The organism is Nocardia sp. NPDC051756, from assembly GCF_040681495.1.
Classification (GTDB): Bacteria; Actinomycetota; Actinomycetes; order Mycobacteriales; family Mycobacteriaceae; genus Nocardia.
In genome coordinates this window covers 1-115,343 of the sequence record NZ_JBFAYV010000007.1, presented here as the reverse complement: position 1 = coordinate 115,343, position 115,343 = coordinate 1, and the positions used below count along the sequence as shown (strand labels likewise).

The following is a 115,343-nucleotide window of genomic DNA, read 5'->3' as shown; positions in this document are numbered from 1 at the left end:
GTGACCCCGCGTCGCTGGGCATCGGCTACTCGCAAAGCAAGTGGGTCGCAGAACAACTCGCGTTCCGGGCGCGGGCGGCCGGGCTGCCGGTCACCGTGCATCGCGTCGGCCGCATCGCCGGCCACCGCCGGACCGGCGCGTGCAGGCACGACGACTTCTTCTGGTTGCAGATGAAGGGTTTCGCGCTGCTCGGCTGCTACCCCGACGACATCGTCGAGACGCCGGCCATCGATCTGCTGCCGGTGGACTACGTGGCGCGGGCCATCATCCGGCTCTCGGACGGCAAGCCGGACAACGAGAATTGGCATCTGTACCACCCGGACGGACTGGACTGGCCGACCATCATCGAGGCCATTCGGGCCGAAGGCTACGCGACGGAATCGGCGACCGGATCGGTGTGGATGGCCGCCCTGGAACGCGAGGCCGCCGAGAACGACGACGAACGCCGCGGTCTCGGCCCGCTGGTGCCGCTCATGCGGGAGGGGGTGATGCGCCTCGGTGCGCACTCGTTCGCCAACGAGAAGTCCAGGCGTGCCCTCGCCGACGTGGGATGCCCCTTCCCGCAGGCGAATCCGGGCTGGATCCACCGGATGTTCGAGTACTTCCGCGCCGTCGGCGCCATCGCGCAGCCGGCCGAGCGAGCTCATGGAGGAGACCAGAATGACTGAACAAGCGATGCGCTCGGTAGTGATCATCGGCGCCGGCCCGGTCGGCTGCGCGCTGGCCACACTGTTGCGACGGCAGGGCCTCGAGGTGGACCTGTTCGAGCGGCAGACGGAATCGGCGGGTACCGGGTCCGGCCACTCGTTCAACCTGACGCTGACCTCGCGCGGGCTCGACTGCCTGCCGCAATCGGTGAAACGCCGTCTCTACCTGCAGGGTTCGGTGCTGGCAAAGCGGATCATCCATCACCGCGACGGCGCGATCTCGACCCAGGCGTACGGGACGATGTACAACCATCACCTGCTGTCCATCCCGCGCGGGATCTTGCAGGACCTGCTGCGCGACCAGGCGCTGCGCGAAGGCGCCCGGATCCATTACGGGCAGCAGTGTCTCGACGTGGACACCGCGCAACCCGCTGCGCTGCTTCAGGATCGGGACGGTTCGTCGAGCCGGGTGACCGGCGATCTGCTGGTCGGTTGCGACGGCGCCAACAGCGTGGTGCGCGACGCCATCGTCGCGGCGCATCCGAAAGACGTGTGGATGACGCGGGATACGATCGCGCACGGCTACGCCGAGATCACCATGGACTACGGGGACGCCGACCCGACGGGCATGCACCTGTGGCCGCGCGGCGATCATTTTCTCCAGGCCCAGCCCAACCGGGATCAGACGTTCACCACCAGTCTGTTCAAGCCGACGGCGGGAGATGGTGCGCTGCGGCACTTTTCGGGTCTGCCGTCGGCCGAGTCGATCAGCGACTACTGTGCCACCGAGTTCCCGGACGTCTTCGGCCGGATGGCGGAAGTCGGCAACGAGCTGGCCGGCCGGAGTCCCGGCCAGCTCCGGATCATCAACTGCGCCCCGTATCACCATCGGCGCGCGGTGCTGGTCGGCGATGCCGCGCACGCCGTGGTCCCGTTCTACGGGCAGGGCATCAACTGTAGTTTCGAGGACGCCGCCACGCTGGCGAGTCTGCTGGAGAAATTCCAGGCCGCGGTCCGGTCCGAGGGCGGAACCGTCAAGACCGTCGCGGAGGTCGTGGTCGACGAATACAGCGACGTGCGGGTGCGGGCCGGGCATGCCCTGGCCGAGCTGTCGATGCGGAACCTCGAGGAACTCTCCGACCACGTGAACAGTCCGCTGTTCCTGGAGCGCAAGGCACTGGAACGACGGCTGCACGAGCTGCGTCCCGACTTGTACACGCCGCTCTACCAATTGGTGGCGTTCACCCATATGCCCTACGACGCGGTCCAGCGGGTGCAGCAGGAGTCGAGCGCGGTGCTGGACGCGCTCTGCGAAGGACGCGATGTGCGCGCGGACCAGGACGCCATCATCGGCGAGTTCGCCGAGCAGTACGGCGACACGTTCACCCCACAGCTGACCCCGTCGAAGCAGCGGACGGGGTGAGGACGGCGGCCTACCCGGCGGCCCCGCCGGCGCGGGCCGGTTCGACGGCCTGCGCCGGCTTGCCGCGGGTCGCGTCGTCGTTGAAGCGGAACCCGACGCCGTGCACCGTGACGATCCAGTCCGGCGAGCCGAGCTTCTTGCGTACGCTGCTGAGGTGGGTGTCGATGGTCCGGCTGGCCAGCGACGTCACCTCGGCGTCCACGTCGTCGTATCCCCAAACCCGTTGCAGCAGTTCGGCCCGGCAGAAGACCTTCTGCGGTTCGGTGGCGAGCAGCCGGAGCAACTCGAACTCCTTGCGGGTCAACTCGATCAGCCGGTTGCCGACTCTGACCTCGCGCAGCGCCGAATCGATCTCCAGCTGGCCGACGATGAGCGCCGGCTGGGACATCATGTGGACGCGGCGCAGCAACCCGCGCAGGCGGGCCATGAGTTCGCGGCTGTGATACGGCTTGACGACGCAGTCGTCGCAACCCGCCTCCAGCGCGAGCACCTGGTCCAGTTCGAAGGATGAGAAACCGATGATCGGGATATCGCTGGCGCGCCGGATTTCCCGGCACAGGGTGAGGCCGTCGAAGTCGGTGAAGTCGAGATCGATGAGCACCACGTCGAAGTCGGAGTACGACGCCATGGTTTCGGCCCCGGTCGCGGTCGGCTCGGGTTCGAACCCGTGCCGTTTGAGGTCATTGACCGTATCCTCGATCCCCTCACAGTCCGCTACGATCAACAAGCGCGGATGAAGCAAAGCGCTCCTCCTTTCCGGTATTGCGATTCAATTGTCGGCGTTCGATGTCAGTGGGCAGATAGTTCGAGCAGAACCCGAATAGACGACTCCAGTGCGTAGTTCATCGAGCCGCCGTTCGGTTCGAACGCGGTGTGTTCACCGGCGAAATGTATTCGGCCCTCGGACGTGCGGGTGTGCTCCATGAGCTCGCTGTGGCCCACCTCCGGCAGGATGTAGGCGCCGCCGGCGTAGGGCTCGTTGTCCCAGGCCACGGAGGTGCCGAGCTCGAAGTTGGCGCGGGCGCCGGGCAGCATCTGCTCCACTTCGCGCAATGCGAAATCCACCCGCTCGTCCTCGGTCATGCTCGCCGCGGCCTGCGCGGGCCACCCGGTGAGCCAGCATTCGAGGATTTTGCGCGGGCCGGGCAGTCGCGGGGTGGCATCGCGGACGGTGCAGATCGCGGTGTCCGCGGACAGCATCAGTTTGTCTTCCGGCCAGAACTTCTTCCGCATCTGGAGATAGATGCGCAGCACCGACACGTATTTCAGCTTGCGGATCGCCGAATGCTTCGCGGCCGACAGTCCGGCCATCGACAGATTGAGTCGCCGCATGCTGCTGAACGGCGCGGTGACAATGACCCGATCCGCGCTGATCGTCCGCAACCGGTCGCGGTCCAGGAAAGTGACCTGCGCTTCGTGCTCGCTCTGGGTGATGCGGACTACCGGGCTGCGGTAGTGGATGTGCTCTTTGACCTTGTCCGCGAGTGCGTGGGCGAGCAGGTCAGTGCCGCCCTTGACCTTGTACCACTGGGCACCGGCGGCGGAGAACGAACGCGGGCTCGACTCGTAGCGCGCCCAGGCCATCGCGGAGGCGGATTCCAGTTCGCCGCCGCGCATTTCGAGGAACAGCGGTTCGATCAGCGCGATCGCGCCGGCCGACGCGCCGCGGTCCGCCAGGATCCGGCGTACCGAAATCCGGTCCAGCTCCAGCAGATTCGGCGTCGGGGTCCACTCCAGTGCGGCGACCTCCGGGCCGATGTTCTCGTTGAACTTCGTGACGTACCTGGCGAACAGGTCGGCGACGGTCAGGTGCTGCTCATCCTGGTGCAGACCCAGGGCTTCGGCATGGTCGGCGACCTGGTCCGGCCGGATCCGAATGCTGTTGCGGTAGTAGCGGAAATCGGTGTCGACGAGATCGCTCGGTTCGGTCTCGAGCCCCATTTCCCGGAGATAATGCATGGTGTAGTGGCACTGCTCGGTCACCGTCATCGCGCCGGCCTCCGCATGCAGGCCGTCGGCGAAAGGGTGACGGAACGTCCAGGTTCGGCCGCCCGGCCGTTCGCTGGCTTCCAGAACGGTGACTCGAGTCCCCTGCTTCGCCAATTCGAATGCGGTTGCGAGACCGGCCAATCCGGCGCCCACAATGATGGCGGAATCGATGTTATTCTGAGACGGGAGACCACCGTCGAAGGTATGTCGGACGTCTTCTTGTGTTAGCCCCTGCACTGCTTTCCCTCCGGTGAACTGCGCTTGATTTCCACCGGCTCAACAATGGTATTCTGAACCGAAATCATTGACAAATCATCACGCTGACGGAAATTTAGTCATCATTGATCTTCAACCCAATTGGATGAAATTATCGTATCAAGGCGCTGGAAGTCGAGCAAACAAGTTTCAGTAGCCAGAATTTAGCTCGGCGAGAGTGGTTCACACCTCTCTGCCTGGATGGCGTTTGCCTGTAGCTATGTGACCGTTATCACACTGCGGCTCCCGTTTGGCTCGCAACTAACCGCAGGCGACTGCCGCCTGAGTGGTCTCTTTGTTGGTGAATCCGCCTGGTCGAATGCAGTACTGGACATGACATTTCGAGTTGGACGAGCGTTCAAGTCGGGTAATCGGCTAATTTCCTGCAATCGTCTGAGGTGCGTAAGCGGACCGGTCGGTCTTGACAGCGTGTGATCAGATGCCGGACGGCTGCGCGGGCGAGCAGTAATGCGCTCTGTCGCCGATGGCGACCATCCGCGAAATAATGTGGTTGCCCCGGTTGCTCGGCGGGACTATTCGCGCATATCGAAATCCAGCGGAATTCGGCGTTGCGATCGGGTGAATGGTCTACGTACGTGGATCAGGACCGAAGCGATAGTCGACCGTGATCGGCATCAATCCGTCGCCCATTCGGGTAGGGGTTCACGCGCGGCGAGCCACTGCTCGGGAATGCCGCGAATATCGCCGCGGCGTCCGATTCCCGTGTGGGCGGCCACTATTCCGCCGACAATCGCGGCCGTCGTGTCGGCGTCGCCACCGGCTTCGACGCAGGCGGTAATGGCGGACGGGTAATCGGCGAGGAAGGTTGCGGCGGCCCACAGCGTGAACGGGATCGTGTCCTGCGCGCTGACTTCCGCGCCGTTGCCCAGCTCGTAGGCGGCCTCGGCTACCGTGCGGCCCAGCAGCTTCCGGGCTCGCCGGATACCGTCGGAGGTGCGGCCGTCGACCAGATACGGCTCGACCGCCGCTAGCAATTCGACTGGGGTGCAGCCGGTTTCGCGAGTCGACGCCGCGTAGGCGGCCGCGGCCGCGACCGCCATCGCGCCGACGATCGCCTCCGGATGCCGGTGGGTGACCTCGGCGGACAGTGCGGCTTGCGCGGCCGCCCGGTCCAAGTCGCCGGCGAAGTACGCGCCGAGCGGGGCGACCCGCATCGCGGCGCCGTTGCCCCAGGAGCCGCGGCCGTCGAACGCGGCGCCGGCCGCGTCGCGCCAGGGGCGTCCGTCGCGAATCTCGTGCAGCACAACGACTGTGCCGCCACCGTAGCCGCGATAGGGTTCGCAGCGATCGGCGAACACGGCCGCGAGCGCCGCTTGGTCGATGCGGCCGCGGGCGCGGATTTCCGCGTAGACAGAACAGGCCATCTCGGTGTCGTCGGTCCACGGCCATGGACCAGCCGGCGGTCGCCCGGCGAGTAGATCGGGTACGGACCGGCCGGGGACGAAGAACTGCGCGCCCAGCGCATCACCTACGGACAAGCCTTCGAGGCTGTCGGAAACAGTATCGGAAATCAGTGACATACCCGCGCAATGATGCCGATCGCGGCGGGCGAAAGCAACCTGCATTCGCTCAGACGCTGCGCGGGTCCGCGTTGGGCATAATGTGCGAGACAATGCATTGCTCGATATGGGTGAGCCATTCGTAGCCCTGCGTGGTGCCCGCGATCCACGCTGCCGTCGCACCGCTGAGCACGTCGCGTGGGGGCGGCGGGCCCGGATCGTCGGCGGGTTGAGGTGCGCCCTGCCGATTCGGATTGTCCGCGGCGTGGCGGCCGAGTTCGGGCTCGGGCGTCGGGGCGATATCGCCCAGCGGGTGCTCGTCGAGCGGCAGGTCCGGTACCGCTTCCGGCCCGCTGTCCGGTGGTGCTGAGACCGGGCCGGTCGGGTCGCCCACGGTGGTGTTGTGGGCGCGGCCGGCCGTCGGCCCGTTGCTGTGCGATGCGCCTCGGTCGGCGGTGACCAGGGCGGTGAGCAACGCGGCCGTCGATACGACGGCCAACCGCATCGGGACGTCAGGCTTTCGTGGTGCGCGGTGCTTACCCATCGGCTACTTTCCGTCGATTACCGTCGGGTTTGAGAGTTTAAGGCGCGCAACCAATTCCGGCTACCAGTGTAAGTTCTTCTTCACGAAAGTTAAGTTGGCACTGGATCAGGCACGGTAAAGGGATTATTCGGTAACGCGGCAATGTAATTCATCCGAACACATCCTGATTCCGCACAAGCCCAACATTACTCGCCGGCGTCGTCCGCCGGACGCACCATTCTGGCGATCTCGCGAACGATCAGATCCGGGTCGGTGGCCGGAACGTTGTGGCAGGAGTTCTCGGCCATGACATGCCGGCCGAGCGGCGATTGGGCCGCCCGGTGGGCATGGGAGGCGATGGCCGCGGCGCGCATCGCGGCGTTCATACCCTCTCCGGCCAGTGCGCCCGAGATGACGGTGACCGGGATCGACCCGTGGTCGGGCGGGGTGCCGCGCCAGGTCTCCAGCTCATCCAGAAAAGTTCGGGCCTGCTGGCGCTGTGTACGAATCACACTGGGACGGAACGCCTCTCGCTCCATATCCCGCCGAACATCGTCCGGTGCGGCACGCAATTGCCCCCGAAACAGCACCTTCATCAACCCCAGCCGGGCGAGCACGCTGCCCACGGCGATCGCGCCACGTTCCAGCCGCCGAAACCCGCGACCGAACAACACGTCGGCGGCCTCGTCCGTCGGATCGATCAGAACGAGCCCGGCGATCCGATCGAGTCGCCGAGCCGCCGCAAGTCGCACGATCGGCCCACCGGCACTATGCCCGACCAGCACGAACGGCCCCGGCCCGAAGTGGTCCAACACCTCGTTCAAATCATCGGCCATCCGACTCAGGGTGCGATTCGTCAAATCCGGTGCACTCCGTCCGAGCCCGGACCGGTCATACGCGACCGCCCGCGCGAACTGTCCCACTCCCGGCTGCACCATCGCCCACGACCACCGCGCCGCAGCCGACCCCGCCTCGAACACAACAGTCAGCTCGGTACCGGACTCGGCGCCACCCAACACCGTCGCATGCAGCCGCCGCCCGTCCTGCGTCTCCACCCACTCCGACACACCCTGAGTGCGCTGCGCGATATCCGCCATGCTTCCCCCAAATTCTCGACATGGCACGACAATCGCGCCCCTCCCTGCCCTGACCCCACGAATTCGGTTCTCGCCGAGTGAACTCCACACACTCGCCGAGATTCATCGGATCAGTCGACCGTTACCGGCCCACGATAGTTCATAGCAGGGAGGACGACCCGACTCCAATCGAACGCCGGCCCAGCGGCTACTTCGCCGAGCGATCGGGGCGGCCGGCTCGGGTCAGGCGACGACCGAACGCTGTGGCACGCCGACGTATTCGCTCAGCGGGCGGATCAGCGCGTTGGATTCGCTCTGCTCGATGATGTGTGCGGCCCAGCCGGTGATCCGGCTCATCACGAAGATCGGGGTGAAGATCTCGATGTCGAAGCCGAGCAGGTAATAGGCCGGACCGGTGGGGAAGTCGAGGTTGGGCTTGATCCCGGTGGCCTCGTTCATGGTGCGCTCGAGGATCTCGTACATCTGGACCCATTTGTGCCCGTCGGTGGCCGCGGCGATGTCGACGAAGGCCTTCTTCATCGTCGGCACCCGGGAGTCGCCGTTCTTGTAGACCCGGTGGCCGAAGCCCATCACCTTTTCCTTCTCGGCCAGCTTGTTGCGCATCCACTGCTCGGCCAGGGCGGGGTCGTCGATCGCGATCATGTCGTGCATGACCGCCTCGTTGGCGCCGCCGTGCAGCGGGCCCTTGAGCGCCCCGATGGCCGCGGTGACCGCGCTGTAGATATCGGACATGGTCGAGGTGACCACGCGGGCGGCGAAGGTCGAGGCGTTGAAACTGTGCTCCGCGTAGAGGATCAGCGAGACCTCGAACGCTTTCACCAGTTCCCGGGACGGGATCTTGCCGAAGCACATGTTCAGGAAGTTCTCCGCGAACCCGAGATGCGAGTGCGGGGCGATCGGCTCCTGACCGTGCCGGCGGCGATGGTCGGCCGCGACGATGGTCGGCAGCACTGCCATCATCCGTAAGGCCTTGGCGCGGTTGGCCGCCGGGCTGCTGTCCGACTCGGCCGGGTCCTCGGCGCCCAGGTAGCTGATCGCGGTGCGGACCACGTCCATTGGGTGGCAGTTGTCCGGCATCTTCATGACCAGCGACAGCAGCGACCGATCGACGCGACGGGCGGCCCGCTCCTGCTGGCAGAACCGTTCCAGCTGAGCGTCATTGGGCAGCTCGCCATACCACAGCAGGTAGGCGACCTCCTCGAAGGAGCAGTGCTCGGCCAGATCCTGCACGGCGTAACCGCGGTAGGTCAGCGAGTTGGTCTCCGGCACCACCTTGGATACTGCGGTGGTATCCACGACAACACCCGCAAGCCCTTTGTAGATCGTAGGTACGGCGGTCTCCGGCCCACCCGTCGCCCGACCACCACCCCTCACCGAATCGCTACGCGATGCTGTAGTCATTGGTCCTTCCCCAGGCTGAAATTGAAGACGTCGGAATCGAATTCGTTGTAGCGCTCGTATTGCAGCAACTCGTAGAGCCGACTCCGAGGCTGCATCCGATCCAGCAGACCGGCCTGAGTACCCTCGGCGAAGATCTCCCGCAACCCGTTCTCGGCAGCCCACATCGCCAGGCGCAGAGTCGAAACCGGATAGATCACCGCGTTGTAGCCGATCGACTCCAGCGTCTTCGCGGTCAACAGCTCGGTCTTGCCGTACTCGGTCATATTGGCCAGCAATGGAATCGACACGGCCGCCCGGAACTTCGCGAAATCGGCTTCGGTGTACAGCGCTTCGGTGAAGATCAGGTCCGCCCCGGTGTCGGCGTAGGCCTTGGCCCGCTCGATCGCCGAATCGATGCCCTCGATGCCGGCGGCGTCGGTGCGCGCACAGATCACGAAATTCGGGTCGCGCCTGGCGGATACGGCCGCGCGCAACCGGCGCACCATCTCCTCGGTCGGCACCACACCCTTACCGGCGAGGTGGCCGCAGCGCTTCGGATTGATCTGGTCCTCGAAGTGACAGCCCGCGATCCCGGCGTCCTCGAGGAACGTCACGGTGCGCGCCGCACTCATCGGCTCACCGAATCCGGTGTCCGCGTCGATGAGTACCGGCAGATCGGTGACCCGCGCGATCTGCCGCCCGCGCTCGGTCACCTCGGTCAACGTGGTCAAGCCGATGTCGGGCAGCGCGAGATCAGCCGAAACCACCGCGCCGGAGACGTAGACCCCTTCGAACCCGATCTCCTGAATCAGCTTGGCCACCAACGGATTGAACGCACCGGGGAACCGCTGAATCGTCCCCGACGCCAATCCCGCGCGGAAGGCCGCCCGCTTGTCGCCGGCCGAGGTCGCGGCGGCAAGGAGGCCCGACATCAGAACAGCCCCTTCGGCAGCTGCGGCGCCCGCGCGAGGACCTCGTCGGTCACCGTGAACGACAGCTGGGACAACTCCGCCGCACTCAGCTCGGCGGTGCGCTGGGCGACGTCGAGGAAGCGATCCTGTTCGGGCGGCGCGATGACGCCCTCTGCGAGGGTGCGGAACTTCGCGATGTACTGCTCGCGGGCGAACGGACGGGCACCGAGCGGGTGCGCGTCGGCGATCGCGAGCTCGTCGACGATCACCTCACCGCTCTTCAGAGTGACCTCGGCCCGCGCGCCGAACGCCTTCTCCGCGGGATCGGTGGAGTGGTAGCGCCGAGTCCACTCCGGGTCCTCGGCGGTGGAGATCTTGCGCCACAGCTCGACGGTGTCGGGCCGCTGCGCGCGCTCGGGCGCGTAAGACCGCTCGTGGTGCCAGGTTCCGTCCTGCAACGCGACCGCGAAGATGTACATCACCGAGTGGTCGAGGGTCTCGCGTGAGGCCGTCGGGTCGAACTTCTGCGGGTCGCCGGAGCCGGTGCCGATGACCACGTGGGTGTGATGGCTGGTGTGCAGCACGATCGAGGCGATCTGGTCGAGATCGCCGATGCGGTCGCGCATCCGGCGGGCGAGGTCGATCGGCGCCTGGCTCTGGTACTCCGCGGAATGTTCCTTGGTGTAGGAGTCGAGGATGGCCCGCTTGGGCTCGCCGGGGCCGGGCAGCGGCACCGAGTACTCGGCCTTCGGACCGCCGAGCAGCCAGGCGATCACCCCGTCTTCGCCCTCCCAGATCGGCGACGGCGCACCCTCGCCGCGCAACGCCCGGTCGACGGCCTCGACGGCCATCTTTCCCGCGAACGCCGGCGCGTAGGCCTTCCAGCTGGAGATCTCGCCCTTGCGCGACTGCCTGGTCGCGGTCGTGGTGTGCAGGGCCTGGCCGACGGCCTGGTAGATGGTCTCGGCGTCGAGGCCGAGCAGCGTGCCGATGCCTGCCGCGGCGGACGGGCCGAGGTGGGCGACGTGGTCGATCTTGTGCTCGTGCAGGCAGATCGCCCGCACCAGGTCGATCTGGATCTCGTATCCGGTGGCCAGACCGCGGATCAGGTCGCGGCCGGTGCGTCCGGCGTGCTGGGCGACCGCGAGGATCGGCGGGATGTTGTCGCCGGGGTGCGAGTACTCCGCGGCGAGGAAGGTGTCGTGGAAATCGAGTTCCCGCACCGCGACGCCGTTCGCCCAGGCCGCCCACTCGGGGGAGTAGCTGCCGCCGACGCCGAACACGGCCGCACCCGGCTGGTACGGGTGCGCCTGCGCTTGGGCGCGGGCATTGGCGACCGGGCGGCGGGTCAGCGAGGCCGCCGCGACCGAGGCGTTGTCGATGATCCGGTTGATGATCATCTCCGCCGTTTCCGGCGCCACCTCGACCGGGTCGGTGGCGACCTCGGCGATGCGCCACGCGAGGTGTTCGTCGCGCGGGAACTGCTCGGCGGAGCGGTGGGTGCGAACGAGATGATTCTTCACCGTGGAAATCCTCCAGACATCGATGCGTGCGTTCTATTTCGCACGCTACACACCGCTATCAACCAGGGAAACACCTCGCAAATGCCTATATTTGCGGAAGCGAACCGGCAAAGTTGTGGAAGTTGTGTAAGACGATGGTGCTAGATTTCGAGTTATGCAGAAGATGTACGCGGGCGGGCGGCTGCGCGCGCTGCGGGAGCAACGTGGGCTGACCCAGACCGGGATGGCCACCACGCTCGGGCTGTCGGTCAGCTACGTCAATCAGCTGGAAAACGACCAGCGCCCGCTGACCGTGCCGGTGCTGCTGCGGCTCAACTCGACCTTCGATCTGGACATGCAGTTCTTCGCCGCGGACACCGACGCGCGACTGCTCGCCGATCTGCAAGCGGTGTTCGCCGAGGAATCCGACGGGGTGGCGATCACGACCACCGAGATCGATGAACTCGTTTCCCGGATTCCCGCCGCGGCGCGGGTGCTGGTCGGGATGCATCGCCGGTTGCGTGGGGCGACCGAACAGCTCGAACGGGTGTCCGCCGGAATCGACTCCCATGCATCCGGCACCGGGATGCCCTATGAGGATGTCCGCGACTTCTTCTATGACCATCGCAATCACATCCCCGATCTGGACGCCGCAGCCGAAGAACTGTTCGCCCGGCGCGGATTCACGCTCGGCGGGTTGGATCTTCAGCTGACCAAGCTGTTGCGGGAGGAGCACGATATCGCGGTCGTGATCCGCACCGATGATCCCGATCAGCCCGGTCCGAAGCGCACTTTCGATCCCGGCACCCGGATTCTCACCCTCGCTCGTCGGTTGTCGGCCGGACAGCGGGCGTTTCAGCTCGCGACGCAGCTGGCGTTTCTCACCCAGGCCGACACCATCGATGCGGTGATCGCGCGGGGGGATTCGCTGGCCGCGCAGTCGCGTGGGCTGTTGCGGGTCGGGCTGGCGAACTACTTCGCCGGGGCATTGATCTTGCCCTACACCGCGTTTCACGATGCGGCGGAGGCGCTGCGGTACGACATCGACCTGCTGTCGGCGAAATTCGAGGTCGGGTTCGAGACAGTCAGTCACCGGTTGTCCACGTTGCAGCGGACCGGCCGGCGCGGTGTGCCGTTCCTGTTCGTCCGCACCGACCGCGCCGGGAACATCTCGAAACGGCAGTCCGCCACCGCCTTTCACTTCTCCCGGGTCGGCGGCAGCTGCCCCCTGTGGGTGGTGCACGAGGCGTTCGGCAGTCCGGGACGCATCCGGACGCAGATCGCACAGATGCCCGACGGCCGCCGATATCTGTGGCTGGCCCGCACCACCGACGAGAGCACACCGGGGTATCTCTCACCCAAGCGAGACTTCGCCATCGGGCTCGGATGCGATCTCAGTTACGCCCACAAACTCGTCTACTCGCACGGACTTCCGATCGATGACCCTAGTACCGCCATACCGATCGGCCCCGGCTGCAAAGTGTGTGAACGCGCTGATTGCGCGCAGCGTGCGTTTCCCCAGCTCGGACGGCGCATTCGGGTGGATGAGAACAACGCGCTCAACATCCCGTACACACCGGGTGATCAACGGGGCTGATCTCTCACGCCAACCACACAGCCACGGCACGGCGGCGGCCTAGCCGGTCCGCCGACGATGGGCAGTATGTCGTGAATGGCGACATTAAGTACTTCATCGCCAGCGACTCCGAAGGGCGCGGCCCCGACCGCGAATCCAATGGCAGCGCAAGCGAGATCACCGCTTGGGTGAAAGTAAATTTCACCGCTACGGAAGTTGGCGGCATTATTATTTACAATCTTGCGCAGATTTCCTGAGGAATTGATGATGCGAAATGGGGCGTTTCACCGATACAGAGAGTTGACCGCAATGGTGCGTGCCACGGATGCTCTTTTTGTCGAGCAGCTCAGCACCGCTGTAGCGGCTTCGGCAACTCTAGGAGATTTGTGTGACGTACCGGCTTGGGGACATCGATTGTGTCAGCGCGCGGGGGCATTCCGCGTTGGGTGGGACCCTGGCGATACAGGCGGTCTGGCATTACGACCGTCCGGTGGACAAAGCCGTACTAGCCGAATTTCACGCGGCATTGCGGCACGGCAGGCTGGGCCGGGTGGTTGCGGCCGCGATGATCCCGGCCGCCGGCGATCGGTGGAGTGCGCGAGCCGAATTCGATCCGCTCGAGGTCTCGGAGCCGCCGATTCCGCGCGGTGAGCTGGAGACGTGGATCGCCACGCAGGGACGCGCGGAGTTGCACACCTTCGGCGGCCCTGCGTGGCGGTTGTCGACGACGGCCTGCGACAACGGCGACAGTGCGGTATCACTGCTGGCCTCGCACACGATCGCCGACGGACGCGCGTTCTGCGACGCGATCGCGGAGGCGGTCGCGGACAAGCGGTTCGAACTGAACTACCCGACCGACGAATTCGGGCGGATGCGATTGCTGTTCGGCGATTTTCGCGATGCCGCACGACGTGGCGGTGCGCTGGTGCGAGCGGTCGGGCTGGCGGTCCAGTTGGCGGTGGGCCGAAACGACCACGCTGAGCAGCAGAGCGCCGCCGACCAGGGCTTTCGCCTACCGACCGTCGACGCCACGATTCCGGCATCGCTCTGGCATGCCGCCGCCCGGACGCGGGGTGGCAGCGGCACCACGCTGGCGGTGGCGGTGACCGCGGCCATCGCCACCGAGATCGGTCGCACCGACGAACAGGGGCGGGCTCGGCTGATGATGCCGGTCAGTACGCGTGCCGAGGCGGACCGGCGGGCTAATGCCCTGGCGTCCATAGATTTCGAGGTAGACCTGCGCGACGGGCCGTTGACCGACTTGGCCCCGTTGCGTGCGGTGATGAAGGAGAAGCTGAGCGCGGCCGTCACCGGCGAGCGGCCGGTAGCGCCGTTGATTCCGATCGCGGTTGCGTTGCCGCGCAAGCTGTTCGGAGTGCTGGTGCGCAAGGTCGCGGCCGACGCGACCGTTTCGGTGTGCTCCAACCTCGGCGAACTCGACCCCGAGATGCTCCGCGTCGACGGTCGTTCGGCCACGAAGATCAGGCTCGGTCTGGTCAATCAGAGCCTGGACTCGCCGACCGTGCTGACCGAACGCGGGGGCAATCTTTACGTTTCGCTGTTCGAATCCGACGATCAGATCACTTTGCGCTTCAATGGATTTCACCCGCCGAAGCTGGTCGATGTCGAGCAGCTCGCCGAGGTGGTTCAGCGAGTACTCGCCGAGTACGAGCTCTCGGCGACGCTCGAATAGCGGGGCTCAGGCTCGCGCCGCCGTCGTGTCATGAATCGGGAGCGGCGCGAAAGTCTTTGTCGGAGTAGAGCGGCCGCGCAGCATCAGCGTGTCGTGCGGCTGCCACCACTGGGCCTCGTCGGGAGCGTCGGCAATGGTGTCGTAGGCGACCAGTATTCGTTCCGGCACCGTCTTCGCCTTTTCGGTGAGACGGGCGGCCACGTTCACCGGGTCGCCGATGACGGTGTATTCATAGCGGTGCTCGGCGCCGATATTGCCGGCCACGACGACGCCGCTCGATACGCCGATCGCGGCGTCGAGTTCGGGATATCGCTCGGCGAGGGTGGCCAGCTCGGTTCGTAGTGAACGCGCGGCCCGCAGCACCGCGGCGGCATGCCCGATGGTGTTGTCCGGCGGGCCGAAGACGCACAACGCGGCGTCGCCCTCGAATTTGTTCACCCACCCGCCTTCGGCGCCGACGCAGGAAACGACCGCGGCGAACATGTCGTTGAGCATCGTCACCATGGATTCCGGTGGCAGGCGCTGGGCCAGCGAGGTCGACCCGATCAGGTCGACGAACAGCACGCTGGCCGGGCGTCGCTCGCCACCCACCCGCACACCGCCGGTCATGGCGAAGCGGGCGACCTCGGCGCCGACGTGCCGCCCGAACAGGTCGTGCAGTCGTTCCCGTTCGCGCATTCCCTCGACCATATGGTTGAACCCGGCCTGCAACTGACCGACCTCGCCGCCGTAATCGACCGGGATCTGCGCGGTCAGATCCCCGGCCTGCACCCGTCGTTGCGCTGCTTGCAGTCCGGTCACCGGCTCGACCAACGACCAGGCCATAGCGGCGGTGAAGGCCAGGCCGGCGACCACGCTCAACGCCGCGAGCACCGCCAGCGATACCGGCAACCAGGCCCGCTCTTCCTCGGTGAGACCGAGCGGTGCGGTCCCCAGCAGCACCACGGGTATCGCGCCGCTGAGCAGCCAGACCAGCAGCAGTCGCCCGCGGAGGCCGAGTACGGCACCGGCCGGCGGGGCCTCACCGGCCAGGACAACCCGCAGGGTCGGCCGGGCCACCCGTTCCAGCATCAGATACGACAGCGCACCGCTGGTGAGCCCGCCGAGGGCGACGATCAGCGTGACACGCGCCGTGTACAGCACCGGATACTCGAGTACCGCGTGCACGACGGCCGTCGTGATCGCCGCGATGATCCAGCCGCCGAACTCGTCGACCGCCTCGGCCCACGGAAAGCTCAGCGTCAACGACCGCTCCTGCGCCGTCGGCATCCGCCGATCCCGCACCCAGCCGAACGCCCGATCGGCGCGCCGCTCGCCGCGATACACCCCGACGGTCACCGCGAGGACGAAGAACACCACCCCGACGGTGCTCACCACGACCACATCGTGCTGGAAATGCGAATGCCCACCGGACCACGGAATGCTGAGCACCACCAGCTGCACCGCGACCAGGACGAACCCGACGCTGTTCGCCGCGATCGCCGCGCGCCGCCCGGTGTGCCGCGCGAACGTCGAGGCGACGGCGTCCCAGAGGTCGTCGTCGAACGGTGGACTCTGCCCGCGTATGACGTCTTGATCGTCGATCATGAGGAACCCTCTTCGTCGGCCGTCATGAGGTAACGCCCAGCACCGAGGACACCGCGTGCTGATAAAACCGTACGACACTTGTCCGGCGCGGGTTCGGTCACTCTTGGATAAACATCGCCGAGGCTTTGCTGAGGCGGGCGGATCGAGTGGTTCCATGTCCGGCATGAACCAGCGCGGTGACCTGCGTGGGATCGTCAGTGATCTGCTGCCGGAGCTCACAGAACTGCTCGAACAGCTGATATCGATACCGTCGATCGCGTTCCCCGGCTATCCGGCCGAGCCCGTACAGCGTGCGCACGATCGTATTGCCGATGAGTTGCTTAAGTCCGGCGTCGAGGATCTGCGGGTGCTGGAACTGCCCGACACCTCGCCGGTTGTGTATGGGCGCATTCCGCCCCCGCCCGGTGCGCCGACCGTGTTGTTGTACGGGCACTACGACGTTCAGCCGTCGGGTGACGAAAAGCTTTGGCATACACCGCCGTTCACTCCGATTCGGCGGGACGGCGCGATCTATGGGCGCGGCGCCGCCGACTGTAAAGCCAACGTGGTCGCGCATATCGGTGCGCTGCGGGCGCACGGTGGCAAGCCGCCTGTGGGGATCATCGTGGTCATCGAGGGGCAGGAGGAGTACGGGTCCGCGTTCGACGACTATCCGCCCGAGCAACCCGACCTGTTCCAGGCCGACGCTCTATTGATCTGCGACGCGGGCAATATTCGCGCGGGAACGCCGACGCTGACCACCGCGCTGCGCGGGGTCGCCGATGTATTCGTCGAGGTGCGTACCCTCGCCGCGCCCGTGCATTCCGGCCAATTCGGCGGCGCCGCACCGGATGCGCTGCTCGCGCTGATGGCCGCGCTGACCACCCTGCACGATGCCGACGGCAACGTCGCCGTCGAGGGCCTACGCCGGGACACGTGGACCGGTGCGAACTACACGGACACGGAATTCGCCGAAATCACCGGTATGGCACCGGGAATGCCGTTGCTCGGCACCGGTCCGATCGGCGAGCGAATCTGGTACGGGCCGGCGGTCACGGTCATCGGGCTCGACGCGCCGCCGGTGAAAACCGCTGCGTCCGCGGTTGTTCCGCATGCGCGCGCCTATCTCAACGTGCGCGTCCATCCGGAGCAGGATCCGACCGAAGGGCAGCGGGCGGTGATCGATCATCTGCGCAAGGTGAAGCCGTACGGGATCGAGCTCGAGGTCACCGGCGGTGATGTCGGGCGTGGATTCGCCGCGGCGACAAGCGGTCCGGCCTATTCGGCCATGCGCGCGGCGATGGCGAAGGCGTGGGGCGCCGAGGTGGTCGACTCGGCGATGGGTGGCTCCATTCCGCTCACCAACTCGCTGGCCGCGGTCAATCCCGGTGCCGAGGTGCTGCTGCTCGGGGCGGAGGACGCCAAGTGCAACCTGCACGGCTTCAACGAACGGGTGTTGCTGAGCGAGGTAGCGAATGTCGCACTCGCCGAGGCTGAGTTCTTCGAACTCTTCGCCGCCGGGGTGCGCCGATGAGCAACGTCGAAACAGCAGAGGCCACAACGGAATCCGAGCCGCCGGCGCAGAAGACGCGGTACTTCCCCTCCACCTACACGATCCTCGCCGGTGTCGCCGTGCTGGTGTGGCTCGCGGCGTTCGTCATACCACCGGGCGCCTACGACATCGATGACAAGGGCCACCCGATCGCCGGGTCCTACCATCGCATCGAAGACGCCAAGAACTTCGGCGCGCGGCTGCGCGATCTGTTCCTCTCGCCGATCAACGGCCTCTACGGTATTCAGGACGCCAAGTCCGGTCAGGTGGGTCCCGACCTGACCGGCAATCTCTACGGTGCGGCAGCGGTATTCCTGTTCGTGCTGGCCGTCGGCGCGTTCATCACCGTCGCCTTCGCCACCGGCGCGCTCGACAGCGGTATCGGGCAGTTGGCCTTTCGGCTGCGCCGCCGGTCCTCGCTGCTGATCGTCGGCGTCATGGTGGTGTTCGCGATCGCGGGCACGGTGGAGGGGTTCGCGGAGGAAACCCTCGGCTTCTACGCGCTGCTGGTGCCGTTGACCTTGGCGCTGGGCTACGACCGGATGACCGCGGTCGGCGCGATCATCTGCGGGGCCGGCGTCGGCATGCTGTGCTCCACCGTCAACCCGTTCGCCACCGGCACCGCCTCCTCGGCCGCCGGCGTGCCGATCGGCGACGGCATCCTGCTGCGGATCGCCATGCTGGTGGTGCTCACCGCGGTCACCGTCGGGTACGTGCTCTGGTACGCGCGACGGGTCAAGCGGGATCCGGGCAAGTCCTGGTCGGGCTGGCAGCCCGGCGATCGCGACATACGCGCCGAAGACCATGCGCCCGAGGCGATGACCCGTCGTCAGGCCGCGGTGCTCTGGTTGGTCGCGCTCACCTTCGCGTTCATGATCTTCGCGATCATCCCGTGGGCGGAGGTGATCGACGGACCCGATGCCGCGCCCTTCACGTGGGAATTGGGTTGGTACTTCCCGGAACTCACCGCGCTGTTCCTGGTCGGGGCGGTGCTGATCGGGCTCGTCGGCGGGCTGGGGGAGAACAGGATGTCCGAGGCGGTCGGCAAGGGGTTCGGCGATTTCGTCGGGGCGGGCATGGTGATCGTGCTGGCGCGCGGGGTCACCGTCATCATGAACAACACCGAAATCACCAGCACCGCACTGCATGCGCTGGAAGGCGTAGTGACCGGCACGTCGTCGGCGCTGTTCGCGATCGCCGTGTTTCTGGTGAATGTGCCGCTCGGCTTTCTGATTCCGTCGAGTTCCGGGCATGCCACGCTGGTCATGCCGATCATGGCGCCGCTGGCGGATTTCGCGAATGTGCCTCGGTCCCTGGTGGTTACCGCGTGGCAGTCGGCGTCCGGGTGGGCGAATCTGGTCACGCCGACGACGGCGGTCGTGACCGGTGGTATCGCCCTGGCGAAGGTGCGCTACGACCGGTACGTGAGATTCGTTGCGCCGCTTATGGGGATCCTGTTCGTGCTGATCTGCGCGTTCCTCGCGATCGGCGCCTGGGTCTGAACATGACTCGACATAGAGTGGTGCCGTGGTTGTCGTAGGCGTGGGAATCGTCGTACTCGGGGTATTCGGCGGGCTGCACTGGTATCTGTGGCGGCGGCTGGTGCGGGATACGACGATGCCCGGGTCGATCGGGCGGCGGGTGGGCACCGCGGTGGTCATTCTCGGGCCGCTCCTGCTGGTCGGCGCGTTCGTGGCCGAGCGGGCGGGGATTTCGTTTCTGGCCATCCAGATCTTGGCCTGGCCTGGATATATGTGGGGCGTGCTGTTCCTCTATCTCGTGCTGTGGCTGTTGGTCGGTGAGCTGGTTCGGCCGTTTTTCCGGCGGTGGGTCAATCGCAGCTCCGTCGCGGTCGAAGCGGCACTTGTTCCCGCAGGTGCACCCGACCGCGTCGAGCCCGATCAGCCGGCAGATCCGGCACCGGTTTCGCGACGGCTCTTCGTCTCTCGCGCCGTGGGTGGTGCGGCGGCCGTCGCGGCGGTGAGCACCGTCGGTTACGGCACCTACGGCGTGCTGGCCGGACCGCGAGTGAAGCATTTGACGGTGCCGCTGGCGAACCTGCCGCGCACCGCGCACGGCATGCGGATCGCCGTGGTCAGCGATATCCACCTCGGCCCGATTCTCGGTCGTGGGTTCGCCGAACGAGTGGTCGAGACGATCAACGGCACCCAACCGGATCTCATTGCCGTGGTGGGCGATCTGGTCGACGGCAGCGTCGAACACCTGCGCTCGGCGGTCGAACCGCTGTCCCGGCTCAAAGCACGGCACGGCGCCTATTTCGTCACCGGCAATCACGAGTACTTCTCCGGCGCCGAAGAGTGGATCGAGCACGTGCAGGAACTCGGGATGCACATGCTGGCGAACAGTCGCGTCGAGCTGCCCTATTTCGACCTGGCGGGCGTCAACGACCTTCAGGGCAAACTCATCGGTCAAGGACCGGATTTCACCGCCGCACTCGGCAACCGCGATCTCGCCCGCACCGCCGTGCTGATGGCGCACCAACCCGTTCAGATCCACGACGCGGTCAAGTTCGGCGTCGATCTACAACTGTCCGGACATACCCACGGCGGCCAGGTCTGGCCCGGCAATTTGATTGCCGGACTGGCCAACCCGACCGTCGCGGGCCTCGAGCGCTACGGCGACACCCAGCTCTACGTCACCCGCGGCGCCGGCGCGTGGGGACCTCCGGTCCGGGTGGGCGCGCCTTCCGACATCACCGTGATCGAACTCGCGTCGAAACAGGCGTGATTGTCTAGCGCGAGCAGCGCTCAGTCCTGGTAACGGGTGCAATCTGGCCACCGCGCCGTGCGCCGCCCGCTCGATCGCGGGACTCCGCAGTAGCGTCGCGTTCATGGCCGCTACTCAGTGCGTCGCCGGGCTCGTGGTTTCGCTGGTGGCCGCCGTCACGACGGGTTCGACGTACGGCGATCCGAGTGTCGAGCCGGCGGCCGTGTTGCGCCTCGTTCCGAGCGTCACCAGCCAGGTGGTGATCGTGCACGCGCCTATTGCCGCGACCACCTTTGCGATGTTGGAGACGTTCGAGAAGGTCGATGGTGCCTGGCAGCGTGGTTTTCCGGCGATGGTCGCCAGAATCGGCACGGATGGGTTCAGCGACCATCACCGGGAATCGGTGCCGTCCACGCCGACCGGCGTATTTGGCTTCGGCGACACGATGTATGGCGTCCAACCCGATCCGGGGACCCGGTACCCCTATCACCAGCTGACCGAAGGTGATTGGTGGAACGGAAACCCATCGAGCCTCGGCTACAACACCTTTCAGCACGGCACCGATCCCGGCGGCGCGAGCGAGGCACTATGGCAGATCTCGCCGGCCTACGACTACCTCGCATTCATCACCTACAACATCCCGGCCGTCCCCGGCGCGGGCAGCGCGATCTTCCTACACGTCAACGGATCCGGCGACACCTCCGGCTGCGTCACCCTCGCCCGACCCGACCTGCTCCGCGTGCTGCGCTGGCTGGACCCCGCACAGACCCCGCGCATCGTGCTCGGTCCGGACCGCGAATTGGTAGAGGTCGCGCAGCGTTCGAACTGACTGCGTTCCGACCGGGTTCGGCGGCGTGAACTCTGGTCACGAGGTTGGCATCGCTCAGGCAGATGGTTGCTTCGTATCAGCCGCTCCGACCACGACTTTGAACTCCCACGACCATCGCCAGGTCCAGGCCCATTTGAACGACCACGGCCACGACCAGCGGTCGGTTGTCGAAGGGGCCGGGTCGGTGGCGCGGGCAGCTATGCCACCCGCGACCGTTGCCGCGACGATCGCGCTGACCAGGACCGTTCCGAGTAGCGAAGAGAGTCTGTTCCAGCGAGAAATTGGCAAGGTGATCGAGTCCGTGCGTGGCATAAGCCCATCCCCCCGGGCGATTGCGGTTTGTCTACAGCCGTCCCATCTTCTCAGGGATACGAGGGTTGGTCGAGGGGATCAGCCGATGAGTCCGCCGCTGCAGGTGAGGGTTTCGCCGGTGATGTAGTCGGATTCGGGGAGGCAGAGGAGGTAGACGGCGCCTGCTGCTTCGGCGGGGGTGCCGAGGCGGCCGAGGGGGGCGATGTGTTGGGCGGCTTGGAGGATCATGGGGTTTACGCCGACTTTGATGGTGTGGCCGTCGATGTCGATGGTGGTGTCTTCGACGGCGGATTCGGTCAGGCGGGTTTGGATCAGGCCGAAGGCGACGGCGTTCACGGTGACGCGGTAGCGGCCCCATTCTTTGGCGATTGCCTTGGTCAGGCCGAGGATTCCGGCCTTGCCTGCGGAGTAGTTCGCTTGGCCTGCGTTGCCGTAGAGGCCGGCTAGGGAAGAGATGTTGACGACCTTGCGGGTAGTCGGGTTGCCCTCGGCGCGTTCCTGTTTCGAGGCCGCGCTGATGAAAGGCTGGGCCGCGCGCAGGATCTGGAACGGGGCCTTGAGGTGGACGTCGAGGATGGCGTCCCATCGGTCGTCGGTCATCTTCTGCACGACGGTGTCCCAGGTGTAACCGGCGTTGTTGATGATGATGTCGAGGCCGCCGAAGGTCTGGACCGCCGTATCGACGAAGCGCGCGGCGAACTCGGGGTCGGTCACGCTACCGGCGCATACCGTGGCTTCGCCGCCTGCGGTGGTGATTTCGTCGGCGACCTGTTGGGCCGCTTCGGGATCGAGGTCGTTGACGACGACCTTGGCGCCGTGGGTGGCGAGTTTGTGGGCGATGGCGGCGCCGATGCCGCGTCCGCTGCCGCTGACGATCGCGGTCTTGCCGGCCAGGGTCGGTGACATTAGGGGGTCGGTCCTTTCGGGGGGTCGAGTTCGGTGAAATCGCCGTGTCTGCCTGCGCCCGCGGCGAATCGGGCGGCGCCGGCCAGGGTGTCGGCGAGGAATGAGGTCATGCCGTGCTCGAATTCGTTGGCGAGGGCGTCGGATTCGGTGAGGCCGGCCTGTTCCAGCGTCGAGAGCCGGTCTTGGCGTAGGCAGGTCTGGGGGAATCGGGTGAGGTCGTGGGCGAGTTCGCGGGCCGCGGTGCGGGATTGGCCGTGGGGCACGATTCGGTTGGCCAGGCCGATGCGGTGGGCTTCGGCGGCATCGACCGGGCGGCCGGTGAGAATCAGGTCCAGCGCGTGGCTTTCGCCGATCAGGCGGGGTAGGCGTACGGTGCCGCCGTCGATCAGCGGTACGCCCCAGCGGCGGCAGTACACGCCGAACACGGCGTCCTCCTCGACCACTCGAAGGTCCGCCCAGATCGCCAGTTCGAGGCCGCCGGCGACCGCGTGCCCGGAGATCGCGGCGATGACCGGCTTGGACAGCCGCATGCGGGTCGGGCCCATCGGGCCGTCGCCGTCGCGTTCGGCGTGATTGCCGCGGTCGGTGCCGAGTGCCTTCAAATCGGCTCCGGCGCAGAATGTTTCGCCGACGCCGTAGAGGATCGCGACGGACGCTTCGGGGTCGGTGTCGAAGTCGCGGAAGGCGTCGGCGAGTGCGGCGGCGGTCGGGCCGTCGACGGCATTGCGGACCTCGGGCCGGTTGATCCCGATCAGCGTGATCGGCCCGTCCCGTTGGACGAGCACGGTGTCTGTGGACATGGAATCTCTTGTCTGCGAAGGGGTCTAGAGCGACCGGGCGATGAGTTCTTTCATGATTTCGTTGGTGCCGCCGTAGATGCGTTGCGCGCGGGAATCGGTGTAGAGCCGGGCGATCGGATACTCCTGCATGTAGCCGTAGCCGCCGAACAGTTGCAGGCAGCGGTCGATGACCTGCCCCTGGATGTCGGTCACCCAGTACTTGGCCATCGATGCGCTGGTGGTGTCGCGTGCACCGGCGAGGTAGCGCTCGACGCAGTCGTCGACGAAGACCCGCGCCACCCGCGCGAGGGTGGCACACTCGGCCAGCTCGAAGCGGACGTGCTGAAATCCGAACAGCGGCTTGCCGAATGCGTTGCGCTGCTTGGTGTATTCGATCGCCAGCTCGACTGCCAGTTCGGTCGCGACGACGCCCGCCACTGCGATTTCGAGTCGCTCGAGCGGCAGCTGCGACATCAGCTGGATGAAGCCCTGGCCCTCGTTGCCGCCGAGCAGGTTGGCCGCGGGTACGCGCGCCTCGTCGAAGAACAGTTCCGCGGTGTCGCCGCTGTGCTGGCCGAGCTTGTCGAGCACCCGCCCGCGGCGGAACCCGGCGCAGTCGCGGGTGTCGACCAGCAGCAGCGAAACCCCGTGTGCCCCAGCGTCGGGATCGGTTTTCGCCGCGACCAGGACCAGATCCGCGGAACCTCCGTTGGTGATGAACGTCTTCGCGCCCGAGATGACGTAGTCGTCGCCGTCGCGTCGCGCACGGGTGGACATCCGCGCCAGGTCCGAACCGCCGCCCGGTTCGGTCATGGCGATCGCCGCGATCACCTCGCCGCTCGCCATAGTCGGCAACCAGGCCCGTTTCTGTTCCTCGGTGCCGTACTCCACCAGATAGGGCGCGACGATCCCGCTGTGCACGATGTTGCCGAAGCCGGGCTCGCCGATGCGGGCCTGCTCTTCCAGCATGATCAGATCGTGGGCGGCGGTGCCGCCGCCACCGCCGTATTCGGTCGGCACGGCCATGCACAGCAGGCCCAAGGCGCCGGCCGCTTTCCAGAACTCCCGGTCGACGTGGCGCTGTTCGGCCCAGCGGTCCAGGTGCGGGACGGCCTCGCGGGCGAAGAACGAACGTGCGGTGTCGCGCACCGCGATCATCTCCTCGTCCGCCGACCACTTCGGCGTCGTGCTTCGCATGCTTCTTCCGTCCGTGAGGTTGGTCGCCCTCGACACGCAGGGCGGAGGGGATCAGGGGCAGGCGGCCGTGCACAAAGTGAAACAGTCCGATCGTACTGTTGTCAATGCCTGAGATGATGCACCCATGGCTCGTACGGAAGGTCGTCAACACAGCGATGCGGCGCGCAGTCAGCAAACCCGCGACCGCATCCTCCGCGCGGCGGTCGACTGCCTCATCGAGGACGGTTACGCCGCGACCAGCATCGGCGCCGTCCAGGCCCGCGCCGACGTCTCCCGCGGAGCGTTGCTGCACCAATACCCGAGCAAGGCGCAACTGCTCGTCGACGCCGTGCGCCACCTCTCCGACCAGCAGATGCGCGAAGTCGAGGAGACCACGAAAACGACTCCTCGGGACCCGGACTGGACGGCGGTACTCTGGCGCAGCTTCGCCACCCCGCTCTTCGGTGCGGTCCTGGAACTATGGGTGGCCGCACGCACGGACGAGGAGCTACGCAGCGCGCTGCTACGCCATCAGCGAGAGCTGCACGGCAACATCCGGGCATCCATCCTCGCGAAGGTCGCGGACCCCGTGCCCGCGAACTTCGACACGATCTTCGAGATGACCCTCACCTACTTCCGCGGCTTGGCGCTGACCACGATTCTGAGCATCAAACACCGCGACAAACTGCTCGACGACTGGCGCGCCATCATCAGCGGCGGCTGAAACTAGTTGCTCTGGAGGGCGATTCGGACGCCGAAGGCGACCAGCAGGGTGCCCATGACGGTGTCGAGGGTGCGGCGGACGCTCGATTTGGCGAGGAAGCCGCGTAGGGCGTCGACGACGTTGGCCAGGACGGAGAACCAGACCAGGGAGACGGCGGCGGCGATGGCGCCGAGGGAGACGGTGTCGGTGACAGTTGGTTCGGCGGGGAAGAACTGGGGGAGCAGGGCGAGGAAGAAGACCGCGACCTTCGGGTTGAGCAGGTTGGTCAGCAGACCCTGGCGGAAGGCCGCGATGGCGCTCGGTCCGCCGGCGGGCAGGTCCGCGGTCGACTCGTAGCCGCCGCGACGCGCGGCCAGCAGCGCGCGGACGCCGAGCAGCATGAGATAGCCCGCGCCGACGAGCTTGACGATCGTGAAGGCCAGCGCGGACGCCGCGAGCAGACCCGCGACACCGAGCGCGCTCACCACCGACCACAGGAATACCCCGCCGGCAATCCCTGCCGCACAGGCCATTCCGGCGCGACGGCCGGACAGCGCCGAACTCCGGGTGACGATGAAGAAGTCCGGTCCCGGCGACATGGCCGCCACCAGGATCACGCCGCCGAGGGCGAGCATCTGCGCTGTAGACATCACCCCGCCACCCTAGCGATCCCGGCGCTCGGCGGACAGCCGGATTCGGCGGGGTATTCGTTTGCCATCGGTCCAATTCGCGGAGCGGTCGGATAACCGTTGACATTCAGGTCGCCGTTCGGCCGATGTCGGGCCGATTTTCCGGCGTTACGCTGGCTTGATGTCGACTGGGGCAACTTCGGAAGACGCGCGCTGGGCGCGGCCGGAAATTCGGACCGCATTTCAGGGTAAGCACGAGCGGGTGCGGGAGATATTGGCCGAGCGGGTAGCGGCGAAATCGCCGAACATGGTTCTGGCGAGCACCTATGTTCCGCCGGACGGCGCGGTTTCGGCGTATCTGCTGCATCGGATGCTCAGCCGCGGCGATTCGACCGGAACCGCATGGCATTCGGTGTTCGTGAATTCCGGCGTCGAGGCGCTCGGCACGGTCGTGAAATACCTGCGCAACCGGCACAATCGCCGCGGCGAGGCCGGAGCCTGCCGCATTCTGGTGCTCGACCCGACCGGGACCGCGCGGTACGCATTCGGGCACGCGGTGCCCGGTCTGTCCGCGATCGTCGCGGACGGCATGCTGATTGTCGCTACCGTCGAGGAGTTTCTGCGCCGGATCGGCGCGGATTGGACGTCGTATGTCGTGATCGTCGACGGTCTGACCGACGAAACGTTGATGCCGGTGCGCGCGGCGCTCGAGGTTGCGCGCGAGCGTGGCGCGGTGGTGGCGTGGGGGCTGCTCGGCGACGAGGCCGCGCTCGCTCCGCTGCGCGAATCGGTCGCCGTCGCCGATCTGGTGCTCCTCGGCGAAGTCGGCGCGGGCAACGAGATGCCCTGTGGCACTGTGTCGTTCACCAGGGAGATGTTCGCGCTGTGGAACAACACGATGGACAGCATCGCGCACGTGTCGACATTCGGCGGCAACGGGCTGGCAATGCAGATGTTGTCCGAGAACTTGATTCGCTGGCGGCCGATGGATCGCCACGAACACGCGGCGGTAACTCGAATGCGGCACAACAGGTTTACCCGCAGCGCGCGACTACGCATGCACAGCAACACCTGGCAGACCAGGGCAATCGACCTCGCCGCCATCAACCTGACCTTCGACGCGGCCGGCGGCGTCCGGTACCGGCACGGCACGCGTGGCTATATCGACCTGGCCTCCGGCACCGGGCCGGCGTTCCGCGGGCACAACGTCCAGTCGCCCGACGCGATCATGGCGGCGGGCACGGACGGCGACGAAACATCAAGGCTGGAAAGCACGCTCGCGCGGTTGACCGGACTGCCGATCATGCTGCCCGCCGTGAGCGGGCAGAGCGCGGTCGACAACGCGTTGCTCGCGGCCCTGTGCGCCCGGCCCGGCCGCGCGACGGTGCTCACCTGTCGCGGAAACTATTCCGGCAAGGGCCCGATGTCACTGGCCCTGAGCCGGACCAGTTCGTTCTTCCGCGACCGTGACGAGCATGCCTTCAGCCCGTATCCGGTCGAGGTGATCGAGGCCGATATCGATGACCCGGCGGCATTACGGCGCGCGCTGCGGCGCGACGATATCGCGGTCGTCTGGTTGGAAATCGTGCAGGGCTACGACTGCGTCGAAATACCGCAGGCGGTACTCGACGAAATCGAGCGGGCGCGCGCAGACACCGGTTTCCTGGTCGGCGTGGACGAGATATTCACCGGCTTCTGGCGCTGCGATATCGACCACTTTCTCGCCTGCACCGGGCGCGGCTTCCGGCCGGATCTGGTCGCGCTGTCCAAGGCGCTCAGCGACGCGCTGGTGCCGATCGGCGCGGTGATGATCTCGGCGGCCGTCTTCGCGCAGATGTCGCGCACCGCACCGGATTCGGCGCAGTGGCTGCGCACGCACTACCGAAACGACATGGCGGCCGGGCTCGCCCGCGCGGCACTCGAGGCGGCCGAGCACGACCGGTCCGGGTCGGCCGATATCGAGGCGGCGATGGACGCGATGCTGCGCCGGGCGGTGCGCTCACCGCTGTTCGCGGAGTATCGGCGAGTCGGATTGCTCGGCAGGCTGGTGCTTTCGCCGCGGTCGATCGGCGCGCGTCCGCGACCGTCGGTGCAGAATTACGCGGAGGCGGTGATCGCACGGCTTATCGGAAAGCGTTGCGGCGCAATTACTTTGCAAATGCGGATCGCGCCGAGCACGGCGGGCGACGGTGCGCCCGAGTTGGTCGCGACGATGGCCGAGGTAGGCGAGTTTCTCGAGCGCCTGCCGCGCTGGACGGTGGATCGAACCACGCTCGGCTCATTACTGGGTACGGCAGGCCGGGAAATTGCCGCGGCGCTGCTGCGAGTGCGTGAGACGTATGGCGACCGAAAGGGCGGAACGCACTATTGAGAATGGTTCCGGCGAGCTCAGGTAATCGACAGTGTGCACATGAAGAATCGTTGATTTGCACAATGTATTCCGGAAGAAACAACGAAGTCATATCGCATTTACGTGCTACCCTGGTGAACATTCGCTGGGACGGATAGGAGCGTGAGATGTTTTGTCACGCAAGAGAACTGATCATGTGGAGCGGCGTGCCCCGCACCTTCGCGGCGCGATTACCGGACCCATTGCGGCACCGATCCCAGGGTCGGTGAGCGAGTGCCGGGGAGCTAGCGTGTCGGCGCACAGGCCAGTCACCATTCGATTGGTGGTCTGTGCGGACAGCGCCTTGATGCGTTCGGGTCTGTGTGTTCAATTCGATCGCGAACCGGATATCGATGTCGTCGACGATGTCGCCGGTGGACACAGCCTGCTCGGCGCCATCAAAGCGCACGCACCCGATGTGGTTCTGCTCGTCGGCGCGGTCGAAGGCAAACATCGCCTCGCCGAGATCGTCGCGGCGTCGAAAGTCATCATGGTCATGACGGAGGAGGATGTGGCGCGCGCGGTGAAACTCGTGCGAACCGGCGTGCGCGCCCTGCTCTCGTCGGGCTGCTCGCCGTTCGAATTGCTCTGTGCGATAAGGGTTGTCGCGGTGGGTAATCGGCTGGTGGTGCCGCCGCAGATCGTCGGTGGCCTCGATCATGTGGTGGCCTCCAGCGTCACCCGGAACCTGGATATCCAGGTGGCCGGGAGCCTGACCCGCCGGGAGGCCGAGGTCCTCGGACTGCTCGCGCACGGCCGTTCGAACGCGGAAATCGCCCGGCAGCTTTCGGTTTCGGCGACGACCGTGCGCAGTCACGTGCACCACGTATTGCAGAAACTGGCGGTCGGCACGCGCGGGCAGGCGGTCGCGGTGGCCTACGAGACCGGATTGATCGCCTTGCTCGACAACAGCGCGGACCACGGGCAGCAGCCGCAGGCGGCCAACGGGTTGCGCCGCGGCCGTCAGTGGCCCATGCCGAGCCCGCCGTCCACCGGAATCACCGCGCCGGTGATGTAACCCGCGTCCTCGCCGGCCAGAAACGCCACCACCCGGGCGATCTCGGCGGCGTCCGCGATGCGGCCGAGCGGAATCTTCTTGGTGACCTCGGCGCGCCACTGCGGGGTCAGCGCGGCCGTCATGTCGGTGTCCACGAATCCCGGTGCGACCACGTTGACGGTGATGCCGCGCGCGCCGAGTTCGCGCACGAGTGACCGCGCCAAACCGATCATGCCCGCCTTGGATGCGGCGTAGTTGGTCTGGCCAGCGGATCCGAGGAGCGCCGTCACGGAGGACACCAGGATGATCCGGCCGCGCCGCCGGCGAATCATGGTCCTGGCGGCTCGATTGATCACCCGGAACGTGCCGACCAGGTTGGTGTCCAAGACGGACGCGAAATCGGCCTCGGTCATCGCCGCGAGCAACACGTCCTTGGTGATGCCCGCGTTCGCGACCAGCACGTCGACCGCGCCGAGTCGCTGTTCGATCGTGGCGAACGCGCGATCCACCTGCCGCTGATCGGTGACATCGCAGGGCACGCCGAACAATCCGTCGGGCACGACACCGGAGCGCGTCGACACCGCCACCGGCATGCCCCGGCCGGCGAGTTCGCGGGCGATGGCCAGGCCGATGCCGCGATTACCGCCGGTGACGAAGGCGCAATGGTTCATCGGCACTCCTGCGGGCGGGCTCAATCGGATCGTTCGCGCATGATCGCGGCGAGGTCGAGGCGGCGAACGGCCCGCAGTCCGGGCAGCAGCGACGCGGCGGCGACCGTCAGGATCACGAGCGCCGCGATACCCAGGGTGCTCGGCCGGACAACCGCGTCGAGCTGGAACTGGTCGTTGGTATAGGTGGACAGGAAGGCGTGGCCGCCGAGCACCCCGAGCGCCAGTCCCGGCGCGATGCCGAGCAACGTCATCAGCACGTTCTCGCCGGTGATCAGGCGCGCGATCATGCCGGGCGGCATTCCGCCCGCCCGCAGCACACCGACCTCGCGCCGCCGCTCGGCGATGTTGATCGACATCGTGGTGAAGATGATGGCGAAGGCCAGCACGCTGCCCAGCGCCAGCATCACGCCGACGAACACGAAGAAGAATCCGGCGTAGCGGTCGATCAGCCGATTCAACTCGGCCAGATCCTCGTAGGCCGCGATGCCGGAATGGCCGGACAGCTCGTGTCGGAGCTGATCGGGATCGGTGCCCGGCGCGACGCGTAGCAGCGCCGAGCCGACCGGTATCGGCGTGCCCGCCAGCGCGTCGAGCTGTTCGATCGACACATAGGCGAAGGCGCCGATCGGCTCGTCGAGCACGCCCGAGATGGGCACCCGAACAGACTGCACGCCAGGCACTTTCACCTCGACCGAGTCGCCGGTATCCACGTGCAGCAGGCGCCGGACACCCTTGCCGACCAGCAGGCCGTCGGCGGCGCGGGAAACGGTGGAGCCGGCGACGGGGCGAAGGCCGTGCATCGTGGTGTCGCGGGGGAGCGCGATGAGTGCGGTCGAATAGGTCGCGCTGCCCGCGGTCAGGGTGACCGGCAATTGCACCATCGGTTCGGCGGCCACGACCCCGTCGGTGTGGGTCAGCTCGGCCAGGCGGCGCTGATCGACCGGAGCGGTGAAATCGACTCGCGCGTCGGCGGTTTGCACCTGATGGAACGACACGTCCAGGGCCTTGGCCATGGTGTCGAGCATTATCCACGAGGTGAGGATGACCAGCAGCGCCAGCGCGGTGCCCAGGACGGTGCTCCAGGTGCGCCGCGGGTTGCGGCCGATGGTGCGCAGCACGAGCAGCCACCGGGCGGGGAGCCGGCGCAGCGGCGGAATCAAGCGTTCGGGCAGGCTGATTCGCCCGGGACGCGGTGGCAGGGGTCCGCGCATCGCGGCGGCGGGCGGGGTGCGGCAGGCGAGCAGTGCCGGCGCGAGGGTGCCGAGTGCGCCTGCCGCGACCCCGAAGACCAGCCCGCCGAGAACGGTGATCGGCAAGACCTCGACGACCGCCGCCGACTCCGGTAAGTCGATCGCGCGAAGGTAGACACTGCTCAGTGCGCCGGATCCGGCCAGCCCCAGCGGGATTCCGGCGATCGCCCCGGCCAATCCGGCCACGATTCCGTATTGCAGGTAATGCCACAGGATCGTCGCGCGTCCCACGCCGCCGGCCAGCAGCACGCCGATCACCGGACGCTCGGTGCGCACCCGCCGATGCAACAGGATGTACGCCACCAGCCCGGCGGCACTGAGGAACAGCAGCGGAAACAGATAGGCGAGGCGCCCGAAGGCGTCGATGTCCATGCGCAGCAACCAGTTCGACGGTTGATCGGCTCGGTCGAGCACTTCCTGCGCACCGAGGTTGTTCGCCGTGCGCCGAAGCTGGTCGAGCGCGGCAGGATTCGGCGCGCCGGCGAATCGGACCAGGGTCTGGTCGGTCGCGCCCGGGGTGAGCGCGGTGGCCAGCGGCTCGGCCGCGAAGATCACGCCGAAGTTGTCCGGCAGCGCGAACATGTCGAGGCGGCTGCGCGCGGGCCAGAGGTACTCGGCCGAGGACACCACGCCCGCGATCGGGACGTCGCGCCAGCCGTCGGGTCCGAGCACCGAAAGCGTTGCGCCGGTGGTCAAGCCGAAGTGTTCGGCCATGTGGTGTTCGACCAGGATCTCATTCGCGGCCGGATAGCGACCGGACAGGATGGCCGGGGAGTTGATGCCGGGTGGGCGGTCCGGGGGAATGCCGACGATTCGGCCGCGCAGCTTGTCCCCGCCGACGCGCAACGGCAGATCGGCCTGCCGGCGCACGACGACGTCGGCGACGCCGGGCACCGTGCGCGCCGCGGCGGCGATGGCGGCCGAATCGCCGCCGGTCACCCAGACATCGGCGAATCGTTGCGTCGCGAAGGTGCCGACATAGGAGGCGGTCAGGTTTCGGTACGCGCCGTAGGACGCGGTGAACAGCGCGACCCCCAGGACGATGATCATCGTCTGCGCGGCGAACTGCGGCCATTGAGTGCGAATGTCGCGCAATAACTTCCGGCGCAGCGACGGATGCCCGGTCACCAGGACACCTCGCTCGCCCGCAGCGGCGCGTCCTGGTGCAGGTCTTCGACGATGCGGCCGGAGCGCATGCGCAGCACCCGGTCGGCGATGGCGGCGATGGCCTGGTTGTGGGTGACCAGCACGACGGCGCGACCATCGCGGTGGCACAGATCTTGCAGCAGGGTGAGCACGCCGCGCCCGGTGCCCAGATCGAGTGCGCCCGTTGGTTCGTCGCACAGCAGCAGGCGCGGCCGGTTCACCAGTGCGCGCGCGATCGCGACCCGCTGCTGCTGGCCGCCGGACAGCTGGGCCGGAAAGCGGTGCGCCTGCTCGGCCAGGCCGACCTCGGCGAGTACCTCGCGGACTCGGGATCGGACCGCGCCGCCGGTCAATTCGGCCAGCACCGCGATGTTTTCGGCCGCGGTCAGGGTCGGAACGAGATTGAAGAACTGGTAGACGAAGCTCAGCGACTCCCGGCGCAGCGCGGACATCGCCTTCGGGTCGAGGCCGGTGAGTGCCCGGCCGTCGACGCTGATGTCGCCGGTGGTCGGCGTTTCGAGGCCGCCGAGCACGTTCAGCAGCGTGGTCTTGCCCGACCCCGAGGGGCCGAGCACCACGAGCAGTTCGCCGGGGGCGATGGTCAGGTCCAGCTCGATCAGCGCGTGCACGGCGGTGTCCCCGCGACCGAACATCTTCGAAACACCGTGCAGCACAGCGATCTTCGATGCGGCGGGAACGGTGACCGTGCGCTGATCGCGCCCGGCTCGGTCCGTGGAGTACGCCATCGGCTATGCGGGGCCGCGAGTGGCGAGCACCCGGACCTGACCGAGCCGTCGCGCCGCGCCCTGTTCGGCGAGCGTCTCGAAGAAGGCAAGTCCGTCGTCGAAAAGCTTGTCGCCGAGCACCTCTCGCCCCTGCGTCGCGAAGCGCCGGTACGAGTCGGCCCAGCGCTGGTTGATCGCGACGAACATCGCCGTGCTGTCCCGGATGTCGATGTCGACGAATCCGGCGTGCGCCAGCAGTCGCCGATATCCCGAGGGGGTCTGCGGGAACAGGCGGCCATAGACGGACAAGGCGCGCAACGTGTCCGGATCGCGCGGAAACGGGCCGGTCAGCACCTCGTCGGTGAAGACAAGGCGGCCACCGGGTTTCAGTACCCTGGCGCACTCGGCCACCACCCGATGGCGGTCGGGCACGATGACCAGGCTGTCCACACTCACCACCGCATCGAATGTCGCTGCCGCGTAGGGCAGTTCGCGGGCATCGCCGTGATCGAAACGGATCGGCGGGCGCACGGCGGTCGCGGCGCGCCGGGCGATCTCGATCGCGGGCTGGGAGTAGTCGATGCCGGTCATCGCGCAGCCGGTGGCCTCGGCCAGATAGCGGGCGATGCCGCCGGTGCCGCAACAGAGATCGAGACCGGTCGTTCGCGGCGCCAGCCCGGTGGCCCGGGTCAGCTCGCGCAGCTGATCCCTGGTGGTCCAGCTCAGCTGGCCGAGATAGCCGCCCCAGTCCTGCCACAGATAGGCCATCATGGCCTGCCCGGAGGGGGTGAGCGTGATCTGCCGGTGGGTCAGATCGTAGATTCCCCTGGTTTCCTCGATCACGGTGCGCACGAGTGCCTCCTAGTCGTTCGGGCTCAGGACGTCAGCGAGGCGCCGCCGTCGACGACGATGGTCTGACCGCGGATCCAGCTCGCGTCGTCGGTGCACAGGAAGGCGACGACCTTGGCCAGATCCTCGGGCCGCCCGACCCGTCGCATCGGGCCGACCTCCGCGACCTGCCGCATCCAGTCCTGCGCGCCGGCCAGGGCGCGAACCGAGTCGGTCTCGATGAGCCCGCCGCAGACGGTGTTGACGTTGACCCCCGGCGCGAGTTCGACGGCCAGGTAGCGACCCATCGATTCGATCGCCGCCTTGCAGATGCCGAGCCCGCCGTAGCTGGGCAGATAACGCCGCCCGCCCATGCTCGACAGCAGGACGATGGCGCCGCGCCCGCCGGGCATCAGGTCGTAGGCCGCGCGGCAGCCGAACAACGCCGCGGTGACGTTCGTGTCGAGGGTGTAGCGCCAGTGCGGGGTTTCGAGCGCGAACAACGGCTTCATGATCGCCGACGCGGCGTTGTTGATGTAGAAGTCCAGCCCGCCCCACTGTTCGCCGATATCCGCGAACAGCCGTTTCAGCTGGTCTCGTTCGCCGACGTCCACGCGCAGCGCGAGGGCCCGCCTGCCTTTGCGTTCGATCTCGGTGACCACCTCACGGGCGGCGGAGCGTTTGCGCCAGTAGGTCAGGATCACGTCCGAGCCGCGGTCGGCGAACTCGAGCGCGATCGCCCGGCCGATGCCCCGGGAACCGCCGGTGACCAGGACGGAGCGTCCCGCCAGATCCGCTGACATGGCAACCTCACTTCGCTTCTCGCACTGCGCCGATCACCAATGCGGCGACTTCGGGACCATCCACGTTCCGGCTGAGCGTGACCGCGTACCGCGCGCCGAGCGCGCACGGCCGATCCACCACCTCGACCGCACCGGCGGCCGGGTCGAGCCGCTCGAGGTTGAGCGTCGGCGCGATGATGCCGTCGCGCACGCTCAAGCAGGCGAATGCCGCCTCGGCGACATCGGTGGCCGGGCCCATGTGGCCGGTGGCGGCCTTGGTCCCGGTGAGCCGGATACCGCGTTCGCGCGCCAGGGTTTTCGCGATGCCGCGCAGTTCGGCGCGATCACCGTCCACGGTGGCGTCGCCGTGCCCGTACACGTAGCCGACCTGCCCGGGATCGATGTCGGCGTCGGCGACGGCGCGCGCGATCGCGCCGCGGACGCCGCTGCCTTCGGGATCGGGCGCGAGCGGTCGGCCCCGATCGGTGGCGGCGCCGAAACCGGAGATCTCGGCCAGCATGGTCGCACCGTAGGCGCGGGCCAATTCGACCTCGGCGAGGACGAGCGCGGCCGCCCCCTCGGCGCAGACGTATCCGTCTCGATCCCGGTCGTACGGCCGGACCGAGCGCGCACCGTCGGTACAGGCAGAGGTCAATCCGAACTCGCGCAGGGCGAGCCGGGCGAATTCGTCCGCGCCCGCGTCGGTTCCGCCGCAGACGGCCACGTCGACTCGCCCGTCGCGCACGGCGCGGAAGGCCCGCCCGATCGCGCACAGGCCCATCGCCGACCCGTCGACCAAAGTGCTGTTCGCGCCGCAGATCTCGTGCCGGATGGTGATCTGGCACAGCGCCGCGTTGGGCAGGCCGGACAGCAGGAAGTCCGGCTTGGCCCGGTGCAGCGCCGCGTGGCCGAGCCGTTGGTAGTCGAGGGTGCCATCCGGCCTGCGCGCGGTGGCCAGCACCGGCGCGAACCGTTCGAGGTAGTTGTGTTCGTCCTCGTTCTCGTTGGAGCCGATGTAGATCCCGCGTCGCGCGGTGGCGGCGGCCCGGAAGACCGGTCCCGCGTCGGCCACCGCCAGATCGGCCGCGAACACACCGAGCCGGGAGGCTCGGGTCAGCCGTTTGAGCTGTTTGCGGTCGGCCGCGGCGACCGGGTGCCCGGTATCGTCTACCGTGCCGAAATAGCCCAGTTCGGAAGGACTTTCGCTGTGCCGTCGCTGTAATCCGGTCTCGGCCGCCAGAATTCGCTGCCACTGCGCGCGATAGTCGGTACCCAGGCAGGACAGGACGCCCGCGCCGACGACGGCGACGCGGCGCCTCATTGCCCGTTCACCTTCGTCCCGTTGAGCCGCAGCACCTGATAGTGCCGCCGGGTGCTGTCCGGATCCTCGAATTCGGTGAGTGGGTAACTGCGGCAACGGAAGCTCGCGACGGCGATCTTGCGCCCGTGTGCCTGCGCGGTGCCGCGGAAATCTATCTCGGTCGACTGGTCCGGCGCGCCGTCGTCGAGCCGGTCCACCGCTACCGTCAGCCGGTCGCCCGGCACCGCGAAGTCGATGAACTTGCTGTGCTGCACCGCGCTCAGCACTACCGTGGTGTGGAAGTCGCTACCGGTGATCACCAACCAGCGCGCCAGCTGGGTCATCGCCTCCAGCACCAGCACGCCGGGCAGAATCGGCTGCTGGGGAAAGTGATCGGCGAAGTAGTCCTCGCTCATCGCGGCGTTCTTCACGCCGACCGCGCGGCGTCCGCCGTCGAGTTCGGTGATCGCGTCAACCATGAGAAACCGCACGGATACTCCTATCCCACTCCGCCGACCAGGATGGCCTGCCCATTGAGGTACGCACTCTCGCGTGCGCCGAGAAAGACCGCGATATCGGCCACGTCGTCCGGCGCGATCGGCCGCGGCATCGCCGCGCGCCGGGCGAGATAGCCGGCAACCGCCCGGATGTCGACGTCGAAACCGCCGAAATACGCGCGGCTGACGCCACTGTCGGCCAGCGTCGGGCAGATGGCGTTGACACAGATGCCGCGCCGCCCGACCTCCTGGGCGACGCTGCGGGTGAACCCGAGCACCGCCGCCTTCGCGGTCGCGTACGCGACTTCGTCTGCGCCGCCGGTCAATCCGAGCGCCGAGGCGACGTTGACGATCCGGCCGCTGCGCCGCGGCAGCATCCGGCGCACCGCCTGTCTGCTGCAATAGAAGACGGTGTCGAGGTTGATCCGGAGCATCCGGTGCCAGTCGGCGTCGTTGTGGAAGACCAGCGGTGAGCGCAGCGCCGCGCCGGCGTTGTTGATCAGGACGTCGATGCGGCCGTAGGTTTCGTCGGTGTGCTCGAAGAGCCGCGTCACGTCGACGGGGTCGGTCAGGTCGGCGACGAACGCGGTAATCGGCACGGCGGCAACGGCTTCGATCGCCTTCGCCGTGTCCTGTAAGCGGGTCTCGTCGATGTCGGTGAGCACCAGCGCCGCGCCCTCCTCGGCGTAGCGGGTGGCGATAGCGGTCCCGAATACACCGGCGGCACCGGTCACGACGGCGACGGAGTCGTCGAGGCGGTTCATGTGCTCACCGCCCCCTGCGCGGTGAGCAACACGTAGGCGACGGCATAGTCGCCGTCGTGACTCAATGACACTGCGGCACCGGTGATACCGAGTCGCCGCGCCAGTGCCGGCAGGCGGTTGTGCAGGAGCAACCGCGGTGCTCCGGCGGACCGGCAGACCTCGATGTCGCGCAGTCGCCGGGTCGCGGGCGGCAGGCCCAGGCCGACCTGCAACGCCTTCAACGTGGCCTCCTTGGCGCTGAACCGGGCGGCGAAATGCGGTGCGGGATCACGGAATCCGGCGCAGTAGGCGATCTCCGCCGGGCGGAACACCCGGTCGGTGAACCCGGTGCCGGCGGCGAGCAGGGCCCGCACCCGGCCGATCGCCGCGAGATCGACTCCCACCGTCATCGGCGCCGCGCCGGAGAAGGCCGATAGCAGCAGTGGGGACACGGCGGCTTCGGTGGCGGCGGTCATGGCCGTCCCTCCGCGCCGACGGTCGATCCATAATGTCGCTCCACGGCGCGCCGATAGGCCAGGTTGAGACCGACGATGGCGCGCTTCTTCGCCCCGGACCGCGGGCCGGGCAGTGGGGCATCGCCGAGATGACGGCGCAGTCGCTGCCGGGTCACCGCGCGGGAATAGGTTCTGGTGTAGAGGTATTCGAGGCCGTCCTCGAGCTGAGCGACGGTCATCGACACCGGCGCCACCGACGCGCGCAGGTGCGACGGCCCGCCCGGACCGGGGTCGATCATTCGCCCCGCGCGCCGATGTTGTTCGTACAGTGGCACTCCCGGCCCGCTGCCGAGCGGGTTGAAGTGGCAGATCTCGATCTCGTTGTCCACGACGAACTCCAGGGTCCGCTCGAACACGTCCGGGGTATCGCCGGCGAAACCGAAGACGAACGAACCGATCACCCCGATGCCCGCATCGTGCAGCCGGGCGATGTGCCTGCGATAATCGGTCGGACGGCTCCAGGCTTTGTCTGAGGAGACCAGGTTCTGCGGGTGCACCGATTCCAGGCCGATGAACACGAGCATGCACCCGGCCTGCCCGGCGGCCTGCGCCAGCGACTCGCGCTGGGCGATGGTGATCGTCGCCTGACTGCCCCACAGCACCCGCAGCGGTGCCAATTCGGCGAACAGGGTCCGCGCATAGCGCGGGTTCCCGACGATATTGATATCCGAGAACTGGACGAAATCGCCGGTGCGCGACTCGATCTGGGCGAGCACCTGATCGATCGGCCGGGTGCGGAAGGACTCGTGGTGGTAGCGGGTCTCGATGCAGAAGTTGCACGAGAACGGGCAGCCCCTGGTGGCTTCCACCGGAAACACATAGTCGTGCGGCGGCAGGTGTTCGGGACCGTACTGCGGCAGCGTCGCCAGATCGACGGGGCCGCCGAGGTAGCGCGGGCGCAGGCGGCCGGCTGCCGCGTCGTCGAGCACCTGCGGCCACACCTGCTCGACCTCGCCGCGGATGACGGCGGCGGCCCCGATCCGCTCGGCCTCGGGGTCATAGCTGGGGAAGTACCCGTCGACGACGACCGGCGTGCCCAGTCCGGCGAAACCGCGGACCAGTTCACCGGTGCGGCGCTCGCCGAAGAACTTCGAGGTGACGGCGACCAGGTCGGCATCGGCGAAGCGGTCGAAATCGGTGATGGGCGTTGCGTTCTCGTCGATCACCGTGACCCGGTGCGCGGCCGAGGTCATGGCCGCGCGGTAGGCGAGGTTGACCGGCACCGGGTTGAGCATGCGGTTGCCGTAGATCACGCTCTTGTCCCGGACGTCGGGGTTCACCAGTAACACGTGCATGTGCGCCATCCCATCCTCAGACCGGTGCCATCGCGTCGTCGGCGGCGCGACGCACCACCAGGGTGCCGTTCTGGCCGCCGAGGCCGAACGAGTTGGTCAGCGCCACCTCCACCGGCAGCTGCCGGGCCGTGCCGGGAACGTAATCGAGATCGCATTCGGCATCGCGGTGGCGATAGTTGAGCGTCGGCGGCACGAGGCCGGTGCGCACGCTCAGCACGGTGCTGATGAATTCCACGGCGCCGCAGGCGGCGATGAGATGGCCGGTCATCGACTTGTTCGCGGTGATCGCGAGCCGGGTCGCGGCGCGGCCGAAGACGTGCTTGATCGCGGTGGTCTCCACCCGGTCGTTGAGGATGGTCGCGGTGCCGTGCGCGTTGACCAGGCCGACCTGATCCGGGGTCACCGCCGCGTCGGCCAGCGCCGCCCGCATCGACAGCGCCGCGCCCGCGCCGTTCGGGTGCGGTTCGGTGAACCGGTGCGCATCCAGCGAGCGGCCGAACCCGGCGACCTCGGCGTACCACGGCGCCGACCGGCGACGGGCGTGCGCCTCGGTCTCCAGTACGACCATGCCGGCGCCCTCGCCGACCACGAAACCGGTCCGGGTCGCGTCGAACGGGCGGCCGGTGCGGCCGGGCAGATTGTCGGTCGACGGTGCGCCGAGGGCGACCAGCCCGGCGAGGCCGAGCGGGTTGATCATGGAATCCATTGCGCCGCACAGCACGACGTCCACGCCGCCGCGCCGGAGCAGGCGGAACGCGGTGCCGATGGCGTGGGCGCCGGCCGCGCAGGCCGAGGTGATCACGGTGGTCGGTCCGGTGACGCCCAGATGTCCGGCCAGCAGGCCGATCACCAGGTCCTGCGGATCGCGGATCAGCGAAACCGGGTTGATCGTCGCCGGGCCGGCCAGCGGGGCCGGGAGCCGGAATCGGCCGTGGTCGTCGAGATGCCCGGCGATGTCGTCCATTCCGACGATGCCGAGACCCGCGCCGAGCACCAGGCCGACTCGGCCGGTGGCGCGCACCGCGATCGGGCCGCCGGTCCGGGTCAGGCCGCTGTCGGCGAGGGCCATGGCGCAGGCCGCGAGCGCGAACCGGGCCTGCCGGTCGGCGCGCAGCTCGGCCGGGAACGGGCCGTCCCAGTAGTCGTGCACGTCGAATTCGGCGACCTCGGCGGCGATCCGGGTCGGCAGGGCGGACGCGTCGAACAGCGTGATCGGCCCCTCGCCCGAGACGCCGGCCACGAGGTCGGCCCAGAACTGGTGATGGCCGAGCCCGATCGGGGTAACCGCGCCGAGCCCGGTCACAACCACCCGGTTCATCGGGACACCGTCCCGCTCGGCACGGCCCGGATCCGGTCGAGCGACCAGCCGGAGTAGTAGCGGAACCGGTTTTCCTCGGCCGCGATCTCGGCCGGGTCGGTGATGTCCTGAAGCACGTAGTTCAGCCGCGCGATGTGTGCGACGGGCGTCGTCTCGTCGTAGGCCGCGCAGCTGAGCTGCGCCCAGCGCTTGCTCAGCCCGAGCATTCGGGCCTCGACCCGCATCGCCCGGCCCGGCGGGAGTTCGCCGACGATCTCGGCCCGATCGATGATGCACAGGAACGCCGAGACGGTGAAATCGGTGCTCAGATGCACCAGCCAGCCCGCGACCTGCGCCATCGACTCGAGCAGCAGCGAGCCGCTGAGCAGCCGGCGGCCCGCGTAGCCCGCGGCCAGATGGTCCTCGGTGAGCGAGACGTGTTTCACCGCGACCATGGACTCGCCCTTGCTCGCCTCCAGCACCCGGTCGTAGAGCAGGAATCGCATCATGTCCCCTTCGCCTCGAACGGACCGAACACGACGCACTCGCTCTGCCCGCGGAACCCGCCGGCCAGGCACGCCACGGCGGTGCCGGCACCGATCCGGCGTGGACGGTCGCGCACCAGGTCCAGATTCGAATCAGGTTCGGGATGAAGCAGATTGGTGATCGCGGGCACTCGCTGCTCGACCAGACTGTGCACGGCGAAGACACTGTGCAGCGGCAGTGCCGCCGCCAGCAGGTGACCGGTGGCTCCCTTGGCCGAGGTCACCGGGACATCGGCGGCGTGCCGGCCGAGCACCGCGCCGATGGCGGCCGCCTCGACGGCGTCGCCCGACGGCAGTCCCGGCGCGTCGGCGTACACGCAGCCGAGCCGGTCCGGGGTCAGCGCCGCGTCGTCGAGGGCGGCGGCGAGCGACTGCTCGATCGCCGTGCGCGGTGGGTGCGGCTCCGGCCCGGGTGGCACGCCGACCGCCGCACCGTGACCGAGCACCTCCGCGAGTACGTGCGCGCCCCTGGCCCTGGCGTGCGGAAGCGTCTCGAGTACCAGCACGGCCGCGCCCTCGCCGGGCACCGTTCCGGTGCGGTCTCGATCGAACGGCCGGCCCGATCCGGCGGCCGGATCGGCGGTCCGCGCGACGATGCCGAGGTAGAGCATGCGTTGCAGGGCAGACAGATTCAGCCGCGGGCTGACCCCGCCGGCCAGCATCACCTCGGCGTCGCCGTCCTGCAACATGCGCAGCGCCGCGCCGATCGCCTGCCCGCCGGCCTCGCCGAACGGGCTGAACGAAGCGTTCGGCCCGTGCAGCCCGTACTGCATGGCGATCTGGCAGAGGGTGGCGTTGTTGAGCATCACGATGGAGACCATGGGCGAAATGGCGCGCCAGCCGGTGCGGCAGAACCGTTCGATGTCGAAGCCGATCGGATCGCGCAGGGACCGGCGGGCGGCGAGTTCCAGATCGGCGATGTCGTAGTCGATCATGGTGACGCCCAGGGTGATTCCGGTCGCGTCGGCGTCCACGTTGCCCGGATGGATCTTCGCCGAGGTCATCGCCTGCCCGGTGGCGGCGAAGGCCAGGTGCGTGTGCAGCCGCATGGCCCGGGCGGCCTTGCGGTCGGTGATCCAGTCGCCCGGGTCGATGCCGCGCACCTGGGCCGCGGCCAGCGGCCGGTCGCCGGACCGTAGTTCGAGGTCTTCGGCGAGCCCGCGCAGCGGCCCGACGCCGGAAACGCCGCGCAGCAACGCATTCCACTGCGTTCGCGCATCGTTGCCGAGCGCGGACACCGCGCCGACGCCGGTCACCACCACGCGCTCACCCATGGCCGTCGCCGTCCGCCCGGCCGGGCCAGCGGCGCAGCACGATGCTCGCGTTCTGCCCGCCGAACCCGAACGAGTTGCTCATCGCGACCCGGACCTCCTGCGCGCGAGCGGTATTCGGCACATAGTCCAGATCGCAGTCGGGGTCCGGGAATTCGTAGTTGATGGTGGGCGGGATCAGGCCCGTGCGCAGCACGTGCAGGCAGGTGACGCATTCGATCGCGCCCGCCGCGGCGATCGTGTGCCCGATCATCGACTTCTGCGAGCTGATCGGGATCGAGGCCGCCCGGTCGCCGAAAACCTTGTGCACCGCCCGGGTTTCGGCCCGATCGTTGATCAGCGTCGAGGTGCCGTGCGCGCTGATGTAGTCGATGTCCTCGGCCCGCAGCCCGCCGTCGGTGAGGGCGCCGGACATCGCCAGCACCGCGCCCGCACCGTGCGGCGGACTGTCGGTGATGCGGTAGGCATCACACGACGTGCCGTACCCGGCCACCTCGGCCAGCGGTTCGGCGCCGCGGCGCAGCGCGTGCCCGAGCTCCTCCAGCATCACGAAGGCGGCGCCCTCGCCCATCACGAAGCCGCACCGTCGGCGATCGAACGGACGACTCGCGGCCGCGGGCCGGTCGTTGAACCGGGTGGCCAGCGCGGTGAGCAGGTCGAACGACGAGATGCCGAGGAAACTGAGCAGCGAATCGCAGCCACCCGCCAGCACCGCGTCGGCGTCGCCCTCGCGGATCCAGAGGGTGGCCTCGCCGATCGCCTGGGTGCCCGACGCGCAGGTCGACGACACGGTCATGGTCGGCCCGGCCGCGCCGCACAGGTGGGCGAGCGCGGCCGCGCTGGCGTTCTTGCGCATGCTGTGCCGCTGGGTGGCCAGCAGGCCGGCGAACTCCGGGCCGGGACCCGTTGTCCCCGAGCCGATCCGGCGCTGGAGCAACTCGTCCAATACGCCGATGTCGTACATCTGGCCGGAGGTGCCGACACACACCCCGAACCGGTGCGGGGGCGTATCGGTCAGTCCGGCAAGCCGTTTCGTCGCGAGACCGGCGGCGAGGCCGAGCTGTACCGCGCGGGGCGCCGATCGGGACAGCGCCTCGGCGCGCGGCGCGTACCCCGCCGTCGCGGCGAGGAACCCGTCATCGACCTCGGCCGCCACCTGGGAGCCGAGTCCGGAGGCGTCGAATCGGGTGGTGGTGCGAATGCCGGAGCGACCGTCGACGAAGCCGCGGAAGGTCGTCTCGGCATCCGCGCCGAGCGGCGTCACCATCTCCGCCGCCGTGATGACCACCCGTCGCGGGTGTGCTTCGCCGAACACCGGTCACTCCGCGACGGCGTCGGCCGGGGCCGGTGCGCTCGCCGGGCCGGTCGCGGCCTCGGCCTCGGCGGCCTGCACCCGGCTCTGCCGGACCAGCAGCGCCACCTCGTCGAGCTCGCGGATCTCCTCGAACCAGTTCTGGTTCAGCTCGTCGCCGGGTATCGCGGTGAGTTCGGTTCCGCAGCCGTCACATTCGGCGTGGAACTCGCCGTCCTCGTTGCGCAGGAACGTCCGGCTGCCGCCGCAGGCCTGGCACCGCTCGGGGATGGTGTCGAGCAGCCGCTGGCACAGCCCGCCCCAGGTGTGCACCGTCCACAGCGCGGCCACGTCCTCGACGCGCATCCCGGGTTCGACCTTGCTCAGATCGACCCCGAGGAGACGTTCGCGGACCAAGTAAGCGCCCAGCGGCGTCAGCCTGCGCAGCGTGTCCACCGCCGCTCCCGCGCCGAACACGTCTTCGGCCTGTTCGTTCAGGTCGTCGCGCGGCACCGAGATCGGCAGGAACTGCTCCAGCCGGAAGGTGATGTCCAGGAAGTCGATCGATTCCGCACCGAGCTCCGGAATCAGCAATTTGTCCGGCGTCACGTCGTCCAGTTCGACGGCGAGCGCCAATGCGACCGCGCTGCGTACGATGTCGTCGAGTTCCTCCGAACTCAGCATGGACCCCACGGCGTTCCTCCTCGGATCGGTGTACATGGTGGGTTTGCTTCTGCGCTGACGGGTTCAGCCCTTGGCCGTGAGCCGGGAGTATCTGGCCAGCACGCCGTCGAGGCGGCGGTAGAGCTCGTCGACCTCCTCGGTGGTGATGGTGAGCGGCGGGACGATGCCGATGGTGCCGCCGAGGCCCTCCGCGCCCTGGCTGCCGATGATCAGCCCGCTCAGCGCGAGCCGGTCCTCGATCACCTGCCATTGCGGTTGCGGGATAGGCTCTTTGGTGTCCCGGTCCTTGACCAGCTCGATCCCCATCAGCAGTCCCGCGCCGCGGATATCGCCGACGATCGGGTACTCGCGCAGGTTCGCGAACTTGTCGAAGAGGTACTTGCCGGTCTGGCGGACCTGATCGACGATGCCGTCGCGCTGCATGATCTCCAGGGTGGCCAGCGCCGACGCGCAGCAGAGCGGATTGCCGTTCGTGGTGCTGCCGGTCGCGATGAAACCGTCTACCGTGGAAAGGAATTCGCGGTACACGTCGTCGTGCACGACGACCGCGCCGAACGGCAGATAGCCGCTGTTGATGCCCTTGGACAGGGCCATGAAGTCCGGTCGCACCCCGAAGTAGTCGGCGCCGAACCACTCGCCGAGCCTGCCGAATCCGGTGATCACCTCGTCGTAGGCGAGCAACAGGTCGTTGCTGTCGCAGATCTCGCGTAGCCGCTCGTGGTATTCGCGGGTCGGCACGATCGCGCCGCCGACCCCGAGCGCGGGCTCGACGAGCACGCCGGCGATGTTCGCCGCCCCGAGCCGCTCGACCATCGTCTCGACCGCGTCGGCGCAGGCGAGCGTGCACGTTCCGGCACAACCGGATTCGCATCGATACGCGTACGGCGAGGGCGCGTGATGGAAACCGGGGGTCAACGGTTCGAACTGTCTGCGGAACCGGCGGAACGCGGAGCCGGTGGCGCTCAACGCGCCGTAGGTGACCCCGTGATAGGCCCGATCCAGGGCGATCACGCCGAGCTTGGTGGTGTCCTCGCCGAAGCGCAGCCGCTGATACTGCCGCATCATCTTGATGATGGTTTCGTTGGCCTCGGAGCCGGTGGACGCGAAGAAGACGGTGTTCAGTCCGTCAGGGGTCACCGCGGCCAGCCGGTGGGCGTACTCGTCGGCGGCCTGGTGCGTGGCCCGCTCGATGGGGAAGTACAGCAGCTTGCCCGCCTGCTCGCGGATCGCCTCGATGATCTCGGGATGGGCGCCGCCGAGGCTCAGATTGCACAGTCCGCCGAATGCGTTGAGATACCGATTGCCTTCGGTGTCCACCACCCATACGCCCTCGGCCGAGGCGATGCTGATGCCGCGCCTGCGAAAACCGCGCATATTGGTGAAGCCGTGCCAGAATGTCGAATCGGTCTGCGCCGCAATTTGATTCGGCATGACACTCCTCGCGTCGCCAGGGCTGGAAACGGACCGGTGGGGAAGATGTTCCGGGTGAACCGGTTCCGTCTGAGACGACGATAACCTTGGGTACGGCCCTGTTTCCTCGGCCGAATGGTCACACCTGGCTCAACACTTGGTGGAGGCCGCCGCCTCGCTCCGCTGCGCATCGAGTGGCCGATCCGGCTCGGCGGACAACGTGGCGAGGTCCCACCCGGCGCGCTGGCAGGCGAGTCCGGCCGCGGTGGCTTCGGCGACGATGGTGCGCAGGTCGAGCGCCCACCACTGCACGGTGCTCACCGACTCCCGTACCGTCCGCCCGTCCTGCACCACCCGGCAGATCGTGGTCAATTCGATCCGTCCCGGGTCGGCGGGGCGGGAACCGAGCCAGATCTCGTGGTGTCGCACACCGAATCTCGTGACGCCGACTCGAATCGGCCGGACGGTCCGGGTGGCGGGAAACGGCGCGGCGTCCACGACCGCCCGGCAACCGGGCGCGAGCCGGTCGGCGAGCAGTCGCCACAACGCGTGCCGGTCCTCCGGTGCGAGATACCCGAGCACCCCGCAGGCGACCATGCCGCCGATCCGGTTGGGCAGAGTGGTCTCCTGGAGGGTGCCCGCGACGATGGTCACCCGCGGCGCCAGCGCGTTCGCCAGCACCCGGCCGGCGAGTGCGGCGCGCATGGCGGGGGAGGGCTCGATCGCGATGATCGGGACTTCGGCCAGCGCGGCGCCGATCATCTCGACGACCAGCCCGGTGCCGGCGCCGACATCCACGATCGGCGAATTCGTTTGTGCGGCAGGGGACATGGCCTTCGCCAACGCGGCGGCCCGCGGCCGCCAATAGGGCCGACCGGCGATGTCGTAGAACTCCGCGGCCGCACCGTAGTTGTCGGTCACGACGGGTCACCGCCCGGCGGTGGGGGCGGGCAGCGTGCGGTGTTCGAGGATCTTCTGCATATTGCGCAGCTCCAGCACATCGCAGGCGTGGAACAGCGGCCACATCGACCCAGGCCAGACCCGGCCCCGGCGGGGGGAGAGATGCGGATACGGATTCTGGTCGTAGTACGGATGACGCCAGATCGTCCACGAGACCAGCGCGCCGCTGCGTCGCTGCACCCGGCGGGCGGACAGCACCCGGCCGCAGAACACCATCCACAGATCCTCGCCCTGGTCGAAGGCCGACTCGTAGTCGACGGTGCCGACCTCGCGATTGCCGGTGATGCGCAGGTGGATCGTGGTGTCCGGATCGGTGGCGTCCACCCCGATGTAGCGGCCGGTGTCGCCGTCGGGGCGGAAATCGCGCATGCTGTAGGTGAATTCCTCGACGCTGCGGATATCGAGCAGATAGTCGTAGAGGACCTCCGGTGGACAGTCGACGTGCTGATGCACGGTGTACACCTCGCGGTCGGCGGCGCCCGCGCGCAGCTGCCTGGTCAGGGCGAGCAACTGGTTGGTCGCGTCGGCGCGCGAGACCGTCTCGCACCGGAAGAGTCCGGGGATGTCGTCGAGCGGCGTGCTGGTCATGGGTTCTCCCTCGGCGAGTGGGTGCTACGGCGGAATGCCGTTGCAGCGGTTGAGCATCATCACCTCGCCGAACACCCGGGCACGGTGCTGCTCCGCGTCGATCCGCGGCATGCGGCGGCGGGCGAACCGGGTGAGGGCGGTGTCGATGTGCGCCGTGTCCACCCGCACCAGTTCGTCGTCCAGCACCGCTGCCGACTCCATCGCCAGCGACGCGCCGATGCCGGTGCTCGGCACCAGGCCGGCGGCGGCATCGCCGAGCAGCACGATCCGTCCCCGAATCCATTGGGGGACGGTGACTTCCACCAGATCCAGGCTTTCGACCCGGTCGGCGTCGGGCAGGGTGCGCAGGATCAGGCACTCGTCGGCGCGGCACGGGTCGCTCGGCGGCCACCGGTCGGCGGACGAGGCCGGGCTCGCGTCGTCGAACGGGCCGGCGATCGCGACGAAGCAGGCGACCCGATCCTGGGTCGGATACGCGGACATGATGCGCCGCAGTCCCCAGGTCTCGTGCAGCTCGTCCGGCGGGGTGACATCGCGCGGCGCCCACCACCACCAGATGCGCCAGCCGAACCGATGTTCGGCGGTGTGCAGCTCGGCCTGCCTGCGGGTGCGAGAGCGGATGCCGTCCGCGCCGACGACCAGGTCGTAGTCGTGCTCCCGGCCGTCGTCGAACCGGACCCGCACGGTCGAGCCGATCTGGCGCATCCGGTCCACCTCGGTCTCCAGATCGACCGGTGTGCCGCCGTTGGCCGAGGCGAGGATGGCGAGCAGTTCGGCGCGCGGAGCTGTGCGGGGCAACCCCTTTCCGGCGTCGAGGCGGTCGAGATCGAAGGTACGCAGGATCGTGCCGTCGCGGTCGTGCACGACGTAGCGCCGCAATGGCACGCTCAGGTCGATGAAGGAGTTCCACAGCCCGAGGCCGTGCAGGATGCGACTTCCGGCCGGCCACAACGCGATCGCGTATCCGGTGGGGCCGTAGCTGCCGATCGTGTCGATCACCGTGGGGCGCAGTCCGCGTTGACGCAGCCGCGCCGCGAGGGTGAGCCCGGCGATGCCGCCGCCGACGATCAGGATTCTCACCCCGTCGCTCCGCGGGGCGGAGCGGCCGAAAGCAGTGCGGCGGCAGCATTTTCGCCGGAGCGGCAGCATGCTTCGACCGAGGCGCCGAGCAGGTAGTCGCCGGCCAGGGCGAGGCCGGTGAGCGGGGCAGCGGCTGCGGTCAGCGCATCGAGGAAGTCACTGTGGTGCGGCAGGTAGCCGCAGTAGGCCTGCGGCCAATGACGAACTGCCGCCGAGGTTCTCGGTTGACGCGCGGTCCCCAAGTGGGTGCGCAGCTGATGTTCGGTATCGGTGACCAGGTCGAGTACGTCGGTGTCGGCCGGATCGGTCAGCCGGCCGTGCTTGCCCGAGAAGGTGTATCGGACAATGTTTCTCGTCTCCTTGCCGTAGCTGCCCGCGTTGCTGCACGGCTGGTCGTCGAGGGCGATGGCGCGCACATCCGCGGCGAAGACGTCGTATGCGTAGCGCACCACCGCGACCGTGGCCGGGAAGTAGCGCACCGAGCGCAGCAGTTCGGCCACGGTGTCCGACAGCGGTGCCAGCAGTGGTGCGGCCGCGTGGGCGGGGGTGCAGACGGCGACGGCGTCGTAGCGAGCCTGGGTGGCGCGCCCGCCCGCGTCGAGCAGGTGCAGGACAACGCCGCCGTCGAGCCGGGTGATGCCGGTAACCGTTGTGCGGTAACGAGTCTCGACCAGATCCCCGATGCGCGCCAGCAGGGTGGACAGTCCGGTGGTCGGTTGATCGAAGGTATCGATCAGCATGCCCATATTGGTCGGGAAGTTGCCGTAATAGGCCTCGTCCGGCTCGGCGCCGTTCATCCGGACCGTGATCGGCCGGAGGAAGTTGGCGGTCGTGCGCTTGCCGAAATGCTCCGACAGCGGCCGATCGTCGTGGCGGCCGAGCTTTCTGGCGAGGTCGGAGCCGAGGAACCGGGCCGGTTCCGCGGATTTCACCTTCCTGGCGATGCGGTCCAGGGCGGTCAGGTCCCGCCAATCGCACATCCGCAGAATGCCGTTCATCGTGGCGGCCCGGTTGTCGCTGTCGAGGCCGACCAGCCGGCCCGCGACGACCCGGGAGGTGTTGATGCCGAAGGGCTCGTATCCGGTGCCGCCGAGCAGTTCCAGCAGCGCCCGGAATCGGGTGTAGCGGCGCCCGATGTTCTTGCCGCCGAGCAGGACTTCGCGATCGCCGAGTTCGGCGAAACCGAGCCGCCCACCGATTCGGTCGTCGCGTTCCAGGATCTCGACCGCGCAGCCCGCCCGATGCAGCGCGAGCGCGGCGGCGATACCGCAGACCCCGGCCCCGACCACCGCGACTCGTTCCGGTGTGCGCACGTGGTCCTCCCGTCAGCCCGAACCGGATTCGTCGAGCACCTCGAGGTCGATGGCGCCGAGCGACTCACCCGCCTGGTCGAAGGCGACCCGAACCCGGTGCCGACGGCCGGGGCCGGGGTCGCCGGATTCGGTGATCGCCGCCTGGCAGCCGGTGCGTAGATCCGGTTCGCAGAAATTGCCGAAATCGACGTCACAACCGATGATTACGGCCCGGCGCGGGTCGGTGTCGCGGTGTTTCGACAGCGCGGCCAGGCAGGCCTGTCTGGCCGCTTCCAGCAGCAGCATGCCGGGTACGTGATCCATCGGATGATCGAAGAACACCGGATGCCTCGGATCGAAGGTCAGTTCGCATGTGATGCTGTCTGCGCCGCCGTCGATCTCGTTGGCGAGCAAGATATTCCGCGGTGATCCTCGACCGACCCGGTCCGGGGCGAGCAGGGTGGTCGGGTCGAGCGGTCGTGCCGGTTCCGGACCGAGCGCGAGCGTCTTCGTCCGTGCGCGTTCGCGAATGTATTCGTAGTAGTGCAGCGGCAGTGGCAGCCACCGGCCGCCGGCCCGCCCGCATTCGTGGCCGTCGACGATGATGGTCACCGGGTGCTGGGCCAGCCGCTCGGAGGTGCGCGCGTTGACGATGGTCACCACGCGTGCCGGATCCGGGCCGGTGCGCAGGCGTTCTGGGGCGAAGATGTCGATCCGCATGTCCCGGAAGACCAGGAACTGGTTGTCCGGCACGTTCACGAACTGATGCGCGACATACTCGGTCACCTGCCGGGTGACCTCCATGATCGCGATCGTGTCCAGGTAGTCCGGATTGCCGCCGTCGTTGAACAGCATGTGGCTGCGCGGGAGCATCGCCGCCACGGCCCATTCGCGTTTGCCGATCACCGCCGCGTCGGTGAGGAAGACCTCGTTGACCGCGGCGCGATGCACGAGCGAGCGCGGCACCGTCTGCTCGAAGCTCAACTGCGCGAGGGCCGTTCGGTCGCCATCCGGCGCGGGGCGGGTAGTCACTGCGGTTTCGTCCACGGGCTGCCTCTCCGGGATTCGCGGCTCGAACTACCGCGAGCGTATCGACGGGACCGGCCCGGATCATCGTGCGTTCGCTGACCCGATCTCAACGTCTGACCGAATACCGGTGCCGCAGCGGGCGATACGCTCGGGCTGTGCTCGATAGTGACGGCGGGGTGGACGTGCCGACCCGGTCCGGCGAGCCGGCCGGATGTGCGTTGATCTTCCAGGGTCAAGGCGCGCAGCGACCCGCCATGGGCGACCGATGGCGAGACACACCGCAGTGGCGGATTGTCTGCGAGGTCTCCGAATGGACCGGTTACGACATCGCCGAGTTGGTATTGCGCACCGGCGAACAGCGGTTGCGGCGGACGGATTCGGCGCAGTTGTCGATCTTCACCATGTCGCTGATGGCGCTGGACTACCTGACCGAGCGCGGCCTGGTCGGCCCGGTCCGCGCGTGCGCCGGGCACAGCCTGGGGGAGTACACGGCGTTGGTGGCGGCGGGCGCGCTGGCGCCGGCCACCGGTGCGCGGCTCATCGCGGCGCGCGGCGCGGCGATGCGCGCGGCCACCCGGCAGCGACCGGGGACGATGGCCGCGATCCTCGGCGCGGACGACGACACCGTCGAGCAGCTCACCGCCGCGGTCCGGTCCGCGGGAGCTCAGGTGTGGGTGGCCAATGTGAACGGGCCGCGGCAGGTCGTCGTGTCCGGCACGGTCGACGGGGTGGCCGCGGTGACCGAGCTGGCCAGGGATTCGCGGCTGAAGATCGTGCGGATCCCCGTCGACGGTGCTTTCCACACGCCGTTGATGGCCGCCGCAGCACCGTTGTTGCGCACGGCTCTGGCCGCGGCCGAATTCCGGTCGACTGACATTCAGGTGGTCGCGAATGTGGATGCGGGGCTGTATACCGCTGCGCGGTGGCGGGACCTGGCCGAGCGGCAGCTGACCGCACCCGTGCGCTGGACGGCGGTGATCCGGCGACTGACCGACCTCGGTTGTGCGCGGCTGGTCGAGATCGGGCCGAGCAGGGTGCTCGCGAAGTCCATCGGGCGCGGCGAATCAGCCCCGGCCGTACGGTATTTCGGCTATCCGGGGGAGCTGAGCGCATGAGCCCGCGGCATCGGTGGTCGGCCGGTCATCGCCGGGATCGGTTGAGCGAGTTGGACTGTGTCCATCTGCGCCTCGACAGCGTGGGGCATCCGATGCACTGGATGCTGGGCTTGCGGCTCGAACCCGGCGATCCGGTCACGCTCGAGCAGTTGCGTGCGCGGGTGTCGGTTCGCGCGCACGGACACGACATGTACCGGCTGTGCCTGCCGGAGCGCTTGGGCCGCCGGCCGAGATTCGTTCGGGCAGAGGTGGATCCGCGCGAACGAGTGCGGGCGGCCGCGGTGCGCGACCACGATGGGTTGTTGCGCTCGATCGAGCAGCTCATGGCGACGCCGATGACCCGCACCGCGCCGCTGTGGGACATCACCCTGGTCGACGAGCAGGACCGGGGGAGTCAGACGGTGTTGCTGCGGGTGCAGCACTGCCTGAGCGACGGTTTGGCCGGGCCGGGTTTCGCCGCCCTGGTCGTGGACACCGTAGGCGCGACGGCTGCCGACTACGCCAGATTCGTTACCGCGCCGCGGTTTCCGTTCACCAGGTCGCTCACCTGGCGGACCTGCACCGAGGTGCCGCGGCAGTATCGCGCGGCGCGCTCGGTACGACGAGCTGGACGAGTGCTGCCGTTCCCGCCGCAGGACTGCGTTCGGCAGGTCGCGACGTTCGAGATTCCGCTGCGCCGGCTACGCCGGAACGCGGTCGAGGCGGCCGGGTCGAGCACCGAGTATCTGCTGGCGAGTGCCGCCGAGGCGTATCGGCGGGTGGCGCCGCGCGGTTCGGCGGACGGGGTGCGGATCATGCTGCCGGTCACCCTCGACCAGGAGTTGCGGCACACCGGCAATGCCACCGCGTCGGCGTTCCTCGACCTGGATATGTCGGGTGTGCGGATGGCCGACCGGGTGCGGGCGGTGCGGGAACGAATGGCAGCCATCGACCCGGTGGCGCAGGCCCGGGCACTGGCCTCGGCGGGCGTGGATTTGCAGTATCTGCCGTGGCGGGCGCAGACCAGGCTGATGGCGCGGATGGTGCGGGACACCTGTCAGCTCAGCGTGAGTATCACGCCGGGATTTGTCCAGCGGCACACGGTCTTCGGCCGCGCCGTGACCGCCGTGCTGCCGTTGTCACCGCTGATGGCCGACGAACTCATGGTCACCACGCTGATCCTGCGTGATCAGTTGAGCGTGGGCGTGGTCGCCGATCCGCGGGTATTGCCCTGTGCGCTGGCAGAATTCGCCGATGCCCTACGGGATCTGCTGCTCGATGTCGGTGCGCCGTTGTCGCGGTAGCCGGTTCACGGGTTCCAGCGGGTGATCTCCGAGATCACCGCGTTCTCGGGCACGGCGCGCAGCAGACTATTGCGCACGGCGGTGCCGAACCTGGTGCGACGCAACATCACCGGAATCAGCCACCGCGACCGGTTCTGCACCGCGTGGACCCTGGAGCGGCGGCGCAGTACGTAACGCCGCAGCGCGTCGGGCACCTGGGCCGCGTCCACCTTCGACAACTCCTCGGCCAGTACCAGCGCTGATTCCATCGCCATGGACGCGCCGACGCCCGCGGTCGGCAGAAAGGCCGCGCCCGCGTCGCCGAGCAGCACGACCCGGCCGAACCGCCAGTCCCGCATGCGCAGATCGGCGAGGTCGAAGCAACCGACCTGGTCCAGATCGTCGAGCGCGTCGAGCATCCAATCCTGCTGTCCGGTAACGCCGTACAGTCGATCGCGAAGCTGCGCCGGGGTTGTCGGGGCGTCCGACGCACGCAGCGCGGCCGCGCAGCCGACCGGTCCGGTGGTCGGGTTGTAGCCGAAATATCTTGCGGTGCCCCAGAACTCGTGCGACTCGTCGGGCGCGACGCCGATACCCCGCGTCCACCAGGTCCACAGCCGCAGACCGGTGCGGCGCATCGGCACCTCGCCCGCGACCAATCCGCGGATGCCGGAATCGATGCCGTCGGCCCCGACCACCACGTCGTATTCGGCACACGCGTCGTCGTCGAAGCGGGCGACGACGACCCGTCCGTTCTGCTCGAGGCCCGTCACGGTCCGGGCCATCCGCACCTCGGCGCCGCCGGCATAGGATCCGAGCAGCTCGATCAGCTCGGCTCGTCGGAGCGCGCGCGGGACACCGTCGCCGAGGCGGCCGCGAAAGTCGAAGTCGCGCAACCGGCCACCGCCGTCGACGTGCGTCGAGTAGGTGTTGATCGGGACCGTGAGCGCGTCGAACCGGCGGCCCAGGCCGAGATGTTCGACCACCAGGCGGCCCATCGGCCACAGCGTGATCACATAACCGACGTCGCCGTACCGGGCCACCCGCTCCACGACGGTCGGTTCGATTCCGTTGCACCGCAACGCCGCGGCCAGGGTCAGGCCCGCGATGCCGCCGCCGACGACCAGCACCCGCGGCGCGCTCGTCCTCATGGCGGCAAGTCTAATTTCGGCGAGGCGATCGGCTCATCGGTCGAATGTTGATCTGTGCTCAACACCGGTCGTAACCACGCCGTTCGTTGAGGTCCATTCGGATCATTCGATCCAAGACCTCTCCGGCACCGGTCATTACGCTCGAATGGTGTCCGAATACACGTTGCCGATCGTGCTCGACATCTTCGAGACCGACCTCGGCATGGACGTCCGGCAGCCCGATCCCGAGACCATCCTGCTCGGCGATCTGGGCTTCGATTCGGTCGCCGTCGCGATCGGGACCGTCGCCATCGAGGAACGCCTCGGTGTCCGATTGACCGTGCGCCAGTTGCTTTCCTGCTGGACGGTCGCCGACATCGTCGAAGTCGTCGACGCGGCATTGCCCGCCGCGGCGCCCGACTGCCGTGGCGGGTAGCCGCGGCTCAGTCGTGCAGCGCGGCGAGCATCCGCTCTTTGCCGGAGAGAATGTGCGCCTCCATCAGCCGGCCCGCCGTCACGGTGTCGCCGGTGGCGATGGTGTCCAGGATTTCGCCGTGCTGGCAGTTGGAAACGTTTCGGGCGGCGTCGGATTCGAGGCCGTGCCGGCGGAACAGGTGCAGTTCCTTGGAGACGTCGTCGTAGAGATCGGCCAGGCGGGGATTGCCGGATAACGCGACCAGGGTGCGGTGCAGGTCGACGTTGCGCGGGTAGTAGTCGTCTACCGCGGGGGACGGCGGCTTGCAGCTGTTCGACCTTGGCCCGCAGCTCGGTCAGCTGCTCGGGCGTAATGCGTTCCGCGGCCAGGCGGCCGGCCAGGCCGAACAGGCTGGCGCGGATGTCGTAGAGCTGCGCGGCCTCGGCGACCGAGACCTCGCGCACGAACATCCCTCTGTTGGTGCGGAATTCGACGAGCTTGCCGCGCTCGAGCTGGCGCAGCGCCTCGCGCACCGGGCCGCGGCTGACGCCGAGCCGTGCGGCGAGGGACGACTCGTTGATCCGGTCGCCGCCGCTGAGCGCACCCGCGATGATCAGCTGCTCGAGTTCCTCGGCGATCACCTGCAAGAGCGAACTGGACTGATGTTCGGCCACTCGCCGTTGCAGCGCGGTCATCGCCTGCGTCTGTTCGGTCATCACCGTCACTCCCTTGCCCACACCCGGTCAACAGCTCCGCAGTCTCGCATAGCGAACAGCGCGGGAGAGATCTTGCGCCGCCGCATCATTCCGCGGCTGATGCAGGCCGACCCGGACGAGCTGCTGACCGAGGACGGCGCGGCCATCGATCCGGCGGCATGGAAGTTCATGCTGCGCAACGAGAAACCCGGCGGACACGGCGAACGGTCGGTCGCGGTCGGCGTGGTCGACATGGCGCTGTTCGATCTCGCGGCCAAGCTCGCCGGGCTGCCGCTGTACAAGTGGCTCACCCGGCACTACGGGCTCGGCGCACCGGACGAGGACGTGTTCGTCTACGCGGCCGGCGGCTACTACGCGCCGGACAAGGGGCTGACCCAGCTCCAGGAGGAGATGCGCGGCTTCCTCGACCAGGGCTACGACGTGGTGAAGATGAAGATCGGCGGCGCGAGCCTGGCCGACGACGTCAAACGGGTCGAGGCGGTGCTCGAGGTGCTCGACGGCGACGGTTCGCGGTTGGCCGTGGACGCCAACGGCCGATTCGACCTCGACACCGTGCTCGAGTTCGGCCGCGCGCTCGCCCCGTACGGCCTGTTCTGGTACGAGGAGCCCGGCGACCCGCTCGACTTCGCCCTGCACGCGACGCTGTCCGAGCGGTACCCGGGCCCGCTGGACACCGGCGAGAACCTCTTCTCGCTGCCGGACGCCCGCAACCTCATCCGCTACGGCGGCATGCGCCCCGACCGCGACTACCTCCAGTTCGACCCGGTGCTCGGCTACGGCCTGGTCGAATACCTGCGGATCCAGGACATGCTGCGCCAGCACGGCTGGTGCGCGCGCCGCTGCATCCCGCACGGCGGCCACCAGTTCTCCCTGCATATCGCCGCGGCGCTGCGGCTCGGCGGCAACGAGTCCTATCCGGGCGAGTTCCAGCCCACCGGCGGTTTCGCCGACGCCGCCGTGATCGAACACAGCCGGCTGCGGCTCACCGACACACCCGGCATCGGCTTCGAAGACAAGGCTGAACTGCACCGAGTCTTCCGGGAGTTGCACACGGAGTAGCGCCTCCCCGCCACAGGGCCGCAGACCGGTTAAGATCAATGCGGCCCATGTGGACGTGGCGGCGTCCCTGGGTGTACGGGGAAGTGGCCCGCCCAGCGGCATATCGACCTTCCGTTGGGCGGGCCACACACCGTGGCCGTCCTCGGCTCGCGCGGGCGCCGAAGTTGTTGCGGCGCAGCGATCGACCCGTATCGCGATCCTCTTCTGCGGCCGTATTACTCGATGGCCGAACCACATTCGTGCCGAATCTCGCCTGTTTCACCTGGTCGAGGCGCCGTGCATGTGCACTATTGCCGATCGGAATCTTTCTGGCTTATGTCAATGGTGGCTGTCTGGGTCGCAGTGGTGTGCTCGTTGCAGACGACGCGGTCGATAGTCCTCGGCTGCCGTCGTGCCGTTCGGACACACGAGAGGAGCCGATTCGTGGCTTCGGTTACACACTGGGGGCGCTCGGTCCGCGATGGGCTGCGCTGGTCGGTTCTGGCGGCGGTCGCCATGGCGGCGGCGGGAGTGCTGGTGCCGGTGGGGGCCGCTTCGGCGGAGGAACCGGTTCCGGTCAGCACCGCGACGGATCGGCAGGAGCAGGTGCTCGAGGTTCGGGACGGGGTGATCATCTCCAACGTCACCTACCTGCTCCCGTTGCCCGCCGGCGCACCCGCACACCCCGCGGCCTGCGACCGGGCGGGCTATCTGAGGTACCGCCCGGTCGGCGGACCCGCCGAAGCCAAGGACGCCGATCACGTGATCGTGCAGCAGCCCGGCGCGATCGGTGGCGCGGTGAACAACGACAGCGTTGCCGCCAACACCGTGGTCGCGGCGAAGGCGTCGGGACAGAATGTCGAGTTCTGGGCGTTGGCGCGGCGTAGCTCGTGCCTGGATGAGACCGCCGGCTTCGACTACGCGCTGCGGACCGGCAATTATCTCGACGCGGTCGACTACTACTTCAACCACAAGCCGATCGACGGCCAGGTGTTCCCTGGGTTCAAGGATTCGCCGGATCTGGCCGTGCTCGATGGCATGGGCATGGAACGGATCATTCGCGACGAGTACGAGATGATGCTCGCGGAGATCCCGGATCAGGCTGTGCGGCAACAGAAGTACGTATGCACGGGCATCTCGCTGGGCGGCTTGGTCACCGGGTTCTTCTCGGACTGGGACTTCGACGGCAACCCGGCGACGACCAGCGACGCGGGCTACAACCAGTGCGCGGCGTTCGCCGCGCAGGACACCATGATCAGCAGCGATCCGGTGGCGATTCAGAACATGCCGTTCCTGCACGACCTCACCAACGCGATCGTCGGACCCACCAACGACGTGGTCAAGGCCGTCGCGAATGTCGGTGTGCTGCCGCGCGCACTCGTTTCGGTGCCGGTGGTCGGAGCCCGGACGTTCATGATCTACCGGCTGGCCGGTCTCGCGGCGCATCTGGCGCCGGATGAGGAGAGCCAGCTGCTCGCGCATCTGCCGCACGACCTCGATATCGACGCCTCGCTCGATTACATGTTCTCCGGCTCACTCACCGGGTTCGCCACCAACGGTGCGGACGGGTCCGGCAGCATGCGTGATTACCGGTTCACCAATACGGCTTTGCTCGGCGAATTCATCGACAACAACTCCGGCAACTTCGCGCTGTTCCAGCAGGGTGTCGGAGCGCTCGCGGGCGGGCCGGTCACCGACAAGGCGTTCCCGATTCCCGGCTCGGTCACCCAGATTCCATTGCTCGGCGGATTCCTGCGGGCCGTCGCCGGATCGCAGACGCGCGTGCGGCCCACCGATCGCAACGTGCTTTACACCTGGCGGAACTACGACGACGTCCGGGGTATTCCGTACACCTCGCCGAGTCACGAGTCCTCCGATATCCGGGACGCGGCAAGGCAACTCGGGACCGGCGGGCCGTATGCCTACTGGGAGACCTACTTTCCGGCCCGGCTGTTCATCGATATCGGTGCGGGCTACGGCGGTGCGCGCAGCGGCGACCTGACGAACCTGCGCTACCACAACATGGCGCAGACCAAGCCCAGCTACATCGCTTACGCCGGTGACGGTTTCGTGCAGCTCGGTGCGCTGACCGCGGTGCCGGCCCCGCCGACCGCACGGGTGGTGACCCTGCCGGGCTACAGCCATGTCGACGTGATCGGTGCGGCGCGGGTGCAGAACGACGGCAAGGCCGACGCCAGTGCGCAAACGCTGGCCGACTTCGTGAAAACCCTTGGATGACAACCCATAACGAAGCAGTGCAGACCGGAAAGCGGGGAGCGATGCGGCTCACCAGTCGGATCAGATTGATGCTGGCCACGGCGATTTCGATGGCGATCACGGCGGTATTGATCGTCGCCGGCCTCTCGGTGCCCATATCGACCGCCGCGCCTGGGGTTTCGCCGGGGCCGGATCGGGTGGAGGTCAGCCCGGTGACCGGCGATCCGGGCCTCGGTGATGATGTCGAGGAAACCTATGTGCGACTGCATTATCCGAGTCCGTATTCCACGATGGCGCATCCGGAAGCGTGCGACTGGATTTCGTTCGTGCGGTATCGGTCGAAGAAGGGCCCCGAGCAATCCGCCGACGCGGATGCGGTGCTGACTGTGCAGCCGGGCACCTTCTCGGGTGCGGCGAACATGAACCCACAAGCCCCGCAGGTGGTTCGGAAGGCCGCGGCGACCGGCAAGTTCGTCGAGTACGTGTCGCTGGACCGCCGGGCGAACTGTGCCGAGGACCGCACCGGGTGGGAAGCCGCGAACAAGGCGGGCGACTATCACGTCGCCGCGGACTATTACTTCGGCGGCAAGGCGATCGACGGCAAGTCCTATCACTACCAAACTCCCCAGGATCTGAGCTATCTCGGCGAATACGGCCTGGCGCTGACCATGGACGACTGGCGGGTGGTCATCGAATACCTGCTGCCCGACCCCGGTACCCGGACCAAGAGCTTCTGCGGCGGTCACTCGCTGGGCGCCTTCCTGACCGGGCCGATGATGGCGTGGGATTTCGACCAGAACGCGGCCACCACCGAGGACGCGGGCTTCAACCTGTGCGGTGGCGGCATCATCCCCGAAGACGGATTCGCGATGACCGACCCCGTCGGGTTCGCGGGCGCGCCGCCGTTGGACATGTTCTTTTCCGCCGTCGGTGGCGCGGTGAAGAACGGCGTGGACTGGTTGTTGAAGAACGGTCTGGGCGTCGCGCAATGGCCGGTGCTCGCGGCCAGCGAGATCATGAACGCCTATCAGCTGGTGGGCATGGCCGCGGACCAGAATCCGGACGGTGAAAGCGATCTGAAGACTCTGGTGCCGGGGGATCTGCGGACCGAGCCGTGGATGCGGACGTTCTACGGCAAGGACTATCTGGACCTGTTCACCGGCCAGAATCTGCCGCGGGATTTCCGGCTCACCAATACCGCGGCACTGGGAATGCTGTTCGACCAGAACTCGGCGGAGTATGTCCTGCAGGCGGGGATGGGATATTACGACTGCCCGACGGTCGGCAAGACCTATCCGATTCCGAACGGGCTGGCGTCGGTGCCGATCCTCGGACCGACCTTGTTCATCATTCCGCTGCGCGTCGGTTACGGCCAGAACTACACCCCGGTCGACCACAACCAGCTGTGTGGCTGGAAGAACTACGACCAGATGCCCGCGTCCACGATCGACGGTATCGATCCGGTCCGGGGCAACCCGACCGACCGCGACCACGAGGTCACCGACGTTCGTCAGTTCGCCCGGGCGATGAATCCCGGCGGGCAGCCGACCGATTTCTTCGAGGAGTACACCCCGCTGCGGATCATTACCGACACGATCTTCGCGCTCGGGCTCGGTCGCGACGGTGAGCTGAAGCAGTTGCAGAACCGCAGCGGCGGCGTCCTGAACTTCCTGCTGCACGGTGACCGTTGGCAGAGCACGCCTTCGGCGCGGCGCAACCTCACCTTGCTCTCGGGTGACTCGCCGTTGCAGAACGCCGGCTACGGCGGCATCCTGCCCGCCAACGCCAAGATCATTCCGGGCTACCGCCATTACGACGTGGTGACCGCCGCGGAACGGCAGAACAACGGGATGCCGGAGATGGCGAGCAGTCTGATCGCGAATTTCCTCACCCAGCCGTGAGCTGACCGCCGAAGGGGTGCTGGCATTTTGGTGGAAGTGCCGTTGTCACGCGCCCCTTTCGGTGTACTGTCCAGACACATGTCCAACGCGAGTACGGGCAGGTGTTCTGGGAAGGATTGTCGATGGCACTGGTCAAGCCGCAGCGGGTGTCCGGGGGCGCCGACGAGCACGGGCATCTGGAGGAATTCCGCAGCGATCCGATCGCGTTGATGCGGCGGGTCCGGGCGGAATGCGGGGATGTCGGCGCGTTCGAGCTGGCCGGGCGGGACGTCATTCTGCTGTCCGGGGCCGATGCCAACGAGTTCTTCTTCCGGGCCGGTGACGAGGAGTTGGATCAGGGCGCGGCGTATCCGTTCATGAAGCCGATCTTCGGTGCGGGAGTGGTGTTCGACGCCAGCCCGGAGCGGCGGAAGGAGATGCTGCACAACCAGGCGTTGCGGGCGGATCACATGCGGGGGCATGCCGCGACGATCGCCGGTGAAGTGGATCGGATGCTGGCGCAGTGGGGGGACGCGGGGGAGATCGATCTGCTGGAGTTCTTCGCCGAATTGACGATCTATACGTCGTCGTCGTGTTTGATCGGGCGCAAGTTTCGGGGCGAGCTGGATGGGCGGTTCGCGCATCTGTATCACGAGCTGGAGCAGGGGACCGATGCGCTCGCCTACGTCGATCCGTACGCGCCGATCGAAAGCTTCCGTCGCCGGGATGCGGCGCGGGTGCAGTTGGTCGAGTTGGTGCAGGCGATCATGGACGGGCGGGCGGCGAAACCGCCGGCCGGCAAGGGTGATCGGGACATGCTCGATGTGTTGATCTCGGTCAAGGACGAGGAGGGCGCGCTGCGGTTCTCGGCCAGTGAGATCACCGGGATCTTCATCTCGATGATGTTCGCCGGACATCACACCACCTCGGGGACCGCGGCGTGGACGATCATCGAATTGCTGCGGCATCCAGAGGTTTTGGGCTCGGTGGTGCGCGAGCTGGACGAGTTGTACGCCGACGGTTCGGAAGTCAGCCACAATGCGTTGCGGCAGATCCCGAATCTGGAAGCGGCGCTGAAGGAGACGTTGCGGCTGCATCCGCCGTTGATCATTCTGATGCGGATCGCGCGGGACGAATTCGAGGTGTGCGGGCATCGGATCGCGGCGGGGGACATGGTGGCGGCTACGCCGGCGATCTCCAATCGCATCGCGGCGGACTTCCCGGAGCCGGATGCGTTCGATCCCGCGCGGTATCTCGATCCGCGGCAGGAGGACATCGTCAATCGGTGGACCTGGATTCCGTTCGGGGCGGGGCGGCATCGGTGCGTGGGGGCGCCGTTTGCGTTGATGCAGCTGAAGGCGATCTTCTCGATTCTGTTGCGGGACTGGGAGTTCGAGCTGGCGCAGCCGTCGGATACCTATCGCAACGATCACTCGAAGATGGTGGTGCAGTTGCAGCAGCCGTGCCGGGTCCGGTATCGGCGCCGGCGGTCATAGACGGAGATGCGCTCGTATTGGACGAGCGCGCCGAATATCCTCGATTCGCCGGTCCGGCGCAGGGAATTCCGGTACTGCCTTGGGTGCGGCAGCGTCGGTGCTGGGCGCGGGATCGAATCGAGGAATAATGACCATTGCGCGAGGGCTGCTGATCGGTGGCAAGGATGTGCCGGCCGAGGGTGGCCGGACCACCGAGGTGATCACGCCGCATACCGGCGCCGTGTATGCGACGGTGGCCGCCGCTACCGCTCCGGATGTGGCGGCCGCGGTGGGTGCCGCGGCCGCGGCGGCCGGTCAGTGGGCCGCGGTGCGTCCGTTCGCCCGGCGCAAGATCTTTCTCGATGCGGCCGACCTGCTCGATGCCAGGCTCGAGCAGGCGGTGGCCTTGATGGCGGGCGAGACCGGCGCCACCTTCGGCTGGGCGGCGTTCAATGTGTCGTTGGGTGCCAACATGTTTCGCGAGGTTGCCGCGGCGGTGACCGCGCCGCGTGGTGAGGTGCTCGCCGCCGAACAGCCGGGTGCGCTCGGGTTGGCGGTGCGGGAGCCGCTCGGCGTGGTTGCCGCGTTCGCGCCGTGGAACGCGCCGATCATCCTCGGTAGTCGTGCGGTCGCCGCTGCGCTGGCCGCCGGAAACACCGTGGTGCTCAAGCCGAGTGAGGCCGCGCCGATGTCGAGCGGGTTGTTCATCGCGGATATCCTGCGGGAGGCGGGATTGCCGGACGGCGTGCTGAATGTGGTGACCAACGATGTGTCCGATGCCGCCGAGGTCGCGCAGGCGCTGATCGGTGACGAGCGGGTGCGTGCGGTGAACTTCACCGGCTCGACGAAGGTCGGCCGGGTGATCGGAGTCCTTGCGGCGCAACATCTCAAGCCCGCGGTGTTGGAGTTGGGCGGAAAGAATTCGGTGGTTGTGCTCGCCGATGCCGATGTCGACTATGCCGTGCGTGCTGCGGCGTTCTCGATGTGTGCCAACGCGGGACAGATCTGTATGTCGGCCGATCGGTTGCTGGTGCACGAGTCGCTGGCGGAGGAGTTCACCACCAAGCTCGTCGCGGCGGTGTCCGGGCTCCCTACCGGCAGTCCGAAGGATCCGGCCACGGTGATCGGCCCCTTGGTCAGCGAGGCCGCGGCCGCGCGGGTTGCCGGATTGATCGCCGATGCGACCGGCAAGGGTGCGAAAGTGCTTGCCGGTGGCGGTGTTCCGCAGGGCGCGCGCTATCCCGCGACGTTGTTGACCGGTGTGCCGCGCGAGGCGGAGCTGTATCACGCCGAGTCGTTCGGCCCGGTGTGTGTCATCGACACCTTCGGCACCGACGAGGAAGCCGCGGACAAGGTCAACGACACCGAGAACGGGCTGTCCGCCGGGGTGATCACCGAGAATCTCACCCACGGGTTGCGGGTGGCCCACCGGTTGAAGACGGGCATCGTGCATATCAACGATCAGTCGGTCGGCGACGAACCGCAGGCGCCGTTCGGCGGGGTCAAGGGGTCCGGCTACGGGCGGTTCGGCGGGCGCTGGGGTATCGAGGCGTTCTCCAACACCCGCTGGATCACGATGCTCACCCAGCACGCCGAGTTTCCCGGCTGAGCGCTGCCAACGGGTCGCGTTTCACCACCAGGCCGGCGATCGTCATGGACAGGCAGGCGAAGAACGACGCGCCGAGGAGCACGGCGACCACCGCGCCGAACAGCTTCAGCGGGTTCATCGTCATGTGCACGCCCATGAGCAGCGCCAGCACCACGATGATCAGCACCTGTGACACCGCGCGGACGCCGGCGGCGAAGCATTTGCCGGTGATCAGCGCGGCGCGGGGTGTGGGAGTGACCATGAGCTTGTTGAGGATTCCGGCGTCGCGGTCCCAGATCAGCAGGATGCCGTAGCAGATCGCGATGAACAGCGCCGACTGCGCGATGATGCCCGGCGCGAGGAAGTCCAGGTACGGCAAGTCCCCGGTGGGGATGGTGTGCAGCCGCGCGCTGGCCGGTCTAGTACTCCAGCCGGACTTCATCTTCAGGTGAGCCGACTCGATCGTCGCTGGTAGTGGCTCGTGCGGGCACGGTGTTGATGTCTGCGTCGCCAAGTCGACCAGTGCAGCCGGTATGTGATGGTTCGGATCGGTGTGAGCATGATGACGGCGAAGAGATGCCTAATCTCGTTGCGGGTGAAGGCGATCAGGCCCTCGGGTGTCGGTTCGGCGGTGCGTTGATCGATGGCCAGGACGGTGAGTAGGGCGTGGGCGAGCATGGCCAGCAGGGTCCAGCGGTGCCTGGACCGCCAGCGGCGGACCTGATGCTGGTCCAGGCCGGTCAAGGTTTTAGCGGTCTGGAAATTCTCCTCGGTCGATCACCGGCGGCCGGCGACTTTCACCAGTCTGGTGAGGGTGGTGGGTCCGGGTGCGTAGCAGCGGTAGTAGGCCAGTTCCCCGGTGTGCTGGTTGCGGCGGATCATCAGCCAGCGCTTCCCTGGCGGTGTCTTCTCGATGTCGGGACCGATGCTGATCCAGACCCAGTCGTAGAGGCGAGGGCCTTTCGCGCCGTCACCGGCCGAGAGCGGCTGCCACGCCCGCCGTGGCAGACTCTTTGCGAGGACATCGACGCGAACCCGGCCCGCACCGCCGCTCACACGGTGATCGCAGGCGACAGCGAATACGTAACCAGTGCTGCGGGATTCGAGTTCCGCGCGTAGTTTGGGGTCGCCACCGTAGACTTCGTCGCCGCTCACCCACCTGGCCGGCACTCCAGCGTCCAACGCAGCCACGATCATGTGTTTGGCCAGTGCGGGTTTGGTGGCGAACCCGGCATCCTCAGGCACCCCTGCCGCGGCGCGGCGGACGGGATCGCTGCTCCACGAGCGCGGCAGATACAGGGCTCGCTCGATGAACGCATGTCCTGTGGTGGTAGCGTAGGTCAGATACACCGCGACCTGGGCGTTCTCGATGCGGCCCGCAGTGCCGGAGTACTGCGTTGCACCCCGACGGTCATGATGCCTTTCTTCAAGTCCTCGGTTTCATCGACTATCAGCGTCGCCTCGGTGTCACCAAGATGGGCAACAACGTAGTCGCGCAAGTCATCTCGCATTCCGTCGTCGTCGGCGACCGCCTCGGCGAGCAGGTGTTGCATCGCGTCCGGAGTCGTGTCCCCAGCGTGTTCGGCCAAGGTCCAGCAGTTCTTGTTCGGCAGTTCCGACACCATCCCGGCCAGCATCTTTCGTGCCGTGCGACGGGTTTCGACGCGGGCGAACCGTGACCCGAGGCGCCCAGCCAGGCCCTCGAACTCGGCCTGCCATCGGTCAGAGTTTACGATTTCCGCCGCGGCCACCGTCAATTCAGTTGTGTTCCACACAAACACGACATGATCACGCGGTGGCCGCCTGACTTCCCGGCAGACCCGCCGTCCATCGCAATCAGCACCCCTAACCTCAAGGACCGCCGTGAACGAACGCAGCAAGGGTCGGCCGCACATAAATCTCTCCGCCGAAGATCCTCGGTTGAGCGTACGAGTGGTCAACCAGCGTGGTCTGCAACGCCTGCAGGATGAGGCGAGCGCATTGCATCTGGCTTCATGGAGCTCGAACAATGCCCTGGCCCATCAGGTCTCGGACGGCTCGGTAGCGTTCCTGTGCCCAGTGTTTCGAAACGGCGCACCAGTGGATGAACCTGAATCCTATCGATGCTACATCTGGTTCGTGCAACGCCCCGAAGCGTCCCACAGGTCCGGAGACCATGGGGCGGTGTCCCTGATAGACGTCACCGCGGAGTCCTTCGAGTCGCTACGTGAAGTTACAGACCCGGTACGACTCACCGCCATCATCCGCTACTTACTCGACAGTCACCCGCCGACAGAGTTGGATTGACGAGCCAACGCCCTGCCAGCATCTAAAAGTCCGGCTGGAGTACTAGGCGGCGCTGTGCGGGGGTAGGGGAGGGAGTTCGAGGTTGTCGCGGAAGGTGGTGCCTATGTAGTCGGTGCCGATGATGTTGCGGCGGCGGAGTTCTGGGAGGAGGCCGTTGAGGAGGTAGTCGCGGGTGCGGGGGTCGGCTAGGCCGCCGAAGCTGATTACGTCGAGGACGCCGGCGTCGTAGCGTTCGGTGATGGCGTCGGCCAGTTGTTCGGGGGTGCCTGCGGCGGCCCAGTGGCCGGTGTCCTTGGCGGCGATGATCAACTCGCGGAGGGTTTTTCCGGAGCGGGCGAAGCCGTTGAAGATTTCTACGCGGCCGCGACGTCGGTGGACTGAATGCACTTCGGGGAGAAGGTGTTCCGGGATCGGCCTGTCCAACGGGAGGTCGGTGAGATCGACGCCGCCACCGAGCATGTCGGCGAGGGCGATGCGGCCCGCGTCGAAATCGGTGGCCTCGTCTCGTTCGCGGACCAGTTGGCGGACTTCGGTTTCGGAAGATCCGTAGGTGGCGTGGAACGAACTCATGATCAGGGGGAGACCGTCGGCCCGGCCCAATTCGGTTGCGCGGGTGCGGATCTTCTTCGTGTAGGTGATGGCGTCGTCGAGCGTCGGTAGCGAGGTGAAGACGACCTCGGCGAAGCGCGCACCGAGTTCGATGCCCGCCTCGGATTGGCCGGCTTGGAACTGCACCGGGCGGCGCTGGGGCAGGGGCGGGATGTTCAACGGGCCGCGCACGGTGAAGTGCTTGCCCGCGTAGTCGATCGGCCGGACCAGGTCGGCGTTCAGGATCGCGCCGCCGTTTCCGTCCGGGGTCAGGGCGCCGGGGTGCCAGCTGTCGAACAGCGCGTTGACGACCTCGAGGGATTCCGCGGCGCGTGCGTAGCGCTCCTCCGGGGACGGCAGGTCCTGGTCGCCGTAGTTCTCCTCGCCGACCGAGGAGGTGACCGCGTTCCAGGCGGCGCGGCCGTTGCTGACGTGATCGAGGGTGCCGAACAGGCGGGCCAGATTGAACGGGTGGTGGAAAGTCGTTGTCACGGTGGCGATCAGGCCGACGTGCGTGGTGACCGCGCTCAGTGCGGACACGAAGATCAGCGGTTCCTGGGCGCCGATCGCCCCCTGATTGCCGAAGGTGAGCAGGTCCGCGGCGAACAATGCGTCGAACTTGTTGGCTTCGGCGAGCTTCGCGATCTCGATGGCCGAGGCCAGCGTGGATGTCCCCGGATCTAGCGCGGCTCCATAGGCATCGGGCGAACCACTAACTCCGGTAACAGTTTTCAACGGCCGCCGCCGTGTAGCACCCACTCGTTCGACGTTAGGACGCCCGCTCGTGCGAGGCGATGGTTACTCTCGGCGTGAACGAAATCGCCGCCGATTGCCCACCGAACGCCCCGGGCGTCGAGACGACCTGGTCGGCAGCGTGCGGCACCATCGAGTCATGCACATCGCCTACATTTTCGGCGATCTCAGTGGACCGACCGCACCGACCGTTGACGGCAGCGGGGTCATCTGTATGTCGAGGATGCCGACATGGTGTTCGCGCGCGCGGTGACGGCGGGCGGCAGCGTTGTACTGCCCATGGGCGATCAGTTCTGGGGCGATCGATACGGCATTCTGCTGGATCCGTTCGGGCACCGGTGGTCGATCGGCGCCCGGATGACCTGACCGCTGCCGGGGTCGGCTCAATCGAGCATGCCGGCGATCTTGCGGACGGTGTTGCAGTTGCGGATGGTCATGCGCTGGGAGGGGCCGGGGCCGGCCAGTTTGGAGATGCCGGTTTTGTTGACGTCTTTGCCGTCGAAAGCCCAGAGGATCGCGCCAGGAACGTATTTCACGGTGTCGATACCGTCCTTGGCGGGCAGCTTCTCGACGATGTCGGGGGAGTCGATGTCGGCCCACAGGAACATCACGTTGCAGCCCATCGACTTGCCGTGGATCCAGTTGTCCGGCAGGGCGTCGGTGATCTTCTTGTAGGCGGTTTTCGTGAGGGTGACCGCGTCCACCTTGAAACCGAAGGTGTCCTTGATGATTTTCTCGACCGAGTCGTTCACCTTGGCGGTCGCCAGTGAACTCTTGACCAATACGTTGCCGGAATTGATATAGGTTTTCACGTCGGTGAATCCGCCCTCTTCCAGGGCTGCTTTCAGGTCGGCCATGCTGACCTTATTCTTGCCGCCGACATTGATGCCTCTGAGGAGGACGACATATTGCATGGGCCGGATTTTACGCGAAGCGCAGTCGGGATGTCACTGTATTGCTACCGAAGTCGTTGACCGCCAGCGGATACCGGCCACTGGGCGCGCGGACCACCGCCCACGCGCGACGCGACACGGATCGCCGGGCGAAACGCCGATGTTGCTGGATGGAAACTATGACTTTGTCGGTACCCGATGGGATGCTTGGCTGATGGACTGGAAAATCGAGCTCATCGCGATCCCGGTGACCGACGTGGATCGTGCCAAGGACTTCTACACGAAGATCGGTTTCAACCTCGATCAGGACAATGCCCAGGGTGATCTACGGTTCGTGCAGCTCACCCCACCCGGCTCCGCCTGCTCCATCTGTATCGGCAAGGGCATGCCGCAGGGCGAACCCGGCAGTGTCCGCGGCGTCCACATCGTGGTTGCCAGCGCCGATGACGCCTACAAGAAGTTGCTGGACGCGGGTGTGGACGTGAACCCGGTCGAGGAACTGAGCTGGGGCAAGTTCGTGTACTTCGCCGACCCGGACGGTAACGAGTGGGCCGTCCAGGAGTTGCCGATCAAGTAGGAGTGCCACGGCATCGTGCGGTGGTGGGTGTCCCGGGCGGCACGCCACCACCGGCATGATTTCGTGGCCTCGTGCAGGGGCGCTACCCGGTCAGGGCCCAGTCGTTGATGGAGAATCGTTCGCCGAGCGCCCTGGCGTCGACCATGTACTCGCTGATCTCGGCCGCCTTGGCCGCCAGATACTTGTCGCCCGTACCTTCGCAGATCCGCAGCAGCCACTCGTAGGTCTTCTCGGCCGGCACCTCGTAGTCGAAGTGGACCTTGGCGAGCAGGAAAAGGATGTCCTTGAAGTTGCGGCGGTCGACCACCGGGGTCAATCCGAGCAGTCGCTGCTCGTCGGCGCTGGTGAAGGTCCGGCGCTGCCGGATCTCCGGTGGGGTGTCGCGGTTGTAGGTGCCGCGGTCACGGAAGATCGCCGCCTCGTCCCGGTCCGCGTCCAAGACGAAATCGACGCATATCGATTGGCGCGACACGGTCGAGAAATTCACCGCCGAATGCACGGCCGCCGCGTCGAGGTACCACAATTCGCCGGGCCGCATCCGGAAAACATGGTCGCTGTCGGAGTGGAAGGCCTCCGGGTTGTCCTCCAGCACCATGAATGTCCGGAAGTAGTTGTCGTTGTCGCGTTCCAGCTCGACGAAGTCGCGATGCGGCAGCACCATGGCGTCGATGAGATTGCGGGCGCGCACCATCTTGACCCGGTTACGGTCGAAGACCGTTTCCACCAGATCGGTCAGATAGGTGGTCTTACGCCCGTGATCGGTGGTGATCGCCGCACCCTCGATGTCCCGGTATTCGGTGTCATCGGTGAGTCCGCTGCTGTTGGCCAGCGAGATGTTCTTCCAGTATCCGGAGGAGAACTCGTCGTATTTCTCCTCTACCCGCGGCACGCCGGCCAGGTAGTCCAGATCGGACGCTAAACGGTTCCCGTCCAGGTCTATACGAGCAATAATGTGTGACCGCATGTGCCTTCCCTAATGTAATTCGAGGCTCCGTCGATACAGAAGTCCCGATCAGTGATGTACCGCTGCACAATCCCGCCGAGGCCGAACCAGCTACGCAATCGTCGTGTCCACCTCTCCGTTCCCGGCCTCGGGCGGCGACCCGGAATTGTCGGACATCGCCGCCAACATCGCGTCGAGTTCGGCCTCGGGCAAACTCGCGATCCAGTTGTCGTCGTCGACCTCCAGCCCGCCGGGCGCGTCCTGGTCGAGCCCGCCGAGCATGTCGGCCATCGATTGCAGGTTCGAGTTGAGGAACAGCGTCTCCATCGGCACCTCGAGACCGAAGCCGGTGCGAATCCGGGACACGAGCTGCACGACCATGAGCGAATGTCCGCCGAGTTCGAAGAAGTTGTCCTCGGCGCCGACGCCGTTGAGGCCGAGCATGTCTTCCCAGATGGCGGCCAGCGCCGTGGCGGTCTCGCCTGCTGGCGGGGCCATCGAACCGCGGGACTTCGCTTCGGTGCGTTGCAGCGCCGCGAGGGTGCGCTGATCGATCTTGCCGTTGCTGGTGAGCGGCAGTTCGTCCTGCACCAGGATGGTGGTGGGCACCAGCCAGTCGGGCAAGGTGCGCAGCAGCGCGCGCCGCAGTTGGGTCGGGGTCGGCGAATGATCTTCGGCGGGCACGACGCAGGCCATCAGTGCCTTGGTGCCCACTCGATCGTCGGCGACGAACACCGCGCACTGCGCGACCTCCGCCAATTGCAGTAGCGCGGAATGTGTTTCGCCGAGTTCCACCCGGTGGCCGCGGATCTTGAACTGCTGGTCCGCGCGGCCGAGGTAGGCGAGTTCGCCGTCGCGGCGGCGGATGGCGGTGTCGCCGCTGCGGTACATCCGGGCGCCGGGTTGCGCGCTGTACGGATCGGGCAGCATGCGCGCGGCGGTCATGGCCGGCGCCCGCTGGTAGCCGAGGGCGACGCCGGCGCCGCCGACGAAGATCTCGCCCGGAATGCCCGGCGGCACCGGCTCGAGTTCGTCATCGAGCAGATACAGCGTCAGGTCCGGCAGCGGCCGGCCGATCAACGACCCGGACTGATCGGTGTCCGCGCTGGATAGTCGCCGGAAGGTCACGTGCACAGTGGTTTCGGTGATGCCGTACATGTTCACCAGTTCCGGCCCGCGGTCGCCGAAGGTGCGGAACCACTCGTGCAGGGTGGCGAAGTTCAGTGCCTCACCGCCGAATACAACGTAGCGCAGCGAGAGTTCGACCGGCTTGGCGACGGCGACCTGGGCGAGTTGGGCGAAGGCGGACGGGGTCTGGCTCAGCACCGTCACCTCCTCCCGCGCGAGCAACTCCAGCAGCGCGTCCGGAACCCTGGTCAGCCACTGCGGGACCACGACGACGCGGCCGCCGTGCAGCAGCGCGCCCCACAGTTCCCAGACCGAATAGTCGAAGGCGTAGGAGTGGAACAACGTCCAGACGTCGTGTTCGCCGAGGTCGAACACGTGCTCCGCCGCGGTGAACAGGCGCAGCACGTTGGCGTGTGAGACCACCACGCCCTTCGGCGTGCCGGTCGAGCCGGAGGTGTAGATGATGTAGGCGGGAGCGGACGGGGGCACGACGGCGCTCACCACGTCGGTTGATGCGTTCGCGAGTTCGTTTGCCTGCCAGTTCAACTCGATGATCGGCGCCGAGGTGGCGGGCAGTCGATCGGTGAACTCGGGCGCGGCGAGCACCGCGGTCACCGCGCAGTCGGTGAATTGGATCGCGGTCCGGCCGGCCGGACTGTCCGGATCGATAGGCAGATACGCCGCACCGCATTTCAGCACGGCGAGCACCGCCGTCGGCAGGTCCACGGTTCGATCGACCATCAGGCCGACGATCGAACCCGGCCTGACCCCATGGCCGACAAGCACATTCGCCAGCCGGTCGGACCGCAGGTCCAACTCGGCATAGGACAGCCGGGAGTTCTCATCGCACACCGCGATCGCGTCCGGCCGGTGCACGGCCTGGTAGCGGAACCGTTCGTGCAGCGCGGTGTCCACCGCGCCGAGTTCGGTTCTGCGATCGCCGACCAGTTCGTCGTGTTCGGCCTCGGTCAGCAGCGGCACCGTGCACAGCGGGCGATCGGGGTCCGCCGTACCCTCCTCCAGCAGCCGGACCATCCAGCGGCCGTAGGTCTCGACGGTGGACTCGTCGAAGAGCGCGTCGTCGAACGGGAAGTAGCCGATCACCCGGTCGTCTTCGCACCACAGCTCGACCATCAGATCGTAATGCGTTACCCCACCGTCCAATTCGGCGAAACCGACGTCGAGGCCGAGCAGGTCCGGCGGCCGCGGGGCCGCGTCGCGCAGGCTGAACGAGGTCTGGAACACCGGCGTCACGCCGGGCACCCTGGCCGGGGCCAGCTCGCGGACCAGCATGTCGAAGGGCAGATCCTGGTTGATCAGCGCGCCGGCGAACACGTCCCTGGTGCGTTGGATGAGCTGCCGCAGGGACGGCCGGTCGTCGAGCCGGACGCGGACCGGCAGCCAGTTCAGGAAGTAGCCGAGCAGCTGTTGCAGCGCGGGCTGCGAGCGACCGGCGATGGGCACGCCGACCACCAGATCCTGCTGCCGCGTCAGCCGGGACAGCAGGGCGAAGTAGACGGCGAGAAAGACGACGTTGAGGGTGGCTGAGTTCTCCTTCGCGAGCCGGCGCGCGGTCGCGGTCAGCGGCACCGGGAACTCGATCGGGCAGAACTTGCCCTGCGAGGTCCGAATCGCTTGCCGCGCACGGTCGGTCGGCAGCTCGAGCAGGCCGGAGTAGCCCGCGAGCTGAGTCCGCCAGAAGTCGAGCTGGCGCTCGAGGGACTGCTTGTCCAGGATCTCCCGTTGCCAGTAGGCGAAGTCCGGATACTGCACTTCCAGCGGCGCGAGGGTGACCGGCCTGCCGAATTCGTCGGAGTAGTACGCGCCGAGTTCGGTCAGCAGGATGCCCAAAGACCAAGTGTCGGAGACGATGTGGTGCTGGACGAGGAGAAAGAGGTGATCGTCCGCGCCGATCTCGTACACGTCGCAGCGCAGCAGCGGGCCGGTGAGCAGGTCGAACGGCTCGCCCACCGACTCCGAGGCGTGGTCGCGCGCGGCCTGTGCCGGGTCGGGCAGGTCGCGGAACGGGTGCACGACGAGCGGCACGTCCATGTGATCGAGCACGACCTGGCGGGGGTTGTCGTCCTTCAGCACGAGTACCGTGCGCAAGGCCTCGTGCCGCTCCACCACCCGGGCGATGGACCGGCGCAGCGCCTCGACATCGAGCGGGCCGCGCAGTCGTAAAGCGGTGGGCACGTTGAAGATCTGACGCTGAGTGAACAGTTCGTTCATGAACCAGAGGCGCTCTTGTTCGAACGACGCCGGTATGTGGGTGAGGTCGGCCGGTCGCCGGCGGATGGTGCCGGTCGATTCCCCGCCGCGGTCGGCCATGATGCGTTCCACGAGGGCCCGCTGCGCGGGGCTGAGCGCGGCCAGTCGCTGCTGTAGGACGTGGTCGCCGGCGGTCTCGTCTCGTTGCTCGATCATCTCCCCGTTCCTCTCCTATCGCCTCGGCAAGCGCCACGTGCGGCCGTCGTCCGTGCAGGGGTCGTGGACCGAAGGGGTGCGCTCGACAATCGGGGCAGTGCACGGTCACGAGTCTCGAGCGCCGCATCGTCTGTGCGGCGAGCCGACGAGTCACCCCGAGATACGGTGAATAGTGTGTGGCTTCTGTCGGACTTCCCCCAAACACTGTCACAGTCTCGGTGATGTCTCCAGCGACACTGTACTCGACATACGAGAGCCGGGCTAGCGTACCGACCGGGCGAGATGCGCCGGTCATGCCCGAAATATGCGGCCGGACAGGGACGCCCAGAGGCTACAGGCCAGGTGTAGTGTGGGGTGCTATTCACTAGAGGAGGCTGCGTGAAGGTCAGTTGGGCGCAGGTTTCCGCGTGGCGGATGCGACGGCAATACCTGGATCCGCGCGGCACGGGGACGGCCCGCGAGATCGTCGGCAGATTGTGCGGTGTGCAGGTTCAGGTCTGGAGTGCGGCAGAGTTGGCCGTCGCGTTGCGGCAGTCGGTACCGGATCGGGACAGCGTCAACCGGGACGTCGCCGGGCTCGCGTTGATGAAGACCTGGGCGATGCGTGGGACTCTGCATCTGCTGCCGCCCAGCACCGCTAGTGCCTATCTGACGCTGATGGAGGCCAACGGATCCTGGCGAAAACCCTCCTGGCAGCGGGCTTCCGGCGTCACGCCGCAACACATCGACGACCTGACCGGCAAGGTGGCCGACCTGCTCGACGGCACGGTCCTCACCCGCGACCAGTTGGTCCGGGAATTGGTGTCGGACAAGCGATTCGCCGGGATGGAGGCCAGGCTGCGCTCGGGCTGGGGGCAGGTGTTGAAGCCACTCGCCTGGCGCGGTGTGCTGTGCCACGGCCCGAATCAGGGCAACAAGGTGACGTTCACGTTGCCGGCCAGCCAGTACCCGGATTGGGCGAAAGCACCGGAGCTGGACGACGCGGCGAACACAGTGATCAGGGCTTATCTGGGTGCGTACGGTCCCAGCACGCCGGAGGTGTTCGACCGGTGGTTGTCGCTGAACAGCACGAGCAAGCCGAGACTGCGAAAGTGGTTCGCGGACATGGGCGATGACCTGACCGAGGTCGACGTCGAGGGCCGCAAGGCCTTGATCCTCGCCGAACACGCGGCCGAACTCGCCGCGACCGCCGAAGGCGCCGGCATTCGCCTGCTCGGTGGCTTCGACCAGTACATCCTCGGCCCCGGAACCAAAGACGACATGATTCTTCCGCAGGCGCATCGCGCCGCGGTGAGCCGCACGTCCGGGTGGATATCGCCGATTGTCGTGGTGGACGGCCGGATCGGCGGCGTGTGGGAGGTGGTCGGCCACGAGGTGGTCGTGACCCCGTTCCCCGGCGGCGCGGACCTGCCGCGCAACGAACTCGAGCGGGAAGCGGCGCAGGTCGCGCGCGCGTATGGACTGAGTCGGCTGACGGTACGGGTCGATCGAGCGGCGGGATGAGCAATGACCGGAACAACCAGCAAAGTCGAGCGGAGTCTCGGACCCTACGTCGAGCACCTGGGCCTGCGATTCGAGCAGGTCAGCCCGGATCGAGTGATCGCGGGCTGGTCGGTGCGCGGCGATCTGCTACAGCCACACGGGATCCTGCACGGCGGTGTGCACTGCGCGGTGGTGGAGTCGGTGGCCAGCGTGGCCGCGGACTGCTGGCTCGGTGACCGCGGCATGGTGGTGGGCGTCAGCAACGCCACCGACTTCTTCCTGCCCGCCACCGCGGCCAACGGCAAGCTGACCTCGACCGCGCTGCCGGTGCATCGTGGTGCGACGCACCAGGTTTGGGTGGTGGAGACGGTGGACGCGGTGGGCAGCCTGGTCGCCCGCGGACAGGTCCGGCTACAGAATCTGCGCTGAGCCGCCGAGTGGTTTGCGCCGGGCGTCCGGCAGGGTCCGGGATGCCCGGCAACGCCGTGCGCCGCGGACAGAAGTCATCAGTTTCGTCCGAATACAACACTGCGAACAGGCAACACTTCACCGGGTGCGCACTGGCCTTGACGCACATGACCTGGTGTGACATAAATGTCGTATCTTCGATGAGTATGTCGAGTAGTCATTGGAGACTGAAGAGTCGGCAGGTTCGACCCTGTGGACTCGTCCCGAGCCGGGCGGCTCATTCCGGCCTGCGCGGTCCGCACCGTCGTGTCGACGGAGACCGCGACGATAGGAGACGGGGACAGCATGCACAGTCCGATCGCGAACATGGATGTCGCGGACAAACGCCGGCTGCTCGCGGAAATGCTCGCCGGCGCCGAGCGACAATCGGCCGGGCGCACGGGTCCGGTCTCCTTCGCGCAGCGGCGGTTGTGGATTCTGGACAGCCTGGTCCCCGGTAGCTGCGCCTACAACGTTCCGGTCGTGCTGCGGACGAGCACTCCGCCCGACCCGGTCGCGTTCGCGCGGGCGCTGGAAGTGGTCATCGGCAGGCACGAGGTGCTGCGGACCGTGTTCGTCAGTCGAGACGGCGTTCCGGTCCAGCGGGTCGGCCCGGGGTTCCGGCCGGCGATCGACCTGCACGATGTGCGTGCCGAACCCGATCCGGCCGCTGCCGCAGACCGATTGGTGCGGACCTCGATCCGGCGGCCGTTCGACCTGGCGACCGGGCCGATGCTGCGCGTTCTCCTGGTCCGGGTCGCGCCGGATGAGCATCTGATCGCGCTGACCGTGCATCACATCGTCTGCGACGGCTGGTCGATCGTGACGCTGTTCCGCGAGCTGGACGGGCTCTACGCGCAGATGCGCGGCGGCGCTCCGGCGACCCTGGCGAAACTTCAACACCAGTACATCGACTACGCGGTCTGGCAGCGGACGCGCCTGTCGGGGCCGCGACTGACCGAGCTGAACGACTACTGGCGCGGGTGCCTCGACGGCGCGCCCGGGCTGCTGCAACTGCCGCATGACGCGCCGCGACCCGCGCACCAGCGGGCCAACGGCGGCGTCCACGAATTCGGGTACCCGCGCCAATTGCGCGAGGACCTGCTGACTTTCGCCGCCAAGGCGAAGACCACGCCGTCGGTGGTGGTGCTGGCCTGCTTCAACGCGCTGTTGCAGCGGTTCTGCGCCCAGGACGACATCGTGGTCGGCGTGGCGACGGCCGGGCAGACGCACAGCGCGTTGCAGGGCATGATCGGATTCTTCGTCAACACGCTGGTCATGCGCATGGACATGGCCGGACAGCCCAGCCTCGCCGAGGCCATCCGGCGCGGCCACGACCGCACGCTGGATATGTTCGCGCATCAGGACATGCCGTTCGAGAAGCTGGTGATCGAGCTCCAGCCGGACCGAAATCCGACGGTGACGCCGATCTTCCAGGTGCTGTTCAACTTCCAGACCGCGTCGAACGACCGGGTACGGCTGCCGAATCTGGACGCCGATCTGGTGCCGTTCGACACCGGGATCGTCCGATTCGACCTGGAATTCAATGTGTTCGTCGCCGAGGAGGAGATGGGCGGCAGCTGGCTGTACAACCGGGAACTGCTCGACGCGGCAGCGGTCGCGCGGATGGCCACGCTGCTCGAGCGACTGATCGCGGCGGCGATCGTGCGGCCGGAGGTGCCGTTGTCCGCGCTGGACCTGTTCGATTCGGCGGATCTGGCGGAGTTCGATCGGGTGGGTGGGGCGGTGGCGGCGAGTTCGCCTGTCGCTGTGCCGAATCCGGGCGAGTCGGTGGTCCGGGTGGGGCCACACATCGTGTTCGCGGCCGGTGAGCCGATTGCTCCGCCGAACGATGCGGCGACCGGCGCGTATCGCTGGCTGGTCGATGAGCTGATTCCTGTGTGGGGCAAGGAGATCGATCCGGCTGCGGGCCGGGCGGTGGAACGTCGGCGGGCCCAGTTCCCGCTGCCGCCGCGGGGTGTCGTGTTGTTCGCTGTCGCACCTACCGCGATCGAATTCGATGAAGCGGTCTGGGCATTGGCGGCCGGCGCGCAGTTGGTGCTGGTCGACGTGCGCGCCGGACTGCTGGACGCGGTAGTGCGCGCGCTCGCGACGGAAGACGTCGATACCCTGTGCATCGCAGCGGGTCTGCTGAGCCAGGTGATGGATGCGGTTGAGCGGAAGGAACTTTCGCCCCGTATTCGCAGGGTGCTCAGCACGCACGAGCCATTGAGCGTCGAGCTGGAGGCGCGTTGCCTGCATCTGCTGCCCGGCACCGAATTCTGGACTGTCTACCGCGTTTCCGGAATCGGTGACATCGCGTCGCGCCGGTGCCGCGATGATCGGCCGCTCGGCCGGGACATCGCCGGCACGGTCGCCCCGGGCCTCGCGGTCCGGATCCGGGATGCCGATGCGCATCTGCTCCCGATCGGTGCTCCCGGCCGAGTATGGGTGAGCCATGCGCCCGGCAGTGAAGTCGCGACCGGAGACCTCGGACGGTTCCGCGAGGACGGACAGCTGGAGCTGCTGGGACCGGAAGCGGCGCAGGTACTTCTGCGGCAGGTACGGGTATCGCTGGGTGAGGTGGAATCGCCACTGACCGCGCATCGGTCGGTGAGCGACGCGCGGGTCCTCTCGGTCGCCGACTCCACCGGTGCCGCGCGCTTCGTTGCCTATCTCGCGACTTCGCCAGGGACGCAGACGAATCGGGCCGAACTCCGTGACGACGTGCGGGCACACGCACAACGCTTGGTACCCGGTCCCTTGGTGCCCAAGTCGTACGTATTCCTCGACGCGCTGCCGCTGACCTCTAGGGGCACCGTTGATTTGGCTGCCTTGCGTGAGATCGATTGGGACGACAGCGAAGTCGAGCGCGTCGCGCCGCGCAACGACACCGAGCGGCTGCTCGTCGACATCTGGCGCTCCGTGCTGGAGGTCGACGAGGTCGGCATCCACGACAACTTCTTCCTGCTCGGCGGGCATTCGCTGCTGGCGATCCAGCTGATGAGCAGGCTGCGGCAGGCGACCCGGATCGATCTGCCGGTCAGCGTGCTGTTCCGGCATCGCACGGTGGCCGACCTGGCGGCCCGGGTGCTCAGCATGTCCGGCGAGGCCGGGGCGCTGGGGAATCTGGTCGAGATCCAGGCCGGGTTCGAGCCGGTGCCCGTGGTCGCCGTGCATCCGGCCAGCGGCGGCGTATTCCCTTATGTCGCTTTGGCTACCGCGTTGAGCAATCGCACGGTGTACGCCTTCGAAGGACGTGATCCGGGGCCCTCGGTCACCGCGCTGGCGGAGCGGTATCTCGATCAGTTGCCCGCAGACGTGTTGAACGGACCGTTCGCGTTGGTCGGCTGGTCGCTCGGCGGCGTGGTGGCCTTCGAGATGGCGCGCATCCACGCGCAGCGGGGCAGACGGGAAGTGCCGCTCACGCTGATCGACTCCGCGCTGTTCGAGGTCGATGCCGCCGCTCCCGAGGCGGAGGCGCGCCTGGTCGAGGGCTATTTGCACAGTGTCAGTGCGGATTTCGGCGTCGAGCTGCCGTCGCTGTCCGGGCTCGATCGATTGTCGCCGCGGCGCGTGTTCGCGGATCTGTTGGAACGGTGGGGTTCTGCCGCACCCGAGGTGCTGGATCTGGAGGAGATGATGCGCCAGTTCTCGGTGTACCGCTCGCACATGCTCAACGTGGCGGCGTATCGGCCGCCGGGGCAGTACGCCGGGCCCGTGCACCTACTGCCCGCGACGCAGTCGCCGCCAGGGATGGCGGAGATCTGGCGGGAGTTCGCGCCGGGGCTCGTGGTTCGGGAGATCGACGGCGACCACTACAGCGTCATGCGCAATCCAGGGCTCGGCACGGTGGTGACGGAGATCGAACAGCAGTTGAAAGGTCTCGACGCCGAGCGGGGGTTCCTCCGGTGATGCGCAGCGAAATCCGTTCGGGCACAGTGGTCGGCGGGATCGGCGCGGCCGTGGCGGACTACCCGGGCTATCCGGCGGTCGTGGACGACGCGCAGAGTCTGTCGTATTCCGAGTTGTGGCGGGAGTCGGCGCGGATCGCGCACGGGCTGCGGTCCCGGGGTGTCGGCGCGGGTCAGGTCGTCGCGCTGGCGGCGGAGCGGTCCGCGAGCCTGCTGGTCGGACTGGTCGGGATTCTGCGGGCGGGTGCGGCGGTCTTGCCGCTCGATGTCACGTATCCGCAGGCCAGATTGCGGATGATGGTGGATGACAGCGGAGCGGCCGTGGTGGTCGGGCACGCGCACACCGTCACGCCGTTTGTTTCGGATGGGCGTGAATCGTTCGTCATACCAAAGGTTTTCGAGGGTGGGGACGACCTGCCCGCGGACTCGCTCGTCGAGCCCGATCCGGCGAATGGGTGTTGCCTGCTCTATACGTCCGGGTCGACCGGGCGGCCCAAGGGCATGCTGATGCCGCATTCCGGGCTGGCCAATCTGGTGCGCTGGCAGGCGAGTGCCTCGGTGTCCGGTGCGGGGAGCCGCACGCTGCAATACGGTGCGATCTCGTTCGATGTCGCGATGCAGGAGATCTTCGCGACGCTGATCTCCGGCGGCACGCTGGTCTGCATCGACGACACCACGCGGCGGAATCCGGTACTGACCTGGGATCTGATCATCCGGGCGGAGATCAATCGGATATTCCTGCCGTACGTCGGGTTGCAGTCGCTGGTGATGGTGGCCGACGAAGTCAACCTGGCCGCGGTGCGGCTGCGCGAGATCATTCCGGCGGGGGAGCAGTTGCAGTGCACGAATGCGCTGCGGGCACTGCTGAAGAAGCTGCCGGAGTGCCGGTTGTTCCAGCAGTACGGGCCGTCGGAGGCGCATACCGTCATCAATCATCCGCTCGCCGACGATCCGGACGATTGGCCGCCGCTGCCGCCGATCGGTATCCCGATTCCGGGAAATCGCGCGTTTGTCCTGGACGATGCCGGCCACGAATTGGCACCCGGCGAGATCGGCGAACTCTATATCGCCGGTGCGCAACTGTCCTTCGGCTATTGGCGGCAGCCCGGCCTGACCGCGGCACGGTTTCTGCCCGCGCCCGATGGGGTCGGCGAACGGATGTACCGGACCGGCGATTTGGCGCGTCGCCGGGAGGACGGTTCCATCGATCATCTGGGCCGCGCGGACAGCCAGGTGAAGATCCGGGGATTCCGGGTGGAACTCGGCGAGGTCGAATCCGCGCTCAGCAATTACCCGGAGGTCGATGCGTGCGGCGTGACCCCGGCCGGTAGCGAGGGCATCGACCTGATTCTGGTGGCGTTTGTCGTCGCCCATGCGGAGATCGATACCGCGGCGATCCGGGAGAACCTGCGGGCCACGTTGCCCGAGCACATGGTGCCGGCCGTGCTGCACGTCGTGGACGCGCTGCCGCAGGTGCCGAGCGGCAAATTGGACCGGCGCCGGCTTCGGCTGCTGGCCGAAACCAGCATGACGGCAGGGGATTCCGTCCGCGCATAGCTGAGCCTGCCTGGCGGGTCTGCATTCCATCTGCTCGAAACATGAAGTTGAGGCGACGACACCATGACTGTGCAAGAATCGCAGACCATCGATTTCCGAAGTGCCATGCGGCGCAAGTGCTTTCTGTACGACGATGGCGTTGTCCTCTCGGTCACGTTGCACGCGCTCGGCCAATTGGGTTTGCTGACACCGGATTCCGGTGGTGAGCGGTCGTTGCAGAAGCTGCTGCCGGATTTGACGCCGAGTGGGTTCGGCTATCTTCGGGTGGCGTTGCGTTCGCTGGTGGCGCAGGGGTGGTTGCGCGAAGCTGCCGATCTGGACCCCATTTCGGTGTTCCTGAATTGGACGCGGGCCGGGCGGGCGGTGGCCGATGCGCCCGAGGCTTACCTGCGGATGGGACGGTTTCTGGCGTCGTTCGACGATCCTGCGCCGGAGTCCTGGGCAGTGCCGTGGCGTGGTGATCTCGTCGCGGCGTACGAGGCGCTGATCGGGTCGTTGGAGGTGTGGCGGCGCGAGTTCGGGCTCGAGCAGGCCCATTCCCCCGTGCATTTCGAAGGGGCGTTGATCGTCCCGACGGTGCTGCACCTGCAAGCGTCGGGAGCGTTGGGTCCCGCGGGGCCGACAGTGCCCGCGAACCGATTCGGGCGCGCGGCCTTCCGGCTTTTGCAGGCGGCGGGGTACGTCGATGCCGATGCGAGCTGGACCGGGGCGGGACGCGAATTGTGTGCCTTCGCCACGCATTTCGGGATGGTGGGTTCGTATCTGCCGATGTTCGCTCGACTACCGGAGTTGTATCGGGGCGAGCTGGTCGTGACCACCGAGTTCGGCGTGCCCGAGTGGCATGTCAACCGGGAGTTGAACGTGGTCGCGAGCGGGCACGCGCATCGCCGCTACTACGCGGATGCCGATCGGATCTTCGTCGAGATCTTCGACCGCACACCGGTTTCCAGTCAACCTACGTTCATTGCCGACATGGGGTGTGGCGACGGAACGTGGCTTGCGCGGCTGTATCACCTCATCCGGGAATCGACGTTGCGCGGGCGTTGCCTGGACACCGATCCGCTGCTGATGGTCGGCATCGACGTCAACGAGGCGGCGCTGGACTGCGCGCGGGAAACGTTGCGCGTGGCCGGAGTTCCGGCGTTGCTGCTGGCCGGGGACATCAGCGATCCGGACGGGGTGCGCATCCAGCTGGAGGAGGTCGGTGTCGCCGTCGAGGACGGGCTGCATATCCGGAGCTTCATCGATCACAATCGGGAGTTCCGGGGTGTGGACTCCGCGGTGCCGGGCGGACCGTCGAGTGGTGCGTCGGTCAATTCCGCCGGTCACGCGCTGTCCGACCGTGCGGTCGAGGACGATCTGACCGTCCATCTGCGCCGGTGGCGCAACAACATTCGTAAACACGGAATGGTCGTGCTGGAAGCGCATTCCGTGCCGCCACAGGTCGTCCGGCGACATATCGGGTCGCTGCACAGCATCGCGTTCGATGCCTATCACGGATACTCGCACCAGTTGCTCGTCGATCACGCCGCCTACCTGCGGTGCTGCCGCGAAGCGGGACTGGAGTCGATCGCCTACCTGGAGCAGCGGTATCCGGCCCGGAAGCCGTTTGTCGCAATCAGCTTGAACCGCTTGGCGGTACGGCCCGAGGGAGATCCGTCGTTCGCGGCCGCCGCCTCGCCGGAACGTCACGACACGTGGCAGCCCGACGATTCGGTTGACCTCACCGATGGCGAGGGACTGCACCGGCTGTTGTTCGACGGCGGCGACATTCACCAGCCGCGCGGATGGTGCGCGGCCGCCACCGGGGTGGTCGTCAAAGACGTTCTGCTGGAGATAGATCGCCGAACACAGGCTGCCACGCCGGGTGAGGTCATCCGGGTCATGGACTACGGCGCTGGTACCGGCCTGGCCGCCATCGAGCTGATCAAGGCGTGCAGCGATATCGAACTCGAAGAACGGCTGGCCCGCGTGGGTGCCGAGTTCGAGATCCACCTGGTGGACATACCTTCCGGCTGGTTCGCCAAGGGCTACGAACTGCTCAAGGGCAGCCCGTGGACGCGCTTTCATTCGATGCAGTCGCGAGACAAGACTTTCCGCGGGTTGCTCGACGTCACCGAGGGCCGGGCGATGGATATCGTCATGGCCAACATGGTGTTCCACCTGATCCCGGCCAGGGCGTTCACCCAGGTAGCCGCAAACCTCGCCGACGTGCTGGCGCCGGGCGGCCGATTGGTCTGGAGCACACCGGATCTCGGTCCGGCCGCCGAATCCTCGGTGCTCTTCCACGACCCCAATCGCCTGGCCCGGCAACACTGGATGCAGCTGATCGCCGAAGCCGACTCGTTCCACGTCGACGGACTACCCGCCGCCGTGCGCACCGCGGCCGCAGTGGCCGCCCGCCTCTCCGAAGAGGAACGAATCCAGGCCTTCGGCCGCTCCGACCGCCGCATCCTCCCCACCGCCAACGACCGCTTCGCCGTTGAGGCCGCACTCACCCCACATTTCCTGGGCGCCATGCAGGTTCGATCATTCGAGATGTCCGAACCCGAATTCGTCGACGCCGTCCTCGTCCCCTCCAACCAACGCGAATACTTCCCGGAGGTGGCCGACGACCACCTCCGCGAACGCGTCCTGCGCCATCTCCTCCTGAACGACGTCCTCCCCACCCTGACCCGCGGCCCCGCCGGCACCGGCCGCGGCCTCAACGTCGAATGGACCTTCGGCGACTTCTACCGCCGCTGAAACACCGGTGCACACCACCAACGCGCAACTAAGTGTTGCGCGTTTGGTGAGTGTCGGCTAGCGTCACGTGCAACAAGTTGTTGCGCATTGAAGTCGACATGGAAGAGGTGTTCGAAGTGGTGGATATCCTGCACAGGGTTGGGGTCAAGTCTTCGGTGGACGAGGTCTATGCGGCCTTGACCACCATCGATGGGCTGGCCGGGTGGTGGACAGAGGAGACGCGAGGGGACTCGGGGACCGGGGGAGTTGTCCAGTTCCGGTTCGATGGCGACGGATTCGATATGAAGGTGATCGATCAGCAGCCGGGCAAGAAGGTGGTGTGGGAGGTCATCGGCGGGCCCGATGAGTGGATCGGGACCGAGGTGGTGTTCGACCTGAAGCAGGAGAAGGAGTTCGCGATCGTCCTGTTCAAGCATCAGGGGTGGAAGGAGCCGGTCGAGTTCATGCATCACTGCACCACCAAGTGGGGTGTGTTCTTGCTGAGCGTGAAGTCGCTGGTCGAAACCGGAACGGGCGCACCGTATCCGCGGGATGTCGAGATCGACAACTGGTGACAGGAGCGCGGGACTCGTCCGGTGACACCGGACGAGTCCCGTTCTATTGGTGAGTTACGCCGGTTGGCTGTCCGGGGTGTCGAAGCGAACCTCGAGGCTGTCGAAGATGATGTGGCGGCCGTTGTCGAAGTGGATGGGGGGTTCTTCGGTCAGGAGGAAGGTGGGGTGGTGGGCCATCTCGGCGAGGATCGCCTTGAATTCCATTCGGGCGAAGTGTTCGCCGAGGCAGCGGTGGATGCCGTGACCGTAGGTGAGGTGGTGGTGGGAGTTGCCGCGGTCGAGGGAGAAGGTTTCGGGGTCCGGGAATTCCTCGGGGTCGCGGTTGGCGGCGTCGAAGAGCAGGACGACCCGGGCGCCGGCGGGGATGGTGACGCCGCTGACGACGACCTCGCGGGTGGTGACCCGGGTGAATCGGTCGGTGGGGCACCAGCGGCGCAGGACCTCGTCGCCGACGGTGGGTGCGAGGTCGGGTTCGCGCTTGAGGCGCTGCTGTAGCTCGACGTCGCCGGCCAGCCACCAGAGAATGCGGTTGACGGTATTCATCGTGTTGGCATGTCCGGCAACGCAATACGAGACGATGATCGAGTACAGCAGGTCGTCGGAGACCGGTTCGCCGTCGAGGGTCGCGTTGACCAGCCAGGACAGGTAGTAGTCGCCGGGATTCTCTCTGGCGCGCTTGATCTCGCCGGCCAGGATGGGCTGATAGTGCATCCAGAAGGTGGTCGCGTCGGTCTCTTCGCCGAGATAGCGCCACATCGTGCTGGTCATGGCGCGGATCTCGTGCTGCACCTCGACGGACAACCCGATGGCCAGGCCCAGCCCGCCGATGGCGTAGGGCTGGACCAGTTCGGCGACCAGGTCGCCGTGGCCGCGTGCGACGATCGGGGCGACCAGCTCGGCCGCGAGCGCGCACACCGAGGCTTCCAGGTCGTGGATCGCCTGCTTCTTCAACGGCGGCGCCATCAGGTTGCGGATCTTGGCCTGTACCGGCAGGTCGAAGTCGATGGGGGAGAACGGCGGCATGCCCGCGGCGCGCGGAAAGTGCACGCCCGCAGCGGAACTGAACGTCTCGTGGTCACGCAACGCGGCCTTGACGTCCGCGTAGCCGGACAGGATCCACATGCCGCCGTGCGCGGAAGAGTAGGCGACCGGGGTGCGTTCGCGGATCGTCCGGTTGACGATCTCGGCCAGTTCCGGGGTGTACTCGGGATCGAGCCAGTTGAATGTCGTCGTGAGCCGGTCGACGACGGCTTGTTTGGCGGGTTGCTCTGTCGCAGTCACGTTTCCTCCGAACCTCGGTGAGCCGCACCTATGACCCGGGCATCGGGGGAGGCACCGCGAGATCGCAGTCTATGGGCGCCGAGTGTTGAGTGTTATTCAACCAGAATGCCACAGCCAGAGGCAACAGTGCAGTGTTCTCGAAAGTGTATAGATTGTGGGCGAATACCTCATTCGGGGAGCAAGTCCGCGATGGGGGTGCGTGGGCCCGCGGCCGCGGCGGCGAGGATCTTCAGGACCTGGTCTATCTGCTGGTGACCGGACGCGTGGTCCCAGAGATCGGTGTTCAGCTCGAGCATCGCGGAGAGGCCGGACGGGCGCAGGAGACCGTGGAAGGCCATGTCGTATCGTGCGGTGCCGTGGGTGAGGAAGCGGTAGTCGCAGTCGACACCGGCGGCGAACTGGGCGGGGATCCAGGACTCCAGCTGAAGCTCGCAGGTGACCTGATAGATCGGATGCTTTCCGGTCACCCGGGGGCGCTGGAGCAGCTGCACGATGTCGGCGAACGGGGCCTGCTGATGTTCGTAGGCGCGCAAGACCGCTGCGCGCACTCGCTGGACCAGCTCGTCGAACCGGGGGTTGCCGGATAGATCGAGGCGGAGCGGGACCACGTTGAGGAAGCAGCCGATCAGCTGTTCCGCGCCGCGCTGGGTGCGGTTGGCCGTGGGGATGCCGATCAGGATGTCGTGCTGGCCGCTGAGTATCCGCAACTGAACCGCGACGGCGGCGCAGAAGACGGCGAACGGGGTCGTCTTGCCGGCCGCCGCGAGTTCGCGCACGGCGGCCGCACCCGCGACCGAGGTGGGCCGCTCCAGGAACTCGCCGCGGAACCTGGCCTTGTCGCCGCGCGGGCGGTCGGTGGGTATCCGCAGTTCCGGCGCACCGGCCAGTTCGCGGACCCAGAATCGGCGCAGCCGTTCGCCTTCGGGGCCGTTCAGCATCTGCTGTTCGGCCTGGGCGAGGGTGCCGAAGTCGACTTCGTGCCTGGGTAGTTTCGGCGGGCGGCCGGCGGCTCTGGCCTGGTATGCGGTGCTCAATTCGCCCATCAGCAGTGTCATCGATACCTCGTCCATGACCAGGTGGTGGAACAGCAGCTGTGCCTGGTGGCGCTGCGCGTCGAGCCGGATGATCCGGGCGCGCAGCAGGGGGTAGGTGGTGATGTCGAAACCGGTGAACGCGATGTCCTGTTCGAGGCGCTTCAGCTCGGCCTCGCGTTCGGCCTCATCCAGTTTCGCCAGGTCGAGAACGGGGACGTCGATGCCGGTGTGTGGGTGGATCCGTTGTACCGGTAGGCCTTCCACCTCCACGAACGTGCCGCGCAGGCCGGGCTGGTGCGCCACGACGTCGTTCACCGCCTGGGCGAACGCGTCCGGTTGCAGGGGCCCGGACAGGTCCAGGACCAGGGGGATGGTGTGGGTGAGGGAACCGGGATCGGCCTGTTCGGCCAGCCAGAGTTGGCGTTGGCCGGAGAGCAGCGGTACGTCGACGATGGTGCTGGGCCAGCTCGGTACGGTCGCGGAATGTTCCGAATCGTTTGGCAGGTCAGGGATTAGACCGTCCGGCAGATCGCCCAACTCGGAGACGAGCTGAAGCATCTTGTCCAGCTCCGGATTCGCAATGCGCAGGTGGACGGTCAGTTCGGCGGGGGTGGGATTCTCGAACAGGGTCCGCACCCGGACCGGCACGCCGAGAGTTTCCTGCATCTCGGCCGTCAGCCGGGTGGCCAGCATCGAATGTCCGCCGCAGGCGAAGAAGTCGTCGTCCGGCTGGAGCCCGGGTTGTTCGAGGGCCTGTATCCAGAGTTCGGTCACGAGTTCCAGCAGGCGGTCCGAGGTTGGCGCAGTGCGGTTTTCGGCGAGGTCGGTCTCGGCCGAGCCGGTCTCGGGCAGTCCGGCGACGATCTCCAGCCTGCCCCGCGCGTCGCGTCGAGCGATGAGTCCCGTGGGGGATCCGTCGAGCAGCAGTGCCGATTGCTGGTGCACCGACCGCGTCGAATCCAGTTGCAGGCCTTCGGGCCCGGTCAGCACCGGCCACCAGTCCGCACCGCGAGAACGGTCCAGCGACAACGTGATCGGCGTCCCGTCAGGTAGTTCGATCTGGACCTGCTCCGCGCCGGCCGAAGCAAGTTTCGCCGGAGCGGGTTCGGTCAAAACCAGCTCGGACATGCGCAATTCGGGACGCTCGAGCCATTGGCGCAGCACGGTGGCGTAATCCCGCACCAACCCCTCGATGCCCTCCGGCGTGTAGAGGTCGCCGTCGTATTCCAGCCACAGCCGGACTTCGTCACCGGCGAACTCGATTTCGACGACGGTGTCGAACCGGCCGCGTTCGCGTTCGACGTCGAGCACCTGCACCGGATGCCCGCCGAGCCGCAGCTCGCCGACCGCATCCACCGGCGGCAGGAACAGGTGCTGGATCAGTGTGGTCCGGTCGGTCGGCCGGGGCGCGCCGATGGCGCGCACGATCCGGTTGAACGGCAACCGAGCGTGCTCGATCGCGGCCGCCACGGTGTCCGAACAGCGAGTCGCCGCATCGGCCAGCGTCCGGTCGCCGCCGAGGTCGAGGCGCAGCGGGACGGTGTTCGACATCTGCCCGATCAGCGTTTTCAGCTGTGGGACAGCGCGATTGGCGGCGAGCGCGCCGAGAATCAGATCCGGGTGACCGGTCGAACGGGCGATGGTCGCCGCCCAGCCGGCCAGGCACAGCGCGTACGGCGAGCAGCGCAGCGTGCGTGCGGTGCTGCGCAGCGCTAGGCCGGCGACTCCGGGCAGGACGAAGGGCGTGCGTCGGCCTACCCCGCGTTTGATGCGTCGGCGCGGCCGGTCCGGACGCAGGTCCAGGCTGGTCGGCGCATCGCGCAAAGTCGTCTGCCACCAAGCGGTATCGGCGGCTTCGAAGGCCGGAAACAGGACGTCGTGTTCCCACCGGACGAAGTCGCTGTATTGCAGTTCCGGCGTCGGCACCGGTGACGGGTTTCCGGCCAGTGCGGCGTCGTAGTCCGCGCTGAGTTCGGCGAGCAGCAGCCGGACCGCGGTGGCATCCAGGAACAGGTGATGCAGCGCCACCGCAAGGACGTCCCCGCCGTTCGGCCCGCCGCCGCGCAGCAGCAGGAACGCGATCGCGCCGCCGGCCGCCGGATCGATTCCGGTACCGGCGAATCGAGTCAGTTCCTGGTCGCGGAGCTGAGCGATGTCCGCGCCGGGATCGAGTGTCAGCGTGATCTCGGTGATCGGCAGTGGCTCCGGCACCGGTAGCACCACCTGCACCGGCTGCCCGTCCGCTATCCGCACGGCGCTGCGCAGGATCTCGTGCCGGGTCAACATCGCACGGACCGCGCTGCGCAGGGCATTCGGATCCAGCGTGTCCGGCACGGCGAGTCCGACGCACTCGGTCAGCGGTGCCTGCTCGGCGGCCGAACCGTCCGGGAACCAGAAGTGTTCTTGAATTGCCGCGAGAGGCATAGAGTTTTCGTAGTCTCTCATGCAGACACCTTATCCGTTATGCAGCCATTGAGCAGGAGTTCTTGCCTTGCTGCACCAGCCAACACCCACGTGACTTCCCGGCAAAGAAACTGTACGGTGATGCGTGGTGTGTTGAGAAAACTCGACATCTCACACCGACTTCCCCGCAGAGGAGTCATAGGGCATGACCTCATCACTGAATCGTCGGCCGGCCGTCCAGGAGACGAGCACGGATTCGACCCTGGTCTCCCGGATCGAGGACTTCGCCCGCACCACGCCATCGGCGCCGGCCGTCCGGCACGGCGATCGGGAACTGACCTACGCAGAGCTGAACCAGCATTCGAACCAACTCGCCCAGCTGCTCGTCGAATCCGGTGCGGTGCGCGGTGACATCGTCGCCATGTACCTGGGCCGCTCGATCGAGTGGGTGGTCGGGATGCTCGGCTGCCTGAAGGCCGGTGCGGTCTGCCTGCCGCTGGATCCGGCCGCGCCGGCCGAACGGTTCAGCCGCGCGATCGATGCCGCCCGCCCGGTTGTCGTGATCGGCGCGAGCAACGGCCATCCCCTCCCGGCCGGGTCCGGCGGATTGCCCGTGGTGCTGCTCGACGCCGATGTTCCCGCGACGGACGACGTATTCGACCTGCCGCGGGCGCCGCGCCGCGCGGAACTCGCGTACGCCATGTTCACCTCGGGGTCGTCGGGCATGGCGAAAATCGTGCTGGCCCAGCACTCTTGGATCGCGCTGAGTGCCGACCGCAGCGCCGCGATCAATGCGACCACCGGCGCCGATCGCGGCTCGTGGCTGGGCGCGGCCGGTGCCGGAATCGCGCTGCACGAGGTCAGCGGATTGCTTTGGCGGGGCGCGCACATCGTGATCGGCGAACACGACGTGTATGCCAACCCGCGGGCGTTGCAAGACTGGCTGCTGGCCGAGCGGATCACGCAGTGCTTCGTGGTCGCCCCGGTCGGCGAGGTGTTGCAGAGCCTGCCGTGGCCGCGCGACTGTGCGCTGCGGCTGCTCACCTGCGGCGGTGAACGGTTACATCGTTGGGGGCCTGCGGATCTGCCGTTCGAGGTCGCCGTCTCCTATGGCTGCCTGGAGGCGTTCCAGGTCGCCCATTCCGGCTATCCGTGGGAGCAACGGCACACGGCCGCCACCGCCACCGCCGCGGATCGTGAGTTGCCGCCGACCGTCGGCCGGCCGATCGAGGGCGTCACCGTGCACCTGCTGGCGGAGGACGGGCTGTCCCCCGTCGGCGACGGCATCGGCGAGGTGTGGATCGACTCGGACTGCCTGAGCCTGGGGTATCTCGGAGATCCGGCGCAGACCGCGGATCGGTTCCGCCCCAATCCCTTCGGCGCCGCGGGCAGCCGGATCTATCGCTCCGGCGACGCCGGTCGGCTCCGCCCGGACGGCATCCTCGAACATCACGGCCGGATCGACGACATCGTCAAGATCCGCGGCAATCGCGTCGAACTCGGCGATGTCGAATGGGCGCTCGGCCGTCACTCGGCCGTGCGCCGGGTCGCGGTGGTCACCGCGTTGGACGGCGATCAGGTTCGCCTCGTCGCCTGCTTCGTCGCCGAACGCGATGTCGCCCCGTTGGAATTGCGCAACTACGCGCTGGAACGGCTGCCGGACTGGATGGTTCCGGTCGCCTACGTGCAGCTGAACGCATTGCCGCAGAACACTTCCAACAAGATCGATCGACGGCAGTTGCCGCCCGCCGACTGGGCCCGCTGGCGCCCGGCGAGTACCTGGCGGGCTCCGGCTCCCGGTACGGAAACCGTTCTGGCCCGGCTGTTTTCCTACGTGCTGCGCCTGAACCGGGTCGGCGCGGACGACCACTTCGTCGAACTCGGCGGCGATTCATTGCAACTGGCCGAGCTGCAAGGCCGGATCGAGCAGGAATTCGGCCGCCGGATCGAACTGGCGGACCTCCAGGTCGCCGGCACGGTCAGCGGCCTGGCCACACTCCTCGACACCGCCCCGGACATCGGCGGTCTGCCCCCGCTGGGCCGGGTCGAGCAGCATTCGAACATCAACGGGATTCGCACGAGCACAACGATTCCCGGACCCACGAGGGAGGCCGGCATGACCGCGGACACGGGGACGATCAGCGAGGGACTGGCGACAGAACTATCCGGCGCGGCCTCCGGACCGCCGCCGACCCTGCTGATCGACTTGGCCACCGGCATGTGGCGGACCCAGACGCTGACCGCGGCGATCGAGACCGGGCTGTTCGAAGCCCTGGCCCCGAGCCCGGCGACGGCGCTGGAACTGGCTTCCCGGCTCGGCATCAACGAGCGCCCCGCGGAGATCCTGCTGACCGCCTGCACCGCGCTCGGCCTGCTGGAGCAACAGGACGGGCGCTACCGCAACACCGCCGTGGCCGAGCAATATCTGGTGCCGGGCCGGCGCGACTACTTCGGCGACTACGTCCAGATGGTGGCCAAACACACTGCGCCGGGCTGGAACCGGGCCGCCGAGGCGATACGCTCGGACGCGCCGAGCCGCCCGGTGGTCGACCCGAACCGGACCATCTTCGAAGAGGGCAATACCCCGAGCTACTTCTGGGGCGCGCTCTGGGCGTACTCCACCCTGACCGCCCGTGAGCTGGCCAAGGCCATGGACCTGTCCGGCGTGCGCCGAATCATGGACGTCGGCGGCGGATCCGGCGCCACCCTGATCGAATTGTGCAAGCAGCACCCGCATCTCACCGGCACCGTGCTCGACCTGCCGCACGTGTGCAAGATCGCGCAGCAGCGGATCGACAGCGCGGGCCTGTCCGGGCGGCTCGGCACCACGGCGGCCAACTTCTTCACCGATCAGCTGCCGACCGGGCATGACGCCGTGCTGCTTTCGATGATCATGCACGACTGGGACGAGGAGCGGAATCGCAAGATCCTCGCCGCGTGCCTGGACGCGCTGCCCTCCGGCGGCCTCGTGGTGATCAGTGAGCTGCTGGTGGACGACGACAAGTCCGGCCCGGCGGACGCGGCGCTGATGAGCATGAACATGCTGGTCGGCTGCCTGGGGCGGAACTACACCGCGGCCGAATACGGGGAGTGGCTGCGGGATGCCGGTTGTGTGCGGGTGCGCACGGTCCGGTTCGACTCGCCCGGCGCCAACGGCGTGGTGATCGGGGAGAAGGCGTGATGGAACGACAACAGCGACGCTGGTTCCTGCGCGAACCCTCGCCCGCGTCCCGAATGTTGTTGCTGTGCATGCCGTATTCGGGGTGTGGCGCATCGATGTACCGGGCCTGGCCCGCGACCATCGGCGCGGCCGAGGTGGTTCCGCTGCAACTGCCCGGTCGCGAAAACCGGATCAAGGAACCATATTTCGACACCTATCAGGAGGTGGCCGCGGCGCTGCTGGACGACGTCGGGGAGCTGATCACGGCGCGTCCGTACGCACTGTTCGGCCACTGCGGTGGCGCGCTGCCCGCCTTCGAGCTGGTGATCCAGATCGCGGAACGCGGTCTGCCCGCGCCGGATCGGTACTTCGTGTCCAGTCAGGTCGCGCCGCAAGACGGTCCGTGGGGCCGCTTCCTCGGCCTGGACGAACAGGGCCTGCGCGACGAGATCGCTGGACTGCTCACCGCGATGGGCGCGCCCGAATCGGCCGGCGAGCTGGTCGATCTCTTCATCGATGTGATGGAAGCCGACCTGGAGGCCAACAAGAAGTATTGGCGCCCAGCGGGTTCGGTGCCCTGCCCGATCACCGCACTGGGCTGGAGCGAGGATGTGGAGGTGCCGCACACCCTGATGGGTGGCTGGCCGGAATGGGCGGAGACCGAGAAGGAGATCCTGCCCGGCACGCACTACAGCTTTCTGAACGCGCCCCCGGAATTGCTCGCGGTGCTGGCGCAGCGGTTCGGTGTCGGATCGGCGCCGGAACCGGCCAGCTGAATGTAGTCAGCGGCTCATCGAACCAACGCCCGTATCCTTCGTGGTGCGGGCGTGTAAACCGCAGGTCAGGGGATGTTTCAGGTCGATGTGCGACGTCGAGAATTTGTCCATTTACAGACTATTTCGCGGCGACTTGCAGAGTATTATGTTGACTTCGAGGGGTCTGTTCTCAACAGGCGACATCTAGCTGTAGTAAGTTGCAGATTGACTGGGAGGCCACGGCATGGGTCCACAGAGCGAGTTGCTTCGTCGACTGCGCCAGCTCCCGGGGGAGCGCCGAGACGAGTTGCTGGCCCAGCTGGCAGACGTCTCCTCCGGGGTCCGATCGGCACCGCTGTCCTACCGGCAGGAGCAGCTGTGGCTGTTCGACCGGCTCGCTCCGAGCAGCCTGGCCTATGGGCTCGGCTTCGCGTTCCCGATCGACGGCCCGCTCGATGCCGAGGCGTTGCGCGCGGCGCTGACCGATCTGTTGCGCAGGCACACGGTGCTGCGGTCGACCTTCCCGGACGAGGACACGCGCGGCACCCAGCAGGTGCTTCCGGTGCCGGAGCTGCGGCTGACCGTGGAGGACGTGGCCGACGGGCAGTTGCGGGCGCGGGCCGACGAGGTGGTGCAGGATGAGTTGCGCCGCGGTCTGCAACTCAATACTGGTCCGGCGATCCGGCTCCGGTTGCTGCGCGCCGATCCGGAACGGCATCTGCTGGTCCTGATCGGTCACTACATCGTGCTCGACCCGCGTTCGGCGCGGGTTTTGCAGGGCGACTTGGCTTTTGCCTACCGCGCGCGGGTGGCCGGCGAGACACCGCAGTGGTCGCAGGAACCGGTCGACTTCGGTGCCTACGCGGGTTGGCAGCGGGAGTGGTGCGGACAGGACCCCGCACGTGAGGCCACCGAGTACTGGCGTGGCGCGCTATCCGGCTGGGAGGGAACGGAGTTGCCGCCGGACGGTCATCGTCCGCGACTGCTCGACCTGAGCAGCGACGTGGTCACCGGGTCGTTGCCGCCGGAACTCGTTGCCGCCGTGCACACGCTGGCCGGGACCGCGGGCGCCGAGCGGGACGACGTTCTGCTGGCCGCGCTGCTAGTGGTGATCGCCCGGCACACCGCCAGAGGCGATCTCACCGTCGGGCTGCCGTTCGACGTCACCGGACCGTTCGACGCGGATCGGCTGGTCGGTGACTGCGGCAACCTGATGCCGCTGCGGGTCGAGCTGGACGAGGCGGACAGCTTCGTCGCGGTGATCGCCGCGGTGCATGCCGCCCGATTGGCCGGTGCGCTGCACGCGACGTTGCCGTTCAAACTGATCCTGGATGCGCTCGGCGTCGAGCCGGACACGGGTCGATTGCCGCTCGTGCAGATCGGTTTCGTCAATACCGGCGAGCCCGCCGGCCCGATCGAGGCCGACGCGGTGCGGATCGGCTTCGAGCAGGTCGACGCCGGAGCCGGGGCCTTCGAGCTGGCACTCGAGGTCAGCGGCGGCGAGCAACCCACGGTGGCTTTGCGATTCGCCACGGCGCTCTACCGTGCGGCCACGGCCGACCGCCTGCTGGACCGGTTCTTGCAGACCCTCGACGCGCTCTGCACCCAGCCCGACCGACCGCTGGGCGACGCTCCGTTCGGCACCACGCGGGAACGCGCGGACATCCTCGAACACTGGAACGCGCCGATCGGCCTGCCCCTGGACACCCCGGTGCACGAACTCTTCGCCGAGGTCGCCGCCGCCGATCCGGACCACGCGGCGCTGGTCTGGCAGGACGGCAGCCTGAGCTACCGGGCCCTGGACGACTGGTCTCGCCGCATCGCCGACCGGCTGGCGGCGGCCGGCGCCGGACCCGGTGACCTGATCCCGGTGGTGATGGAACGCGGCCCCGCGCTGATCGCGGTCGCCCTCGGCGTGCTGCGCGCCGGAGCCGCCTACGTGCCGCTCGATGTCACCCAGCCGGACGAGCGGCTGGAGATGATCCTCGAGGACACCGACGCCAAAACCATTGTGGTCTCACCGGCTACCGCGGAGCGGGTGCCGCCACCGCATCGGCTGGTCATCGACCCGGATCCGGACCACGAGTCGCTGCGGCCTGCGGATCCGCCCGGCCCCGCGCCCGCGGTGCCGCCCGCCGCGGCCGCCTACGTGATCTACACGTCGGGCTCCACCGGCAAGCCCAAAGGTGTTGTGGTCGAACACCGTAACGTCACCAACTTCGTCCGCACGGTGCGCGCGATGTTCGACCTCACCCCGCAAGACCGTGTGCTGCACTTCAATTCGCCCGGCTTCGACGTCTCGGTCTTCGAGATCTTCGGCACGCTGCTCAGCGGCGCCGTGCTGTATGTGATGGACGAGGATCAGCGCCGGTCGGTGGACGCGCTCGACGCGGTGCTGCGCGGGCAGCGGATCACCATCGTCGACCTGCCGCCGGCGATCATGGGACTGCTTGCGCCGGAAGGCTATCCGGATCTGCGGGTGGCGTTCGTCGGCGGTGAGGCGTTCACCGGTGAGCTGACCACCCGATGGGCGCGCGGCCGCGGATTCTGGAACGGCTACGGGCCCACCGAGACCACGGTGACCGTGGTCGCCAAACTCTGTGAGGGGGAGTGGACCTCGTCGCCGCCGATCGGGCGGGCGATGGCCAACCATCGCGCCTACGTCGTGGACAGCACCGGCGCGGGCGTGCTGCCGCCCGGCGCGATCGGCGAGCTGGCCATCGCCGGGCTCGGGGTGGCGCGCGGATACCTCGGCCGGCCCGATCTGACCGCGGACCGGTTCCGGCCGGACCCCGACGGGCCGCCCGGAAGTCGCCGCTACCTCACCGGCGACCTCGCGGTCTGGGATGAAGCGGGCGATCTGTGCTTCGTCGGCCGGGCCGATCGGCAGGTGAAGATCCGCGGCGTGCGTATCGAATTGGGCGAGGTGGAGGCCGCGCTGCACGCGGTGTCCGGCGTCGCGCAGGCGGTCGCCTCGGTGGTGATCGAACCGCGGACCGGCGCGATGCTGGTCGCCTACGTGGTGCCCGAGCGCGCCGGTGAGCTGCAACTCGATTCCGTTCGCGCGGCGGTCAGCGGTCGGCTGCCCGCGGCGATGGTGCCCTCGGTGCTGGTGCCGCTCGACGAGGTGCCGCTCACGCCGAGCGGCAAGATCGACCGGCGGCGGTTGCCCGCGGTGGAGTTCTCGGTGGACGAGCTGACCGATGCCGACGAGGAGAACAGCACGCCCACCGAACGCGTCATGCGTGCAGAGGTTTTCGCGCCGCTGCTCGGTGTCCGGATCGGCAACGACGTGAACTTCTTCGCCGCGGGCGGGACCAGTCTGGAGGCCATTCAGCTGTCCTCGCGGGTCAATGCGGTGTTCGGGGTCGCGCCCTCGATCGCGGATTTCTTCGCCGATCCGACGGTGTCCGGGCTGGCCGCGTTGGTCGACGCGGCGAAGGCGGAGCAGCAGACCCAGCAGGACGCGCTGGCGGACGCGCTGAAGCTGGTCGAGGGACGCAGCGACGCCGAAATCGCCGCGCTGGCCGCCGAATTGGATGGGACGGCAGTGCAATGACGTCCGATATCGGGCCGGTGAGTTACACGACCGACTCGCTCTGGGTGCGCCGGCTGCCTCGCCCGGGCGCTCGGTTGCGGCTGATCTGTCTGCCGTTCGCCGGCGGCGGTGCGTCGGTGTTCCAGCGGCTGGCGGCGCTGCTGCCTGCCGAGGTGGAGACGCTGGTGGTGCAACTGCCGGGGCGCGAGGATCGGTCGCGGGAAGATCCGCCGAGTGACATCGCTCGGCTGGTGACCGCGTGCGCGATCGCGTTGCGGCCGTACACGACGATGCCGTACGCGTTGTACGGGCATTGTGCCGGTGGGCTTTTGGCGTTCGAGATCGCGCACGAGATGGGCAGCCGGTTCGGGACCTGGCCGCAGCGGTTGATCGTCGGTGAACAGCCCGCGCCGCAGGCCCCGCCGCCCGACGAACCGCTGCATCGACTGCCGGACGAACAGTTGCTCGCCACCGTGCGCGAACGCGGCGGGCTGCCCGAGGCGGTGGTGCGCAATGCGGAGTTGCAGGAGTTCTTGCTGCCGATGCTGCGCAGCGAGTTCGCGCTCTGGGAGAACTACCGGTATCGGCCGCACCCGCCGCTGCCGGTGCCGATCACCACGGTGCGCGGGTCCACCGGATCGGTGGACGCGACGACCCTGGCCGGTTGGGCCGAGCAGAGCAGCGCCGGATACACCGGGCTGAGCGTCGAGGGCGGTCACTACTTCATCGTCGGACTCACCGCGGCGGTCGCGCGGCAGATCGGCGAGCAGCTGCCCGCCGTGGCGCCGGCCGCTTAGGACGAAAGGACGCTCGCGTGCGCACTGCCGCTAGCCCAAGCACCCGGGTTTCGCCGGAGGACATCGCCCGGATCGCGGTAGACACGGCGGGCGTGCTCGACGCGGCCGCCGTGTATGACCGGCGGTTGCGTTCCCCACGGTCGCGGCAGGCTGCGGGTGCGAGCACTGTGCCGACCGGCGTCGCGATCTCGCCGGACCGGCTCGCGTCGACGCGTGGGGCGGAGCCGGTGGTGCCCGCGGACGCGGTGTCGACGTTGCCGGAGGCGTTGGCGCGCGCTGCGCGGGTGGCGGCCGATCGCGGCACCACCTATGTGCTGCCGGACGGGAGCACGGATCGGCAGACCTATGCCGAGCTGTATGACGACGCGCGCCGGGTGCTCGGCGGGTTGCGCAGGCACGGGCTGGCAGTGGGCAATTCAGTTCTCTTGCAGTGCGCGGACAGCCGGAACTTCGTCACCACCTGGTGGGCCTGTGTGCTCGGTGGATTCCTGCCGACCGCGGTGGCTCCCGCGCCGGAGTACAGCACCGACAACGCCGGGGTGCGCAAACTGGTCGCCGCCTGGGAACTGCTCGGGCATCCGCCGGTGGTCGCCGATCCCGAGTTGCTCGCGGGGGTGCGGTCGTTGGGCGATCGGTTGCCGGACGGCGAAGCGTTGCGCGTGCTGGACGCGAGCACGTTGTTCGATCCGGAGCCGGCCGACTGGACGGTGCCCGATCCGGGGCAACTCGTGGTCAACCTGTTGACCTCCGGTAGCACCGGCACGCCCAAATGCGTTCAGCACTATCACCATACGATCGTCGCGCGGACCTACGCCGCGATCGACGCGAACAACTTCACCGAGCACGAGGTGTCGTTGAACTGGATGCCGCTCGACCATGTCGGCGGAATGATCATGTTCAATCTGCGGGACGTGTTTCTCACCTGCGAGCACGTCAATGTGCGGACGGAGTCGGTGATCGGTCGTCCGCTGCTCTGGCTGGACTGTGTCGACCGGTTCCGGGCGACCTGTACGTGGGCGCCGAACTTCGCGTTCTCGCTGGTCTGTCAGCGGCCCGACGAGATCGCCGCGGGCGCTTGGGATCTGAGCAGCCTGAACAACATCTGCAACGCGGGCGAGGCCGTGGTGGCGCGTACCGCTCGTCGTTTCGTGGAACTGCTTGTGCCGCATCGGCTCCCGGCCGACGCCATGGTGCCGTGCTGGGGGATGTCGGAGACGTCTTCGGGCGTGACCTACTCCCGGATGCGGCTCGATGATCCAGCGGCGGCGACCATTACGCTCGAGCCCGCCTCGTTGGACGGTGGGTTACGCGAATTGCCGGTCGGGACGCCGGGTGCATTGGTGGTGACCGAGGCGGGCACGCCGATTCCCGGAGTGGCGCTGCGGATTACCGACGATCAGGGGAGTGTGCTGCCCGAGGGGCGGGTCGGTCGGTTGCACGTGTCCGGGCACACCGTGCACTGCGGGTATGCGCACAACGAGCGGGCGAATCGGGAGAGTTTCACCGCCGACGGCTGGTTCGATACCGGTGATCTGGGGTTCCTCAGCGACGGTCGGCTGTATCTGACCGGCCGTGGGAAGAACACGGTGATCGTCAACGGGGCGAACTTTCCGGCGCACGAGATCGAGGCGGTGGTCGAGCAGGTCTCCGGCGTGCGGCCTGCGTGTTCGGCGGTGGTCGGGGTGCCCGACGAGGACACCGGGACCGACGCGTTGGTGGTGTTCTTCGTGCCGGAAACCGATGACGTGCCCGCGCTGGTAGACACCATTCGGGTTGCGCTGGCCCGGGATCTGGCGTTGCGGGCGACCTACCTGGTGCCGGTGACGGCGCAGGAGTTTCCGCGGCAGCAGGGTGGAAAGGTGCAGCGCGAGAGGTTGTTCGAAGGGTGGCATGCGGGGCGGTTCGATGACCGTTGCTATGGCGGGGAGGTCGACGGTGCCGATCCGGAAGTCGTGGATGACGATACCGGTGTCGCGGCGCTCGCGGTCGGCTGGGAGCCGTCCGAGTTGCCGTTGCGGCCGCGATCCGAGGGGCCGGTGATTGCCTGTGTCAGCGGTCCCGCTCTCGATTGGCTGGGGGCGGTTGATGCTCAGGTCTCGATCGGTAACGACCCTGATCTGTTCGGTCAGGCCTTGGCACAGGCGGTGGATCTGGTCGGATCCGGTGTGCTGCACGTGCTTTTCGTTGCCACCGGCGACGCCGCCGATTCGTCCGATGTCTGTGTGCTGGCGCAGTTCCGCACCGTGGCAGGTGCTTTGGCGCGCATTCGGCCTGACGCCGAACTCACCGTTCTCACTACCGGTGCCGCGCAAGCTGTTCCCGGCGACCTGGTGGTACCGGGTCGCGTCGGGCTGACCGCGCTGGTGCGGACGGCGCGCGCGGAACGACTGGTTGCCCGGTGCGCGCTGATCGATGCCTCCGCCGACGCGAATGTGCTTGCCGCAGTGGCGGAACAGCGGCATGACAATGACGTGGTCGCGGTGCGCGACGGCGTTCCGTTGCAGCAGCGCTTGCGCACGGTGCCGTTGCCGGAGGCCTTCGACGTGCCCACCGGTGTACTGCCCCGCGGCGGAACCTGCCTGCTCACCGGCGGACTCGGCGGTCTGGGGCGGACGGTGGCCGAGCATCTGGTGACCGCGCACGGTGCCCGGCTGCTGATCGTCGGACGTACCCCGGTGGCGGAATTGGACGCCGGCGCGCAGGCAGAGCTGGAGATCCTCGGTACGGTCGGCGAGGTCCGGTATCGCCGGGTCGATGTCGCCGACGCGGCCGCGCTGGCGCGGGAAGTAGCCGAGGCCGAGGCGGATTGGGGCCGAGGGCTGGACTTGGTGCTGCACCTTGCCGGTGCTCCGGTCGCGCCGCAGTGGGATCGATTGTCCGAGCACGAGTTACGGACCGAATCCGCGGACTGGTTCGATCGGATGCTGCGGCCCAAGGCCGGCGGCTGCGTCGCCATCGACAAAATCCTGGCCACCCGGCCGGATACCGCCGTCGTGGTCTTCTCCTCCGTCAACGGGCTGTTCGGCGGCACCGGATTCGGCGCCTACTCCGCCGCCAACGCGGTGCTGGACGGCTGGGCACAGCGCTGGTCGGCCACGGGCCGGCGAGCACAGAGTCTGGCCTGGAGCATGTGGGGCGGGCCGGGCATGAATCAGGGGAGTCCGCTGGTCGCCGCCGCCCGGCACCGGGGTCTGTCGCTGATCGATCCGGTGCTCGGGATGGTGGCGCTGCTGCGTGCGCTGCATGTCGGGGCGCCGCACCTGCTGCTCGGGGCCGATCCGGCGCACGAGCAGATCAAGCCGTTCCTGGCGGCGGACCAATTGCGCAGCGGGACAATCGCGGTCGCGGTGGTGCCGCGGCCGGGGGCGGATCCGCAGCGGGTGCGGGCGGCGGTGGCGGCCAGGCTGGCCGGCCACGCCATCTTCGCCCGGGTGGCGGTGACCTCGCGGATCGAGCGGGATCGCAGCGGCGCCCCGGACCGGGTGGCCTTGCTGGCCGCCATCGCGGCCGGAAGTGCCGGCTACGTGGCTCCCGAGGGCTGGCTGGAGGAGCTGGTGGCGGGGGCCGCGGCGGCGGTGCTGGCGGTGGCCCGGGTCGGGCGGGAGGATTCGTTCTTCGGGCTCGGGTTCGACTCGCTGCGTGCGGTGCAGCTGGCGGCGACGTTGAGCGAGCGGCTCGCGCAGCAGGTCAGCGTCGGGTTGCTGTACGAGTCGCCGACCGTGCGTTCGCTGGCCGCCAGCATCGCGGTCTGAGCACCGGAAATACCTGCTCCACCATAGACATGGCGATGGCCTTTCCGGACAGAACCTAGGTCCTGTCCGGAAAGGCCATCTGAGTCGAGTTGTGCCGCAACCCTATTGCGGGGCGGTGGTGGCCGGCACACTCTGCGGCGGTCGACTCGAACGACTCCACCGGTTCATCGCGGGCCGTTCCACGAACAGATGCAGCAGCACCGACAACCCGATACTGACCGCGATCGTTACCACCGACAACGCGACCACCCAAGCCCACGAAGACGTGCTACTCGGATCCCCACCCCAGCCCGGTGAGGTGCGCCCGATCGGTCCGTAGGCCACGACCAGCCAGTGGATGAGGTAGATCGAGTAGGAGATCTCGCCGAGGAAGACCATCTTCCGCCCGCCGAATGCCGTTGCGCGCGAGCTGAGATCGGCGGTGGCGACCGCCCCGATCACCAGCGCCATCGGCAACGCCTGCAACACCGCGACACCGAACCGCAGCGGCAGCACGCCCTGCGCGAACACCGCGAGGATCGGCAGCACGAGCGCTACCGGCAGCGGGAAGCGAATCCACTTGCCGTGGATCAGGATCTGCGCCAGCACCATGCCGAGGATGAACTCCAGCATCCGCACCGGCGGGAAGAACGTCATGAACCACATCCGCAACCACGGCACGCCGGTGCCCTGCTGAATCTCCGAGTCGGGCAACAGGGTTGCCACGAACGGGATCGACCAGATCAGCGCGTATGTCGCGCCGAACGCCAGCCACAGCCGTTCCGGGCGGATCTTCTGCACCAGCGGCAGCAGGATCGGGAACAGCAGGTAGAACAGCAGATCCAGGCCCAGCGACCAGGTCGGCGCGTTCGACCAGAGGTTGTAGAGCAGGTGCTGGTCCGGAATCCACGCGTGCACCAGGAACAACGTCGCCACGGTGTCACGGGCGGACAAGGCATGGCCGGCGATCGCCGCGAGCACACACAGCACGGCGAACGTCACGAGGTGGTTCGGGTAGACCCGGAAGAACCGGCGCCGCCAGAACCGCTTCACCGGAACCTTTTTGGTGGTGACCCAGGTCAGCACGAACCCGCTCAGGACGAAGAAGAACGACAGCGCGGCGATGCCGATGGCGTGGAAGGTGCCGATCACCGGCCGCGAGTCGGTCAACCGCGGCACCACATTGATCCCGACATGGCACAGCACGACCGCCATCGCCGCGTAGAAGCGCAATCCGGTGAGGGAAGGCATGTTTCGAGTGCGGTCCACGGTGGGCTCCGGCGTACCGGGCGCCGGCGCGGGCACCGCTTTCAGCGTGGGTTCCTCCATGGGACTTCCTCCAGCAACTGATGTCGTCAGGTGATCACGAGGTCGCGACGCCATGTTCATGCACCTCCGTCGGCATCGATGGCGGTCGGCGGGAGTTCACCGGCCAGTTCGCGGATCGCGGTGGCCTGATAGAACTTCCGGGCCGGCAGGCGCACACCCTGTTCGGCCTCGATCAGGTCGAGCACCTCGATGGCGGTCAGCGAGGTGCCGCCGAGGGCGAAGAACTCGTCGTCCGGCGTGGTCTCGTGCTTCAACTGGAGTACGCGCTGGAATACGCTCTGCACGTAGCGGATTCGGGCCTCGTCGCGGACCCGTGCCGGACTGTCCATCGTCATCACCTCGTCAAAGGGCAGCGGCACTGTGCTGCGCCGGTTGCTGGATCGGTCGATCATTCGATTCGTGGGTCCGGTCGTCCGGCCGCCGGGCGAGCAACTCTCGCGCGGCGTCCAGCACGGCCTCGGTACTCACGCCATGTGCCTGCAACACGGTCCGCTGCTCGTGCACGCGGGCGCCCGGGCGTCCGCGGACCGCCAATCGGCGCAGCGGCACGGCCAATTCGGCCGATACCACCTCGGCGACCGCATCGCCCAGGCCGCCCTGCGGGCGATGCTCCTCGACGGTGACCACGCCGGCGCGGCCGCGGCAGGCGGCCAGCAGGCCGTCCCGGTCCAGCGGGTGCAGGGTGTGCAGGTCGACGACCTGCACACCGATTCCCTCGGCGGCCAGATCGTCGGCGGCTTCGAGGGCGAAAAGCAGTGGTAGTGGGCCTGCCGCGACGAGCGTCACGTCCGCGCCTTCGCGCAGCATCCGGGCCTGGCCGAGTACGAAATCGGGCGTCGGGCCCGGCGGTGTCGGGGTGGCCGAGCGGCCCAGTCGTAGGTAGCCCGGACCGGGCAGGTCGTGCAATTGGCGCGTGGCGGAACCGATTTGGTGTGCGTCGCCGGGGACGACGATCGCCAAGTCGAACAGGGCGCGGGTCACCGCCAGGTCTTCCAGGGCGAAGTGGCTGGTACCGAAATGCGCTGCGGAGACGCCGCCGTGGGTGGCGATCACTCGTACCGGCAGCCGGTTGCCGACGATGTCGAGCTTCAGGAACTCGCCCGCGCGCATGGTGGCGAAGGTGGCCATGGTGTGCACGTAGGGGAGGAAGCCGCGCCGTGCGAGTCCCGCGGCGACCGTCATCAGGTTGGCTTCGGCGATGCCGACATTGATGTAGCGGTCGGGGAACTGCTCGCCGAAGGTGTTCTCCAAGCCGCCGGTGTCGGAGTCTAGGCAGATCACCCGGGGGTCGGCGGCGGCCAGCTCCAGGAGCGCTTCGCGGTAGGCGGCGCGCGGATCGGGGCCGAGTTCCGGAACATGCTGCGCCGCAGATAGATCCGTGGCGGGTGGGGTTGCGACGGTGCGAGGCTCGGAAAGTCGGTCGGAGACCTGGGGTGAGCCGACGTCCGGGATGATCGGTGTGCCGGTCATGACGCGCCGCCTGCCGGTCGGGCCAGTGCGGCCAATGCTCGACGTACCAGCGGTGGCTTGAGTTTGGCGTAGTGCCCGGCCACCCGGTCTTCCAGGAATGGCACCCCGCGGCCTTTCACCGTCCGGGCGATCACCATGACCGGGCCGTCCGGCGACGGCCGCAGCGCCTCGCGCAGCGCGCTCAGGTCGTGTCCGTCGATGCTGCGCACCTGCCAGCCGAACGCGGTGAACTTGGCGTCGAGCGGTTCGAGTCCGACGCAGTCTTCGGTGCGCCCGGTGATCTGTAATCCGTTGCGGTCCACGGCCGCCACGAGTCCGGGCAGCTTGCGGTGTCCCGCCAAGAGGGCCGCCTCCCAGACGCTGCCCTCTTGCAGTTCGCCGTCGCCGAGCAGGGTGTACACGTGGCGGTCGCCGCCGGACAACTGCTCGGCCAAAGCAAGGCCGATCGACAGGCCGAGACCGTGACCCAGTGAGCCGGTGGCGAATTCGACTCCCGGCAGTTCGTACGGCGGGTGGCCGAACAGGCGGCTGCCGGGTCGGGCGTAGGTGTCCAACTCCTCGACGGGAATTCGACCGAGTTGGGCCAGCGCGCTGTACAGCGCCGGTGCGGCGTGGCCCTTGCTGAGCACGAAAGAGTCACCAGGGCGCAGTATCTCGGCGTAGAGCATGGCGATCAGGTCGGCACTGGAAAGGCTGCCGCCCGCGTGCGCGCCCTCGGGTCCGCCCGCCATCCGGATCACGTCTGCACGGATCCGTTGCGCCATCGCCGCCGAATCATGCTTCGGTGCCGTGACATCCGCCGATGCCGTGGCGTCGGTCGGCGGCGCGGCCTCGATCGGTGCCGCACCGTTCGCGGGGGAATGCGGCGGGCCGGTGGTGGCCATGGCCATGTCGTGTTCCCTTCGAGTCGGTGGGTCAGCCCCTGCGCAGCACTTCGCGCCAGCCGGGAGCGGGCCGGGAGCTGGCCATTCGGCGGATGAGATCGAGGTGCTGCCAAGCCTTTTCGAAGGCGTCGGCATAGCGCTGGAGCAGTGGGCCTGCGGCGGGATCGAGATGCCGGCGTTGCAGGCAGAGCGATCCGTCGACGACGGCGGCGGTTACCGGGAAGCGCTCGGCGACTTCGTCGAGCGCGGCCGACTCGGACAGCCCGGCTCGGCGGAACGCGGGGTGTGCGGGCAGCGGGACGACCTGGTACTGCGACACCGGGACGCCCTCGGCCCGCAGCACCCGGTGCAGGGCGGCGCGCAGACCGGTCCGATGCTCGGGGCCGAGGCCGAACGCCGCGGGATCGGGCATGAAACGCAGGATGTGCCAGGCATGCGTGCGACCGGGCGGAACATTGGGGACGCGCAGTCCGGGCAGCTGGGCCAGGCGGTTCAGGAAGCCGCGGATATGTGGCTCGCGTTGCCGGGCGGAATCGTCGAAGCGGGTCAACTGGGACAGGGTGAATGCGGCGGCGACCGGCGCTATCCGGGCGTTGAGCGCGGCTCGGTGGGCGATGTAGGTGCGGGCGCCGGACGGCGTCAGCTCGCCGAAGTTGCGCAGCCGGACCAACTGTTCGTGCAGGTCGTCATCGTCGGTGGTGATGAGGCCGCCCTCGCCGCAGGTCGGCAGGTTCTTGTGTGGGTGCAGGCTGAAACAGCCCGCGGCACCGAGGGCGCCGACTCGGCGGCCGTCGAGTTCCGCGCCGTGCGCCTGGGCGGCGTCCTCCACGACGGGGATGCCGAGGCGATCGGCCAGTTTGCGGAGTGCGGACATGTCGGCCGGGAGGCCGTGTAGATGGACCGGCAGTAGGGCCTTGGTGCGTGGTCCCGCGGCGTGGGCAGCGGATCGCGGGTCGAGGGTGTAGGTCTCGGGTTCCACATCGGCGAAGACGGCGGTGCCGCCGGCCGCGTAGACGGCGTGCGCGGTGGCGTTCATGGTCAGCGCCGGGACGATCACCTCGTCGCCGGGGCCGATGCCGCGGCCGCGCAGGGCCAGATGCAGGGCGGCGGTGCCGGAGGCGACGGCGACGCAGTGCCGGGTTCCGGTGGCCTTGGCCCACGCGTTCTCCAGTTCGCCGACTTCGGGTTCCGCGGGAGTGGCGGCGTTCAGCTTGCCGCTGCGTAGCACCCGGAGCACGGCTTGTTCGTCCGCCGTGGTGACGATCGGCCAGTCGCCGCCCGCAGTGTCCTTGGGGACGGCGCGCGGTCCGCCGAGTAGGGCAAGGCCGGTGTCAGGCATCGGCGGGGACCACTTCTCTACCGCGAAACATACCGCATGCAGATACAGACTCTACATAGTCATCATGCAGACGTTGTCGGGTTTTCGTGCCGCCGATGGTCCGTCCACCCCGATTCGCGCGACCTGCCCACTCGATCTCCACCGCCCATGTCTCCCTGTCTATTACGCGATGAGGCAGCCGAACCGAGTCGCCGACTCGAATACTCTGCGATCGCTTCCGCCAGTGCCTGCCCCGTGGTCACGTCGGGTTTTCCGCGTCCCTTTGGCTGTACGATCTGGGGTGTGTTGAGATGAAGTATGTGTTAGTTTTTGCAGTGTGAATATAGACAGTAGTCACACAATCTACGGGAGGCAACCCATGACTACCGCAGTAAGTGCGGAGTGTCCCGAGTGCCGGGATTCGGTGAATCTGTCCAATGACCTGCTGGTTGCCGAGATCGTGATCTGCCAACACTGCACGAGCGAACTCGAGGTTGTGGCCACCGAACCCGTCGTTTTGGCGCTGGCTCCCGAAGTCGAAGAGGACTGGGGCGAGTAGTGAAGGTGAGCGTCGTCGGCGCGGCCGGCTACACCGGTGGCGAACTGCTCCGGTTGGTGCACGGACATCCGGAATTGGAGCTGGTGCAAGCCATCTCGCGCCGGTACGCGGGCCGGCCGGTATCGGAAGTGCACCCGAATCTGCATCACCTCGGGCTGACCTTCCACGCGCCGCCGGAGCTCGACCGGGTGAGTATCGCCTTTCTGGCCGTATCGATGGGCGCCGCCGCGGAGCTGGAAGCCGGGATCAGCGAGCGCGCCGAGACGATCGTGGACTTGAGCCCGGACTTCCGCGCGGGTGCCCTGTCGGCGTCGGGCGTCGCGTACAAGACCGGGCTGCCGGAACTCTTCGCCGACGAGTTGGCCGGCGCGACCCGGATCAGCGTTCCCGGCTGCATGGCCACGGCCGTCGTATTGGCTTTGGCGCCGGTGCAGCGCGCCGGGCTCGTCGCCGGTGACGTAGTGGTGGACGCGCGGACCGGCTCATCGGGTTCCGGCGCCGAGCCCACGCTGGCCTCGCATCATGCCGAGCGCGGGCAGGCCTTTCGCGTCTACCGCCCGGCCGGACATCGGCACGAGGCGGAGGTCGCCGAGCTTGCCGGGGTGCGGGCGCGGATGACCGTCACGGCCGTGCCCTCGGTGCGCGGCGTGCAGGTGATCTGCCATGTCACGCCGCCGCGGCCGGTCACCCGGCAAGAAGTCCTGCGGGTTTTGCAGCGGGCCTACCGCGACCGCCCGTTCGTCCGGGTGGTTGCGCGCGGCCGCGGCGTGCATCGGATGCCGGATCCACAGTTCTTGTCCGGCAGCAACTTTGTCGATATCGGCTGCGCGGTGGACGCGGACGGCGGCCGGATCGTGCTGGTCGCGGCCTTGGACAACTTGGTCAAGGGCGCGGCGGGCGGCGGCGTGCAAAGCCTGAACGTAGCCAGTGGCTTGGCCGAGGACGCGGGTCTGGGTTTTCCCGGCCTGCATCCTGCCTGATCGGAGAGAGCGGGACATGACGGCTCAGCGACAAGAACACGGCCGGAGCACGCATGGCCTGGTGCGAAACGCGCTGACCGGCGGAGTGCTCGTGGTCAAGATCGGTGGCGGCGCGGACCCGGAACCGGTGCTCGACGAGGTGGCCGAGCTGGCCGCGGCCGGGCAGCCGGTGGTGCTCGTGCACGGTGGCGGCGTCGCCGCGGACCGGCTCGCCGACCAACTCGGCGTGCGGCGTGCAGTGATCGAGTCGCCGGACGGGACGCACAGCAGACGCACCGATCCCCGCATGCTCGCGGTACTCACCCTCACCCTGCTCGGACAGGTGAAACCCCAACTGGTCAGCGGATTACGCGCCCGCGGCGCGCCCGCGGTCGGCCTGAGCGGCGCGGACAGCGCACTCATCACCGCCTCCCGCAAACCCGCCATCCGGTCCGTGCAGGCCGGGCGGACCACGTTGATCCGCGACGACCAGTCCGGCCGGATCGAACACGTCGACCCCAGCCTGCTGCGCGTGGTGCTGGCGCGCGGCGACGTTCCCGTGGTGTCCCCGCCGGCCAGCGACGCCGAAGGCAACCTGCTCAATGTCGACGCCGACGAGGTGGCGGCCCGGCTCGCCGCGGCGCTGAATGCCTCGGCGCTCGTGCTGCTCACCGACGTATGCGGCGTGCTGTCCGACCCGTCCGACCCGGCCAGCCGGATCATCGAGGTCGGCCCGCAGCACCTGACCGGCGACGTCGTGCGCGGACGAATGCGGCACAAGGTCCGGGCCGGGCTGCGGGCCAGCCGGACGGTGGCGCAGGTGAGTATCGCTTCAGCCCACCACCATCGGCCGATCCGGCAGGCGCTGGCCGGCGGCGGCACGTGGGTGCGCGAAGGAAGTGCCGCATGAGTGACCCCCGCCCCGCCACCGCCCGATCCCGCCCGGTCCGCCCGCTCGACTTGCAGGGCGACTATCCGGCCTGGTTGTTGCGCGCCGCCGTCGGCATCCCCTCGGTTTCCGGCGAGGAACTGCCGGTCGCCGGCTTCCTCGCGGAACAGCTGACCGCACTGGGTTTCGACGCACACGTCGACGAGGTCGGCAACGTGCACGGCGTGATCGGCCCGAGCACCGCCCCCACCGTGATGCTGCTCGGACACATCGACACCGTTCCCGGCCGCGTACCGGTCTGCCAGATCGGCGATCTGCTCTACGGCCGCGGCGCGGTCGACGCCAAAGGCGCCATGGTGGCGATGATTTGCGCCGCCGCGCGCAGCAGCGACGTGCGCGTGCACGTGGTCGGCGCGGTCGGCGAGGAGGTGGCCGGCGGCCGCGGCGCGCTGCACGTGATGGCGACGGTCCCGAAACCCGCGGCGGTGGTGATCGGCGAACCGAGCGGCTGGGACGGAATCTGCCTGGGCTACAAGGGCCGGACCGGCATCGGCTACGAAGTGCAGCAGCCACCGCTGCACACCAGCAGCCCGGAACCGACCGCCGTGGAATGGGCTGTCCGGTTCGCCTCGGAGGTGCAGGGCTACCTGCGTGGGCTCTCGCCAGACGCCGACCCGATCGCGTTCGGCGTCGCCACTGGCACCCTCACCTGGCTGCGCGGCGACCTCGCCCGCGCCGAGGCCTTCCTCACGTGCCGGGTACCACCCGGCTTCGACTTCGCCGCACTCGAACGTTTCGCCAAAAGCCTTCCGCACAGCCGGATCTGGGTGGACGAGCGAGTGCCCGGCGTGACCCGTCCGCGGGCCGATCCGGTGGTCAGCCAACTGCGCGCCGCGATCGCGTCCCGGGGCGTGCGCCCCACGCTGAAGCTCAAGGCAGGCAGCTCGGACATGAACACGCTCGACCCGTGGGGCGTGCCGATGGCCGCCTACGGGCCGGGCGACGCGCACCTGGACCACACCATCGACGAACACATCGCGCTCAGCGACCTGTACCGCGCGATCGATGTGCTCGCGCTGGCGCTGCCCCGCCTCGCCCGGCAGATCCCCGTCGAGGTAGCCGAAACTGTCTACCGCCCAACGGCTTTCGCCGGAACGGCACCGCACGACCGAACACATTCCTTGGAGGCCTGATGCTGCTCGACGGGAACGTCGCCATGATCACCGGCGCCGCTCGCGCACTGGGCCGTTCGCACGCTGTGCTTTTCGCCGGCGAAGGCGCGGACCTGATCCTGGTCGACCACTGCGCGCCGGACGCCGGACCCTATCCGATGTCGAGCCGCCGCGATCTGGAGGAGACCGCCGAATCCTGCCGCAGGCTGGGCAGCCGGGTGGTGACCGCGGTGGCCGACGTTCGTGACCAAGCCGCCGTGGACAAGGCGACGGCGGCCGGCGTGGACGAGTTCGGCCGGATCGACGTCCTGCTGAACAACGCGGGCATGCTCGGCCCTGGCGGTCGCCGCGTGCACGAACTGACCGAGGAACAGTGGCAACTCGCCCTCGACGTCAACCTCAGCGGCACCTGGCGCTGCTGCCGGGCGGTGTTGCCGCACATGGTCGAACAGGGCGGCGGCCGGATCGTGAACACCTCGTCCACCGGCGGCCGCGTCGCCTTCGAGATGTACGCCAACTACGTCGCCGCCAAGCACGGCGTGATCGGACTGACCAAAGCCATTGCGCTGGAATACGGCCGCAACGGCGTGCGGGCGAACGCGGTGTGCCCCAGCACCGTTGCCGACAACTCGTCGCTCGGCACCCGCAGCACCCGCGCGGTCGCCGAGGGCATGGGCGCCGAATTGCAGGACTACGAGCGCAGTTCCGCCGCACTGCATCCGATCGGCCGGCTGGTCACCGCGGCCGAGGTGTCGGCGGCCTGCCTCTGGCTGGCCGGACCGCACTCCGGCGGCGTCACCGGCACCGAGCTGGTGGTCGACGGCGGTTTCACCGCCCGCTGACCCGAACCACCTGTCCAGCAGAGACATCCGCAAAACCGACCGGGAGGACGCGCCGAGACCTTGCCGCAGCCATCGCACGGCGGCGACCAGACCTGGGCGTTCTAGATCGATGGGAGTAACAGTGACCACGGACGAGCGCACGTATCTCGTGGTGCGCAACCACGAGGAACAGTACTCAATCTGGCCCGACGGGCGGGACGTCCCGGACGGTTGGGCCGCTCAAGGTTTCGCCGGCCCGAAGGACGAATGCCTGGCACACATCGCCGAGGTATGGACCGACATGCGACCGCTGAGCCTGCGCCGAGCAACTGACAATGAGGGAGGCGTGCGCCTTGACTGACAATGGCCAGACTTCGACTGTGACCCCGCATCCGACCGAGGAGCCGCTCGCGGTGATCGGCATGAGCTGCCGGTTCGCCCCCGATCTAGACACCCCCGGCCAGCTGTGGGAACACCTGCGCGCCGGCCGCAGCGCGGTGGGCGAGATGCCCTCCCGGCGTTGGGATCCCTACGAGATCGACCCGCAGACCCGGGCCATCCTGCGCAAGACCACCCGTAAGGGTTCGTTCATGCGCGACATCGAGGGCTTCGACGCGGAGTTCTTCCAGATCACGCCGCGCGAGGCCGAGTACATCGATCCGCAACAGCGGATCATGCTCGAATTGGCTTGGGAGGCACTGTGTGACGCGGGCCTGCCGCCGATGTCGTTGTCCGGCAGCAATGCCGGGGTCTACGTGGCGGCGAACTCCAACGACTACGGCCGCAGGCTGCTGGAGGACTTGAGTCGCACGGGCGCCTGGGCGGTGAACGGAACCACGTTCTACGGCATCGCCAATCGGATCTCCTATTTCCTCGACACCCACGGCCCGAGCATGGCGGTGGACGCCGCGTGCGCGGGTTCGCTGACCGCCCTGCACGTCGCCTGCCAGAGCCTGCGCAGCGGGGAGACCGGCGTCGCGATCGTCGGCGGCATCAACATCATGGCCTCGCCGGCCCTGGTGGTGGCTCTCGACGCGGCCTCGGCGACCGCGCCGGACGGACGTAGCAAGGCGTTCGACAAGGCGGCCGACGGATACGGGCGCGGTGAGGGCGGCGGCGTCGTCGTGCTCAAGCGGCTCGGTGATGCGGTCCGCGACGGGGACCGGGTGCACGGGCTGGTGCTGGCCAGCGGCGCGTTCCAGGACGGTCGCTCCGACGGGATGATGGCGCCGAGCGGCGACGGTCAGCGGCGGATGTTCCAGGAGATCTACCAGCGGGCCGGAATCGAGCCGCACACAGTGCAATACGTCGAGGCGCACGGCACCGGAACGCGGCTCGGCGACTCGGCCGAGGCCGGTGCGATGGGCAGTGTCTTCGGTGCCGGTCGCGACACTGATGACCCGCTGCTGATCGGCACGCTCAAGCCGAATGTCGGCCACGTCGAGGCGGCTTCGGGCATTGCCGGGGTGATCAAGGTGCTGCTGTCCATGCGGCACGGCGAGCTGCCTGCCAGTCCGCACGAGGAGGTCGATCCGGAGCTGGATCTGGCGGCCAACGGGATGCGCCTGGTCGGCGAGCCGACCGCATGGCAGGCAGGCGTGCACGGTAGGCGGGCCGGTGTCTCCAGTTACGGTGTGGGCGGGTCGATTTCGCACGTCGTGTTGCAGCAGCCGCCGGAAGAGGTGAACGCGGCGGCTGACCGCCGTCGCGATCGGGCCGCCCGGCCGTGGGTGTTCCCGGTGTCGGCGGCGTCCGAGGCGGGCGTGCGCGGGCTGGCCGGCGTGATGGCCGAATGGGTGCGTGCGAACCCCGATGTCGATCTGGATTCGTTGGCGCACACCCTGTCCGACCGCCGCTCGCACCTGGCTCGGCGCGCCGCGGTGGTGGCCGGCAGCGCCGAGGAACTGGTCATCGGCCTGGACTCGCTGGCCGACGCCGAGGGCACACCGACCATGACCACCTGGGCGGCAAACACTTTCGGCGACAGTGGCGCCGCCGGGCCGGTCTGGGTGTTCTCCGGGCACGGCTCGCAATGGTCCGGGATGGGGCAGGAGCTGCTCGAAACGGAGTCGGCGTTCGCCGCCGTCATCGACGAACTGGCGCCCATCTTCAAGGAAGAACTGGGCTGGACTCCGCGCGAGGCCATCGAAGCGGGCGGGCCGTGGACGGTAACCCGCACGCAGGCAATGACGTTCGCGATGCAGGTCGCCCTGGCCGAGTTGTGGTCGCAGCTCGGTCTGCGTCCGGGTGCGGTGATCGGGCACTCGGTCGGCGAGATCGCGGCCGCCACGGTGGCCGGGAGCCTGGACCGCACGGAGGCGGCACGATTCGCCTGCCGCCGGGCTCGTGCGCTGGAGCAGATCGCCGGGCGCGGTGCGATGGCGATGGTGCCCATGGCCTTCGGCGATGTCGAGCAACGGGTGACCGGGCGTGCCGGGGTGGTCGCCGCGATCGCCGCCAGCCCGTTGTCCACGGTGGTCTCCGGTGACATCGACGCGGTCGACGCACTGGTCGCCGAGTTGGCGGCCGAGGGCATCCAGGCCCGTCGGGTGAACAGCGATGTCGCCTTCCACAGTCCACACGTGCGCGAGGTGCTGGACCAGGTAGGCGCGGCCGCCGACGAGCTGCATGCCGGTGCCGCGCAGGTGTCGCTGTACAGCACGGCTTTGGCCGATCCGCGTTCCGACGCGCTGCGCGAGGGCAAGTACTGGGTCACCAACCTGTCCGATCCGGTGCGCTTCCATCAGGCGGTCCGCGCCGCGCTGGACGACGGCGCCCGGGTGTTCGTCGAGGTCTCCTCGCATCCGGTGGTCGCGCACTCGATCACCGAAACCGCCTTGGACGCCGGCGTTTCCGACGTTCAGGTGGCAATCACCCTGCGCAAGGACAAGGCGGAGCAACGCACCGTGCTGGCCAATCTGGCCCGCCTGCACAGCGTCGGCTGCCCGGTGAACTGGTCCTACACCGGGGAATTGGTGGACATCCCCGGCGTGCGCTGGCAGCACCGGCCGTTCTGGATCTTCCCGGACACCCCGCCGGAGCGCGGCGCGGGCCGCGGCCACGACCCGGACACACACACGCTGGTCGGTGGGCACACCACCGTCGCGAGCGCGCCGGTGCAGCGGGTCTGGCAGACCGAACTCGACATGTCCAACCGGCCATACGTGCAGTCGCACAAGGTGGTCGGCGTGGAGACGGTGCCCGCGTCGGTCGTGCTGAACTCGTTCATCGGCGCCGCCACCGCCGCGGGCGAACCGGCTTGCGGGTTGCGCGACATCGTGTTCCGCACGCCGCTGGCCGCGCATCCGCCACGGGTCGTGCAGGTGGTCCTCGAGCAGGACAAGGTGCGCCTGGCCAGCCGGATCAAACGCGACGAGGACAGCATCGGTCACGACGACGAATGGCTGACCCACACCACCGCGACGGTGGTGCGCGCACCGGTCGTCGGCGAGACCCGGCTGGAAGACCCGGACGTGATCCGGGCCCGCTGCCCGGTCTCCTGGACCTGGTCCAAGGTGGACGGGATCTTCCGCGCGATGGGCGTGGACGGCTACACGTTCCCCTGGGTGGTCGAGGAATTGGTGCGCGGCGACGAGGAACAGCTCGCCACCGTGACCGTCGACCACACCCCGAAGCTGCACCCGTCCAGCTGGACCGCGGTGATCGACGCGGCGCTCACCGCGAGCGGCGTGCTGGTGATGGCCGAGGACTCGTCCGTGCTGCGCACCTCCTCGCACCTCGAGTCGCTGGCCTTCCGCGGCGACCCGCCGGGCCGCATCTACGTGCACACCACCCGAGACCCGCGCACGCCGGACACCATCAATATGGTGGTCGCCGACGAGAGCGGCGAGGTGGTGTGTGAGGCAAAGGGATTGCGCTACGTCAAGGTGCAGGACATCGGTTCCGGCGCCGTCGGCCCGCGTCAGCTCGTACACGAAATGGCTTGGGAGCCGGTGGAAGTGCGCGCCGACGCCCGAGTTCCGCAGCAGGCTCTGCTGATCGGACGTTCCACCGGCTGGCCCGCGCTGATCGAAGCGCTCGCCGTGCGCGGCGTGACGGCGCGGGCGGTGGCGGATCCGGCTGCGATCGAGGACGGCCTGCTCGCCGCGGGCGACGCGGTTATCGTTGCGCCGCAAGCGCTGCTGCCGGGCGAGACGCCCGAACTGGCGGCCCGTCGATGCGCGGAGACGCTCGTCGACGCCGTGCAACGGGTGGCCGCCATCCCGGACGCGCAGCGCAGACCCACCGTCTGGGTGCTCACCGAAGGCGTACGCGACGGCGGTGCCGAGGCCGCGCTGTCGCACGCGCCGCTGTGGGGTGCCAGCCGGATCGTCGCAGGTGAGCGTCCCGATTTGTGGGGCGGTGTCATCGACATCGCCGATGACACCGCCCCCGAGTCGGTGGCCGCGCTGATCGGCGCACTGCCGCCCACCGAGGACGTGCTGTCGGTAACCCCCGAGGGCGTGTTCGCGGCCAGGTTGCGCAAGATCGAACGCCCGGCCGAGCACGAGGCGGTGGACTGCCGGCCGAACGGGACCTACCTGATCACCGGCGGTCTCGGCGCGCTCGGCCTGGAGGCCGCACGGCATCTGGTCGAACGGGGCGCCCGCCGGCTCGTGCTGATCGGTCGCCGCGGGCTGCCGCCACGGTCGGAATGGGATTCGGTGCCGGACCCGGCGGTGGCCGCGCAAGTCGCGGAGGTGGTCGCCCTGGAGGCGGCCGGAGCCACGGTACGGGTTCTGCGCCTCGACATCTCCGATGCCGAGGCGACGGCAAGGGCACTCGATCCCGGCACGCTGGACATGCCGCCGGTGCGGGGCATCGTGCACTGCGCCGGTGTGGTGTCCGACGCGCTGGTGGAGAAGACGCGTCCGACAAACCTGGACACCACCATGGGCCCGAAGGTCGACGGCGCGATGGTCCTGCATCGCCTGTTCCCCGCGGGCACGCTGGACTTCTTCACCATGTTCTCCTCCTGCGGCCAGCTGGCCCGGCTCACCGGCCAGGTCAGCTACGCGGCCGCCAACTCGTTCCTGGACGGGTTGGCCGCGCTGCGGCGGGCGCAGGGCGAGTTCGGCGCGAACAGCATCGCGTGGGCCCAGTGGATCGGCCGGGGCATGGGCGAAACCACCGGCAAGACAACGATTCTGGAGGCCGAGTCGCGCGGTCTGGGCGGCATCACGGTCACCGAGGCCCTGCGCAGCTGGAGCTACGCGGACCGGTTCGGCCTGCCGTACGTCGCGGTCATGCGGGTCATGCCCGACCACACCCTGCCGATCTTCGCCCACCTCTCGGCCACCGAGACGGGCGCGGAAAGCACCGGCGGCGGCGCGGTGGACTGGGCCACCGTGCCCGCCGACGAGCTGGCGGGGCTGGTGCTCGCGGAGACGCACGAGCAGGTGGCCGCCGAGCTCAACCTCGCGCCGGACGACATCGCGATCGACCGGCCGTTGCTCGAGCTCGGCGTCGACTCGGTGCTCACGGTCGCCCTGCGGGTGCGGTTGCACCGATGCTTCGGGGTGGACCTGCCGCCGACGATCCTCTGGAGCAACCCGACCGTCCGTGCGCTGGCAGAACTGCTGGCCACCGAGGTCGGGGGAGCGCCGCAGGACGAAGCAGTGGTCGTCGAGGGCGAATCCACGCCCGCGGCGGACGCGAAGGGAATCTCGGTACCCGCCGAAGTGCTGGAGGTACCGGTGCAAGCCCCGGTGACCGAACCGGTGGGCTGAGCGGAGCGGGGGGGCGGGAAAAACACCCCCGGCCGGCCCACCCGCCCGGGGGGGGCGGGGTCGGCCCCCCCCCCGCCCGGCCCCAGCGCCCCTAACAAAAAAAC

86 protein-coding genes and 4 pseudogenes (1 of these 90 running past the window's edge) are annotated in these 115,343 nt (G+C 67.9%); 41 read left to right on the top strand and 49 right to left on the bottom strand.

All coding sequences use genetic code 11. The features are described 5' to 3' along the window. Together AB0M22_RS30665 and AB0M22_RS30660 are read left to right on the top strand one after the other, a co-directional pair. A protein-coding gene (locus AB0M22_RS30665; RefSeq protein ID WP_364734325.1) for an amino acid adenylation domain-containing protein crosses the window boundary here: on the top strand, window positions 1-668 show its final stretch. It extends 3,682 nt beyond the left edge of the window; only the last 668 of its 4,350 coding nucleotides appear in the window; the start codon falls outside the window, past its left edge; it ends in the stop codon at window positions 666-668. Continuing rightward, a complete protein-coding gene (locus tag AB0M22_RS30660; protein WP_364734322.1) occupies window positions 661-2,070 on the top strand; it encodes an NAD(P)/FAD-dependent oxidoreductase in 1,410 nt (469 codons plus the stop codon). The genes AB0M22_RS30665 and AB0M22_RS30660 overlap by 8 nt, the downstream gene beginning before the upstream one ends. Before the next feature lie 10 nt (window positions 2,071-2,080). Here AB0M22_RS30660 and AB0M22_RS30655 read toward each other — a convergent pair whose 3' ends face one another. From AB0M22_RS30655 to prpD, 8 genes are all read right to left on the bottom strand, one after another. After that, window positions 2,081-2,797 carry a response regulator transcription factor gene (locus AB0M22_RS30655; RefSeq protein WP_364734319.1) on the bottom strand — a complete coding sequence of 239 codons (717 nt, stop codon included), beginning with the start codon at window positions 2,795-2,797 and terminating at the stop codon, window positions 2,081-2,083. A gap of 62 nt (window positions 2,798-2,859) precedes the next feature. Continuing rightward, on the bottom strand, window positions 2,860-4,296 hold the full coding sequence (locus tag AB0M22_RS30650; RefSeq protein ID WP_364734317.1) for an NAD(P)/FAD-dependent oxidoreductase: 1,437 nt from the start codon (window positions 4,294-4,296) through the stop codon (window positions 2,860-2,862). 653 nt (window positions 4,297-4,949) lie between these two features. Continuing rightward, a complete protein-coding gene (locus AB0M22_RS30645; RefSeq protein ID WP_364734315.1) occupies window positions 4,950-5,813 on the bottom strand; it encodes an ADP-ribosylglycohydrolase family protein in 864 nt (287 codons plus the stop codon). 91 nt (window positions 5,814-5,904) lie between these two features. After that, window positions 5,905-6,378: a hypothetical protein gene (locus tag AB0M22_RS30640; protein WP_364734312.1), complete on the bottom strand. Its 474-nt coding sequence runs from the start codon at window positions 6,376-6,378 to the stop codon at window positions 5,905-5,907. Between the two features lie 185 nt (window positions 6,379-6,563). After that, window positions 6,564-7,454: an alpha/beta hydrolase gene (locus AB0M22_RS30635; RefSeq protein WP_364734310.1), complete on the bottom strand. Its 891-nt coding sequence runs from the start codon at window positions 7,452-7,454 to the stop codon at window positions 6,564-6,566. Between the two features lie 222 nt (window positions 7,455-7,676). Beyond that, on the bottom strand, window positions 7,677-8,855 hold the full coding sequence (locus AB0M22_RS30630) for a bifunctional 2-methylcitrate synthase/citrate synthase (RefSeq protein ID WP_364734307.1): 1,179 nt from the start codon (window positions 8,853-8,855) through the stop codon (window positions 7,677-7,679). Further along, a complete protein-coding gene (gene prpB / locus AB0M22_RS30625; RefSeq protein WP_364734305.1) occupies window positions 8,852-9,766 on the bottom strand; it encodes a methylisocitrate lyase in 915 nt (304 codons plus the stop codon). The genes AB0M22_RS30630 and prpB overlap by 4 nt, the downstream gene beginning before the upstream one ends. Then, window positions 9,766-11,268, bottom strand: coding sequence for a 2-methylcitrate dehydratase PrpD (gene prpD / locus AB0M22_RS30620; RefSeq protein ID WP_364734302.1), 1,503 nt, complete (start codon window positions 11,266-11,268; stop codon window positions 9,766-9,768). Before prpD ends, prpB begins: the two co-directional genes overlap by 1 nt. A gap of 154 nt (window positions 11,269-11,422) precedes the next feature. Here prpD and AB0M22_RS30615 point away from each other — a divergent pair, with 154 nt between their 5' ends. The 3 genes from AB0M22_RS30615 to AB0M22_RS30605 all read left to right on the top strand — a co-directional run bounded on the left by AB0M22_RS30615 (window position 11,423) and on the right by AB0M22_RS30605 (window position 14,516). Next, window positions 11,423-12,844 (top strand): short-chain fatty acyl-CoA regulator family protein, encoded by a 1,422-nt coding sequence (locus AB0M22_RS30615; protein ID WP_364734298.1) that lies wholly within the window; start codon window positions 11,423-11,425, stop codon window positions 12,842-12,844. A 71-nt stretch (window positions 12,845-12,915) separates the two neighbouring features. Further along, complete coding sequence (locus AB0M22_RS30610; RefSeq protein ID WP_364734296.1) at window positions 12,916-13,080, top strand: hypothetical protein; 165 nt, start codon at window positions 12,916-12,918, stop codon at window positions 13,078-13,080. A gap of 131 nt (window positions 13,081-13,211) precedes the next feature. Further along, on the top strand, window positions 13,212-14,516 hold the full coding sequence (locus AB0M22_RS30605) for a hypothetical protein (protein WP_364734293.1): 1,305 nt from the start codon (window positions 13,212-13,214) through the stop codon (window positions 14,514-14,516). 6 nt (window positions 14,517-14,522) lie between these two features. Here the strand turns inward: AB0M22_RS30605 and AB0M22_RS30600 are convergent, their stop codons facing one another. Further along, entirely contained in the window at window positions 14,523-16,103 is a 1,581-nt protein-coding gene (locus AB0M22_RS30600) for an adenylate/guanylate cyclase domain-containing protein (RefSeq protein WP_364734291.1), read from the bottom strand. Between the two features lie 163 nt (window positions 16,104-16,266). On the opposite strand from AB0M22_RS30600, the gene AB0M22_RS30595 reads away from it, so the two are divergent. The 4 genes from AB0M22_RS30595 to AB0M22_RS30580 all read left to right on the top strand — a co-directional run bounded on the left by AB0M22_RS30595 (window position 16,267) and on the right by AB0M22_RS30580 (window position 21,190). Beyond that, window positions 16,267-17,616 (top strand): M20/M25/M40 family metallo-hydrolase, encoded by a 1,350-nt coding sequence (locus AB0M22_RS30595; protein ID WP_364734288.1) that lies wholly within the window; start codon window positions 16,267-16,269, stop codon window positions 17,614-17,616. Beyond that, window positions 17,613-19,136 carry a YfcC family protein gene (locus AB0M22_RS30590; protein ID WP_364734285.1) on the top strand — a complete coding sequence of 508 codons (1,524 nt, stop codon included), beginning with the start codon at window positions 17,613-17,615 and terminating at the stop codon, window positions 19,134-19,136. Before AB0M22_RS30595 ends, AB0M22_RS30590 begins: the two co-directional genes overlap by 4 nt. A gap of 25 nt (window positions 19,137-19,161) precedes the next feature. Further along, a complete protein-coding gene (locus tag AB0M22_RS30585; protein ID WP_364734282.1) occupies window positions 19,162-20,382 on the top strand; it encodes a metallophosphoesterase in 1,221 nt (406 codons plus the stop codon). A gap of 103 nt (window positions 20,383-20,485) precedes the next feature. Further along, window positions 20,486-21,190, top strand: coding sequence for a L,D-transpeptidase family protein (locus AB0M22_RS30580; RefSeq protein ID WP_364734278.1), 705 nt, complete (start codon window positions 20,486-20,488; stop codon window positions 21,188-21,190). Between the two features lie 390 nt (window positions 21,191-21,580). Here AB0M22_RS30580 and AB0M22_RS30575 read toward each other — a convergent pair whose 3' ends face one another. Genes AB0M22_RS30575 through AB0M22_RS30565 form a run of 3 tightly spaced genes read right to left on the bottom strand, consistent with a single transcriptional unit; the run spans window position 21,581 to window position 24,384 of the window. Next, entirely contained in the window at window positions 21,581-22,408 is an 828-nt protein-coding gene (locus AB0M22_RS30575; protein WP_364734275.1) for an SDR family oxidoreductase, read from the bottom strand. Next, on the bottom strand, window positions 22,408-23,208 hold the full coding sequence (locus AB0M22_RS30570; protein WP_364734272.1) for a crotonase/enoyl-CoA hydratase family protein: 801 nt from the start codon (window positions 23,206-23,208) through the stop codon (window positions 22,408-22,410). The genes AB0M22_RS30575 and AB0M22_RS30570 overlap by 1 nt, the downstream gene beginning before the upstream one ends. 24 nt (window positions 23,209-23,232) lie before the next feature. After that, window positions 23,233-24,384: an acyl-CoA dehydrogenase family protein gene (locus AB0M22_RS30565; RefSeq protein ID WP_364734270.1), complete on the bottom strand. Its 1,152-nt coding sequence runs from the start codon at window positions 24,382-24,384 to the stop codon at window positions 23,233-23,235. A 124-nt stretch (window positions 24,385-24,508) separates the two neighbouring features. Here AB0M22_RS30565 and AB0M22_RS30560 point away from each other — a divergent pair, with 124 nt between their 5' ends. Beyond that, window positions 24,509-25,087, top strand: a complete 579-nt coding sequence (locus AB0M22_RS30560; protein WP_364734267.1) for a TetR/AcrR family transcriptional regulator — start codon at window positions 24,509-24,511, stop codon at window positions 25,085-25,087. Window positions 25,088-25,089: 2 nt separating this feature from the next. Here the strand turns inward: AB0M22_RS30560 and AB0M22_RS30555 are convergent, their stop codons facing one another. Then, window positions 25,090-25,716, bottom strand: a complete 627-nt coding sequence (locus AB0M22_RS30555; protein ID WP_364734265.1) for a LysE family translocator — start codon at window positions 25,714-25,716, stop codon at window positions 25,090-25,092. A gap of 160 nt (window positions 25,717-25,876) precedes the next feature. On the opposite strand from AB0M22_RS30555, the gene AB0M22_RS30550 reads away from it, so the two are divergent. Both AB0M22_RS30550 and AB0M22_RS30545 read left to right on the top strand, forming a co-directional pair. Beyond that, window positions 25,877-28,066: an aminotransferase class III-fold pyridoxal phosphate-dependent enzyme gene (locus tag AB0M22_RS30550; protein WP_364734262.1), complete on the top strand. Its 2,190-nt coding sequence runs from the start codon at window positions 25,877-25,879 to the stop codon at window positions 28,064-28,066. A gap of 268 nt (window positions 28,067-28,334) precedes the next feature. Next, a complete protein-coding gene (locus tag AB0M22_RS30545) occupies window positions 28,335-29,102 on the top strand; it encodes a response regulator transcription factor (RefSeq protein ID WP_364734259.1) in 768 nt (255 codons plus the stop codon). On the opposite strand, the gene fabG is transcribed toward AB0M22_RS30545, so the two are convergent. The 21 genes from fabG to AB0M22_RS30440 all read right to left on the bottom strand — a co-directional run bounded on the left by fabG (window position 29,048) and on the right by AB0M22_RS30440 (window position 50,298). After that, window positions 29,048-29,752, bottom strand: coding sequence for a 3-oxoacyl-ACP reductase FabG (gene fabG, locus AB0M22_RS30540; RefSeq protein ID WP_364734256.1), 705 nt, complete (start codon window positions 29,750-29,752; stop codon window positions 29,048-29,050). The two genes, AB0M22_RS30545 and fabG, sit on opposite strands and share 55 nt — an antisense overlap. A gap of 20 nt (window positions 29,753-29,772) precedes the next feature. Beyond that, the gene (locus tag AB0M22_RS30535; RefSeq protein ID WP_364734254.1) at window positions 29,773-32,130 is read right to left on the bottom strand and encodes an FtsX-like permease family protein; all 2,358 of its coding nucleotides are present in this window, start codon (window positions 32,128-32,130) and stop codon (window positions 29,773-29,775) included. Beyond that, complete coding sequence (locus AB0M22_RS30530) at window positions 32,127-32,894, bottom strand: ABC transporter ATP-binding protein (protein WP_364734251.1); 768 nt, start codon at window positions 32,892-32,894, stop codon at window positions 32,127-32,129. Before AB0M22_RS30530 ends, AB0M22_RS30535 begins: the two co-directional genes overlap by 4 nt. Before the next feature lie 3 nt (window positions 32,895-32,897). Beyond that, window positions 32,898-33,725, bottom strand: coding sequence for a class I SAM-dependent methyltransferase (locus tag AB0M22_RS30525; RefSeq protein ID WP_364734249.1), 828 nt, complete (start codon window positions 33,723-33,725; stop codon window positions 32,898-32,900). A gap of 23 nt (window positions 33,726-33,748) precedes the next feature. Beyond that, entirely contained in the window at window positions 33,749-34,504 is a 756-nt protein-coding gene (locus AB0M22_RS30520) for an SDR family oxidoreductase (protein ID WP_364734247.1), read from the bottom strand. A 7-nt stretch (window positions 34,505-34,511) separates the two neighbouring features. Next, window positions 34,512-35,804: a beta-ketoacyl synthase N-terminal-like domain-containing protein gene (locus AB0M22_RS30515; RefSeq protein ID WP_364734244.1), complete on the bottom strand. Its 1,293-nt coding sequence runs from the start codon at window positions 35,802-35,804 to the stop codon at window positions 34,512-34,514. Further along, entirely contained in the window at window positions 35,801-36,274 is a 474-nt protein-coding gene (locus AB0M22_RS30510; RefSeq protein WP_364734241.1) for a 3-hydroxyacyl-ACP dehydratase FabZ family protein, read from the bottom strand. The genes AB0M22_RS30515 and AB0M22_RS30510 overlap by 4 nt, the downstream gene beginning before the upstream one ends. Window positions 36,275-36,282: 8 nt before the next feature. After that, window positions 36,283-37,044, bottom strand: a complete 762-nt coding sequence (locus AB0M22_RS30505; protein WP_364734239.1) for an SDR family NAD(P)-dependent oxidoreductase — start codon at window positions 37,042-37,044, stop codon at window positions 36,283-36,285. Further along, window positions 37,041-37,499: a holo-ACP synthase gene (gene acpS / locus AB0M22_RS30500; protein WP_364734237.1), complete on the bottom strand. Its 459-nt coding sequence runs from the start codon at window positions 37,497-37,499 to the stop codon at window positions 37,041-37,043. Before acpS ends, AB0M22_RS30505 begins: the two co-directional genes overlap by 4 nt. After that, window positions 37,496-38,833: a radical SAM protein gene (locus AB0M22_RS30495; protein WP_364734235.1), complete on the bottom strand. Its 1,338-nt coding sequence runs from the start codon at window positions 38,831-38,833 to the stop codon at window positions 37,496-37,498. The genes acpS and AB0M22_RS30495 overlap by 4 nt, the downstream gene beginning before the upstream one ends. 16 nt (window positions 38,834-38,849) lie before the next feature. Continuing rightward, window positions 38,850-40,151 (bottom strand): beta-ketoacyl-[acyl-carrier-protein] synthase family protein, encoded by a 1,302-nt coding sequence (locus AB0M22_RS30490; RefSeq protein WP_364734233.1) that lies wholly within the window; start codon window positions 40,149-40,151, stop codon window positions 38,850-38,852. Further along, window positions 40,148-40,639: a hypothetical protein gene (locus AB0M22_RS30485; protein ID WP_364734231.1), complete on the bottom strand. Its 492-nt coding sequence runs from the start codon at window positions 40,637-40,639 to the stop codon at window positions 40,148-40,150. The genes AB0M22_RS30490 and AB0M22_RS30485 overlap by 4 nt, the downstream gene beginning before the upstream one ends. After that, window positions 40,636-41,949 carry a beta-ketoacyl synthase N-terminal-like domain-containing protein gene (locus AB0M22_RS30480; protein ID WP_364734229.1) on the bottom strand — a complete coding sequence of 438 codons (1,314 nt, stop codon included), beginning with the start codon at window positions 41,947-41,949 and terminating at the stop codon, window positions 40,636-40,638. The genes AB0M22_RS30485 and AB0M22_RS30480 overlap by 4 nt, the downstream gene beginning before the upstream one ends. Next, a complete protein-coding gene (locus AB0M22_RS30475) occupies window positions 41,942-43,261 on the bottom strand; it encodes a beta-ketoacyl-[acyl-carrier-protein] synthase family protein (protein WP_364734226.1) in 1,320 nt (439 codons plus the stop codon). The genes AB0M22_RS30480 and AB0M22_RS30475 overlap by 8 nt, the downstream gene beginning before the upstream one ends. Window positions 43,262-43,264: 3 nt before the next feature. Then, entirely contained in the window at window positions 43,265-43,921 is a 657-nt protein-coding gene (locus AB0M22_RS30470) for a phosphopantetheine-binding protein (RefSeq protein WP_364735131.1), read from the bottom strand. Window positions 43,922-43,984: 63 nt separating this feature from the next. Beyond that, window positions 43,985-45,352 (bottom strand): aspartate aminotransferase family protein, encoded by a 1,368-nt coding sequence (locus tag AB0M22_RS30465; RefSeq protein WP_364734224.1) that lies wholly within the window; start codon window positions 45,350-45,352, stop codon window positions 43,985-43,987. 129 nt (window positions 45,353-45,481) lie between these two features. Further along, on the bottom strand, window positions 45,482-46,252 hold the full coding sequence (locus AB0M22_RS30460) for a class I SAM-dependent methyltransferase (RefSeq protein WP_364734221.1): 771 nt from the start codon (window positions 46,250-46,252) through the stop codon (window positions 45,482-45,484). A 6-nt stretch (window positions 46,253-46,258) separates the two neighbouring features. Beyond that, entirely contained in the window at window positions 46,259-46,879 is a 621-nt protein-coding gene (locus tag AB0M22_RS30455; protein WP_364734218.1) for an SRPBCC family protein, read from the bottom strand. 24 nt (window positions 46,880-46,903) lie between these two features. Beyond that, window positions 46,904-47,959: an NAD(P)/FAD-dependent oxidoreductase gene (locus AB0M22_RS30450; protein WP_364734216.1), complete on the bottom strand. Its 1,056-nt coding sequence runs from the start codon at window positions 47,957-47,959 to the stop codon at window positions 46,904-46,906. Continuing rightward, complete coding sequence (locus AB0M22_RS30445; RefSeq protein WP_364734214.1) at window positions 47,956-49,272, bottom strand: FAD-dependent oxidoreductase; 1,317 nt, start codon at window positions 49,270-49,272, stop codon at window positions 47,956-47,958. Before AB0M22_RS30445 ends, AB0M22_RS30450 begins: the two co-directional genes overlap by 4 nt. Before the next feature lie 12 nt (window positions 49,273-49,284). Continuing rightward, entirely contained in the window at window positions 49,285-50,298 is a 1,014-nt protein-coding gene (locus AB0M22_RS30440) for an AfsA-related hotdog domain-containing protein (protein WP_364734212.1), read from the bottom strand. A gap of 137 nt (window positions 50,299-50,435) precedes the next feature. Between AB0M22_RS30440 and AB0M22_RS30435 the strand changes: the two genes are divergently transcribed. Beyond that, on the top strand, window positions 50,436-51,395 hold the full coding sequence (locus tag AB0M22_RS30435) for an ACP S-malonyltransferase (protein WP_364734210.1): 960 nt from the start codon (window positions 50,436-50,438) through the stop codon (window positions 51,393-51,395). Further along, entirely contained in the window at window positions 51,392-52,678 is a 1,287-nt protein-coding gene (locus AB0M22_RS30430) for a wax ester/triacylglycerol synthase domain-containing protein (RefSeq protein WP_364734207.1), read from the top strand. Before AB0M22_RS30435 ends, AB0M22_RS30430 begins: the two co-directional genes overlap by 4 nt. 5 nt (window positions 52,679-52,683) lie before the next feature. Here the strand turns inward: AB0M22_RS30430 and AB0M22_RS30425 are convergent, their stop codons facing one another. After that, window positions 52,684-53,808: an NAD(P)/FAD-dependent oxidoreductase gene (locus tag AB0M22_RS30425; protein ID WP_364734204.1), complete on the bottom strand. Its 1,125-nt coding sequence runs from the start codon at window positions 53,806-53,808 to the stop codon at window positions 52,684-52,686. Window positions 53,809-53,956: 148 nt separating this feature from the next. Here AB0M22_RS30425 and AB0M22_RS30420 point away from each other — a divergent pair, with 148 nt between their 5' ends. After that, window positions 53,957-54,223: a phosphopantetheine-binding protein gene (locus AB0M22_RS30420; RefSeq protein ID WP_364734201.1), complete on the top strand. Its 267-nt coding sequence runs from the start codon at window positions 53,957-53,959 to the stop codon at window positions 54,221-54,223. A gap of 7 nt (window positions 54,224-54,230) precedes the next feature. Here the strand turns inward: AB0M22_RS30420 and AB0M22_RS30415 are convergent. Beyond that, a pseudogene (locus AB0M22_RS30415) lies at window positions 54,231-54,897 on the bottom strand (FCD domain-containing protein). Here AB0M22_RS30415 and AB0M22_RS30410 point away from each other — a divergent pair. The 5 genes from AB0M22_RS30410 to AB0M22_RS30390 all read left to right on the top strand — a co-directional run bounded on the left by AB0M22_RS30410 (window position 54,865) and on the right by AB0M22_RS30390 (window position 63,137). Further along, entirely contained in the window at window positions 54,865-55,977 is a 1,113-nt protein-coding gene (locus tag AB0M22_RS30410) for an enolase C-terminal domain-like protein (protein ID WP_364734199.1), read from the top strand. The pseudogene AB0M22_RS30415 and the gene AB0M22_RS30410 sit on opposite strands and share 33 nt — an antisense overlap. Before the next feature lie 423 nt (window positions 55,978-56,400). Then, complete coding sequence (locus AB0M22_RS30405) at window positions 56,401-58,194, top strand: hypothetical protein (protein ID WP_364734196.1); 1,794 nt, start codon at window positions 56,401-56,403, stop codon at window positions 58,192-58,194. 41 nt (window positions 58,195-58,235) lie between these two features. After that, complete coding sequence (locus AB0M22_RS30400) at window positions 58,236-60,074, top strand: hypothetical protein (RefSeq protein ID WP_364734193.1); 1,839 nt, start codon at window positions 58,236-58,238, stop codon at window positions 60,072-60,074. A 122-nt stretch (window positions 60,075-60,196) separates the two neighbouring features. After that, complete coding sequence (locus tag AB0M22_RS30395; protein ID WP_364734190.1) at window positions 60,197-61,549, top strand: cytochrome P450; 1,353 nt, start codon at window positions 60,197-60,199, stop codon at window positions 61,547-61,549. A 127-nt stretch (window positions 61,550-61,676) separates the two neighbouring features. Continuing rightward, window positions 61,677-63,137 carry an aldehyde dehydrogenase family protein gene (locus AB0M22_RS30390; protein WP_364734188.1) on the top strand — a complete coding sequence of 487 codons (1,461 nt, stop codon included), beginning with the start codon at window positions 61,677-61,679 and terminating at the stop codon, window positions 63,135-63,137. Window positions 63,138-63,144: 7 nt separating this feature from the next. Here AB0M22_RS30390 and AB0M22_RS30385 read toward each other — a convergent pair. Continuing rightward, window positions 63,145-63,525: pseudogene (locus AB0M22_RS30385) on the bottom strand (ABC transporter permease); the annotation flags it as partial. Window positions 63,526-63,560: 35 nt separating this feature from the next. Continuing rightward, window positions 63,561-64,753 (bottom strand): annotated as a pseudogene (locus AB0M22_RS30380) (IS701 family transposase). A gap of 226 nt (window positions 64,754-64,979) precedes the next feature. Here AB0M22_RS30380 and AB0M22_RS30375 point away from each other — a divergent pair. Then, window positions 64,980-65,402: a hypothetical protein gene (locus tag AB0M22_RS30375; protein WP_364735153.1), complete on the top strand. Its 423-nt coding sequence runs from the start codon at window positions 64,980-64,982 to the stop codon at window positions 65,400-65,402. Between the two features lie 42 nt (window positions 65,403-65,444). On the opposite strand, the gene AB0M22_RS30370 is transcribed toward AB0M22_RS30375, so the two are convergent. Next, entirely contained in the window at window positions 65,445-66,749 is a 1,305-nt protein-coding gene (locus AB0M22_RS30370) for an NtaA/DmoA family FMN-dependent monooxygenase (protein WP_364734185.1), read from the bottom strand. A gap of 201 nt (window positions 66,750-66,950) precedes the next feature. Between AB0M22_RS30370 and AB0M22_RS30365 the strand changes: the two are divergent. After that, window positions 66,951-67,109: pseudogene (locus AB0M22_RS30365) on the top strand (VOC family protein); the annotation flags it as partial. 17 nt (window positions 67,110-67,126) lie between these two features. Here the strand turns inward: AB0M22_RS30365 and AB0M22_RS30360 are convergent. Further along, window positions 67,127-67,657: a DUF1697 domain-containing protein gene (locus AB0M22_RS30360; RefSeq protein ID WP_364734183.1), complete on the bottom strand. Its 531-nt coding sequence runs from the start codon at window positions 67,655-67,657 to the stop codon at window positions 67,127-67,129. A 193-nt stretch (window positions 67,658-67,850) separates the two neighbouring features. Between AB0M22_RS30360 and AB0M22_RS30355 the strand changes: the two genes are divergently transcribed. After that, on the top strand, window positions 67,851-68,213 hold the full coding sequence (locus tag AB0M22_RS30355) for a VOC family protein (RefSeq protein WP_364734180.1): 363 nt from the start codon (window positions 67,851-67,853) through the stop codon (window positions 68,211-68,213). 82 nt (window positions 68,214-68,295) lie between these two features. Here AB0M22_RS30355 and AB0M22_RS30350 read toward each other — a convergent pair whose 3' ends face one another. Together AB0M22_RS30350 and AB0M22_RS30345 are read right to left on the bottom strand one after the other, a co-directional pair. Further along, the gene (locus AB0M22_RS30350) at window positions 68,296-69,177 is read right to left on the bottom strand and encodes an aspartyl/asparaginyl beta-hydroxylase domain-containing protein (RefSeq protein ID WP_364734177.1); all 882 of its coding nucleotides are present in this window, start codon (window positions 69,175-69,177) and stop codon (window positions 68,296-68,298) included. 90 nt (window positions 69,178-69,267) lie between these two features. Next, window positions 69,268-72,711, bottom strand: coding sequence for an amino acid adenylation domain-containing protein (locus AB0M22_RS30345; RefSeq protein WP_364734174.1), 3,444 nt, complete (start codon window positions 72,709-72,711; stop codon window positions 69,268-69,270). Between the two features lie 378 nt (window positions 72,712-73,089). Here AB0M22_RS30345 and AB0M22_RS30340 point away from each other — a divergent pair, with 378 nt between their 5' ends. The 6 genes from AB0M22_RS30340 to AB0M22_RS30315 all read left to right on the top strand — a co-directional run bounded on the left by AB0M22_RS30340 (window position 73,090) and on the right by AB0M22_RS30315 (window position 83,410). Further along, entirely contained in the window at window positions 73,090-74,214 is a 1,125-nt protein-coding gene (locus AB0M22_RS30340) for a winged helix DNA-binding domain-containing protein (protein ID WP_364734171.1), read from the top strand. A gap of 3 nt (window positions 74,215-74,217) precedes the next feature. Next, entirely contained in the window at window positions 74,218-74,622 is a 405-nt protein-coding gene (locus AB0M22_RS30335; RefSeq protein ID WP_364734168.1) for a PaaI family thioesterase, read from the top strand. 231 nt (window positions 74,623-74,853) lie between these two features. Next, entirely contained in the window at window positions 74,854-78,555 is a 3,702-nt protein-coding gene (locus AB0M22_RS30330; RefSeq protein WP_364734165.1) for a condensation domain-containing protein, read from the top strand. Next, window positions 78,555-80,111, top strand: coding sequence for an amino acid adenylation domain-containing protein (locus AB0M22_RS30325; protein ID WP_364735129.1), 1,557 nt, complete (start codon window positions 78,555-78,557; stop codon window positions 80,109-80,111). The genes AB0M22_RS30330 and AB0M22_RS30325 overlap by 1 nt, the downstream gene beginning before the upstream one ends. A gap of 63 nt (window positions 80,112-80,174) precedes the next feature. Continuing rightward, on the top strand, window positions 80,175-82,856 hold the full coding sequence (locus AB0M22_RS30320; protein ID WP_364734162.1) for a class I SAM-dependent methyltransferase: 2,682 nt from the start codon (window positions 80,175-80,177) through the stop codon (window positions 82,854-82,856). 77 nt (window positions 82,857-82,933) lie between these two features. Continuing rightward, complete coding sequence (locus AB0M22_RS30315) at window positions 82,934-83,410, top strand: SRPBCC domain-containing protein (protein WP_364734159.1); 477 nt, start codon at window positions 82,934-82,936, stop codon at window positions 83,408-83,410. A gap of 54 nt (window positions 83,411-83,464) precedes the next feature. Here AB0M22_RS30315 and AB0M22_RS30310 read toward each other — a convergent pair whose 3' ends face one another. Together AB0M22_RS30310 and AB0M22_RS30305 are read right to left on the bottom strand one after the other, a co-directional pair. Then, window positions 83,465-84,691 (bottom strand): cytochrome P450, encoded by a 1,227-nt coding sequence (locus AB0M22_RS30310; protein ID WP_364734156.1) that lies wholly within the window; start codon window positions 84,689-84,691, stop codon window positions 83,465-83,467. Between the two features lie 167 nt (window positions 84,692-84,858). After that, window positions 84,859-88,149 (bottom strand): condensation domain-containing protein, encoded by a 3,291-nt coding sequence (locus tag AB0M22_RS30305; RefSeq protein WP_364734153.1) that lies wholly within the window; start codon window positions 88,147-88,149, stop codon window positions 84,859-84,861. A gap of 184 nt (window positions 88,150-88,333) precedes the next feature. Between AB0M22_RS30305 and AB0M22_RS30300 the strand changes: the two genes are divergently transcribed. The 5 genes from AB0M22_RS30300 (at window position 88,334) to AB0M22_RS30280 (ending at window position 100,130) form a co-directional block, all read left to right on the top strand. After that, window positions 88,334-91,309: an AMP-binding protein gene (locus AB0M22_RS30300; RefSeq protein ID WP_364734151.1), complete on the top strand. Its 2,976-nt coding sequence runs from the start codon at window positions 88,334-88,336 to the stop codon at window positions 91,307-91,309. Beyond that, window positions 91,309-92,064, top strand: coding sequence for a thioesterase domain-containing protein (locus AB0M22_RS30295; RefSeq protein WP_364734149.1), 756 nt, complete (start codon window positions 91,309-91,311; stop codon window positions 92,062-92,064). Before AB0M22_RS30300 ends, AB0M22_RS30295 begins: the two co-directional genes overlap by 1 nt. Before the next feature lie 223 nt (window positions 92,065-92,287). Continuing rightward, a complete protein-coding gene (locus AB0M22_RS30290) occupies window positions 92,288-95,602 on the top strand; it encodes an amino acid adenylation domain-containing protein (RefSeq protein ID WP_364734147.1) in 3,315 nt (1,104 codons plus the stop codon). After that, on the top strand, window positions 95,599-96,378 hold the full coding sequence (locus tag AB0M22_RS30285) for an alpha/beta fold hydrolase (protein ID WP_364734144.1): 780 nt from the start codon (window positions 95,599-95,601) through the stop codon (window positions 96,376-96,378). The genes AB0M22_RS30290 and AB0M22_RS30285 overlap by 4 nt, the downstream gene beginning before the upstream one ends. A gap of 17 nt (window positions 96,379-96,395) precedes the next feature. Beyond that, a complete protein-coding gene (locus tag AB0M22_RS30280; protein ID WP_364734141.1) occupies window positions 96,396-100,130 on the top strand; it encodes an SDR family NAD(P)-dependent oxidoreductase in 3,735 nt (1,244 codons plus the stop codon). Between the two features lie 102 nt (window positions 100,131-100,232). Here AB0M22_RS30280 and AB0M22_RS30275 read toward each other — a convergent pair whose 3' ends face one another. Genes AB0M22_RS30275 through AB0M22_RS30255 form a run of 5 tightly spaced genes read right to left on the bottom strand, consistent with a single transcriptional unit; the run spans window position 100,233 to window position 105,131 of the window. Continuing rightward, a complete protein-coding gene (locus AB0M22_RS30275) occupies window positions 100,233-101,438 on the bottom strand; it encodes an acyltransferase (protein WP_364734138.1) in 1,206 nt (401 codons plus the stop codon). A 56-nt stretch (window positions 101,439-101,494) separates the two neighbouring features. Then, window positions 101,495-101,767, bottom strand: a complete 273-nt coding sequence (locus tag AB0M22_RS30270; RefSeq protein ID WP_364734136.1) for an acyl carrier protein — start codon at window positions 101,765-101,767, stop codon at window positions 101,495-101,497. Between the two features lie 13 nt (window positions 101,768-101,780). Then, window positions 101,781-102,908, bottom strand: a complete 1,128-nt coding sequence (locus AB0M22_RS30265; protein ID WP_364734133.1) for a transketolase C-terminal domain-containing protein — start codon at window positions 102,906-102,908, stop codon at window positions 101,781-101,783. Further along, window positions 102,905-103,798 carry a transketolase gene (locus AB0M22_RS30260; protein WP_364734130.1) on the bottom strand — a complete coding sequence of 298 codons (894 nt, stop codon included), beginning with the start codon at window positions 103,796-103,798 and terminating at the stop codon, window positions 102,905-102,907. Before AB0M22_RS30260 ends, AB0M22_RS30265 begins: the two co-directional genes overlap by 4 nt. A gap of 25 nt (window positions 103,799-103,823) precedes the next feature. Beyond that, entirely contained in the window at window positions 103,824-105,131 is a 1,308-nt protein-coding gene (locus tag AB0M22_RS30255) for a DegT/DnrJ/EryC1/StrS family aminotransferase (protein ID WP_364734128.1), read from the bottom strand. A 358-nt stretch (window positions 105,132-105,489) separates the two neighbouring features. On the opposite strand from AB0M22_RS30255, the gene lysW reads away from it, so the two are divergent. The 7 genes from lysW to AB0M22_RS30220 all read left to right on the top strand — a co-directional run bounded on the left by lysW (window position 105,490) and on the right by AB0M22_RS30220 (window position 115,239). Continuing rightward, the gene (gene lysW / locus AB0M22_RS30250; RefSeq protein WP_364734126.1) at window positions 105,490-105,669 is read left to right on the top strand and encodes a lysine biosynthesis protein LysW; all 180 of its coding nucleotides are present in this window, start codon (window positions 105,490-105,492) and stop codon (window positions 105,667-105,669) included. 5 nt (window positions 105,670-105,674) lie between these two features. After that, entirely contained in the window at window positions 105,675-106,649 is a 975-nt protein-coding gene (argC, locus tag AB0M22_RS30245; protein WP_364734124.1) for an N-acetyl-gamma-glutamyl-phosphate reductase, read from the top strand. A gap of 16 nt (window positions 106,650-106,665) precedes the next feature. Then, window positions 106,666-107,538, top strand: coding sequence for an acetylglutamate kinase (gene argB, locus AB0M22_RS30240; protein WP_364734122.1), 873 nt, complete (start codon window positions 106,666-106,668; stop codon window positions 107,536-107,538). Then, window positions 107,535-108,710: a M20/M25/M40 family metallo-hydrolase gene (locus AB0M22_RS30235; RefSeq protein WP_364734120.1), complete on the top strand. Its 1,176-nt coding sequence runs from the start codon at window positions 107,535-107,537 to the stop codon at window positions 108,708-108,710. Before argB ends, AB0M22_RS30235 begins: the two co-directional genes overlap by 4 nt. Next, on the top strand, window positions 108,710-109,531 hold the full coding sequence (locus tag AB0M22_RS30230) for an SDR family oxidoreductase (RefSeq protein WP_364734118.1): 822 nt from the start codon (window positions 108,710-108,712) through the stop codon (window positions 109,529-109,531). The genes AB0M22_RS30235 and AB0M22_RS30230 overlap by 1 nt, the downstream gene beginning before the upstream one ends. Window positions 109,532-109,652: 121 nt before the next feature. Further along, entirely contained in the window at window positions 109,653-109,871 is a 219-nt protein-coding gene (locus tag AB0M22_RS30225; protein ID WP_364734116.1) for an MbtH family protein, read from the top strand. 19 nt (window positions 109,872-109,890) lie between these two features. Further along, window positions 109,891-115,239, top strand: coding sequence for a type I polyketide synthase (locus AB0M22_RS30220; protein ID WP_364734113.1), 5,349 nt, complete (start codon window positions 109,891-109,893; stop codon window positions 115,237-115,239). Window positions 115,240-115,343 lie beyond the last annotated feature (104 nt).

Excerpts from the sequence above, each read along its gene's own strand:
- AB0M22_RS30660 (WP_364734322.1), top strand. The coding sequence starts at position 661 with ATGACTGAACAAGCGATGCGCTCGGTAGTGATCATCGGCGCCGGCCCG.
- AB0M22_RS30640 (WP_364734312.1), bottom strand. The coding sequence starts at position 6,378 with ATGGGTAAGCACCGCGCACCACGAAAGCCTGACGTCCCGATGCGGTTG.
- AB0M22_RS30635 (WP_364734310.1), bottom strand. The coding sequence starts at position 7,454 with ATGGCGGATATCGCGCAGCGCACTCAGGGTGTGTCGGAGTGGGTGGAG.
- AB0M22_RS30630 (WP_364734307.1), bottom strand. The coding sequence starts at position 8,855 with ATGACTACAGCATCGCGTAGCGATTCGGTGAGGGGTGGTGGTCGGGCG.
- prpB (WP_364734305.1), bottom strand. The coding sequence starts at position 9,766 with ATGTCGGGCCTCCTTGCCGCCGCGACCTCGGCCGGCGACAAGCGGGCG.
- AB0M22_RS30615 (WP_364734298.1), top strand. The coding sequence starts at position 11,423 with ATGCAGAAGATGTACGCGGGCGGGCGGCTGCGCGCGCTGCGGGAGCAA.
- AB0M22_RS30600 (WP_364734291.1), bottom strand. The coding sequence starts at position 16,103 with ATGATCGACGATCAAGACGTCATACGCGGGCAGAGTCCACCGTTCGAC.
- AB0M22_RS30595 (WP_364734288.1), top strand. The coding sequence starts at position 16,267 with ATGAACCAGCGCGGTGACCTGCGTGGGATCGTCAGTGATCTGCTGCCG.
- AB0M22_RS30590 (WP_364734285.1), top strand. The coding sequence starts at position 17,613 with ATGAGCAACGTCGAAACAGCAGAGGCCACAACGGAATCCGAGCCGCCG.
- AB0M22_RS30580 (WP_364734278.1), top strand. The coding sequence starts at position 20,486 with ATGGCCGCTACTCAGTGCGTCGCCGGGCTCGTGGTTTCGCTGGTGGCC.
- AB0M22_RS30575 (WP_364734275.1), bottom strand. The coding sequence starts at position 22,408 with ATGTCACCGACCCTGGCCGGCAAGACCGCGATCGTCAGCGGCAGCGGA.
- AB0M22_RS30570 (WP_364734272.1), bottom strand. The coding sequence starts at position 23,208 with ATGTCCACAGACACCGTGCTCGTCCAACGGGACGGGCCGATCACGCTG.
- AB0M22_RS30565 (WP_364734270.1), bottom strand. The coding sequence starts at position 24,384 with ATGCGAAGCACGACGCCGAAGTGGTCGGCGGACGAGGAGATGATCGCG.
- AB0M22_RS30560 (WP_364734267.1), top strand. The coding sequence starts at position 24,509 with ATGGCTCGTACGGAAGGTCGTCAACACAGCGATGCGGCGCGCAGTCAG.
- AB0M22_RS30555 (WP_364734265.1), bottom strand. The coding sequence starts at position 25,716 with ATGTCTACAGCGCAGATGCTCGCCCTCGGCGGCGTGATCCTGGTGGCG.
- AB0M22_RS30550 (WP_364734262.1), top strand. The coding sequence starts at position 25,877 with ATGTCGACTGGGGCAACTTCGGAAGACGCGCGCTGGGCGCGGCCGGAA.
- fabG (WP_364734256.1), bottom strand. The coding sequence starts at position 29,752 with ATGAACCATTGCGCCTTCGTCACCGGCGGTAATCGCGGCATCGGCCTG.
- AB0M22_RS30530 (WP_364734251.1), bottom strand. The coding sequence starts at position 32,894 with ATGGCGTACTCCACGGACCGAGCCGGGCGCGATCAGCGCACGGTCACC.
- AB0M22_RS30520 (WP_364734247.1), bottom strand. The coding sequence starts at position 34,504 with ATGTCAGCGGATCTGGCGGGACGCTCCGTCCTGGTCACCGGCGGTTCC.
- AB0M22_RS30515 (WP_364734244.1), bottom strand. The coding sequence starts at position 35,804 with ATGAGGCGCCGCGTCGCCGTCGTCGGCGCGGGCGTCCTGTCCTGCCTG.
- AB0M22_RS30505 (WP_364734239.1), bottom strand. The coding sequence starts at position 37,044 with ATGAACCGCCTCGACGACTCCGTCGCCGTCGTGACCGGTGCCGCCGGT.
- acpS (WP_364734237.1), bottom strand. The coding sequence starts at position 37,499 with ATGACCGCCGCCACCGAAGCCGCCGTGTCCCCACTGCTGCTATCGGCC.
- AB0M22_RS30495 (WP_364734235.1), bottom strand. The coding sequence starts at position 38,833 with ATGCACGTGTTACTGGTGAACCCCGACGTCCGGGACAAGAGCGTGATC.
- AB0M22_RS30490 (WP_364734233.1), bottom strand. The coding sequence starts at position 40,151 with ATGAACCGGGTGGTTGTGACCGGGCTCGGCGCGGTTACCCCGATCGGG.
- AB0M22_RS30485 (WP_364734231.1), bottom strand. The coding sequence starts at position 40,639 with ATGATGCGATTCCTGCTCTACGACCGGGTGCTGGAGGCGAGCAAGGGC.
- AB0M22_RS30480 (WP_364734229.1), bottom strand. The coding sequence starts at position 41,949 with ATGGGTGAGCGCGTGGTGGTGACCGGCGTCGGCGCGGTGTCCGCGCTC.
- AB0M22_RS30470 (WP_364735131.1), bottom strand. The coding sequence starts at position 43,921 with ATGCTGAGTTCGGAGGAACTCGACGACATCGTACGCAGCGCGGTCGCA.
- AB0M22_RS30465 (WP_364734224.1), bottom strand. The coding sequence starts at position 45,352 with ATGCCGAATCAAATTGCGGCGCAGACCGATTCGACATTCTGGCACGGC.
- AB0M22_RS30455 (WP_364734218.1), bottom strand. The coding sequence starts at position 46,879 with ATGACCAGCACGCCGCTCGACGACATCCCCGGACTCTTCCGGTGCGAG.
- AB0M22_RS30430 (WP_364734207.1), top strand. The coding sequence starts at position 51,392 with ATGAGCCCGCGGCATCGGTGGTCGGCCGGTCATCGCCGGGATCGGTTG.
- AB0M22_RS30425 (WP_364734204.1), bottom strand. The coding sequence starts at position 53,808 with ATGAGGACGAGCGCGCCGCGGGTGCTGGTCGTCGGCGGCGGCATCGCG.
- AB0M22_RS30410 (WP_364734199.1), top strand. The coding sequence starts at position 54,865 with ATGTTCGGCCACTCGCCGTTGCAGCGCGGTCATCGCCTGCGTCTGTTC.
- AB0M22_RS30400 (WP_364734193.1), top strand. The coding sequence starts at position 58,236 with ATGCGGCTCACCAGTCGGATCAGATTGATGCTGGCCACGGCGATTTCG.
- AB0M22_RS30395 (WP_364734190.1), top strand. The coding sequence starts at position 60,197 with ATGGCACTGGTCAAGCCGCAGCGGGTGTCCGGGGGCGCCGACGAGCAC.
- AB0M22_RS30390 (WP_364734188.1), top strand. The coding sequence starts at position 61,677 with ATGACCATTGCGCGAGGGCTGCTGATCGGTGGCAAGGATGTGCCGGCC.
- AB0M22_RS30360 (WP_364734183.1), bottom strand. The coding sequence starts at position 67,657 with ATGCAATATGTCGTCCTCCTCAGAGGCATCAATGTCGGCGGCAAGAAT.
- AB0M22_RS30355 (WP_364734180.1), top strand. The coding sequence starts at position 67,851 with ATGGACTGGAAAATCGAGCTCATCGCGATCCCGGTGACCGACGTGGAT.
- AB0M22_RS30350 (WP_364734177.1), bottom strand. The coding sequence starts at position 69,177 with ATGCGGTCACACATTATTGCTCGTATAGACCTGGACGGGAACCGTTTA.
- AB0M22_RS30345 (WP_364734174.1), bottom strand. The coding sequence starts at position 72,711 with ATGATCGAGCAACGAGACGAGACCGCCGGCGACCACGTCCTACAGCAG.
- AB0M22_RS30335 (WP_364734168.1), top strand. The coding sequence starts at position 74,218 with ATGACCGGAACAACCAGCAAAGTCGAGCGGAGTCTCGGACCCTACGTC.
- AB0M22_RS30325 (WP_364735129.1), top strand. The coding sequence starts at position 78,555 with ATGCGCAGCGAAATCCGTTCGGGCACAGTGGTCGGCGGGATCGGCGCG.
- AB0M22_RS30320 (WP_364734162.1), top strand. The coding sequence starts at position 80,175 with ATGACTGTGCAAGAATCGCAGACCATCGATTTCCGAAGTGCCATGCGG.
- AB0M22_RS30305 (WP_364734153.1), bottom strand. The coding sequence starts at position 88,149 with ATGCCTCTCGCGGCAATTCAAGAACACTTCTGGTTCCCGGACGGTTCG.
- AB0M22_RS30300 (WP_364734151.1), top strand. The coding sequence starts at position 88,334 with ATGACCTCATCACTGAATCGTCGGCCGGCCGTCCAGGAGACGAGCACG.
- AB0M22_RS30295 (WP_364734149.1), top strand. The coding sequence starts at position 91,309 with ATGGAACGACAACAGCGACGCTGGTTCCTGCGCGAACCCTCGCCCGCG.
- AB0M22_RS30290 (WP_364734147.1), top strand. The coding sequence starts at position 92,288 with ATGGGTCCACAGAGCGAGTTGCTTCGTCGACTGCGCCAGCTCCCGGGG.
- AB0M22_RS30285 (WP_364734144.1), top strand. The coding sequence starts at position 95,599 with ATGACGTCCGATATCGGGCCGGTGAGTTACACGACCGACTCGCTCTGG.
- AB0M22_RS30275 (WP_364734138.1), bottom strand. The coding sequence starts at position 101,438 with ATGGAGGAACCCACGCTGAAAGCGGTGCCCGCGCCGGCGCCCGGTACG.
- AB0M22_RS30270 (WP_364734136.1), bottom strand. The coding sequence starts at position 101,767 with ATGGACAGTCCGGCACGGGTCCGCGACGAGGCCCGAATCCGCTACGTG.
- AB0M22_RS30265 (WP_364734133.1), bottom strand. The coding sequence starts at position 102,908 with ATGACCGGCACACCGATCATCCCGGACGTCGGCTCACCCCAGGTCTCC.
- AB0M22_RS30260 (WP_364734130.1), bottom strand. The coding sequence starts at position 103,798 with ATGGCCATGGCCACCACCGGCCCGCCGCATTCCCCCGCGAACGGTGCG.
- AB0M22_RS30255 (WP_364734128.1), bottom strand. The coding sequence starts at position 105,131 with ATGCCTGACACCGGCCTTGCCCTACTCGGCGGACCGCGCGCCGTCCCC.
- lysW (WP_364734126.1), top strand. The coding sequence starts at position 105,490 with ATGACTACCGCAGTAAGTGCGGAGTGTCCCGAGTGCCGGGATTCGGTG.
- argB (WP_364734122.1), top strand. The coding sequence starts at position 106,666 with ATGACGGCTCAGCGACAAGAACACGGCCGGAGCACGCATGGCCTGGTG.
- AB0M22_RS30235 (WP_364734120.1), top strand. The coding sequence starts at position 107,535 with ATGAGTGACCCCCGCCCCGCCACCGCCCGATCCCGCCCGGTCCGCCCG.
- AB0M22_RS30230 (WP_364734118.1), top strand. The coding sequence starts at position 108,710 with ATGCTGCTCGACGGGAACGTCGCCATGATCACCGGCGCCGCTCGCGCA.